Source organism: Chishuiella sp. (assembly GCF_032109125.1).
Classification (GTDB): domain Bacteria; phylum Bacteroidota; class Bacteroidia; order Flavobacteriales; family Weeksellaceae; genus Empedobacter.
The window spans coordinates 1-84979 of the sequence record NZ_DAMCLZ010000015.1 but is presented as its reverse complement, the minus strand read 5'-3'; the positions used below and the strand labels follow the sequence as shown (position 1 = coordinate 84979).

At 28.6% G+C, this 84979-nt stretch carries 80 protein-coding genes; 58 read left to right on the top strand and 22 right to left on the bottom strand.

What is annotated here, in order from left to right; all coding sequences use genetic code 11:
* Positions 1 to 99 precede the first annotated feature (99 nt).
* A complete protein-coding gene (locus tag RT575_RS13675; protein ID WP_313581569.1) occupies positions 100 to 489 on the top strand; it encodes a hypothetical protein in 390 nt (129 codons plus the stop codon).
* Positions 490 to 782: 293 nt separating this feature from the next.
* Here the strand turns inward: RT575_RS13675 and RT575_RS13670 are convergent, their stop codons facing one another.
* Positions 783 to 1292, bottom strand: a complete 510-nt coding sequence (locus RT575_RS13670; protein ID WP_313581567.1) for a hypothetical protein — start codon at positions 1290 to 1292, stop codon at positions 783 to 785.
* A gap of 14 nt (positions 1293 to 1306) precedes the next feature.
* Entirely contained in the window at positions 1307 to 2056 is a 750-nt protein-coding gene (locus tag RT575_RS13665) for a type 1 glutamine amidotransferase domain-containing protein (RefSeq protein ID WP_313581566.1), read from the bottom strand.
* A gap of 85 nt (positions 2057 to 2141) precedes the next feature.
* Here RT575_RS13665 and RT575_RS13660 point away from each other — a divergent pair, with 85 nt between their 5' ends.
* Positions 2142 to 2504, top strand: coding sequence for a helix-turn-helix domain-containing protein (locus RT575_RS13660; protein WP_313581565.1), 363 nt, complete (start codon positions 2142 to 2144; stop codon positions 2502 to 2504).
* Here the strand turns inward: RT575_RS13660 and RT575_RS13655 are convergent.
* The 3 genes from RT575_RS13655 to panC form a co-directional block, all read right to left on the bottom strand.
* Positions 2501 to 3523, bottom strand: a complete 1023-nt coding sequence (locus RT575_RS13655; RefSeq protein WP_313386819.1) for a lysylphosphatidylglycerol synthase transmembrane domain-containing protein — start codon at positions 3521 to 3523, stop codon at positions 2501 to 2503. The genes RT575_RS13660 and RT575_RS13655 overlap by 4 nt on opposite strands.
* 15 nt (positions 3524 to 3538) lie before the next feature.
* Entirely contained in the window at positions 3539 to 3886 is a 348-nt protein-coding gene (gene panD / locus RT575_RS13650) for an aspartate 1-decarboxylase (RefSeq protein ID WP_125349140.1), read from the bottom strand.
* Positions 3887 to 3971: 85 nt separating this feature from the next.
* Complete coding sequence (gene panC / locus RT575_RS13645; protein ID WP_313581562.1) at positions 3972 to 4814, bottom strand: pantoate--beta-alanine ligase; 843 nt, start codon at positions 4812 to 4814, stop codon at positions 3972 to 3974.
* Positions 4815 to 4932: 118 nt separating this feature from the next.
* Here panC and RT575_RS13640 point away from each other — a divergent pair, with 118 nt between their 5' ends.
* The 6 genes from RT575_RS13640 to RT575_RS13615 all read left to right on the top strand — a co-directional run bounded on the left by RT575_RS13640 (position 4933) and on the right by RT575_RS13615 (position 12095).
* Complete coding sequence (locus tag RT575_RS13640; protein ID WP_313386821.1) at positions 4933 to 5745, top strand: glycogen/starch synthase; 813 nt, start codon at positions 4933 to 4935, stop codon at positions 5743 to 5745.
* Between the two features lie 14 nt (positions 5746 to 5759).
* Entirely contained in the window at positions 5760 to 7376 is a 1617-nt protein-coding gene (locus RT575_RS13635) for a DUF4270 family protein (protein ID WP_313581560.1), read from the top strand.
* 37 nt (positions 7377 to 7413) lie between these two features.
* Positions 7414 to 9261, top strand: a complete 1848-nt coding sequence (glmS, locus tag RT575_RS13630) for a glutamine--fructose-6-phosphate transaminase (isomerizing) (protein WP_313386823.1) — start codon at positions 7414 to 7416, stop codon at positions 9259 to 9261.
* 96 nt (positions 9262 to 9357) lie between these two features.
* The gene (locus tag RT575_RS13625; protein WP_313386824.1) at positions 9358 to 9945 is read left to right on the top strand and encodes a riboflavin synthase; all 588 of its coding nucleotides are present in this window, start codon (positions 9358 to 9360) and stop codon (positions 9943 to 9945) included.
* Between the two features lies 1 nt (position 9946).
* Positions 9947 to 11392: an ATP-binding protein gene (locus RT575_RS13620; protein ID WP_313386825.1), complete on the top strand. Its 1446-nt coding sequence runs from the start codon at positions 9947 to 9949 to the stop codon at positions 11390 to 11392.
* On the top strand, positions 11385 to 12095 hold the full coding sequence (locus RT575_RS13615) for a tRNA1(Val) (adenine(37)-N6)-methyltransferase (RefSeq protein WP_313581558.1): 711 nt from the start codon (positions 11385 to 11387) through the stop codon (positions 12093 to 12095). The genes RT575_RS13620 and RT575_RS13615 overlap by 8 nt, the downstream gene beginning before the upstream one ends.
* Before the next feature lie 70 nt (positions 12096 to 12165).
* Here RT575_RS13615 and pckA read toward each other — a convergent pair whose 3' ends face one another.
* Entirely contained in the window at positions 12166 to 13737 is a 1572-nt protein-coding gene (gene pckA / locus RT575_RS13610) for a phosphoenolpyruvate carboxykinase (ATP) (protein WP_313581556.1), read from the bottom strand.
* A 229-nt stretch (positions 13738 to 13966) separates the two neighbouring features.
* Here pckA and RT575_RS13605 point away from each other — a divergent pair, with 229 nt between their 5' ends.
* The 5 genes from RT575_RS13605 to pyk are packed head-to-tail and all read left to right on the top strand — an operon-like array spanning position 13967 to position 18163.
* Positions 13967 to 14203 (top strand): acyl carrier protein, encoded by a 237-nt coding sequence (locus tag RT575_RS13605; protein WP_019975541.1) that lies wholly within the window; start codon positions 13967 to 13969, stop codon positions 14201 to 14203.
* 15 nt (positions 14204 to 14218) lie between these two features.
* Complete coding sequence (gene fabF, locus RT575_RS13600; RefSeq protein ID WP_313386828.1) at positions 14219 to 15472, top strand: beta-ketoacyl-ACP synthase II; 1254 nt, start codon at positions 14219 to 14221, stop codon at positions 15470 to 15472.
* Complete coding sequence (gene rnc, locus RT575_RS13595; protein WP_313386829.1) at positions 15472 to 16224, top strand: ribonuclease III; 753 nt, start codon at positions 15472 to 15474, stop codon at positions 16222 to 16224. The genes fabF and rnc overlap by 1 nt, the downstream gene beginning before the upstream one ends.
* 2 nt (positions 16225 to 16226) lie before the next feature.
* Entirely contained in the window at positions 16227 to 16685 is a 459-nt protein-coding gene (locus RT575_RS13590) for an IPExxxVDY family protein (protein WP_313386830.1), read from the top strand.
* A 35-nt stretch (positions 16686 to 16720) separates the two neighbouring features.
* Positions 16721 to 18163 (top strand): pyruvate kinase, encoded by a 1443-nt coding sequence (gene pyk, locus RT575_RS13585; RefSeq protein WP_313581554.1) that lies wholly within the window; start codon positions 16721 to 16723, stop codon positions 18161 to 18163.
* A gap of 170 nt (positions 18164 to 18333) precedes the next feature.
* On the opposite strand, the gene RT575_RS13580 is transcribed toward pyk, so the two are convergent.
* The 3 genes from RT575_RS13580 to RT575_RS13570 form a co-directional block, all read right to left on the bottom strand.
* Entirely contained in the window at positions 18334 to 19326 is a 993-nt protein-coding gene (locus RT575_RS13580) for a hypothetical protein (RefSeq protein WP_313581552.1), read from the bottom strand.
* Complete coding sequence (locus RT575_RS13575; protein ID WP_313581550.1) at positions 19319 to 19612, bottom strand: hypothetical protein; 294 nt, start codon at positions 19610 to 19612, stop codon at positions 19319 to 19321. Before RT575_RS13575 ends, RT575_RS13580 begins: the two co-directional genes overlap by 8 nt.
* A 189-nt stretch (positions 19613 to 19801) precedes the next feature.
* Positions 19802 to 19978 carry an ABC transporter ATP-binding protein gene (locus RT575_RS13570; protein ID WP_313581548.1) on the bottom strand — a complete coding sequence of 59 codons (177 nt, stop codon included), beginning with the start codon at positions 19976 to 19978 and terminating at the stop codon, positions 19802 to 19804.
* A 99-nt stretch (positions 19979 to 20077) separates the two neighbouring features.
* On the opposite strand from RT575_RS13570, the gene RT575_RS13565 reads away from it, so the two are divergent.
* The 23 genes from RT575_RS13565 to RT575_RS13455 all read left to right on the top strand — a co-directional run bounded on the left by RT575_RS13565 (position 20078) and on the right by RT575_RS13455 (position 41927).
* A complete protein-coding gene (locus RT575_RS13565) occupies positions 20078 to 21070 on the top strand; it encodes a mannose-1-phosphate guanylyltransferase (RefSeq protein ID WP_313581546.1) in 993 nt (330 codons plus the stop codon).
* A 90-nt stretch (positions 21071 to 21160) separates the two neighbouring features.
* Complete coding sequence (locus RT575_RS13560) at positions 21161 to 21580, top strand: adenylyltransferase/cytidyltransferase family protein (RefSeq protein ID WP_313386835.1); 420 nt, start codon at positions 21161 to 21163, stop codon at positions 21578 to 21580.
* Between the two features lie 34 nt (positions 21581 to 21614).
* The gene (locus tag RT575_RS13555) at positions 21615 to 22913 is read left to right on the top strand and encodes a nucleotide sugar dehydrogenase (protein ID WP_313581571.1); all 1299 of its coding nucleotides are present in this window, start codon (positions 21615 to 21617) and stop codon (positions 22911 to 22913) included.
* The gene (gene rfbC / locus RT575_RS13550) at positions 22913 to 23458 is read left to right on the top strand and encodes a dTDP-4-dehydrorhamnose 3,5-epimerase (protein WP_313581544.1); all 546 of its coding nucleotides are present in this window, start codon (positions 22913 to 22915) and stop codon (positions 23456 to 23458) included. Before RT575_RS13555 ends, rfbC begins: the two co-directional genes overlap by 1 nt.
* A gap of 83 nt (positions 23459 to 23541) precedes the next feature.
* Positions 23542 to 24708 carry a nucleotide sugar dehydrogenase gene (locus RT575_RS13545; protein ID WP_313581542.1) on the top strand — a complete coding sequence of 389 codons (1167 nt, stop codon included), beginning with the start codon at positions 23542 to 23544 and terminating at the stop codon, positions 24706 to 24708.
* 131 nt (positions 24709 to 24839) lie between these two features.
* On the top strand, positions 24840 to 25865 hold the full coding sequence (locus tag RT575_RS13540; RefSeq protein WP_313581540.1) for an NAD-dependent epimerase: 1026 nt from the start codon (positions 24840 to 24842) through the stop codon (positions 25863 to 25865).
* Between the two features lie 5 nt (positions 25866 to 25870).
* The gene (locus RT575_RS13535; protein WP_313386839.1) at positions 25871 to 26212 is read left to right on the top strand and encodes a phosphomannose isomerase type II C-terminal cupin domain; all 342 of its coding nucleotides are present in this window, start codon (positions 25871 to 25873) and stop codon (positions 26210 to 26212) included.
* Positions 26209 to 27204 carry a sugar phosphate nucleotidyltransferase gene (locus RT575_RS13530; RefSeq protein WP_313581538.1) on the top strand — a complete coding sequence of 332 codons (996 nt, stop codon included), beginning with the start codon at positions 26209 to 26211 and terminating at the stop codon, positions 27202 to 27204. The genes RT575_RS13535 and RT575_RS13530 overlap by 4 nt, the downstream gene beginning before the upstream one ends.
* A gap of 23 nt (positions 27205 to 27227) precedes the next feature.
* Positions 27228 to 28178, top strand: a complete 951-nt coding sequence (locus RT575_RS13525; RefSeq protein ID WP_313581536.1) for a GDP-L-fucose synthase — start codon at positions 27228 to 27230, stop codon at positions 28176 to 28178.
* A gap of 16 nt (positions 28179 to 28194) precedes the next feature.
* Positions 28195 to 29307: a GDP-mannose 4,6-dehydratase gene (gene gmd / locus RT575_RS13520; protein ID WP_312067465.1), complete on the top strand. Its 1113-nt coding sequence runs from the start codon at positions 28195 to 28197 to the stop codon at positions 29305 to 29307.
* 73 nt (positions 29308 to 29380) lie between these two features.
* Positions 29381 to 30679 (top strand): oligosaccharide flippase family protein, encoded by a 1299-nt coding sequence (locus RT575_RS13515; protein ID WP_312067463.1) that lies wholly within the window; start codon positions 29381 to 29383, stop codon positions 30677 to 30679.
* Between the two features lie 3 nt (positions 30680 to 30682).
* Complete coding sequence (locus tag RT575_RS13510) at positions 30683 to 31882, top strand: hypothetical protein (protein ID WP_313581533.1); 1200 nt, start codon at positions 30683 to 30685, stop codon at positions 31880 to 31882.
* Complete coding sequence (locus RT575_RS13505; RefSeq protein WP_312067460.1) at positions 31860 to 32675, top strand: glycosyltransferase family 2 protein; 816 nt, start codon at positions 31860 to 31862, stop codon at positions 32673 to 32675. The genes RT575_RS13510 and RT575_RS13505 overlap by 23 nt, the downstream gene beginning before the upstream one ends.
* Positions 32672 to 33340: an acyltransferase gene (locus RT575_RS13500; RefSeq protein ID WP_313581531.1), complete on the top strand. Its 669-nt coding sequence runs from the start codon at positions 32672 to 32674 to the stop codon at positions 33338 to 33340. Before RT575_RS13505 ends, RT575_RS13500 begins: the two co-directional genes overlap by 4 nt.
* Positions 33341 to 33344: 4 nt before the next feature.
* A complete protein-coding gene (locus RT575_RS13495; protein WP_313581529.1) occupies positions 33345 to 34499 on the top strand; it encodes a glycosyltransferase in 1155 nt (384 codons plus the stop codon).
* Positions 34496 to 35632, top strand: a complete 1137-nt coding sequence (locus RT575_RS13490) for a glycosyltransferase (RefSeq protein ID WP_313581527.1) — start codon at positions 34496 to 34498, stop codon at positions 35630 to 35632. The genes RT575_RS13495 and RT575_RS13490 overlap by 4 nt, the downstream gene beginning before the upstream one ends.
* 6 nt (positions 35633 to 35638) lie before the next feature.
* Positions 35639 to 36175, top strand: coding sequence for a DapH/DapD/GlmU-related protein (locus RT575_RS13485; RefSeq protein WP_313581525.1), 537 nt, complete (start codon positions 35639 to 35641; stop codon positions 36173 to 36175).
* Positions 36168 to 37088: a glycosyltransferase family 2 protein gene (locus tag RT575_RS13480; protein ID WP_313581523.1), complete on the top strand. Its 921-nt coding sequence runs from the start codon at positions 36168 to 36170 to the stop codon at positions 37086 to 37088. The genes RT575_RS13485 and RT575_RS13480 overlap by 8 nt, the downstream gene beginning before the upstream one ends.
* Positions 37089 to 37094: 6 nt before the next feature.
* Positions 37095 to 37835, top strand: coding sequence for a glycosyltransferase family 2 protein (locus tag RT575_RS13475; protein WP_313386851.1), 741 nt, complete (start codon positions 37095 to 37097; stop codon positions 37833 to 37835).
* 8 nt (positions 37836 to 37843) lie between these two features.
* Positions 37844 to 38710: an aldose 1-epimerase family protein gene (locus tag RT575_RS13470; RefSeq protein ID WP_313581521.1), complete on the top strand. Its 867-nt coding sequence runs from the start codon at positions 37844 to 37846 to the stop codon at positions 38708 to 38710.
* A 6-nt stretch (positions 38711 to 38716) separates the two neighbouring features.
* Entirely contained in the window at positions 38717 to 39619 is a 903-nt protein-coding gene (locus tag RT575_RS13465; RefSeq protein WP_313581519.1) for an NAD-dependent epimerase/dehydratase family protein, read from the top strand.
* A gap of 253 nt (positions 39620 to 39872) precedes the next feature.
* Positions 39873 to 40424, top strand: coding sequence for a sugar transferase (locus tag RT575_RS13460; protein WP_313386854.1), 552 nt, complete (start codon positions 39873 to 39875; stop codon positions 40422 to 40424).
* A gap of 372 nt (positions 40425 to 40796) precedes the next feature.
* Entirely contained in the window at positions 40797 to 41927 is a 1131-nt protein-coding gene (locus tag RT575_RS13455) for a DegT/DnrJ/EryC1/StrS family aminotransferase (RefSeq protein ID WP_313581517.1), read from the top strand.
* Positions 41928 to 42026: 99 nt separating this feature from the next.
* On the opposite strand, the gene RT575_RS13450 is transcribed toward RT575_RS13455, so the two are convergent.
* From RT575_RS13450 to RT575_RS13440, 3 genes are read right to left on the bottom strand one after another with little or no spacing between them, the layout of a single operon-like run.
* Positions 42027 to 44396, bottom strand: a complete 2370-nt coding sequence (locus RT575_RS13450) for a polysaccharide biosynthesis tyrosine autokinase (RefSeq protein WP_313581515.1) — start codon at positions 44394 to 44396, stop codon at positions 42027 to 42029.
* A 1-nt stretch (position 44397) separates the two neighbouring features.
* On the bottom strand, positions 44398 to 45162 hold the full coding sequence (locus tag RT575_RS13445; protein ID WP_313581514.1) for a polysaccharide biosynthesis/export family protein: 765 nt from the start codon (positions 45160 to 45162) through the stop codon (positions 44398 to 44400).
* Positions 45159 to 47090: a nucleoside-diphosphate sugar epimerase/dehydratase gene (locus RT575_RS13440; RefSeq protein ID WP_313581513.1), complete on the bottom strand. Its 1932-nt coding sequence runs from the start codon at positions 47088 to 47090 to the stop codon at positions 45159 to 45161. Before RT575_RS13440 ends, RT575_RS13445 begins: the two co-directional genes overlap by 4 nt.
* Positions 47091 to 47523: 433 nt before the next feature.
* Here RT575_RS13440 and RT575_RS13435 point away from each other — a divergent pair, with 433 nt between their 5' ends.
* From RT575_RS13435 to RT575_RS13420, 4 genes are all read left to right on the top strand, one after another.
* A complete protein-coding gene (locus RT575_RS13435) occupies positions 47524 to 48459 on the top strand; it encodes a ribose-phosphate pyrophosphokinase (RefSeq protein ID WP_313386859.1) in 936 nt (311 codons plus the stop codon).
* A gap of 44 nt (positions 48460 to 48503) precedes the next feature.
* A complete protein-coding gene (locus tag RT575_RS13430; protein ID WP_313581512.1) occupies positions 48504 to 49088 on the top strand; it encodes a 50S ribosomal protein L25/general stress protein Ctc in 585 nt (194 codons plus the stop codon).
* 142 nt (positions 49089 to 49230) lie between these two features.
* Positions 49231 to 49665, top strand: a complete 435-nt coding sequence (locus RT575_RS13425) for an Rrf2 family transcriptional regulator (protein WP_313386861.1) — start codon at positions 49231 to 49233, stop codon at positions 49663 to 49665.
* A 60-nt stretch (positions 49666 to 49725) separates the two neighbouring features.
* Positions 49726 to 50223, top strand: a complete 498-nt coding sequence (locus RT575_RS13420; RefSeq protein ID WP_313386862.1) for a hemerythrin domain-containing protein — start codon at positions 49726 to 49728, stop codon at positions 50221 to 50223.
* Between the two features lie 129 nt (positions 50224 to 50352).
* Here the strand turns inward: RT575_RS13420 and RT575_RS13415 are convergent, their stop codons facing one another.
* From RT575_RS13415 to RT575_RS13405, 3 genes are all read right to left on the bottom strand, one after another.
* On the bottom strand, positions 50353 to 51408 hold the full coding sequence (locus RT575_RS13415) for a glutaminyl-peptide cyclotransferase (RefSeq protein ID WP_313581511.1): 1056 nt from the start codon (positions 51406 to 51408) through the stop codon (positions 50353 to 50355).
* A gap of 89 nt (positions 51409 to 51497) precedes the next feature.
* Entirely contained in the window at positions 51498 to 52046 is a 549-nt protein-coding gene (ruvC, locus tag RT575_RS13410; protein WP_313386864.1) for a crossover junction endodeoxyribonuclease RuvC, read from the bottom strand.
* A gap of 100 nt (positions 52047 to 52146) precedes the next feature.
* On the bottom strand, positions 52147 to 54696 hold the full coding sequence (locus RT575_RS13405; RefSeq protein ID WP_313581510.1) for a phosphoenolpyruvate carboxylase: 2550 nt from the start codon (positions 54694 to 54696) through the stop codon (positions 52147 to 52149).
* A 198-nt stretch (positions 54697 to 54894) separates the two neighbouring features.
* Here RT575_RS13405 and RT575_RS13400 point away from each other — a divergent pair, with 198 nt between their 5' ends.
* Positions 54895 to 56133: an MFS transporter gene (locus RT575_RS13400; protein ID WP_313581509.1), complete on the top strand. Its 1239-nt coding sequence runs from the start codon at positions 54895 to 54897 to the stop codon at positions 56131 to 56133.
* A gap of 26 nt (positions 56134 to 56159) precedes the next feature.
* On the opposite strand, the gene RT575_RS13395 is transcribed toward RT575_RS13400, so the two are convergent.
* Positions 56160 to 57668 (bottom strand): GH3 auxin-responsive promoter family protein, encoded by a 1509-nt coding sequence (locus tag RT575_RS13395; protein WP_313581508.1) that lies wholly within the window; start codon positions 57666 to 57668, stop codon positions 56160 to 56162.
* 52 nt (positions 57669 to 57720) lie between these two features.
* Here RT575_RS13395 and RT575_RS13390 point away from each other — a divergent pair, with 52 nt between their 5' ends.
* Both RT575_RS13390 and RT575_RS13385 read left to right on the top strand, forming a co-directional pair.
* On the top strand, positions 57721 to 58512 hold the full coding sequence (locus RT575_RS13390; protein WP_313581507.1) for a DUF2797 domain-containing protein: 792 nt from the start codon (positions 57721 to 57723) through the stop codon (positions 58510 to 58512).
* An 84-nt stretch (positions 58513 to 58596) separates the two neighbouring features.
* Positions 58597 to 59034, top strand: coding sequence for a hypothetical protein (locus RT575_RS13385; protein ID WP_313386869.1), 438 nt, complete (start codon positions 58597 to 58599; stop codon positions 59032 to 59034).
* A gap of 73 nt (positions 59035 to 59107) precedes the next feature.
* On the opposite strand, the gene ilvA is transcribed toward RT575_RS13385, so the two are convergent.
* From ilvA to ilvD, 6 genes are all read right to left on the bottom strand, one after another.
* Positions 59108 to 60373 carry a threonine ammonia-lyase IlvA gene (gene ilvA / locus RT575_RS13380; RefSeq protein ID WP_313581506.1) on the bottom strand — a complete coding sequence of 422 codons (1266 nt, stop codon included), beginning with the start codon at positions 60371 to 60373 and terminating at the stop codon, positions 59108 to 59110.
* Between the two features lies 1 nt (position 60374).
* Positions 60375 to 61835 (bottom strand): ATP-binding cassette domain-containing protein, encoded by a 1461-nt coding sequence (locus RT575_RS13375; protein WP_313581505.1) that lies wholly within the window; start codon positions 61833 to 61835, stop codon positions 60375 to 60377.
* 50 nt (positions 61836 to 61885) lie between these two features.
* Complete coding sequence (gene ilvC / locus RT575_RS13370) at positions 61886 to 63367, bottom strand: ketol-acid reductoisomerase (RefSeq protein ID WP_313581504.1); 1482 nt, start codon at positions 63365 to 63367, stop codon at positions 61886 to 61888.
* Between the two features lie 91 nt (positions 63368 to 63458).
* Positions 63459 to 64052 carry an acetolactate synthase small subunit gene (gene ilvN / locus RT575_RS13365; protein ID WP_313581503.1) on the bottom strand — a complete coding sequence of 198 codons (594 nt, stop codon included), beginning with the start codon at positions 64050 to 64052 and terminating at the stop codon, positions 63459 to 63461.
* Between the two features lie 6 nt (positions 64053 to 64058).
* Positions 64059 to 65819 (bottom strand): biosynthetic-type acetolactate synthase large subunit, encoded by a 1761-nt coding sequence (gene ilvB, locus RT575_RS13360; protein WP_313581502.1) that lies wholly within the window; start codon positions 65817 to 65819, stop codon positions 64059 to 64061.
* Positions 65752 to 67443, bottom strand: a complete 1692-nt coding sequence (gene ilvD, locus RT575_RS13355) for a dihydroxy-acid dehydratase (RefSeq protein WP_313581501.1) — start codon at positions 67441 to 67443, stop codon at positions 65752 to 65754. The genes ilvB and ilvD overlap by 68 nt, the downstream gene beginning before the upstream one ends.
* A gap of 473 nt (positions 67444 to 67916) precedes the next feature.
* Here ilvD and mfd point away from each other — a divergent pair, with 473 nt between their 5' ends.
* From mfd to RT575_RS13280, 15 genes are all read left to right on the top strand, one after another.
* A complete protein-coding gene (gene mfd, locus RT575_RS13350; RefSeq protein WP_313581500.1) occupies positions 67917 to 71285 on the top strand; it encodes a transcription-repair coupling factor in 3369 nt (1122 codons plus the stop codon).
* Between the two features lie 226 nt (positions 71286 to 71511).
* Entirely contained in the window at positions 71512 to 71877 is a 366-nt protein-coding gene (locus RT575_RS13345; RefSeq protein WP_313386877.1) for an NADH-quinone oxidoreductase subunit A, read from the top strand.
* A gap of 27 nt (positions 71878 to 71904) precedes the next feature.
* Positions 71905 to 72477 carry an NADH-quinone oxidoreductase subunit B gene (locus RT575_RS13340; protein ID WP_313374695.1) on the top strand — a complete coding sequence of 191 codons (573 nt, stop codon included), beginning with the start codon at positions 71905 to 71907 and terminating at the stop codon, positions 72475 to 72477.
* 10 nt (positions 72478 to 72487) lie between these two features.
* Complete coding sequence (locus tag RT575_RS13335; protein WP_313386878.1) at positions 72488 to 73027, top strand: NADH-quinone oxidoreductase subunit C; 540 nt, start codon at positions 72488 to 72490, stop codon at positions 73025 to 73027.
* A 2-nt stretch (positions 73028 to 73029) separates the two neighbouring features.
* Complete coding sequence (locus RT575_RS13330) at positions 73030 to 74274, top strand: NADH-quinone oxidoreductase subunit D (protein WP_313581499.1); 1245 nt, start codon at positions 73030 to 73032, stop codon at positions 74272 to 74274.
* Positions 74275 to 74289: 15 nt separating this feature from the next.
* Positions 74290 to 74781 carry an NAD(P)H-dependent oxidoreductase subunit E gene (locus RT575_RS13325; protein ID WP_313386880.1) on the top strand — a complete coding sequence of 164 codons (492 nt, stop codon included), beginning with the start codon at positions 74290 to 74292 and terminating at the stop codon, positions 74779 to 74781.
* On the top strand, positions 74781 to 76139 hold the full coding sequence (nuoF, locus tag RT575_RS13320) for an NADH-quinone oxidoreductase subunit NuoF (RefSeq protein WP_313581498.1): 1359 nt from the start codon (positions 74781 to 74783) through the stop codon (positions 76137 to 76139). Before RT575_RS13325 ends, nuoF begins: the two co-directional genes overlap by 1 nt.
* A 7-nt stretch (positions 76140 to 76146) precedes the next feature.
* Complete coding sequence (locus RT575_RS13315) at positions 76147 to 77229, top strand: 2Fe-2S iron-sulfur cluster-binding protein (protein WP_313581497.1); 1083 nt, start codon at positions 76147 to 76149, stop codon at positions 77227 to 77229.
* A 21-nt stretch (positions 77230 to 77250) separates the two neighbouring features.
* Positions 77251 to 78300, top strand: a complete 1050-nt coding sequence (gene nuoH, locus RT575_RS13310) for an NADH-quinone oxidoreductase subunit NuoH (protein WP_313386883.1) — start codon at positions 77251 to 77253, stop codon at positions 78298 to 78300.
* A gap of 22 nt (positions 78301 to 78322) precedes the next feature.
* Positions 78323 to 78823 carry an NADH-quinone oxidoreductase subunit NuoI gene (gene nuoI / locus RT575_RS13305; protein ID WP_313386884.1) on the top strand — a complete coding sequence of 167 codons (501 nt, stop codon included), beginning with the start codon at positions 78323 to 78325 and terminating at the stop codon, positions 78821 to 78823.
* Positions 78823 to 79341, top strand: a complete 519-nt coding sequence (locus tag RT575_RS13300; protein ID WP_313581496.1) for an NADH-quinone oxidoreductase subunit J — start codon at positions 78823 to 78825, stop codon at positions 79339 to 79341. The genes nuoI and RT575_RS13300 overlap by 1 nt, the downstream gene beginning before the upstream one ends.
* Positions 79342 to 79357: 16 nt before the next feature.
* Positions 79358 to 79684 carry an NADH-quinone oxidoreductase subunit NuoK gene (gene nuoK, locus RT575_RS13295; RefSeq protein ID WP_313374682.1) on the top strand — a complete coding sequence of 109 codons (327 nt, stop codon included), beginning with the start codon at positions 79358 to 79360 and terminating at the stop codon, positions 79682 to 79684.
* 3 nt (positions 79685 to 79687) lie between these two features.
* Positions 79688 to 81586, top strand: coding sequence for an NADH-quinone oxidoreductase subunit L (gene nuoL, locus RT575_RS13290; RefSeq protein ID WP_313581495.1), 1899 nt, complete (start codon positions 79688 to 79690; stop codon positions 81584 to 81586).
* Between the two features lie 2 nt (positions 81587 to 81588).
* The gene (locus tag RT575_RS13285) at positions 81589 to 83007 is read left to right on the top strand and encodes an NADH-quinone oxidoreductase subunit M (RefSeq protein ID WP_313581494.1); all 1419 of its coding nucleotides are present in this window, start codon (positions 81589 to 81591) and stop codon (positions 83005 to 83007) included.
* 20 nt (positions 83008 to 83027) lie between these two features.
* Complete coding sequence (locus tag RT575_RS13280) at positions 83028 to 84416, top strand: NADH-quinone oxidoreductase subunit N (protein ID WP_313581493.1); 1389 nt, start codon at positions 83028 to 83030, stop codon at positions 84414 to 84416.
* The last annotated feature ends 563 nt before the right edge of the window (positions 84417 to 84979 follow it).

Genomic DNA, 84979 nt, shown 5'->3' with positions numbered 1-84979 from the left:
TACTATTCCAAAAGGATTGTTAGAATAAACATATTTATTTAATACAACAAAGCAATAGCTGTAAAATAAAGGAGAATAATATTCAAACCTTAATGAACAATGAAAAATATTTTAAACCCATTTATAGGTATTGGAGAGTTTAGTTTAAATAGTTCTATCTCAGATTATTGTGGTATATTTAATCTTATAGAAGACGAATATGATAATATAACTAATTGGACAACATATTATATAGAAGGTCAAGATATTATATTGTTTGTAGAAAATAATGATATTGTTTCAATTAAGTGTAAAGAATTATGTATTTATAATACTATTAATTTAATAAATTCTTCGATAGATATTTTTAAAAACTTAAATTTAAATTTTCAATTTGATGAAGAATTATTTATTAATGATTTTGAGAAACAAAAAGTTTATAATGTTGATTCTTTAGGTTTACAATGTTGGACTAACTTAGATAATATTATTGTTAGTATTATTATTTAAAGAGGTATTGTAATATTCTACATTATTGATTTAGTGTTTCTATGATTAGGTTTTTGAGTTTAAAATAAAACTTATCACGTATTATTCAAAATAACTACTTCTAGTTTCTAAATTCAAATTTCTCAATTAGCAATAGTGATTGCAGAGGAAATCCTTTTACAAACTGATGGCTGAGCGGAGTCGAAGTCTGTTTGCAAAGATTGCAACGTAAAGCCCGGCACGAAGTGATTGCCCAATAAAAATTATTCTTAATAAATCAACTTAGATTATTCTAAGTTGATTTATTAAGAATATTATTTTTTACTAAAATTAATTAAACCATCAAGCCAATCTTGATGACCATTAATCATTGGATTTGGTTTTGTTTGAGCTAATTCTTTTGCAGGATTTCCATTTTGTGTTTCTTGTGTTAATATTCTAAGTCTATTATGTGATAGATTTTCGATTAACCATGCATGATGTACATCAATTTTAGATTCTTCATTTCCTTCAGACCACCCATGCCATGCTAATCTAGCAGGTTGATTGTTTTCTGGAGGATGAAACTCTATTACTTTTGCACTAATAGGAAATCCAAAAGTTTTGAAATTAAAAATCACATTAAGATATAATTCTCTATCTTCTTTATTTTTAAAGTTGATATCTGATGAATTTTTGTAGTATAAAGGCCATAAAAATGGATTAATAAGATTTTTCCATACCTTTTCTATACTTATATTTTTCACTATTAATTCATTAGAGCAAAAGTTATCTGTGGCACCTGGTAAATATTCTTTTGGAAAAATAATTGCATTTTGTTTCATGTTACTTTTATTTATTATTTATTTAATAATTCTTTAATTTTTTCACCTACAATAGTCGCTGATTGTGGATTTTGTCCAGTAACTAACCTCTGATCAGAAACAACAAACTCTTGCCAAGGTTTATCTTTTATGTATAAACCTCCATGTTCTTTAATTTTATCTTCGAGAGAGAATGGAACTACTTTAGTTAAGCCAATAATAGTTTCTTCTTCATTAGAAAAACCATTTATTTTTTTACCATCTATTAAATACTTACCATTTTTTAATTTAATATTAATTAAACCAGCTGAGCCATGACAAACGGCACCTATAATACCATTGTTTTCGTATATAGTTTTGGTTATTTCTGCTATTATTTTATTATTTGGAAGATCCCACATAGCTCCATGTCCACCAGCAAAATATATAGCACTGTAATCTTTAGAAATTATATCATTAGGCTTCAAACTATTTGAAATTTTATTTTGATAAATATCATTTTCCCAAAATTCTTTATTGATTGAATCATTTAGATCAAATCCATCAACAGGAGGTGTACCTCCTTTTGGACTAACGAAATCTATTTCATATCCAGCTTCTTTTAAAATTTTCCAAGGATGTGATACTTCACTGAGATAATATCCTGTTTTTTCTTCATTACTTTTTTTATCATGACTTGTTACAACAAATAATATTTTCTTTTTATACTCTTTAGTTTTTTGAGCAAACAGTATATTTGTTAACGAAATTAGAATCATAAATAATTTTTTGATAGTCTTCATCATTTTTTATACTATAATAATTATAGTTGTAAAATTATTTATAGTTTAATAAGTTTGCAATAACTATCTAAATAGATAGGTTGATAAAATGGGAAAGAATATAAAATTAAATGATAAATATTATCCTTGTACAGTTAGTTTAGCAATGGATCTTATAGGTGGAAAATGGAAATCTGTTATTTTATATCATTTAAAAGATGGAGAAAAAAGATATAATGAATTAAAGAAAGAAATTTCTACAATAACAGAAATGACTTTAAATATCCAGTTAAAACAATTGAATGAAGATGGATTGATATCTAGGATAGTTTATGGTGATAAACCTCCAGTAAAAGTTATTTATGAATTAACTGATTTTGGAAAAACTTTTATTCCAGCTTTAGAACAAATAAATAATTGGGGGCATTTGGTCGTTAGAGAAAAGGGAGAGTATTTAAGTGACGATAATTAATTTTTTGTTGAATCTCGTCTAATTCTAGCTATTTTATAAATAGCAATTAATCCAAAAATAATCATTGTTAAAACATGAGCTATATAAAGTATTAGCCCAAAATAATCTCCAATAGCTTTACCTTCTTCCTGATTTCCTCCTTTAGCTAAATAAACTGCAGAAAATGCTATTGACATGATATATGGATAAGCTAATCCTCCAGAAACCGGAAGGATCATTCCGAATGAACCAGCTATTAGTAGAAATAGCCCTTCAGAAAATCCAAAATTTTTAGTGTCTGGAAAAGCAAATAAAACAACAAATGTCATAAAAAAGTAACAAATCCAAAGAGCACATGAATAAAAAATGAATAATTTTTTTTTCTGGAGTTTTGATATGGATTGAATACCTTCCCATAAACCTAGAATAAATTTTTTAATACGATTGAAAAGCTTAGATTGTATAATCTTTTTCCAAAAAAATATTGTAATAATCATTGCAATAATAAATAATGGAATGATTATATAATATTTAGTAAATGAATTTTCATAATTACCTTCTGTCGCTTTTTCTACATTTCCTAATTCAATAAAATGAAAAAAAGTTTGATAATTAAAAATCAATGTTAATCCTAGAAAAAAAAGTAGAAAAATAAGATCTATAACTCTTTCAAGTACAATTGTTCCAAAAGATTTTTCAAAAGGAACATTTTCCATTTTATAGAAACTTGTAGCACGAGCTACTTCTCCACTCCTTGGTATTGTAAGGTTCATAAAATAAGCAAATGATATAGCCCAAAAACCAGAAGAAGTTTTTGTATGATATCCCATAGGCTTTAATAAAAGATTCCAACGAGCAGCGCGTATCCAATAAGAAACGATGCTAAGAGCCATAGAAGCAAAGATCCAAAAATAATTAGTTTCTTTTAAAACACTTCTAACTCGTTCGAAATCTATTTGCTTCACTGTTATAATTACAAAAAATATGGCCAACAATGAAGCAAAGATTAAGAAGAGTGATTGTTTGATATTACTCTTCATATTTTTTTATTTGTTTTAATCTAAACGGTTATTTTCGTTAGGAAAAACAATAGTAGGTTCGTAAGTTTTTGCTTCTTCAAAATCCATCATTGCATACGTAATGATAATTACTGTATCACCAACCTGAACTTTACGAGCAGCAGGACCGTTTAAACAAATTTCTCCACTACCTCGTTTACCTTTTATAATATATGTTTCAAATCGTTCTCCATTTTCTTGAACAACAATTTGCACTTTTTGCCCAACAACCATATTTGCGGCATCTATCAAATCTTCATCAATTGTGATACTACCAATATAGTTAAGTTTTGCATCTGTTACTTTTACTCTATGTATTTTAGAGTGAAATACTTCTACCATCATAATTTTGCAAAGTTACTTCTAACTTCATATTTTCAAAAGCTATTCCAAATAATTTTATATATAATTTAAGAATAGGTTAAGTCTATTAAAATTTTATATTATCTATTAAACGTATATCTCCGGCATAAGCGACGATAAATCCTCTTACATTTTTTGAATCAGAAAAATTTGTGATAGGTAATAATGTTTCTTCATCAGTAATTTCAAAATACTCTAATTTAAAAGGAGAATTATTAAATGAATCTTCTACATTTTTCTTGACTTCGTCAATTTCTTTACCTTGTTTTTTTAAGTTAACAGCATCAGTTAATATCTTATATATAAATGGAGCTTCATTAACCTGTTTATCATTTAATCTTGCATTTCTAGAGCTAAGAGCTAAACCTGTATCAGCTCTAAAAATTGGCATAGGAATAATATTTACATTTAAATTTTCTTGTTTCACCATTTCTTGGATAATACGGATTTGTTGAAAATCTTTTTCTCCAAAATAAGCATTTGTAGGTTGAACAATACGTAATAATTTGGAAACTATTGTTGCGACACCATCAAAGTGACCTGGTCTAGATTTACCTTCCATGACTTGATCAATTGTTCCAAAATCATAATGCTTCGCTTTCTCATTTTCAAGATATAAATCGCTAATAGTAGGTATATAAAGAAAATCGCACCCATTTTTTATTAACAATTCTTTATCTTTTTCCTCAGTTCGAGGATATTTTGCTAAATCATCAAGATTGTTAAATTGTGTAGGATTAACAAAAATACTAACTACTGTATAGTCATTTTGTTCTTTAGAAGCCTTTACTAAAGACATGTGTCCATCATGTAAAGCTCCCATAGTAGGAATAAATCCTATGGTTTTGTTTTGGTTTTTTAACTCGACAATTGTAGGAGTTAATTTCTCATTTTCGCTAAATATAACCATAACATGAATTTGTTAAAAAAAAACTAATTAGTGGCAAAGCTACTATAAGCAAATAATATATCAACATTTTTTTGTAAATTTGTGCCTTATTATTCATTAGGAAAAGAGAGTAGAAATTATGGAAGGAAAGCGCATATTGTATGTAACAACAGAAATGGTACCTTACTTTCCTGAAAATCCGATGTCTTCCCAAGCATTAGATTTGCCAAAAATCATGCAGAGCAGCGGTGCAGATGTAAGAATCTTTATGCCAAGATTTGGGGCAATTAACGAAAGAAGACACCAATTACACGAAGTAATAAGACTTTCAGGTATGAATATGATTATTAATGACTTGGATCAACCACTAATCATTAAAGTAGCATCAGTTCCAGGAGAAAGATTACAAGTGTACTTCATCGACAACGAAGAATATTTTAAACGTAAAGACATTTATGGAGAAAATGGAGGTTTATTTTCTGACAATGATGAACGTTCAATCTTTTTTGCAAAAGGTGTTTTAGAAACAGTAAAAAAATTAAATTGGAAACCAGATGTAGTTCATGTAATGGGTTGGATGTCTAGTTTAGTACCACTGTATCTAAAAAAATATTATTCTGATGATCCATTCTTTCAAGATGCTAAAGTAGTAGTTTCTTTATTTGACAATGGATTTGAAGGAGAATTAGACAATGAATTAGTCAAAAAATTATCTTATGATAAAGTTGAGGCTGATGTTAAAAAATACTTAGAGAAACCAACACATTTGGGTATGATACAATCATCTTTAGAGTATGCTGATGCTATTGCTAAAGGAGAAGAAATAATACCTGAAGATATAAAAAACTACATAGAACAACAAAATATCCCTTTATTAGATTATTGTTCAAAAGAACAATCAAAAGAGGTTTATAAAAATTTTTATAAAGAGGATGTTATAAACTCTAATTAAATCTATTGAGATTAATGAAAAAATATTTAAATATCCTTTTTGTTGCTATAGCAATTATAATAGGAGCAGTTTCTTGCCAAGATGAAACAGTTAATACTGGTAATGGTGTTGTAGGAGATGATGCTGAAGGAAATGTAAAAACATTAGATGTTATCGCTTATAATGCTAAATTTGATACATTAAGAACTGATAAATTTGTTCTACAAAATGGAGCTTTAGGTATTTATAAAGATGCTATTTTTGGTTCTACATCATCTAAATTTTATACACAATTAAGACCTAGCTCTACTAGCTTAAGTGTTGTAGATTTTGGAACAGATAATTCAGTTGATTCTGTAAATTTATACCTTCCAATATATTATGATAGTTCTGCGACTCCTATATCTAAAGATACATTGAATTTATCTAATCCTGGAGTTAAAACTACTGATAACGATACTATTTTAATTACAACAAAATATGCAGTAGATTCAATTTATGGAAACAAAGATGTTAATATGACCCTTAATGTTAGAGATATAAGTACGACCTTATATACAAGTTCTAAATATTTTTCTAAACTAGATGGTTCAGAAACACTTTTTTCTGTAAATTCAAAAATTTTAGGTACTGCAAAAATAGGAAAGACTGTTACCAATAAGATTGTAAAAGTAAAAACAGGTACAAGTAATATTTTTGAAGAAACAGTAGGTTATAAAATCTCTTTAGATAAAGATTATTTTAATGAAAAAATAATTCAAAACGCTAGTAAAGGATTAACATCTGATTATGCTACATTTATTAGAGATAATATAAAAGGCTTTGAATTTTCTGTTGAAGATACTGATGGTTTCATTTTAAATTTTAATCCGAATAATATAGATTTAAAAATGTATTATTCATACAAGAATCCAACGGCAAAAACTGATGGACAGACTAATTACCAAGAACGATTAAGTTCTAATTATACATTTGATTTTTCAAATGTATGGAGTAGTTCATCATCAGTTAGTAAAGCAAATGTAGTAGCAAGCCAAATTTTAAATAATTATTCAGGATCTACTTATGAATCAAATTTAGCTAGCGCAAATTCATCAACAGGAGATGCTCGTTTATTCTTAAATGGGATGAGTGGTAGCTATGTGAATTTAAAAATTAATCAGGATCAATTGAATAATTTGAAAACGGAAATGGCAAGTAATAATATTACTATTGTAGGTGCTAAATTGAAATTTTATATAGATGATTCTTATGGCTTGTCTAAACCACCATATATTACTGCTTGGAATAATTATACTAAAGATGGAGCTTCAGTAAATGCATTATATGCTGATGTATTAAATTTTTATAATGCTTACCCAACTTCTGTTCATTTTAATCCAATTGTTACAGGTTCAACGGACTATTATACTATTGATATAACAAAGCACTTAAAAAGTATTTTAGAGAAAGGTGATGAATTTACTGATCAGTCAATGATTGTTACAATGGGTAATTTTATAACATCTGTATCAGACGCTACAACTATAAATAGTACTAACCCATATCAAAATAATAGAGCTTATAATCCATATAGAATAGTTTTACATGGAAATAACTCAGAAGTTGAAGCTAAAAAGCTTAAATTATTAGTTTATTATTCTGTAAGATAATAGATTATTTTAAAAAAACTAAAAACTATAAAATATTATGTGTGGAATTGTTGGATATATTGGATATAGAGAGGCTTACCCAATTATAATAAATGGCTTAAAAAGATTAGAATATAGAGGGTATGATAGTGCAGGTTTAGTCCTTTCTACTGGTTCGGATTTTGAATTAGTAAAAACTAAAGGTAAAGTTTCTGATCTTGAGAATAAATCAGAAGATTTAGATAAAACACCTCATTTGGGTATCGGACATACACGTTGGGCAACACATGGTGTTCCTAATGATGTAAATTCTCATCCTCATATGTCTAATAATGGACGTTTAGTTTTGGTTCATAATGGTATTATTGAAAATTATGAATCAATAAAAAAATTATTATTAGAAAAAGGCTATGTTTTCCATAGTGATACAGATACAGAAGTTCTAGTAAATTTCATACAGTTATTTCAAGATGAGCAAAACCTTAATTTATCTGATGCTATACGTTTAGCTCTTAATGAAGTTGTAGGTGCTTATGCAATAGCAGTATTAGATAAAGAACAAAATGATACTATTGTAGTTGCTCGTTTAGGTTCTCCTTTAGCAATAGGGATAGGAGAAAAAGAATTTTTCGTTGCTTCTGATGCATCTCCATTTATAGAATTTACAAAGGATGCTATTTATTTAGAAGATGGTGATATGGCTACAATTACTTTAAATAAAGAAGTAGATGTACGTACTATCAAAAATAATGAAGTTGTATCATTAGATATTCAAGAATTACAATTGAATATTGAAGCAATAGAAAAAGGAGGTTTTGAACATTTTATGTTAAAAGAAATTTATGAACAACCTCGTTCTATTAAGGATACAATGCGTGGTCGTTTATTAGTTAATGAAGGTATAATTAAAATGGCTGGTATTTGGGATCATCATGAAAAATTTCTAAATGCAAAGCGAATAATTATAGTTGCTTGTGGAACTTCTTACCATGCAGGATTAGTAGCAGAATATATGATTGAAGATTTTGCTCGTATACCTGTTGAAGTAGAATATGCTTCAGAATTCCGTTACAGAAATCCTATTATTCATAAACATGATATTGTTATAGCTATTTCTCAATCTGGAGAAACAGCTGATACATTAGCAGCACTTAAACTAGCAAAAGAAGCTGGAGCATTTATATTTGGAATAAACAATGTTGTAGGATCTTCGATTGCTCGTATTACTGATGCTGGTGCATATACACATGCTGGTCCAGAAATTGGAGTAGCGTCTACAAAAGCATTTACTGCCCAATTAACAGTTTTAGCTTTAATAGCTTTAAAACTTGGTAAACACAACGGTGAATTATCTACAGAAAAATTTAATTTGCTTACGTTAGAATTAGAAAGAATACCAGATCTAGTTCAGCAAATTTTAGATAATTGTGAAGGAGTAATAGATGAAATAGCTGAAAAATATAAAGATAATAGAAATGCAATTTATCTAGGTCGTGGTTATAATTATCCTTCTGCTTTAGAGGGCGCATTAAAATTAAAAGAAATATCTTATATACATGCCGAAGGTTATCCTGCTGCAGAAATGAAGCATGGACCAATTGCTCTATTAGATGAAAATATGCCAGTAATTGTAATAGCACCCAAAAAAGGTTATTACGAGAAAGTAGTTTCTAATATTCAAGAAATAAAATCGAGAAGTGCTAAAGTTATTGCAATTGTTAATGAAGGTGACGACCAAGTTACTTCAATGGCAGATGATTATATTGTGATTCCAGAAACAGTAGAAGAATTTTCTCCTATATTATCTGCAATACCATTACAATTATTATCTTATTGGATTGCTGTTAAATTAGGTAAAAATGTAGATCAACCTAGAAATTTAGCTAAATCTGTTACTGTAGAATAGTAAAATATTAATAATAGCATAAAAAGGGATGTTTTGTAAACATTCCTTTTTTTATTTAAAAAAGTCTTAAATTTAATCCGTAAAAATTCAAAAAATATGTTTACAGGAATTGTAGAAGGAGTAGGTAAATTAGTTGATTTGGAAATAAATCAATCAAATTTGAATCTATGGATAGAATCTGATTTCACAAACGAACTAAAAATAGATCAAAGTGTTGCTCATAATGGAGTATGTTTAACGGTTGTTGATATAAAAAATAATCTTTATAAAGTAACTGCAATTGAAGAAACTTTGTTAAAAACAAACTTTAACACATTAAAAAAGGATGATTTGATAAATTTAGAACGATGTTTGATGTTTAATGGTCGTATTGATGGACATATTGTACAAGGGCATGTGGATCAAATAGGACAAATATCTTCAATTGAAGATCAAGATGGAAGTTATTTACTAACCATAGATTATGATGAAGAAAGTTCTGGAAATGTGACAGTAGAAAAAGGATCTATCTGTTTAAATGGAATAAGCTTGACAGTTGTTAATAGTAAAGTAGGGCAATTTTCAGTTGCAATAATCCCTTATACATGGGAATTTACAAATTTAAATCAATATAATGTTGGTGATCAATTGAATTTAGAATTTGACATCATTGGTAAATATATAAAAAGACTAACTCAAAAATAGAATGAATAAGAATAATAATTTATCGTTACCTGTTCGTATTATCATTTACATGGTAACTATATTATTATTTACTGCTGGCGCAATTTTAATGATTACTGCAAATCATTTTAATGAGCAAACAAAGCAATACCATGAAGATATCTTAAAACGTAAGGTTAGAGCTGTAGAATCAGCTATAGATTACGAAATGGATAATTTTCCTGGAGTAGCTACTAAAGAAAATGTACATAAAATACTTGAAGAAAGTTTTTTAAGAATTGCGGATATTAATAAAACTGATATCGTAATTTATGATTTGACAGGAAATAAAATTTTAACAACACAACCTGTCTCAACAACTTATCCAACTTTGCCTCAAAATATTTTAGATAGGTTAAATAAATCCAATGAATTAATTCTTACAAGCAAAGACTTGAATGATGATAGAAATGTCTATTCGTCATATAGTAATATAAAAAATTATTACAATGAAAATATAGCAATTCTCTGTCTACCTTATCAATCTAATCGTGATTTTTTACAGAGAGATATGTTTACTTTACTTGGAAGTTATGGTTTAGCTTTTGGTGTTATCCTTTTATTTGGAACTTTAGCAGTCTATTTTGTAACAAAAAAAACGCTTACTAAACTTTGGTCATTTGCTGATCGTATTAGAGAAACTGAAGTTATATCTAATAATATGCCAATTAGATATGATGGAAATGATGAGATAAAAATCCTTGTAGATTCGTATAATACAATGCTTCAAAAATTGAAAGAACAATCTGATCTAATTGCTAAGCAAGAACGAGAAGAAGCATGGAGAGATTTTGCAAAGCAAGTTGCTCATGAAGTTAAAAATCCATTAACTCCTATGAGATTATTAATTCAAAACTTGTTAAGAAAATTTGATGTTAATGATCCAGATCTAGAAGAAAAAACTAAGAGAACAGGAGCGATATTATTACAACAAATAGATACGATTTCTGCAATAGCAGAAGCGTTTTCAGATTTTGCTAAAATGCCATCAAGAGTTGATGAAAAAATTGATGTTGTTGATGTTATAAAGAACACTCTTTTTATATTTCCTGCAAAATATATAGAGTTTACTCATTCACCTGATGTTATAATGATGTATTTTGATAAACAGTATTTGAATAGAGTAATAACTAATATCACAAAAAATGCATTTCAATCTATTCCAAATAATATAGAGCCTAAAGTGAAAGTAGAAGTATTTCTTAAAAATAATTTTCTTCATATTAATATATCAGATAATGGAGAAGGAATACCTTTAAAAGCTCAGAAATCTATTTTTGTACCTAAATTTACAACAAAAAATAGTGGAATGGGAATTGGATTACCAATGGTTAAGAAGATTATTGATGATTATGATGGTACAATTCGTTTTGAATCAAAAGTTTCAGAAGGAACAACATTCTTTATTATGATACCTTATCATGAGTAGAAAACCTTTTAAGTTTAAACAGTTTGATATCTTTCAAGATAATACTGCTATGAAAGTTGGAACTGATGGTGTTTTGATTGGGAGCTGGACAAATATCTATAACGGGAATAAAATTTTAGATATAGGAACAGGAACAGGTTTAGTTTCTTTAATGTTAGCACAAAGATTTCCTGAAACTATAATTGATGCAATAGAAATTGATGAGTCTGCGTATTTACAGGCAATAGAAAATTTTCAGAATTCTATTTTTAAACAAAGATTGAAAGTTTTTAATACTCCAATTCAAGAGTATAATCCAAATGAAAAATATGATTTAATTGTAAGCAATCCTCCTTTTTTTAATGTTAATGATTTAGTAGAATTTGATACTCGTAAGCAAGCAAGACAACAAACAACACTAACTTTTTCTGAACTGTTAGATAAAACGAGTCTATTACTTAATAGAAATGGAGTTGCTAGTTTTGTTATTCCTTATGATCAAAAAGATTTATATATAGATATAGCATCAAAAAGATCTTTATACATATCAAGAATTCTTTATGTAAGAGGAAATAAAAATTCTTCATTGAAAAGAGTATTATTGGAATTTTCTTTTGATCAAAAAGAGATTGTGGAAGAAGATGAACTGATTATTGAGTTAGATAGACATCAATATACTGATGAATATATTAATCTTACAAAAGAGTTTTATTTAAAAATGTAATTATAAAAAATATAGATAAAAAAACCTCTAAATTACGATTAGAGGTTTTTGTAATATTATTTGAAATAAATTAAATTTTAGGACCTCCAGCTAATAGCTCTTCAGTAGCAAATTCTTCAAATTTTTTGAAATTTTCTTTAAATTTTTTAGCTAAAATTTTAGCATTTTCTTCATAAGCTTGTTCAGAATCAAATGAGCTTGATGGGTTTAATTTTTCAGAATCAATTCCTTCAATTGAGACAGGTACTTCAAATCCAAAATAAGGATCTTCTCTATATAAAATGTTATCTAACTTTCCATCAAGTGCAGCATTAATAACAGCTCTTGTGTCTTTTAAAGACATACGTTTTTTCTGTCCATTCCAACCAGTATTTATTAACCAAACATTTACTCCAGTTTTTTCTACTTTATGACTAAGCATTTCTGCATATTTTGTAGGGTGTAAAGGCATAAATGGTGCTCCGAAGCAAGAAGAAAATGTTGTTTGTGGTTCTGTAACTCCAGCTTCTGTTCCAGCAACTTTAGATGTATATCCAGAAATGAATAAATAAGCAGCTTGGTTTGGATTTAATTTTGCAATAGGAGGAAAAACACCATAGGCATCAAAAGATAAAAAGAAAATATTTTTAGGATTATTTCCTACTGATGGAATAGCGATATTTTCTATGTAATCAATCGGATAAGATACACGTGTATTTTCTGTAATGGATACATCAGTATAATCAACCTCGTTAGAATCTGATTTTAATTTTACATTTTCTAATAGAGAACCTTTTTTGATTGCTTCATAAATTTCAGGTTCACCTTCTTTTGATAGGTTGATTACTTTAGCATAACATCCTCCTTCAAAATTGAAAACTTTGTTATCTTCAGTCCATCCATGTTCATCATCACCAATTAATTGTCTATTTTTATCTGCAGATAATGTTGTTTTACCAGTTCCAGATAATCCAAAGAACATTGCTGTATCTCCATTTTTACCAGAATTTGCAGAACAGTGCATAGGTAAAGTATTTTTATAAACAGGAAGAGTAAAATTTAATGCAGAAAAAATTCCTTTTTTCATTTCACCAGTATAACCAGTACCACCGTTTAAAACAATTTTTCTTTTGAAGTTAAGAATAGAGAAGTTATGTTGTCTAGTTCCATCAGCTTCAGATGTTGCTACAAATGTAGGTGCATTAATAATTGTCCAATCAGCTTCACCAAAATTTTCTAATTCACTTTCTGTTGGGCGAATAAACATGTTGTAAATAAATAAATTAGCAGCTGGTGTTTCTGTAATTGCTCTAATTTTTGTTTTATAACTGTCATCAGCACAAGCAAAAGAATCCCTTACATAAATTTCACGATTACTTAAATGTTCTACAACTTTTTCGTATAAAGCGTCAAATTTTTCAGAATCAAAAGGAATATTTATATTCCCATCCCACCATACATTTTCTTTCGTTATTTCATCTTCAACGATGAATCTATCTTTAGGAGAACGTCCTGTAAATTCTCCAGTTAAAATATTAATAGCTCCAGAAGAGGTGATTTCTCCTTGTCCTAATTCTATCATTTTTTGAGTTAACTCATCAGGTGATAATTGATAGTTAATTTTGGAATTTTTTATTCCGTAAGATGCCAATTCTATACTCATTTAAGTGATTTTATACTATTATTAAAATTCTTATAATCAAGAAGTTTTTTGCAAAACTACAATAAAAATGTAATTAAAACTTTGATTTATATCATCAACTACAACGTTTTCGTAATTAATTATTCATACATTTTTTAGAAGTTATTATGCGTGCATACAAAAAAAAGCTTGTATTTAATATAAGTTTTATATTTTTGCACTAGTTTACAACAATTAAAATTAGAAAATTATGTCTGACATTACATCAAGAGTGAAAGCAATTATCGTAGATAAATTAGGAGTTGATGAAAGTGAAGTAACTCTAGAAGCAAGTTTCACTAACGATTTAGGTGCTGATTCATTAGACACTGTAGAATTAATTATGGAATTCGAAAAAGAATTTGACATCCAAATTCCAGACGATCAAGCAGAAAAAATTTCTACAGTAGGTCAAGCTGTAAAATACATCGAAGACTTAAACAAGTAATAGTTCCCTATTTTTATGGAATTAAAAAGAGTAGTAGTAACAGGTTTAGGCGCCCTAACACCAATTGGAAATACATACCAAGAATATTGGGATGGATTAGTAAATGGTGTAAGTGGCGCTGCGCCTATTACGCTTTTTGATGCAGCTCTTTTTAAGACACAATTTGCTTGTGAGGTTAAAAACTTCAATATTGAAGATCATTTTGACCGTAAAGAAGCACGTAAGATTGATCGTTGCGCCCAATTGGGAATTGTTGCTGCAAGAGAAGCAATCAAACATAGTGGTATTTTAGATGCTACTAACGTAAACAAAGAGCGTATCGGTGTTATATGGGGATCGGGAATTGGTGGAATTAAAACTTTTGAAGAAGAAGTAACTAATTTTGCAAATGGAAATGGAACTCCTCGTTTCAATCCTTTTTTTATCCCTAAGATGATTGCAGATATCACACCTGGTCATATATCAATGGAGTTTGGTCTAATGGGGCCTAATTATACAACTGTTTCTGCTTGTGCTTCATCTACAAATGCTATTATTGATGCTTACATGTTATTAAGACTTGGAAAGGCTGAAGCAATAGTGACTGGAGGTTCTGAAGCTGCTGTTACAGGTTCTAGTATAGGAGGATTTAATGCTTTACATGCCTTATCAACTAGAAATGATGATCCAAAAACAGCATCTAGACCATTTGACAAAGACCGAGATGGTTTTGTTATGGGAGAAGGTGCAGGATGTATTATTTTAGAAGAATATGAACATGCTATAGCAAGAGGTGCGACTATTTATGCAGAACTTGTTGGTACAGGAATGACAGCAGATGCACATCATATTACAGCACCACATCCAGAAGGAATTGGGGCTTTAAACGTGATGAGAGAAGCTTTAGCTGATGCAAATATTAGTATTACAGATATTGATCATATCAATATGCATGGTACATCAACTCCTTTAGGAGATATTGCAGAATCAAAAGCAATTCAAAAATTATTCGGAGAACATGCATATAATATTCAAATAAATTCAACAAAATCAATGACAGGTCACTTATTAGGTGGTGCTGGAATTGTTGAGGCTATTTCGACTATTGGTGCTATAAACAACGGTATTGTGCCTCCAACAATTAATCATTTTACGGATGATGAAAATCTTGATCCTAAAATTGATTATACATTTAACAAAGCTAGAGAGAAAAATGTAGAATATGCATTGAGTAATACTTTTGGTTTTGGTGGACACAATGCTTGTGTGATATTTAAGAAGTATAAGTAATGTCTTTCTTAAAAAAATTATTATCAAATATAATTAATCGTGATGGTTCTAAATCATCTGATCCTTTTTTGAAATTTTTGAAGTCTATCTTGGGATATACACCTCAAAATATTGAGATTTTTAAAGAAGCATTTACCCATAGATCTGCTCAAAAAAAAGATGAAAAAGGAAATAGTATTAATTTTGAAAGATTAGAATTTTTAGGAGATGCATTACTTGGTGCTTCTGCTGCAGTGCATTTATATTATAAAGCTCCCGAGCAGCAGGAAGGGTATTTAACAAAAATGCGTTCTAAAATAGTTTCTCGAAAACAATTAAACGCTATATCAAAAAAATTAGGCCTTTTAGATTTTTTAGAACCTCAGAACAATCACAATAATCTTGGAGAAGATGTAAATGGTGATATGCTTGAAGCTCTTGTAGGTGCTATTTATGTAGATGGAGGGATAGATGCAGTGCAAAACTTCATACAAATTAAAATTATTGACCCTTATGCGGATTTGGATCGTTTAGAACATACTATTACTAGCTATAAATCTTTAGTATTAGAATGGAGTCAAAAAACGAGAAATACAATAAGATTCAATACTTTTGATGAAGAAAGTGCAGAAGATTTACAAGTATTTGTTTCTGTTATTCGTCTTAATGAAAAAGTCCTATCCAAGGGAAGAGGAACATCTAAAAAGAAAGCTGAAGAAAACGCAGCAAAAAGAGCATATTATTCCTTACAAAAGAAAATAGAAAAAGTATAAATATGGCAGAATTACTCTTATATGATGATTGGATAGATTTCCATCTGATAGGAGTAAACTCTAATATGGATACTTCTACACAATTTATATTTCATTTAAACTCTACTTTTGGCACATATTTTCAGCGTGTTAAAGATTTAGATATTTGGATAGATGATCATACTTATTATTTTGAAATCTATGAATGGTTAGATAAAGTAAATAAAATTGATTATCAAATTATTAAAAATGTTCCAAATAAATCTGATTCTAAAAAAAATGAAGTAAATTTATCAAATCTATTCAAAGAGAGTATTGTATTAGTGCCTAATTACAAAGACTGTAATTATGTAGTAAAAATATCTGGTTGGGAAGGTGATTTGAAAGCTCTTCAATTACCATTTTTTGAAAATGATTTTATAAAAACAGTAAAAAAAATAGAAATTGATCTTATAAGTACAGCTGAAAGATTAGTTTTTTAAAAAAAATAATATTCATAAAAAAAAGGGAAAAAATTATGATTTACGATAAAGAATTTCTTAAAAAAACAAAGATTGTTGCAACCTTAGGGCCAGCAACAGAAAATCCTTCGATTTTATTAGAAATGATGAAGAAAGGGACGGATGTATTCCGTATCAATTTCTCTCATGCTGATTATGAAGATGTAAAACGTAAAATTGATACAATTCATCAATTGAATGAAGAGCATGGATATAATACAGCAATTTTAGCCGATTTACAAGGGCCTAAATTACGCATTGGTAAAATGGAGCATGAGGATTTTGTTATCAATCCAGGTGATATTTTAACATTTACTAATGAGGAAGTTATAGGAACAAATGAAAAAGTTTTTATGACTTATAAAAAGTTTGCTGAAGATGTTCAAGTTGGAGAAAATATTTTGATTGATGATGGAAAATTAATTTTCAAAGTAATCGAAACAAACGGAACTGACATTGTAAAAGCTGAAACGATACAAGGTGGACCATTACGTTCTAAAAAAGGAGTTAATTTACCTAATACTAAAATATCTTTACCAGCACTAACAGAAAAAGATAAAGAAGATGCAAAATTTGCAATTGAGAATAGAGTAGATTGGTTCGCATTATCTTTTGTTCGTTCAGGACAAGATGTAAAAGATTTATCTGATTTTATTGCAGCAAATGGAGATTTAAGAATTCCAATTATCTCTAAAATAGAAAAGCCAGAAGCATTAGAAAATATAGACGATATATTAGAATTTTCTGATGGTTTAATGGTTGCTAGAGGTGACTTAGGTGTTGAAGTTCCTTTTGAAATAGTTCCTAAAGCTCAAAAACAATTAATTGATAAATCTAAATTAGCTAGAAAACCAGTTATTGTTGCTACACAAATGATGGAAACAATGATTTCTAGTCTTACACCAACAAGAGCAGAAGTATCAGATGTTGCTAATGCTGTTTTCGATGGTGCTGATGCTGTAATGTTATCTGGAGAAACTTCTGTTGGTCAATATCCAGTTCAAGTTATTGAAAAAATGACAAGAATTCTTCAAACTGTAGAAGATGATGAACATGTGCATGTTCCAGAACATAAGCCAAGTGTAAGAAATGATCGTTTTGTGACAGATATGGTTTGTTATAATGCTGCAAAAATGGCTAAAGATACAGGTTCTAAAGCTATAGCTACTTTAACATATTCTGGGTACACAGCTTTCCAAATTTCATCTCATAGACCAAATTCATTTATTTTAGTTTACAATCCAAGTAAAAGAATTAATCGTATGTTGAACTTATTGTGGGGAGTAAAAGCAATTAATTATGATCCTCGTGATACATCAACAGATCAAACAATTACAGAAGTAAATATATTAGCTAAAAATGCAGGGTTTGTTGATTATGGAGATTTTATAATCAACTTAAATGCAATGCCAGCATTCGAAAAAGGAATGACAAATACATTACGTATTTCTATGATTTAAGATAATTCTTAATAATATAAACTTTAAATCCCGATTTTTTATCGGGATTTTTTATTTTGGGCAAACCCTATCGGGACAGGCTATTCGTTTTGTCTTTTATAAAATTAGTTACGACAAGCGTTCCTATTTTATAAAAGGATATCACTGCTATCCTTTTTGCAACTAATATTTTATAAGTAAAACTCAGTATCATTTTGTATGATCTGTTTTGTGAATTTTCTAAAAGAAATTACATGCAGAAATATAGAAACAGGAAAAATGGATATAATAATAGACCAATCTATTTCATCATTCATAATTCCAGTTAAAAATAAAATTATTATGCCTATTGATGCAAAAGCTAGTGGCACTGAATAATTAATAAAAATATATTTTATGGGAAATATTAATGGAATAAAAAGAAAACAAATGCTCAATTCTAACATAAAGGAAGGTTGTATAAATAGAGTTAACAGGATACAAGGAGTCGTTGTTAATATGCAATCAATAATAAAGGATAATTCATTTTTTAATATATATTGTTTATTTGATAACTTAGAAAATAAAAAATATTCTAGTTTTTCTGGTTTCATAATCAAACCATAATTAATGTAGATAATACTAAAAAAACTTATTGTAAATAAATTTTTATTGTTTTCAGTTAATCCTTGATAAGCTAAGTAAGTAGCAAAAAGAATAATTATACTATTTACCTTGTAACGTCTGTAGCTTGTAATCAATAAGACATTAATTTTTTGAAAAGGCAACTTAAATCTAATTTTTCCTTTCTGTTCTTTATAAAATGTAAAAAATAATATAGCAAGAGTAGAAAAATAAATAACATTATATTCTTTCAAATAGATAGAAACAGCAATTGTAATAGAATTACTGATAAGTAAATCTAAAAGATAAATTAAATAAACTTTTCTTTTACTAAAAGGATTACATAGTATTTCCCAATCTGTTCTATTATTAATATATTGACAACTTGTAAAAATAAAATATCCTAATAAATAAGGTGTAAAATCAAACAAAGGAAATATGTTTGAAGAGCCATTAACAAGCTTTATTAATGTAAAAAAATATACTAATAAAATTACCCAAAAGAATGAAGCATCCTTATGAATTAATTTTCTATATCTATTTTTATAAATAATTTGTAGCGTATAAATTAACTTATTCATTGTTTCGATTTTGGTTAAATAAGTTGACTATATTATCATTCTCTATTTCAACAACTTTTTTTTCATTTACGAAAAAAGTTTTTGTTAAATAAGGAGAAATAATTTCGATGATATGAGAAGAAACAAAAACAATGTTTTTCTCAGCTAATTTTTTTATAAGGTTTAGTAAAATATAATTGCTCTCAATATCAAGTCCATTAAATGGTTCATCAAAAATATAAATCTTATAATCATCAAATTGAAGAATACAGTTAATATATGCTTTTTTCAAAGTACCAGTAGACATTGCGATTAATTGAATGTTTTCATCAATATCAAAAATTTTATTTGTAGTGGGATTTGATTTTTCTCGCCCAGAAACTTTTTGGTAAAAATCATAAAACTCTTTTGCCGTTAAATATTCATATACATTTGGTTCTGTTGCAAGAAAAGCTATATCAGTAGTTTTTAAATCTTCACTATTATAGAATATTTCTCAATTATACGTTTTTAAACCTGCAATAGCTTTTAATAACGTACTTTTCCCTTGTCCATTTCTGCCGAAAAGACCATAAAGTCCAACTGAATTTATAGAGATATCAATGTTATTAAGTATTGTTTTTTCATAGTATTTAATTGATTTAATTTTTAATCTAAAATTAGGTTGATTCATAGAACAGTTTTTATAAATAAAAATACTTATAAAGTTTTTATAAAATAGTACTATACTACTACATATTTTATAAATTAGCGAGTTCGAATTACAGCAATTATGAGTGTATACAATGTTATATTGTCAGGAGGTGTAGGAAGTAGACTTTGGCCTCTTTCAAGAAAAAGTCATCCTAAGCAATATTTACCATTATTTGATGGAAAGTCTTTATTTGAATTGACTATTGAAAGAAATTTATGTGTTGCAGATAAATTAATGATTATAGGAAATAAAGAAAATGATCATTTAAGTCAGGAAGCATTAGATAAATTTGATATAGAATATACAAAAATTGTAGAAGCTGTTCCTAGAAATACAGCCGCAGCAATCGCTTTTGCTGCATTAGCAGTTGATGATGATGATATTTTAATTGTAACTCCTTCAGATCATTTGATTGAAGATAAAGAGGTGTACAAAGAAGCAATGCAAAAAGCTATTGAATTAGCTGAAAATGATTATATAGTAACATTTGGAGTTCAACCAACTCGTCCTGAAACAGGATATGGTTATATAGAACATAAAGGAGATAAAGTACTTTCTTTTCGTGAAAAACCTAATCATATAACAGCACAAGATTTTATTGAGCAAGGTAATTTTTTATGGAATAGTGGAATGTTTTGCTTTAAAGCTAAAGTTTTATTAAAAGAATTAAAAAAGTTCGAAAAAGAAATTTACGAAACATCAAAAACAGCTTGGAAAGAAAGTGTTAATGGAGAATTAGATGAAATTCTTTCTTTACAAATTCCTTCGAATAGTATAGATTATGCTGTCATGGAGCGTAGTAAAAAAATAAAAGTTGTTCCTGCGTGTTTCGTATGGAATGATTTAGGGTCTTTTGAATCTTTATACGATTACTTTCAGTTAAATGGTCATGATATTGATCGTAATGGAAATATGGTTATAGGAACAGATGTTTATACATCTTTTGTAGGGTTACAAAATTGTATTTTTGTTAATACCCCTACAGCTAATCTTATTTTACAAAAAGAATATTCTCAAGAAGTAAAGAATATTTATACACATTTAGAGAAAAATAATTCACCCTTAATTTAAAATTAAAATATTGTCTTTTTTTATGTTTTTATTCGAAATATAATTGAATTTTATTCGTTAGATTTGTTTTGAAACATTATAATTAAAAAGATGACAATAGGTATTACTTTTGGAATATTTGACTTATTACATGCAGGTCATGTAATGATGTTGGAAGAAGCAAAAAAACAATGTGATTATTTAATTGTAGGCTTAAATACAGATCCTGCATTGGTTGATCCTTCTAAAAATAATCCAACACAATCTATTGTAGAACGTTATATACAGTTAGAAGGTTGTCGTTTTGTTGATGAAATTATTCCTTACGAAACAGAACAAGATTTATTTGATATGCTAAGTGCTTTACCAGTTAATATTCGTATTATAGGTGAAGAGTATAGAGATAGAGATTTTAATGGTAAGCAGTATTGTATAGATAATGATATAAAAATTTATTACAACAAACGTAGTCATCGTTTTTCAAGTTCAGGACTTAGAAAAGTAGTAGCGACTTTAGAGAAAAAAAAGTAACAATATTTTTCAAGAAACAATGAATTTTTAAATGATGAATGATCAATATAAAATTGCTGTAATCGGTCTTGGTTACGTAGGTTTGCCATTAGCAAGATTATTTGCAACGAAGTACTCTGTAATTGGATTTGATATAAATCAAAATCGTATAGAAGAATTAAATTCAGGAAACGATTCTACATTAGAAGTAGATAATCAAAATTTAAAAGAAGTTTTAATAAAAAATAATCCAATTGAAAACAATGAAATTGGATTATTTTGTTCTTCAAATATAAGCGATATAAAAAATGCAAATATTTATATTGTAACAGTACCAACACCTGTAGATAAAAATAATAGACCGGATTTAACACCTCTAAAAAAAGCATCAGAAACGGTAGCGAAGGTTTTAGCTAAAAATGATATAGTAATCTATGAATCTACCGTTTACCCAGGAGTAACAGAAGAAGAATGTATTCCTGTTTTAGAGCAAAAATCAGGTTTAATTTTTAATCAAGATTTTTTTGCAGGCTATTCTCCGGAAAGAATTAATCCTGGAGATAAAAAACATACTGTAGAAAAAATTCTAAAAGTTACTTCAGGTTCAACACCAGAAATAGGTAAAATAGTAGATAATCTTTATCGTTCTGTAATTATAGCCGGAACACATTTGGCTCCATCAATAAAAGTTGCAGAAGCTTCTAAAGTAATAGAAAATTCTCAACGAGATATAAATATTGCATTTATAAATGAATTAGCGAAGATTTTTTCTTTAATGGATATAGATACAAATGATGTTTTAGAAGCTGCAGGAACAAAATGGAATTTCTTGAAATTTCAACCAGGTTTAGTAGGCGGACATTGTATTGGTGTAGATCCATTTTATTTAGCTCAGAAGGCTCAAGAAATAGGTTATTATTCTGAGTTGATTTTAGCTGCAAGAAGACTAAATGATTCTATGGGAGCATTTGTAGCTTCACAAATCGTAAAACTTTTAATTAACAAGGATATAAAAGTGAAAGGAGCTAAAATATTGAATTTAGGAATTACTTTCAAAGAGAATTGTCCAGATATAAGAAATTCTAAAGCAATTGATGTTATTAGAGCTTTAGAAGAATATGGAATTAAAGTCGAAACTTACGATCCTTGGGTTGATGAAAAAGAGGTAAATAGAGAATATTCATTAAACTATCTTTCACAATTAAAAGAAGATAATAAATATGATGGTATTGTTCTAACTGTAGCACATAAAGAATTTTTAGAACTTGATTTTTCAAAATTTTTAAATGAGCAAGGTGTTATTTATGACGTAAAAGGAGTATTACCAAAAGAAAAAGTAGATAAAAGATTATAATGAAAGCAACAGAAACAAAATTGAAAGGCTGTTTTATTTTAGAGCCTACAGTTTTTGAGGATTCAAGAGGTTATTTTTTTGAATCATATAATGAAAATAAGATAAAAGAAATTTTAGGTTATGTACCAAATTTTGTACAGGATAATCAATCAAATTCTTCTTATGGAGTAATCAGAGGTCTTCATATACAAGAAGGAGATTATGCTCAAGCAAAATTAGTGCGAGTTGTGGAGGGAAGTGTTATAGATGTAGCTGTAGATGTTCGCCCAGAATCAGAAACTTTTGGTCAATCTGTTGCGGTTGAGTTATCTGCAGAAAATAAAAAACAATTATTTATCCCAAGAGGTTTTTTACACGGTTTTTCAGTGATTTCTGAAAAAGCAACTTTTTTTTATAAATGTGATAATGGATACAATAAATCTTCTGAGAATGGAGTTAATCCATTAGATCCTGAACTTAGGATTGAATGGGGGATTCCAGAAGATAAAATGATTATTTCTGAAAAAGATTTAGAAGCACAATCATTTGATTCTTTTAAAAAATAATTAAAATTTTGAATAAGAAATAAACAGTTAATCTCTTTTTTGATATAAGACTCTAATTGTTTTTATTTATAAAATATTTATATATGAAAATTACTGTAGTAGGAACAGGATATGTAGGTTTATCAAATGCTATTTTATTAGCACAACATAATGAAGTAATTGCATTAGATATTATTCCTGAAAAGATAGAAATGTTAAATAATAAGTTGTCTCCAATTGAAGATAAAGAGATTATTGAATTTTTAGCTGAAAAAGAATTGAATTTCAAAGCGACCTTAAATAAGGAAGAAGCTTATAAAAATTCAGAATTTGTAATTATTGCAACTCCGACAGATTATGATCCTAAAACAAATTACTTTAACACCAATAGTGTTGAAAAAGTAATAGAAGATGTAATAAGATATAATCCTACAGCAGTAATAATTGTAAAGTCAACTGTTCCTGTTGGTTTTACAAAAGACGTAAAACAAAAATATACAATTGATAATGTTATTTTTTCTCCAGAGTTTTTAAGAGAAGGAAAAGCATTATATGATAATTTATACCCTTCTCGTATTATTATAGGAGAACAAAGTGATAGAGCGCAAGTTTTCGCAAACCTTTTAAAGCAAGGAGCGATTAAACAAGATATTGAAACTTTATTCACTGATTCAACTGAAGCAGAAGCTATAAAATTATTTTCTAATACTTATTTAGCAATGCGTGTAGCTTATTTTAATGAATTGGATAGTTATGCCCAAATTAATGGATTAGATAGTAAACAAATTATAGAAGGAGTAGGTTTAGATCCTAGAATTGGGTCTCATTATAATAATCCATCATTTGGATACGGAGGATATTGTTTACCAAAAGATACAAAACAGTTGTTAGCTAATTATAATTCTGTACCTAATAATATTATTCAAGCAATTGTAGATGCTAATCGTACACGTAAAGATTTTATTGCAGATTCTATTATTGCAAAAGGACCTAAAAAAGTTGGTGTTTATCGTTTGATTATGAAATCTGGTTCAGATAATTTCCGAGCATCTGCTATACAAGGTGTAATGAAAAGAATAAAAGCAAAAGGGATAGAAGTTGAGGTTTTTGAGCCAGCTCTTAAAGAAGATAATTTTTTTGGGTCAAAGGTCGTAAGCGATTTAGAGCAATTTAAAAAAGAATGTGACGTAATAATTTCTAATCGAAATGCACCTGAATTGTCTGATGTACAAGAAAAAGTTTATACAAGAGATCTTTTTGGAAACGATTAATTAAATATTTATAGTTATTCGAATCTTGAAATAAAAGTATGCTACTCAGAGCTTGTCGAAGAGTCTTTGTAGTTAGAAAGTATTTATGTTATTCGAATTTCTAAACTCTAACAATAAAAAACTAAGAGAAAATGAATCAAGAAAATAAAAAAATATTAGTTACTGGATCAGCAGGATTTATAGGTTTTTATTTAAGTAAAGCATTATTGAATCTTGGTTATAAAGTTATAGGTCTAGATAATATTAATGATTATTATGATATTAATTTAAAATATAATCGACTAAAAGAATTAGGAATTAATCGGGAAGAAGCTGAAGAATTTAATTTTTTAGCACAATCTTCAATAGAAGAAAATTTCAAATTTATACGATTAAATCTAGAAGACAGAGAAAATCTACCTCAATTATTTAAAAAACAAAACTTTGATTATGTGGTTAATTTAGCTGCACAAGCAGGGGTTCGTTATAGTTTAGAGAATCCAATGGCTTATGTAGATAGTAACTTGGTCGGCTTTGTAAATATTTTAGAATGTTGTAGACATAATAATATAAAACATTTTGTTTATGCTTCTAGCTCTTCAGTTTATGGAGAAAATGAAAAGATTCCATTCAGTGAAAACGATCAAGTAGATCATCCTGTTAGTTTATATGCTGCAACTAAAAAAGCGAATGAACTAATGGCTCACACGTATAGTCATTTATATCATTTACCAACATCAGGACTACGTTTTTTTACGGTTTATGGTCCTTGGGGTCGTCCTGATATGGCTCCTATGTTATTCGTTGATGCAATTACTAATAATCGTGAAATTAAAGTATTTAATAACGGTGAAATGAGCCGTGATTTTACATTTATAGAAGATATAGTGCAAGGAATAATAATAACTTTGCATCATCCATGCAATAAAAATATAGCTTATCAGTTATTTAATATAGGTAACGGATCTCCAGTGTCTTTAATGTATTTTATAGAATGCATAGAGAATTCATTAGGAGTTAAAGCGAAAAAAAATATGCTACCTATGCAGCCAGGTGATGTTCCAAGAACATGGGCTGACACTACTTCACTCAACCAACTAGGGTACAGAAGTACCACACCTATAGAAGAAGGCATTCAGCAATTTGTTGAATGGTTTAAAGGGTATTATAAAAAATAATAAAAATGGAACACGATATAAGACCGTGGGGTGAGTATTGGGTATTAGAGGATGCTGATACACATAAGGTAAAGCGTATACAAGTAAATCCAGGAGGTAGATTATCTTTACAGTATCATCATCAAAGAGCAGAAGTATGGACTATTGTTTCTGGGATTGGTACAATTACTATCAATGAAACGATTAAAGACTATAAAGTAGGAGAAGTTGCTCAAATTCCATTAGGTGCTCATCATCGCATAGAAAATAAAACTTCAGAACCTGTTGTATTCATAGAGGTACAGCATGGAACTTATTTTGGGGAAGATGATATTGTTAGAGTTGAAGATGATTATAATAGATCATGAGTATAGTACATGTTTTATTAACAGGAGGTATAGGAAGTCGTCTTTGGCCTTTATCAAGAAAAACTAGTCCCAAACAATATTTAAATTTATTTGATGGAAAGTCTTTATTCGAATTAACTATAAATCGTAATAAAGAAATAGCAGATAAAATTATAATTGTAGGTAATAAAGATAATTCTCATCTTAGTCAAAAAGCGATGGAGTTATGTAATTTACCTTATACAAATATTATTGAATCTACACCTAGGAATACTGCTGCGGCAATAGCCTTTGCAGCTTTTAGTGTTAATTCTGATAGTATTCTTATCATTACTCCTTCAGATCATCTTATATCTGGCATGCCATCATATCAAGAAGCAATGAATGAAGGAATAAAGAAAGCAGAGCAAGGTTTTATTGTTACCTTCGGAATAAAACCTACTCGTCCAGAAACTGGATATGGATATATAGAGCATGAAGATGATTTTGTAAAATCTTTTCGTGAAAAACCAAATAAAGATACTGCTGAAGATTTTATTGAAAAAGGTAATTTTTTATGGAATAGTGGAATGTTTTGTTTTAAAGCTTCAGTATTCTTAGAAGAATTAAAATTTTATGAAAAAGAACTATATATAAAAGCATATGATGCTTGGAAAAATTCTAAAAATGGTTTTTTGGATGAAAACTTATCTTTAGAAATACCTAGTATATCAGTTGATTATGCCGTGATGGAACGTTCTAAAAAGATAAGGGTAGTTTCTACATCATTTGAATGGTCTGACTTAGGTTCTTTTGAATCTCTTTATGAATATTTTGTGACTAATGGTTATTCAAAAGATGAAAATGGTAATATAGTTATAGGAACTGATATTTTCACAGGATTCGTTGGGTTAGAAAATACCATATTAGTTCATACAAAAGATGCTCTTCTTGTCGTTCAAAAAGAAAAATCTCAAGATGTTAAAAAGATATACAATGTGTTAGATAAAATGCAATCTAAATTATTGGATTAATAACTTTTAATAAAAAAAGTATTATGGATAAAAATAAAAAAATATATATCGCAGGTCACAACGGTATGGTTGGCTCTGCTATTTGGAGACAATTATTAAGTAATGGTTATACTAACTTAATTGGAAAATCATCAAAAGAATTAGATTTAAGGAACCAATTTGCTGTAAAAGAATTTTTTGAAAAAGAACAACCAGATGTTGTGATAGATGCTGCTGCTCGTGTTGGAGGAATTTTAGCGAATAATAGCTATCCATACCAATTTTTGATGGAGAATATGCAAATTCAAAATAATTTGATTGATAATTCTTTATTAAATAATGTGGAAAAATTCATTTTTTTAGGATCATCTTGTATTTATCCAAAGTTCGCTTCTCAACCATTAAAAGAAGAATATTTATTAACAGATTCTTTAGAACCAACAAATGAATGGTATGCAGTAGCAAAAATAACAGGAATTAAATCATGTGAAGCAATTAGAAAGCAATTTGATAAAGATTATGTTTCTTTAATGCCAACGAATTTATATGGAACATATGATAATTTTGATTTAAATACGTCTCATGTTTTACCAGCCATGATTCGTAAGTTTCATGAAGCTAAAGTGAATAATAATACTCCAGTTACTTTATGGGGATCAGGAACTCCTCTACGTGAATTTTTATTTGTAGATGATATGGCAGCTTCAGTTATTTTTGCTTTAGAAAATAAATTACCAGAACACTTGTATAATGTAGGAACAGGAGAAGATCTTACAATAAAAGCATTAGCAGAATTAATCCAATCAATTGTGGGGCATACAGGTGATATTATTTGGGATAGTGAAAAACCAGATGGAACACCTCGTAAATTAATGGACATCTCTAAAATGCATGCTTTAGGATGGAAACATAAAATAGGATTATCAGAAGGTATACAACAAACATATCAATGGTTTTTAGAAAACCAAGATAATTTTAAAGAAGTAAAAATTTAATACACTAAACAAAGGGATGAAAGTAGCATTAATTACAGGAATAACAGGACAAGATGGTTCTTATTTAGCTGAATTATTATTAGAAAAAGGATATATGGTTCATGGGATAAAAAGAAGAGCATCTTCATTTAATACCCAAAGAATAGACCATTTATATATTGATCAACACGAACAACATGTAAATTTTAAATTACATTATGGAGATTTAACAGATTCAACAAATATAATTCGAATTATACAACAAATTCAACCTGATGAAATTTATAATTTAGGTGCAATGTCTCATGTAAAAGTATCTTTTGATTCTCCTGAGTACGTAGCTAATGTAGACGGAATGGGAACATTACGTATCTTAGAAGCTGTTCGTATTTTAGGGTTAGAGAAAAAAACACGTATTTACCAAGCTTCAACTTCTGAGCTGTACGGAGGACTTCCTGAGAATAAAAATGCAGCAGGTTTCTATGATGAAAACTCACCATTTTATCCTCGTTCACCTTATGGAGTTGCTAAAATATATGGTTTCTGGATTACTAAAAATTATAGAGAAGCTTATAATATGTATGCATGTAATGGTATTTTATTTAACCATGAATCTCCTCGTCGTGGAGAAACATTCGTAACACGTAAAATCACTATGGCAACAGCTGCAATTGCTTTGGGTAAACAAGACACGCTTTATTTAGGTAATCTTAACGCACTACGTGATTGGGGACATGCTAAAGATTATGTAGAGGCAATGTGGCGTATACTACAACAAGAAACGGCAGAAGATTTTGTAATTGCTACAGGAGTAACAACATCTGTTAGAGATTTTGTAAAAATGGCATTCAATGAAATTGGTGTTGAGTTAGCTTTTGAAGGTGAAAATGAAAATGAAATCGCTAAAGTTGTAAAATGTTCTAATCCTCTTTATCAATTAGAAATAGGAAAAGTAGTTGTAAAAGTAGATCCTGCTTATTACAGACCTACCGAAGTTGATTTACTGTTAGGAGATCCAACAAAATCTAAAACAAAATTGGGTTGGGAGCCTCAGTATGATTTAGTTGGCTTAGTAAAAGATATGATGGAGTCTGATTTGGTTTATGTTGATAAATGGCATAATGCAAATTGGGAAAATATTGTTGGGTAAATTATAATATTAAATGGTAATAATTGAATTTTTAAAGAATAAATTATTTAATCTAGATAGTAGAAGTTATAAAATGATTATAAATATTTTCTTATCTTTTTTATTTAAAGGAGGAAACATGGTAATTAATTTTATATTGGTTCCAATAACAATTAATTTATTAACATCTAACGAATATGGTTTATGGCTTACTTTGAGTTCAATTATTGCCTGGTTTGGAATATCTGATATTGGATTAGGTAATGGTCTTCGTAATAGATTTGCAGAAGCAGTAGCAAATAATGATAAATATAAAGCTAGAGAATATGTAAGTACAACTTACTTTGTAATATCAGTATTTATAATCATTGTGTGGTCTTTATTTTCATTTATAAATATTTATATTGATTGGACTAGTTTACTAAATTTAGATAGTACTTTAAAAGAAGATTTATCGCAGACAATGTTTATTTTAATAAGTTTTTTTTCAGTTCAATTTATTGTAAATATAATCAACACTATTTTATATGCTAATCAAGAGCCAGGAAGAGTCGCAAAAAATAGTTTTTTAGGTAATCTATTAGTGTTGATTTGTATACAAGTACTAGTTTTATTAAAAATAAAAGGATCGTTAGTCTTGTTTGCTATTATAACTAATATTTTTCCTCTGATAGTAACCCTTATATTAACATTTATTATGTTTAATGGTTCATTAAAGGATTATAGGCCATCATTAAAGTTAGTAAGATTAAAATATATGAATGATCTTATGAATTTAGGATTAAAATTCTTTTTTATTCAAATTTCAATGATCTTTATTTTACAGTCTACAAATATTTTAATAACAAGATTATTAGGAGCTAATGAGGTAACCGTTTTTAATATTGCTTATAGATACTTTTCTATTCCACTTACAATTTCATTAATAATTTTTTCTCCTCTATGGAGCGCATTTACTGATGCTTATAGTAAAAATGATTTTAATTGGATAAAAAAAATTTATGTCAAAGCAAATTATTTTATGGCATGTATTATTTTTTCATATATAATATTTTTTTTATTAAGTGATTATATTTATAATATATGGATAGGTAAGAAAGTCATAATACCTTTTAAAGTTTCTTTTTTAATGATGATTTATATGATATTTTTAACTTATTTTTCATCATTTATACTTTTAATAAATGGAATAGGGAAATTAAAAATTCAATTATACTTGTATGTTATATCAGCTCCTATTTATATATTTTTAGCAAATATATTAGGTACTAAATATGAACTAAACGGTATTATTATTTCTAATATAATAATTTATTTGATTTTTAGTTTTTTTACGTATTATCAGTTAAATAAATTGATAAATAATAAAGCAAAAGGAATTTGGAATAAATAGGTTATGACAAATAGTAATATTAAAACATTTTTATTTTCATTATTTTCAGGAGCTAGAATAAATTTAATTGGTCAACTTTTTGGTTCTGAAGTTTTTGCTTTGTTATTTCTTCCGTATAAAAAAATTTTTAGTTTTTTTAGAATTTATCCATTTAAGCAATTAACTATTCCTTATTTATTTTTTATTATAGCTTTAATAATAAGCGATATTTTTATAAATAATACAGGGGTAGATAATTTTTTAAGAGGTTGGGCTAGCGTTATTTTTTCTTTAATTCAATTAATTTTTTTATTTACGTTATTTACAAAATCAGAGAATAATTATAATATATTTTTGATAAGTTCAGCAATATCTTTTTTTATTTTTAGACCAGAAATGAATAGCGAATTTGTTTTAGAAGGTAATGATTTTAAAGTATATTACATGGCGGGAGTAAACTATTTGATATTATTTATAGGATACTATTTAGGTAAGAAAAAAGCAATGTATGTTTTTGTATTATTTTTTAGTTATTCATTGTTTTGTATGATTGCTGACGCTAGATCAAATGGAGTAGTTTATTTTTTTACAGGTCTTTTATTAATTATAAAGATGAAAAAAATTAAATTAACAAAAGATAAACTTGTTATGATTTTTTTGTTAATTCTTATTATTGGTTATTGTAGTTATATAATATATGTAAATAGTGTATTAAAAGGAGAAATAGGAGGTTCTAATGCTCAACAATTAAAATCATTAAATAATCCTTATAATCCAATTGAATTAATTGTAACAGGAAGAAAAGAAGCTTTATTTCCTATTTATCCAATTAAAGATCATTTTGTTTTCGGCTTAGGCTCATGGGCTGAAGATAATTCCGGAAAATATATAAAACTATATAATTCAATGAATGATGGACAACCTAGAGAAAGTAAACTTATTCCAGCTCATTCAATATTTTTTGCAACTTGGTTATGGTCAGGTATTCTTGGAGTTATTTCAGTAGTATTAATTTATTTTAGAGCTTTTAAAATGGCTTTCACTTTATATACGAAAACGAATAAACGAATACTTATACTTATTATACCTTTATTATTTGACCAAATATGGAATTTTTTCTTTTCTCCAATGGGACATATGAGAATTTCATCACCTTTCTTTTTAGCTATAACAGCTATTGAATTTTATAAATATATTAAATATGATAAAAAAACCTCTCTTTAGTATTGTAATTGTTAATTATAATTATGGTAAATTTCTTAAACAAGCTATAGAATCAGTAATTAATCAAAAATTTAATAATTATGAATTAATAATTATTGACGGAGGTAGTACTGATGATAGTGTAGATATTATTAAATCTTTTGAATCACATATTTCTTATTGGATATCAGAAAAAGATAATGGGCAAAGTGATGCTTTTAATAAAGGCTTTTCAAAAGCTAATGGTGAATTTTATTTTTGGCTTAATGCAGATGATATTTTAATGCCTAATAGTCTTATTAATATTTCTAATTATTTAAATAAAGATAATAAATGTAAGTGGATTGCGGCAAATACAGTTTTCTTTAATGAAGACAATGAAATATTAAGATGTAGAAGAGGTATAAAATGGAAAGATTTTTTAATTAAACAAGGGCCTATATATGTTTATGGACCTTCTACAATTTTCCATAAAGAATTATATAATAAAGCAAATGGCTTTGACGAAGGATTATATTATACAATGGATACAGATTTATGGATGAGATTTTCTAATTTAGGGTATAAATTTTATAGATTACCAAAATATGTTTGGGGTTTAAGAATTCATAATGAATCAAAGACATCACACGCTTTTACGAATATGGCAAATCCAAAATTTGAAAAAGAAAGATTATATATTCAATCAAAAAATAATTGGACTTATAAATCCCAAAAAATAATATTTCAAAAAATATATAAAATTTTAAGTGGTACGTATTTATTCTCCTATATCGATACGTTAAATTATAAAAATACAAAATTACAAAAATGAAAATAATCATTCAGGTGTTATTTTTCATGTTTCCATGGAAAATAAGAAGAATTTTATTAAATAAAATTTTTAAATATGATATACATAAAACATCTAAAATAGGATATTCAATTATTCTTTCAAAAAAATTACTTATGGAAAAGCATTCTAGAATAGGTAATTTCTCTTTTTGTCAGGGTATTGATTTATTGCATTTAAAAGAATATGGTAGGTTAGGAACTTTTAATTACATCACAGGTTATTCATCTTATTTGAAAAGTCATTTTTCTCATGTTAAAAATCGAAAATGTGAATTTATTATAGGTAAACATAGTGCAGTAACTTCTAGACATTTTTTAGATGCAACTGCAGGAATATATATAGGTAATTACACAACTTTTGCTGGTATTAAATCTCAGATATTAACCCATAGTATTGATATTGAGTTGAATATACAAGATGCCGAGATGGTAGAAATAGGTGATTATTGTTTTGTAGGTACGGCTTGTATTTTTTTGAAAGGGTCTAAACTTCCTAATAATAGTATTTTAGGAGCTAATTCATTACTTAATAAAAAAAATGAAAAAGAATGTGCTTTATATGGAGGTGTCCCAGCAAGATATATAAAAGATATACCTATAGAAAAATATAAGTATTTTCAAAGAAAAATAGGTTTTGTAAAATAATTTTATGAAGATAGTCCATTGTATATCTTCATTAGATATTTCAACCGGAGGACCGGCAAGAAGCTCTACAAGTTTGATTAATGAGTTATTATTAGATTCAAGTATTTCGACAATAGATGTTTTGACTTTATTATCTAACCAACCAATTATAAATCAATGTATTAATGATAAAGGGAATATTCAGTTTTTTTCACCTTCAATTTCTAAGTATTCTAAAGGTCTAAAAAAATATTTGAATAAATCTAAAGAATCAGATATTTATCATGCACATGGTATATGGGGATTAACAATGCATCAAGTTGTTAAAGAAGCAAGGAAGTATGAAAAACCTTATATTATTTCTGCTAGAGGAATGTTAGAACCTTGGTCTATGCAGCAAAGTAGACTAAAGAAAAAACTTGCAATGTTTTTGTACCAACATAAAGATTTAAAAAATGCAGCATGTATACATGCTACGGCATTATCAGAAGCAGAAAGTATACGAAATTTAGGTTATAAAAATCCAATTGCAGTTATTCCGAATGGGATTGATTTATCTGAATATCCTCTGAAAGAGAAAAAAAATGAAATAAGTGATAGAAAAAAAACACTGCTTTTTTTATCACGCATTCATCCTAAAAAAGGAATTGAAATTCTTTTAGAGACTTGGGAAAATATTTCAAAAGTAAATAGAAAAGACTGGCAAATAGAGATAGCAGGAAATGGAGAGGAAAGTTATATCAAAGAATTAGATGATAAAATTGTTAATCTCGGTCTACAAGACTCTGTAAAAATTATAGGACCTCAATTTGGAGATGAAAAAATTGAAACCTATCACCGTGCAGATTTATTTATTTTACCGACCTATTCAGAAAATTTTGGAATGGTAGTAGCAGAAGCCTTGGCTTGTGGAGTACCAGTAATTACAACTAAAGGAACTCCATGGGAAGATTTGAAGCAATATCAATCTGGTGCTTGGATTGATATAGGAGTAGAACCTTTAAAACAATGTTTAGAACAATATTTAATAAAAGATAGATCTGAATTACAACAAATGGGAGTAAACGGAAGAAAGTTGGTAGAAGATAAATATTCTATTCAATCTGTTGCTAAACAATTTATAGAATTGTACCAATGGATGATATATAAAAATAATAAACCAAATTTTGTAATAGCATGAAAATTATTCAATTAATTTCTGAGATAGATAATGAATCTAATGGCGTTGCTAATTCCGCACCAAATTTAACATTAGAATTAAATAATTTAGTAGATGATGTTAATATTTTTACATTTAGTAATAATACAGATAAGTGGAATAAAATAAATGTTGAGGTCTTTCCTATATGGGGGAAAAAATTGAATAATTCTTTTCAATTTTCACCGAAATTATATAGTACATTAAAAAATAATATTAATAATACTGATATTATCCACTGTCATGGTACACGTGTTTTTCCTTTTATAGTTCCCTTTTATATTAATAGATCTAAATCAAATTGTAAAATAATTATCTCTCCAAGAGGATCTTTTTGTGATTTTATAATAGGACAAAATAAAAAACAAAAATTTATTTCAGATTATTTTTTGGGTAATATGAAAGCTCTACACAATGCAGATATGTTTCATGCGACTTCTTATCAAGAATATGAAGAAATTAGAAAATTAGGATTAAATCAACCTGTAGCTATTATTTCAAATGGAATAGTATTTAATGATAGGATTGATATAGAAAAGAAAAAAACGTTATTATTTCTTTCAAGAATAGATAGAAAAAAAAATATAGAAACATTACTTAAAGCCTGGAGTATAATAAAAGATGAGTTTAAAGATTGGAATCTTAAAATTGTAGGATCAGGTGAATCTAATTATTTTAAAAGCTTAACAGATTTATCAGTAGAATTAAAGAATGAAAGAGTTAGATTTTTAGGAGAAATTAAAGGAAAAGAAAAATTTGATTTAATGGCTAGTTCAAGTCTTTTTATATTGCCATCATTCAATGAAAATTTTGGAAATGTTATTGTAGAATCACTCTCTTTTGAAACACCTGTAATAACAACTAAGGGAACACCTTGGGAAAGTGTAGTAGAAAAAGAATGTGGATGGTGGATTTCTACAGATTTAGATGAGGTTGTAACACAGTTAAGAGATTCTATGTCAATGTCCATAGGTGATTTACATACAATGGGTAAAAACGGTAGAGAATGGATTAATAAGGAATTTTTGTGGAATTTTAAAGCTAAACAAATGTTACAAGCTTATAATTGGATTACTGGTAAAGATTCAGCTAAACCAGATTTTATTATTTTATAAAAAAGTATGGATTTATCAAATTATAAAGAATCTAAGCCTAAAAATTTTAAAAGAATTTTATGGTATATTGTTAATGGAACTATTTTTAGATGTTTACCATCTGTATATTTGAAATATTTTAGAAATTTATTATTGAGATTATTTGGAGCAAAAATTCCTATGGGGGTATTAGTTTATCCATCATGTAAAATTTATGCTCCTTGGAATTTAGAAATGAAAGAATATAGTTGTATTGGACCTAATACAGAAATTTATAATAAAGCTAAAATTACTATTGGTAAAAATAGTGTTATATCTCAAGGTGCTTTTTTATGTTCTGCATCACATGACGTTAATGATAAAAATCATTCTTTAATTATAAAACCAATAATTTTAGAAGATAAAGCATGGGTAGGTGCTGATGCTTTTATAGGAATGGGAGTAACAATAGGAGAGGGAGCTGTAGTTGGTGCAAGAGCTGCAGTTTTCAAGAATGTTGAACCATGGACAATTGTAGGTGGAAATCCTGCTAAATTCATAAAAAATAGAGTAATTAATGAGTAATCAATCTTCACTTACAGCAATAGTACTTACTTATAATGAAGAATTACATTTAGAAAGATGTTTACAATCATTACAAAGCGTTTGTTCAGATATTGTAATTGTAGATTCTTATTCTACAGATAAAACAAAGCAAATAGCAAAAAAATACAATGCACGCTTTTTTCAAAATGCTTGGACAAATCACGCTACACAGTTAAACTGGGGAATTGATAATACAGCTATAAAAACAGATTGGGTTATTCGTGTAGATGCAGATGAATATTTATCAGAAACATTACAAAAAGAAATTCAAGAAAAATTATCTATTCAGAAACATAATATAACAGGAATTAGAGTAAAACGTTTGATGTATTTTTTCGACCAACCACTAAAAAAATCAGGTATGTATCCTATATGGCACCTTAAAATATGGAGAAATGGGATGGCTCATTGTGAACAAAGATGGATGGATGAACGAATGAAACTTTCTTCAGGAGAAATTGCTTCTATTGATGGAGATCTTATTGACCATAATTTAAACAATTTAACTTGGTGGACAGCAAAACATAATGGTTATGCAACAAGAGAAGCGATAGATATATTAGATAAAATATATGGTTTTACGTCTGCAGAAATTGTGAAGGGTAAATTTTTTGGTTCTTCTGAAGAACGAAGAAGATGGTTAAAAGAGCGTTACTTAAAATTACCATTATTTGTACGACCTTTTATATTCTTTTTAATAAGATATTTTTTTCAATTAGGATTTATTGAAGGGAAAAGAGGTTTTATTTGGAATGTTTTACAATGTTTTTGGTATCGTTTTTTAGTGGATGCTAAAATTTATGAAGCGTATTACAAAGCTGGAAAAAATAAAGAAAAACTTATTCAGTTTTTTAAAGATGAATATGGATACGATGTTACAAAAGTCAGTTAAAAAATAATGAAAATATCAATAATTACAGTTTGCTGGAATGCATCAGCTACATTAGAAGAAACAATAAAGTCAGTTGCTTCACAATCCTATAACGATATCGAATATATCATTGTTGATGGCGGAAGTACAGATTCTTCAGTAGATATTATAAAAAAATATTCTAATGTTATTGACAAATGGGTTTCTGAAAAGGATAAAGGTCTATATGATGCTATGAATAAAGGTGTTGCCATGGCTACAGGAGATTATATTGGTATTTTGAATGCTGATGATACTTTTTTTGAAAAGAATACAATAGAAAAAGTAGCCAAATTTTTACAAGATAATCCTTTAGATGCTTGTGTAGGTGATATTGTACAGCATAAAAATGGAAAAATAATAAGAAAATATTCTTCTAAAAATTGGATTCCAGAAAAATTAAAAATTGGATTCATGGCTCCTCATCCATCAATATTTTTCAAAAAAGAGCTGTTCCAAAAGTTTGGAGACTATAAATTAGGATATAAAATAGCTGCCGATTATGAATTGATAATCCGATATTTTATTAAACATGCCATTACTTGGAAATACTCAGGGATTACAACTACATCAATGTCAGTTGGTGGTGCGAGTAGTTCTGGTCTTAGTAGTTATAATAAAATAACGGAAGAAGTTGCAAAAGCTTTTACAGATAATAATATTTCATATTCTCCTTTTAAGGTAAAATATCGTGTTTTTTGGAAGATTTTTGATTTCTTAAAAAAATAGAATAATTCATGAAGATTGAAAATGATTTTTTAAGAGTAGAATTTTCTTTGAAAGGAGCAGAATTAAAATCTATTTTTAATAAAAAAAATAAGAAAGAGATTCTTTGGCAAGCAGATCCAAAGTTTTGGGCAAAATCAAGCCCTATTCTGTTTCCTATTGTAGGAGCTTTAAAAAATGATAAGTATACCTATTTAGATAAGCAATATTCACTTTCAAGACATGGATTTGCGAGAGATATGGTTTTTGATAAGATAGAAAATAATGAGAGTAAAATTATTTTTAGTTTAAAATCAAATAAGGATACAATTAAGATTTATCCTTTTCAATTTGATTTACAAATAATTTATTCATTAGATTCAAATCGACTAAACGTAGACTATATTGTAAAAAATTTAGAAAAAGAGAATGATCTATTATTTTCTTTAGGAGCTCATCCTGCTTTTAATATAGAAGTAAACGACGATAAAAATTATTCTGATTATGAAATTTATTTTCCTTCAGATGAATTTTTAGAAATCAATCAATTAACGAATAATTTAATAGCTGAAAATAAGAAAATTATAAATCTTAATAATAAGAAGTTAGATTTATCCTATCAATTATTCGAAAGTGATGCATTAGTTATGACTAACCTAAAAAGTGAATCTCTTATCTTAAGAAATAAAATAGATAATGATTCATTGATATTTAGTTTTAACAATTTTCCTTTTTTTGGAATTTGGGCAGCAAAGAATGCAAATTTTGTTTGTTTAGAACCTTGGTCAGGTATAGCTGATTTTGAAAATCATAATCAACATCTAGAACAAAAAGTAGGAATATTAAAATTATCTTCTACAGAAAATTGGAAAGCAAATTGGTTTATAGAAATATCTTAATCACTCATGAAAATCACCATCACTGGCGCATCAGGATTTGTAGGGCAAAATTTATCTGCTTATCTCAAACAAAATCATCTAAATATTCAAGAGTTATCTCTCAGAGATAATGATTGGAAATCTAGTTTCAATAAAAATACAGATGTAATTATTCATTTGGCAGGTAAAGCTCACGACACGGAAAATACTTCTCGAGAGGAAGAATATTTTACAATTAATAGAGACCTTACAATCGCCTTATTCAATGAATTTTTAAATTCAGGATGTAAAGATTTTTTTTATTTCAGTTCCGTAAAAGCTGTTGCAGATATAACTGATGGTATAGTTGATGAAAATATAATTGCAAACCCATTAACAGCCTACGGAAAATCAAAACATCAAGCAGAAGAATATTTATTAAAACAACAACTGCCATCAGGTAAGCGTTTGTTTATTATTCGACCATGTATGATTCATGGGCCAGGAAACAAAGGAAACCTTAACTTATTATATAAAATTGTAGAAAAAGGAATTCCTTGGCCATTATCAAAATTCGAAAACAAAAGATCATTCATAGGAATAGATAATTTATCTTATCTCATTTTACAAATGATACAAAATGAAACTGTGGTTTCTGGGATTTATAATTTTGCAGATGACGAAGCTTTGTCAACAAATCAATTGATAGAAACAATAAATTTAACTTTAGGTAAAAAAGCAAAATTTTTACCAATTAATAAAAAATTTGTAGAAAGCATTGCAAAAATTGGAGATAAAATACATTTACCTTTAAATTCTGAACGTTTAAAAAAGTTAACAGAAAGCTATGTTGTTTCCAATCAAAAAATTAAAAAAGCATTAGTAATACAACAATTACCAATAACAACACAAGAAGGATTAATTAACACAATAAAAAGTTTCAAAAATTAGTTGTAAACCATAAGTAAGTACTAGTTATTTTCAATTACAAATAATTATTTCTTTATCATTAAAAAATGTCATTCTGAGCTCGTCGAAAAATCTCTGAGTTATTCAGTATTTAAGTTTTATATTTTTAAGATTATATTATAACCTTATAACATATCACGTAAAACTAATAACTCATTAATTGTCATTCTGAGCCTGTCGAAGAAGATGAATGTATTTTTTGAATTTAAGGAATAAAGAAAAAAAATAAAAACACATGACAAGATTAGTAGATTTTATATGTTCATTTTTTGGATTATTATTTTTATGGCCAATAGGAATCATATTATATATTATAGGACTTTTTGATACAGGTTCGCCAATATTTGTACAAGAACGAGTGGGCAAAAATAAAAAACCATTCAAATTAATTAAGTTCAGAACGATGGATGTTAATACAAAATCCGTAGCATCACATTTGGCAAGCCAAGCACAAGTAACAAAATTTGGAAGCTTTTTACGTAAATCAAAATTAGACGAATTACCTCAATTAATAAATGTTCTAAAAGGAGATATGAGTTTAGTAGGAGCGCGACCTTGTCTTTTTAATCAAACAGAATTAATTGCTGAAAGAGAAAAAAGAGGTGTTTTCAATCATCTTCCAGGAATTACAGGATTAGGACAAATAAATAACGTTGATATGTCTACTCCAGTAAAATTATCAGAACTAGATGCAGAGATGTACAAAACACTAACGTTATCAAAATATTTCGGTTATATATTTGCTACCGTATCTGGTAGTGGGCAAGGAGATCGAGTAGGAAACTAATAGCTTTTGGGCAAACCCTTCGGGACCCGCTTTCCAATACAATCTTTTCTGATTATTCATTATTTATAATGATGAATAATCAGAAAAGATTTTCATTTCAATCGGTTCTTGCAAAATTGTATATTTTGTAAGAAATCCAATACATCAAAATACGTAATACTTTTTTTAACTTCATATTTATTATTTCGTAAATTGACCTTTATATTTGTATAATAACCAACGAATATAATTATAGGAGTTGTTTAAATTTTATATTATAATGTTATTCTTAGCTTATCGAAGAATTTCATTTCGATAGTTTCCTTTACATAAAATAAAAACGAAATAATTAATTTAAACAAGCTCATACAGTAAAAAAATAATCTACAACCTATGAATCAAAGAATTTGGCTTTCATCTCCTCATTTATCTGGAAATGAAATGAAATACATTCATGATGCTTTTCAGAAAAATTGGATTACTTCAATAGGAGATAATATCAATGGTTTTGAAGAAGACCTAAAAACATATTTAGGTAATAATCATCAAGTTATCGCCTTAAATAGTTGTACGTCTGCTTTACATCTTGCATTAGTAATGCTTGGTGTAAATAAAGATGATGAGGTAATTTGCCAATCTATGACATTTTCTGCATCTGCCAATCCAATAGTTTATCAAGGAGCAAAACCAATTTTTATAGACTCGGAGCCAGAAACATGGAATATATGCCCAATAGCATTAGAAAAAGCTATAAAAGATAGAATAGAAAAAGGAAAAACTCTAAAAGCAATTATTACAGTGCATTTATATGGAATGCCATATAAAATTGATGAGGTACATGCTGTGGCAGATAAATATGATATTCCAATTATAGAAGATGCTGCAGAAGCTTTAGGATCTAGTTATAAAGGATTAGCAGCAGGTACTTTTGGACATTTTGGAACGATTTCTTTTAATGGAAATAAAATTATTACAACATCTGGAGGAGGTGCATTGGTTTGTCAAACACAAGAAGATAAAGATAAAACTGTTTTTTTAGCAACACAAGCAAGAGATAATGCACCACACTATCAACATTCAAACATTGGATACAATTATCGAATGAGTAATATTGTTGCTGGGATTGGGCGTGGGCAAATTGAAGTTTTAAACCATAGAGTAAAGGCAAGACGTGCAATGCATGAATTTTATCTAGAAGTTTTTAATGAAATTGAAGGGGTAACTGTTTTTACTGAGCCATCATCAGATTTTTATTCAAACCATTGGTTAAGTGCTATTTTAATAGATGAAAAAATTACAGGTAAAACAAGAGAGGAATTACGCTTAGCATTTTTAGAAGATAACATAGAATCACGTCCTTTATGGAAACCAATGCACTTACAACCTATTTTTGCTGATTTTCCGTATTATGGAGGTAATGTTGCAGAAGAATTATTTGAAAAGGGTTTATGTCTTCCATCAGGTTCTAATTTAACAGATGTAGATCGACTTCGAATAAAAGCAGTAATTGATAAAACCTTTTAGATAAATAAAAACCCTAACATTAATAAATGTTAGGGTTTTTTGTCATGTTGAGCTTGTTGAAACATGTATAACTTAATATGCTTAAGGTATATAATTAAACTACTTTTTATTTACGTTTAAATATTTTTTTAATAAATTTTTACCGTAGCTATTTCTTTCGCCATAGCTGTACTTGTATTTATAATTACCATATCCTTTTGATAAGTTAACATCGTTAAGTACAATAGCCATGTTTTTTAGACGATTCTCTTCATTTAATTCTTTAGGTATAGCTAATAGATTTTTATCTAAAAGATCAGCTCTTACGATATAAAGTGTAATATCAGCATTATCAGCGACTAAAAGGGTATCTGTAACTAAGTTGATAGGAGCCGTATCTAAAATAACATAATCATAATGTTGCTTACCATATTCAATAATATTTTTAAATCGTCCATTCATCAATAGTTCAGCAGGGTTAGGAGGAACCTTACCAGAACGAATAACATCAAATGAATAATTTTTAGGTTGAATGATAATTTCATTTACATTTAAATCTGTAGAAGCTAAATATTCAGATATTCCCTCTCTATTAATATATTCATCTTTTATACCTAAATACTCTAATACTTTAGGTTTTCTAATATCTCCACCAATTAATAAAACTGATTTTCCAGACATACTTAATACTTGTGCAAGATTAATAGATATAAAAGATTTTCCTTCACCACTAATTGTAGATGTAACACATATAACTTTAGCTTCTTTATCTCCTTTCAATAAAAAATTGATATTTGTACGTAATAATCGGAAAGATTCTGATACAATTGATTGATCATTGAATTCAACTAAAGATTGAGTACTTTGAGGAATTTCTCCAGCAACAGGTACATTTAATATACCTTCTATATCTTCTTTAGATTTTACAGTATTATTCAATAAGAAATAAATATAAATACCAGAAAAAGGAATTATAAAGCCTAAAATTAATGCTCCTAAGTAAATAATACTTTTTTTAGGGGAAACAGGAATTTTATTTTCATAGGCAAAATCAATTACTTTTATATTTTCTGGAGTCGCAGCAGCTTTTATTTCGTTTTCTTCGCGTTTTTGTAATAAAAATAAATACAATGATTCTACAATTTGTTGTTGACGAGAAATATCTCTAAAACCACGTTCTTGGCTAGGAACTTTTTGTATTTTTCCTGCAATTTGATTTTGTTTTCCTTGAATAGAATTTACAGTTAATTGAGTATTGGTTCTGTAAATACGTAAACTATTTTTAAGATTCTTTTTTACATTGTTAATTTGCTCTTGTAATTGTACAACATTCGGATGCTCTTTTGTTACAGACTTCAACATATCTTCTTTGTTTAAAATGAGTTGGTTATATGCATCAATTTCTGCTGTAATAGAAAGATCACTAAGACCTAAGTTTGTTGGCAACAAATCTGTTTTATTTGTACTTAGAGCCTCATTCATGTAATCAACTAATTGTAGTTGAGTGGTTGATGTTAATAAATTTTTATCATTATCAGATGCACTTTCTAAAAAAATAGAAGCTTCTGAGGTAACGTCAGTTATTTTATTATTTACCTTGTATTGCTCTAAACTACGATCAACACCACTTAGATCAACAGAAATTATTTTTAATCGATTATTAATAAATTTTGAAGTTGCTTCTGTTAGTCGATTGTTATCATAAAGAATGTCTTTATTATAAGTGTCAATTAAATCATTAATTATTTTTTTAGATATTTCTGGAACAGCTCCGATAATTGAAAAGTTAATAATTTTAGATGTTTTGTCTGAATTAGGGTCTATACTTAGACTATTTTTTAAATTATTAACAGTTGCATCTATAGGCTCTTTATCTATTTGTAATTGTTTATTAATAATATCTGTATGATAACCATTTGTTGTAATAATAAAGCTTTCGTCTTTAATTGTTACTTTTTGACCAAATGAATAAGTTTTAGAATCTTTAGTTTTTTTATTTTCTAATTTATATTTTGTGTTAGATAGTATAGTAATTAAAAAACTTTGATTTGATTGATTATCATTAGTAAAAAAAATAATGCTTATTGGTGAATTTTCTTGAGGTATTTGCTTTGTTACTATATCACCAACATTAGAATATTTTACATTCAGATGATTTTTCAGAACAACCTTTGTTAATAAACGATTCGATTTGATTACATCTATTTGATCTCCAACTTCAGAGTTTGTAGAAGATCCTCCAAGAATGGCTTGATCCATAACTTCTGCTAAATCTCCTGTTGAAGACTTTTGCTCATTCAATAAAATTTTAGCAGATACTTTATATTGATTCTGAGTATACCTAAGATAAATAAAAGCTCCAAATAAAGCAATGAAAATACTTATAACAAACCATTTCCAATAAAATAAATATTGTTCAATAATTTGTCTTATATTAATATTTTCTTCTTTATTATCAGAAAAATTATTATTTATATTATTATCTTTCATTTTACTTAGAGATTACAGCGATTACAGAAATAATTACACCAGCTACAGAAATTAATAATGAGTAATTAGGTGTGAATTTAGAAGAAGAAACTTTAGCTCCATTTGGTTCAACATATACAACATCATTTTGTGCAAGATAGTAAACAGGTGAATTTAAAATATCTTTAGAGGTTAAATCAACTGTATATGTTTTCTTTTCACCATTTTGTTCACGGATAACCATAATATTTTTTCGAACACCATATACAGTTAGATCTCCTGCCATACCTAAAGCTTCAAGAATAGTAATTCGATCATTTGGAATAGAAAAATAGCCTGGATTTTTAACTTCTCCTAAAACACTTATCTTAAAATTAGTATAGTTAATATTTACTCCAGGGTTTGTAATATACTTAGATAATTCTTCTTTTAACTTATTTTCAGCTTCTGATCTAGTTAATCCTCCTAATTTAACTAAACCAAGGACAGGGTAATTAATAAAACCATTTTCATCAACGGTATATGTTTTGACATATGGATTACTATTGATATTTGATGACCCTGCTTGATAAATACTTTGTTGATTAAAAGGATCTGTAGCTCTAACATCAGCAGCAGAAACACTAATAGCTAAGCGATCTGAAGATTGTATTTTAGGAATAAATTCTTCAAATTTGGTTGTTGATCCTTGATTTCCTTGGAAATAAATCATTTCTTTTTTAGATGCACAAGAAGAAACAATGAATATAATAAGAACAATTAAAAATTTAGAGATGCTATTTTTCATAAACTATTTTTATCAAGTTTTTCAAATTCAGAATTTTGAGATTTAAATTCAGGTACAATTTGTTTTATTTTAGAGACTAATTCAATTGCATTTTCACTTTTATCAGATAAAGATATATTACAAAGCTCTTCAATTAGAATTTTGTTTTCATCACACTTTTCAGTGTTAACTTTAGCTATCATTATTTTTTCATGATGAGTTTTTATTGTATTTTCATCATTTGCCAATAATTCTTCATATATCTTTTCTCCAGGACGTAAGCCAATTACTTTGATATCGATATCTTCAGGATATTTAAATCCGCTTAATCGAATCATTTTTTTTGCTAAATCAAATATTTTAATTGATTTACCCATATCAAAAACAAATATTTCTCCTCCTTTCCCCATGATACCTGCTTCTAAAACTAGATTACAAGCCTCGGGAATCGTCATGAAATATCTAGTAATATTAGTATCAGTTACGGTAAGAGGTCCTCCATTTTCTAATTGTTTTTTGAATAAAGGGATAACCGAACCATTAGATCCTAATACATTTCCAAATCGAGTAACTATATAATTTGTAGTAGAATTTCTATTAATACAATTCACATAAATTTCAGCAACACGTTTTGTTGCTCCCATAACATTTGTTGGATTAACAGCCTTATCTGTTGATACCATAACAAATTTTTCTGCATTGAATTCGTTAGCTAAATCAGCTATAATTTTAGTTCCTTGAATATTTGTATTTATAGCTTCATAAGGAAAACTCTCCATTAAAGGGACGTGTTTATAAGCTGCAGCATGAAAAATTAAATGAGGATTATATTCTTCAAATAAACGAGACATTCTTATTCTATCCCTTACACTTCCTACAATATAAAAAATATTATTTTGTTTAATTTCAGAAACAATGTACTTTAAAGATTGTTGAACATCATACAAAGCAGATTCAGCTTGATCAATTAAAATTAAGCGATCAAAATCCATTGTAGCTATTTGTCTAGAAATTTCACTACCAATAGAACCTGCAGCACCAGTAACAAAAACAACTTTATTTTTTATATTCTCATTTAGAATAGGATTATTTAATTCAATAGATTCTCTACCTAATAAATCTTCAATTTTTAACTGTTTGATTTGATTTGGTTTATATGTTCCATTTATCCATTTAGAAATTGGGGGAATAATTTTTATTTCTACTGGTAGTTTTTCTATTGATTGAGATAGTTCAATTAGTTCAGAATTAGTGGCATTTTGTATCGATATAATAATTTGAGAAACCCCATTTTGATGAATATATTCATCAGTTATTTCATCAACAGAAAATACTTTTACTCCATCTATTCGTTTTCCTTTTTTTGTTGGGTTATCATCTATAAAACCAATAACTCTATAAATTTGTTGAGTTTCATTTTGCAAAATATCTCTTGTAATGTAACCAGAATCTCCAGCACCATAAATTAGAACACGATCAACTTTTTTATTTTTGCTAAAAAAATATCTGTAGAATAATTTATAGTAAACTCTAGAGTTTACCATAATTATACTTGTTATTAGAAGGTGAACAAAAATAATAGAATAAGACATTCTAAAAATCATAATTATTGTTCTATTGTCAGAAAAATAGTTTGATAAAAATGTTCTAAAAATAAAAGCAATACTGAATAATATAATATAAGCAAAGAAATTTGATGTAAAAACATTCTGGGTATCTTTTAATCCTGTTTTTTTAACCACTCCTTTATATGTCTTAAAGTATATAAAGGATAAATAGTATACAATAACTACTAGAGGTATTTGATACAGTAAATTTTCTATACTAAATATATTTAGAAAACTATTCAAAATAAAGTTACTAAGTATGTAACTTATCAATACAATTTCAATGTCTATTAACAATACTAACCAACGAGGTATATTGAATTGTTTACTAAATGGTTTCAAAAATTACAGTAATTAAATTAAAAAAATAGGACAATAAAAAAGTATAAATTTGATATACTTTTTCTTTTAAAATTCTTAACGTAGAAATATTATTATTATTATTCATTTATTTTATTAATTCTAGTATTAATCGATGTTTTAACATATTTTATGTTTATCAATATTACGTAAAAGTAAATTAAAAATAATTAATTATTAATTGGTTAATTAAGGTTTTAGATAGAATTAAGTGATTAATTTAAATTTAAACTTTTTTATATGACTTCAATAAATATTTACATATAATATTATCAATTGGCTATATATGTAGATATTTTTTTATTATTCTTATTTTTAATTTTTTAAATTAAAAATAATTATGAATTATACATCATATTTCTTTATTATTTTATTCATTTAAATTACTTTTGCAAAAACATTTCCCAAACACACAATGGAACAAACAGCATTTCTTTTTTCAACTAGAGGATCACTAGATTTAGCATCAAAAATTTCAGATTATTACGGTCAAGAATTAGGTAAATCAAAAATTGTAGAATTCAGTGACGGTGAATTTGTACCTGCTTTTGAGCAACCAATTAGAGGAGCAAGAGTTTTCTTAATTGGCTCTACAATGCAACCAACAGATAACTTAATGGAATTACTTTTAATGTGTGATGCAGCAAAACGAGCATCAGCAAAAAGTATAACTGTCGTTATTCCTTATTTTGGTTTTGCTAGACAAGATCGTAAAGATGCACCTCGTGTACCAATTGGAGCAAAATTAGTAGCAAAAATGTTAATGACTGCAGGGGCAACTCGTGTAATGACAATGGATTTACATGCAGATCAAATTCAAGGTTTTTTCGAAGTGCCTGTTGATCATTTATTTGCTTCAACAATTTTTGTTGATTATATAAATGGTTTAGGTTTAGATAATATTTGTATTGCATCACCAGATATGGGAGGAGCTAAAAGAGCAAATACTTATGCTAAACATTTAAATGCAGATATTGTTATTTGTCATAAAGAACGTAAGATAGCAAACCAAGTAGATAGCATGATGCTAATTGGTGAAGTAGAAGGAAAAAATGTAATTTTAGTTGATGATATGATTGATACAGCAGGAACTTTAGCTAAAGCTGCAGAATTGATTATGGAAAAAGGAGCAAAATCTGTAAGAGCTATTGCTACTCACGGAGTCTTATCTGGACCTGCATATGAGCGATTAGAGAATTCTAAATTAACGGAAATTGCTATAACTGATAGTATTCCATTAAAAAATAATTCCACAACTAAAATAAAAGTGTTATCTTGCGCTCCGCTTTTTGCTGATGTTATGCATTTAGTACATAGTAATAAATCTATTAGTCAACGTTTTGTTATCTAGTTATTTATCACTAAAAAGTTAAAAATATTTTTATTTAATATATTATGAAGTCAATTACAATTCAAGGTCAAAAAAGAGAAGACTTAGGTAAAGTGGCAACACGTAACCTACGTAATGCTGAGCAAGTACCTTGTGTGGTTTATGGTTCTAGTGAGCCTATCCACTTTTCAGCTGATGAAAAAGCTTTTAAAGGATTAGTTTATACTCCAGAAGCTCATACAGTTTCTATCGAGTTAAATGATGGAACTAAAATCCAAGCGATTTTACAAGATATCCAATTTCACCCAGTAACTGATAAAATCTTACACGTAGATTTCTATCAATTACAAGATGATAAATTAGTAACAATGGAAGTTCCTGTTCGTTTAGTTGGTCGTGCTCGTGGTTTAGTTGCCGGAGGGGTTTTACGTTTCAACATGCGTAAATTAAAAGTTCGTGCTATTCCAGCTAATTTACCAGATGAAATCGAAATCGATATTACACCAATGAGAATTGGACACAAAATGTATGTTGAATCATTGAAAAATGATAATTATACTTTTGCTCATCCAGATAATGCAGTTGTAGTTGCTATACGTACTTCTCGTAATGCAGTTAAAGATGCTGATCAAGATGATGATGAAGATTAATAAATAATCTTTTATATAAATTAAAAAAGTCACTCAAATTTTGAGTGACTTTTATTTTAAAATTTAACAAAGATAATTTTGTCCGATTTAAATTTTATTTCTACATTTGTCATATAATTATTAAAAATTATAAAATAAATTGATGTTTTCAAAAGCGTGTGAATATGGTATAAAAGCTTCTGTTTTTATTGCAAAAGAATCTGTTTCAGGTAATCGTGTAAATTTAAAACAAATTGCTAATTCTATTAATTCACCAGAAGCATTTACAGCGAAAATATTACAACAATTAGTGAAAGCTAAAGTTATAACATCTGTTAAAGGTAAATTTGGTGGTTTCGAAATGGATCGAAATCATTTGCAAGACATAAAATTGGTTACAATTATTAAAGCAATAGATGGAGATGGTTTATATCATAGTTGTATTTTAGGACTCGTTGAGTGTGATGCAAATAAACCTTGTGCTTTGCATAGTAGAGTTTTTTCTATTCGTAAAGATTTAAGAGAAATGTTGGAAAAAACATCTATGTTTAATTTAATCGATGACATAGATAAAGGATTAGCATTTTTGAAGCATTAAATATTTTTTATTAATAATTAAGATAAAAATATCTTATTATCCGAATTAAAAATTTGAATTATGAAATTTACTATTGAATTACCACAAACAAATACTTCTCAACTGAATTATTCTGTTGCAACAAATTTAAATGAAGCATGTCAAAGACATCATAAAACATTATTCTTTTGTTGGAATATTAGAACTGGAATCGATAGAGGAGTTGATATTCAAAGAATGGTAGATTATGTAAAATGGTATGGTGAGAATATTTTATTTAAAAAAATGGAAATAGAAGAAAAGTATCTTTTTACTTTACTTGATGAAGACCATTACTTAATAAAGAGAGCTTTAAAAGAACATAGAAGAATAAAAAGATTATTTAAAATAGATCACAAAAATCCAATGAAAAGTTTAATCTACATAGAAGAGGAATTGGATTTGCATATTAGATTCGAAGAAAAACAAATGTTTCCAGAGTTTAAGAAAAATGCGACACAAAAAAAACTAAAAATAATAAACAACCAATTTAATACATTACTAACCAATAGTGATTGGCATGATCAATTTTGGTCATAGCAGTTAAAAATACTTATCTTACTATAATTTATTTAGATGATTTTGATTTTTTTGTAAACTCAAACTTGTGCAACTTGAGTTTTTATTAAAAATAAAAGGTTTGCTATAGCAAACCTTTTATTTTTTTAATTATTTCTTAATTTTTATTTCAAATATTTTGTCCCAAAGTTTTCCAGTAACTAACATATTACCATTTTCTTTGAATGCAATTCCATTAAATTCTTGTGCTTGAGGATTCCCTTGTTTACCTTTTAAATCTCCCATATCAAATTTAGCAATTACAGCTCCTGTTTTAGGATCTATAACAACAATATTTCCATTGTCAACATTTCCATTTTTAATGTAAATATTAGAGTAGATTAAACCATCATGATATTCGATTTCATTTAAATAACTGTATGGTCTTTCACTATCAAAAGCTTGAATAGTTCTTAAATATTTAAAATCTTTATCGTAATAATGAATTCGTTGAGAACCTTCTGTAATTGCGAATTCATTACCAATAGTAACTATTCCCCAACCTTCAATAATCTGGCTAGGCATATCAAATTTTTTAACTTGATTAAAATTTAAATCATATTTGTATATAAAACGATCTTGCCATGTTAATTGATAAATGAATCCATCCATTTCTGTAATACCTTCTCCAAAAACATCATCTTTTATTTGATATAATTTGGTAGGCGTTGAAGCACCAAGTTTATATTCTATAAGTCTCGTTTTTCCATCTCTTAATCCTGTACCTTCGAAAATATTCCCATTTTTGTAATAAAAACCTTGGGTGAAATAATCAGGATTATGAGGATATGTTTCTACAACTTCATAATTCCAAGTAGCTGCTGGTTTATCAGCATAAACTACAAAGGTAAAGTCACGAGAATTTGTTTCTTCATCTCCTTTAAAAAATTTCAGATTAACAGTATGATTTCCTAAACCAATAGTTTTTCCATCAATTTTAAAATTAGAAGAAACTTCTTGTTCATCAACAGAAACTACAACTTTAGTAATACCATCTAAATTAGAAATAGGAATATCAATATTATCACCTACTTTATATTTTTTTTGTTCTATACTAGAAACAGTTTCAGTGATAGCTGCATTGTTTTTTCCAGATGTATCTTTACAAGAAAAAAAAAGTGAACTAAGTGTTAAGCAACAAGATGCCGTGATTAGATATTTTTTCATTTGATATTTTTATTTTTTTGATTTCTATTCAACAAAGAAACCTCTATACAAATATATTTAAATTCGATTCCAATGAAAATAAATTCAAATTATTTTGTTCTTTTTGGGTTATTTTTCACAAATGCATCCCAACTAGAATAGGAGCTACTTGTTCCAGTTGTTTTTCCAGAATTTAGATAATGACATACAGCAACTGCTAAACCATCTGTAGCATCTAATCGTTTAGGAATCTCTTTTAATCCCAATAAATGTTGTAACATTCCTGCAACTTGCTCTTTAGATGCATTTCCATTACCAGTAATAGCCATTTTTATTTTTTTAGGAGCATATTCAACAACAGGAATATCTCTGTGTAGGCAAGCAGCAATACAAACACCCTGAGCTCTACCTAACTTTAGCATAGATTGTACGTTAACACCAAAGAATTGTGATTCGATTGCTAGTTCATCAGGATTATACTGATCGATGATAGCTAATGTTTTTTCGAATATTTTTTTTAGTTTAGTTTGTTGATTTGGTAGTTTATGTAACAGTAATTCATCCAAAGTAATCAAACGAATTTTGTTATTTTTTACTTCAATTAAACCATATCCCATAACTAATGTCCCAGGATCTATACCTAAAATAATTTTTTCCATTAATGCGAAGGTATTAAGATATTCTTAGATGAAGATTTACTTTATAAAAAAATCCTCATTAATTAATGAGGATTTTTTGTGTTATATTTTCTTAAATAGATTAAGCAGAGTTTCTACTCGCATTTATATTTCCAAACAAAGATCTCATGACCATTTGTTCATATTCTTCTTTATGTTCACTTTCATTATGAATTTTATTTAAAGCAAATTGTTGAATAACTAATAGTGGTAATACAATTTTTTCTCGCATTTCTACAGAAGCTTTATTGAGTGGCTCATCTTGCATCAATGTAGAATATCCAGATATTTCTAAAGATAATTCTTTTGATAGCTTAAATTCATCATGTAAGATATTCCAAAATTCTCCATATTCAGGATCATTTTTCATGTAATAAGTCAATGGAAAATATGTTTTCTGCATTGACATCATACTGTTTTGAATTAACGTTCTAAAAAAGCTAGAATTCTCGAATAAATCTTTAATTTCATCTATTCTTCCTTGTTTTTTGAATTCATTAATTGCAGTTCCAACACCAAAATATCCAGGAATATTTTGTTTTAGTTGACTCCAAGAACCTACAAAAGGAATAGCACGTAGATCATCAAACTCCAATTGTTTATCTCCGCCACGTTTACTAGGTCTACTTCCTATGTTGGTTTTACCATAATATTTTACAGTACTCATATTTTCTAAGTAGGGCATGAATGAAGAATGATTTTTTAAATCTTCATATTTCTTATAGCTAATTTTAGCTAATTCATCAATAAGAGTACGTTGTTCAGTAGAAATCTGACTTGCATTTGTAGCAAAAACATCAGAAATTATTCCAGCAGTAAATAATTGTTCAAAATTATATTTTGCTTGTGGTAATGTACCATAATTAGATGTTATTGTTTGTCCTTGGATTGTAATTTGATTTTCATGATTTGCAATTGTTTTTCCTTGCGAAGCATAAAATTCATGTGTTTTTCCTCCTCCTCTTGCTGGAGGTCCTCCACGACCATCAAAAAAGATTACATCGATCTGATTTTTTTCGGATATAGCTGTTAAGATCTCTTTTGTACGGTATATTTCCCAGTTAGCTTTTATATATCCTCCATCTTTTGTTCCATCAGAAAAACCTAACATAATAGATTGTTTCTTTTTACGACGATTCAAATGATTTGCATAAATAGGAAGATTATAAAGCTTGTTCATTGTAGTTTCAGCTCCATCTAAACCTCTTATTGTTTCAAACAAAGGAACAATATCAAAGTTGATTTCATCTTCTTTATAGCCACAAAATTTAAATAATCCATATACATTTAAAATATCGAAAATGGTTTCTGAATTAGAAATGATATAACGATTTATACCTTGTTCTCCATTTCGTTGTTGAATTGTTTTTAATTGATAAACATTCTTAATTGTATCAACAACAATGTCTTCTTCAAAATCATTAGGATTAATTTTGAAGTTAGGATTTGTTAATAATTCTATTTTATCGACTTCAGATAATTCTAAGAAATTTTTACCTGTATATTTTTCAACAATTTGGTTAATTACTTTTTGATGAATTCTAGAATCTTGACGAATATCTAATGAAGCAAAGTGTAGCCCAAAAATATCAACTCGAGTTATAAAGTCATCTAAAATATCTAAAAATGTTCCATCATGCTTTCTTATTAAAGTTTCACGAATTTCATATAATCGACTTTTTAAATCATCCAAAGAAAGATTTCCTTCTTCACTAAACATGTTTTGATAAATGATATCACTCAATTCTTTTAGAGGTTCAGTAATATGTTTAAATGTTAAGCGTCGACGCACATTTTTTAAATGATGATAGTAATTTTTAAGAATACTTGTTCGTAATAAATTAGCTACTTTCCATGTTATTTCTGCTGTAACAAAAGGGTTTCCATCTCTATCTCCACCAGGCCAAAAACCTAGTTGAATAACAGTTGATTTTAGGGGAGAATTTTCAGTAAAAAATAATTGATTAATTTCATTATTTAATTTACCAATTGCTTGGTAATAAACATTTCTAAGATAATAAACAATTGATACAGCCTCATCGTATGGTGTTGGTTTTTCTTGATTAATGAAAGGTGTTTTTCCTAATTGTTGTAATAAAAGATCAATATTACTTACAGAATCATTTTGAATGTAATCTCTTAAATCTTGAATGATTTGCTGAACATTTGTTGGATAAAACTGAGTTGGATGTGCTGTAAAAACGACACGAGTTACAAAATTGTTCATTTTTTCTCGAACTTCATCAACCTTGTTTTGAGCTAAAGCAATATGGTAAATACTTTCTATACTTCCTTTCTCGTTATCTGGGTGTAAAGAAGAGAAAGCAGCATCTTCGATACTATCAAATAATACAACCTGACGTTCTATGTATTGAATGATACGATACATCAAATCTATTTTTTCTTCTTCAGTCTCTAGATCAGTATATTTTTCAAAAAAATCACTTATAATTTCATTTGGAGATTTTCCTTCAGGTAGACCTTTTTTACTTTCTTCATATAAGAAAGGAATAAGTGAACCAATTTTTTGCATCTCATCATAAGGCAAGCTCATAAAAAGACTGTTGTAAATCTGAAACTTATTTTCCACGATTTGATGGAATTTAAGCTGAGATGAATTTGTACTTCTCATTAGTAGGTATTTTTCTGTGTTTTAGTAAAATTAAATAAAAAATAATAAAAAATACCTTCAAATTAATAATAAGATAAAGTTAAAAGAATTTGATTTTATATTATAATTATTAATCGGTTTTATCGATTGATAGTATCTAAAAAAAGAGTTTTACAGATTTTAATCTTTGTAATAGATTTGTATAAAATTTTTAAAAAAATGGAATCATTTATCGCATTAAAATCAAGAAATTTTAAACTTTTTTTTATTGGTCAGTCAGTTTCTTTATTGGGAACTTGGATTCAGAAAACAGCGATAGCTTGGCTTGTTTACAAGTTAACAGGTTCTCCCTTTATATTAGGATTAATAGTTTTTGTAGGCTTAATACCTACATTATTACTTTCACCTTATGTAGGAAGTTTTATTGAACGTTGTCATAAATATAAGGTAATGAAAAATACACAATGGTTAGCAGCATTACAAGCATTATTATTGGCTATTCTTATTTATTTAAAATATTATAACATTACAGCGATTGTTCTTCTTAGTTTAATGCAAGGAGTTATTAATGCTTTTGATGTTACTTGTAGACAAGCAATGATGATTGATTTAGTTGATGATAAAGAAGCTTTACCTAATGCAATAGCCTTAAATTCAGCAATGACTAATTTAGCTAGGGTAATAGGTCCTGCTTTAGCAGGGGTTTTACTATCAGCTTTTGGAGAAGATTTTTGTTTTATTAGTAACTTTTTAAGTTTCATTCCTGTTTTATATTGTTTATATCTTATGAAATTGCCAGCTTTTATAAAAAATGAAGAGGAGATAAATGTTTTAAATAAATTAAAGGAAGGTTTTATTTATGTAAAATCAGAAAAAAGAATTTTATCACAACTTTTATTACTTTCTTTTTTTAGTTTAATGCTTATACCTTTTACAACATTATTACCAGTTTTGGCAAAAGAGGTTTTTAATGGAAATTCTCAGACGTTTACAATTTTTGAAAGTGCTGTAGGTATAGGAGCTCTTATAAGCGCTATTTATATGACGAGTCTTAAAAAAATGGAAAAATTATATAATTCTATTATTTTATCAAGTATTATTATGGGAATTGGTTTAGGTATAATTGCTTTTAGTCATACTATTTGGCTAGCATCAATAGGACTTGTGTTAAGCGGTTTAGGAATGATTTGTCAGTCAGCTTCAATAAATACATATATTCAATTACATACGGTACCAGAAATGAGATCAAGAGTAATTAGTTATTATATTATGGCTTTTTTAGGAATGACTCCAATAGGAAGCTTGATTATAGGATTAATAGCTGAATTTTTAAATACAAGAACTGTATTGCTGTTAGAGGGATTTTTAGGTATATTCTCTTTATCGTTATTTGTTTGGTATAATTATAAAATAGAAAAAGAATTAGATACTGAATTAAAAATTATTAACGAAGAATAATAAAATAAGCTGTTTTTAAAAACAGCTTATTTTGTATTTAATATAATTAAAGGTTCTATAAATTCTCTTGTATTTGATAATCTAGGGACTTTATTTTGTCCTCCTAATTTTCCTCGAGATGCCATCCATTCAAAAAATAATTGCTTTCTAGCCTTGTGAACTATCGGAGGATTTAATGTCATATTATTATAACGCTTTGCCTCATAATCTGAATTAACATCTTGTAGAGATTTGTCAAGAATAGTAACAAATAAATCAAAATCTTCGGGTTCTTTATCAAATTCAATCATCCATTCATGTGCTCCTTTTTCTTTACCTTCCATAAAGATTGGACCAGCTGTATAATCAGAAATAATAGAATTGGTTTTTAGGCAGGTTCTTTTTAATGCTTCTTCGGCATTTTCTATCATTAATTCTTCTCCAAAAGTATTTATGTAATGTTTTGTTCGTCCAGAAACTACAATTCTATGTGGGTTAGTTGATGTAAAGCGAATAGTATCACCAATAATATATCGCCATAAACCACCGTTCGTAGTTATAACCATAGCATAGTTTTTACCAACTTCGACTTCAGCAATAGTTAGAAAACGTTGATCTTCATATCCAAATTCTTCCATGGGAATAAATTCATAAAATATCCCATTATCTAAAAGTAATAATAAATCTTTGTTATGTAATTGATCTTGTATTCCAAAAAATCCTTCCGAAGCATTATATAATTCGAAATAATTTAATTGTTTTTTTGTAATCAGATTATAGTTTTCAGCATAAGGTTTAAAGCTAATTCCTCCATGAAAAAAAACTTCTAAGTTTGGCCAAAGTTCATCCAAATAGTTTTTACCAGTTGTTTCTAATAATTTATTAAGAACAACTAACATCCAAGAAGGAACACCAGTCAAAGAACCTACATCTTCATTTTTACAAGCATTAATAATTGCATTCATTTTTGTATTCCAATCAGACATTAAAGATATTTCTCTGTTTGGAATATTTTTCATTTCAGCATAGAAGGGTAAATTATCAATCAAGATAGCAGATAAATCACCAAAACGAGTATCATATTTTTGATATAATTCACTACTTCCACCAATTCGCAAATTTTTACATGTAAAAATATCAGTTTCAGGATTAGCATTTAAATATAAGGCAAACATTGTTTTCCCTGCAGCATAATGACAATCTTCTAAAGACTCTTTACTAATTGGAATAAATTTACTTTTGGCATTTGTTGTTCCAGATGATTTAGCAAACCATTTAATTTTTCCATTCCATGTAACATCTTTTTCTCCTTTTCGAGCTAATTCTATATAAGGTTCAAAATCTTCATAGTGCACTGCTGGCACTTGTCTTTGGAAATCATGAATCCTCTTTATTTCGTCAAAGTGATATTTTTTTCCATAGATAGTAGATTTACCTTTTTTAAGATTGTGAAAAAGAACTCGTTCTTGTGTGCCAATTGGATTTGCGATGCTTTCCTCGATAACATTCATTCGGTTACGCATCATAATTTCCATAATCTTATTGACTATTCCCATCCAATAAAAGTTTTGTAGATTTACACAAATTTAATAAACTTTAGTTAGCAAAATGCAGTTTGAGGGACAAATTCGAAAAATGACGACAGAAAATCATTCTCCAATTAATTATTATTGGAATTTTAAAGATGATTTTATTGTGATGAACCAGTTATTAGGTAAAAAGATTAAAATTAGTTTTGATCATTATGAATGTTTAGGTTGTCATGAAGATAAAGAAATTTATCAAATGGGTTACTGTAAGAACTGTTTTTTTACTTTACCAGAAGCTAACCCAAGTATTATAAACCCAGAATTATCTACAGCTCATTTGGGGATAGCACAAAGGGATTTGGAGTGGGAACAAAAATTCGAATTACAACCTCATATTGTTTATTTAGCAAACTCTTCTGGGGTAAAAGTTGGAGTAACACGATTAACACAAGTTCCAACTCGTTGGATAGATCAAGGAGCCTCTGAAGCTATTATTATTGCACGAACTGATAATCGTTATGAAGCTGGTATGATTGAGGTTTCTTTAAAAGATATTATTACAGATAAAACAAACTGGCAAAGAATGTTGAAAAATGATGTTCCTGAAGTAGATTTATTTCAAAAATATCATGAAATTAAAAGTTATGTGAACAAAGATTTTATACAATTTTTAGTTGATGAACCTAAAGTGTTAAAATTAGAATATCCCGTAAATTCTTATCCAGATAAAGTAAAATCTTTGAATTTGAAAAAAACACTAATTATAGAAGGGATTTTAAAAGGAATAAAAGCACAATATTTAATATTTGAAGATAACTCAGTCTTTAATGTTCGTGGGCATGAAGGATTTTATGTGAAATTTGAAATATAGATTCTTTTTAAAATAAATTGCTTTTCATTTTTTTTATAATTATATTAGTTACAGATAATTAACATAACACAAAAAAATATAATTATGAATAAAAAATTGGCATTAGCACTTATAGCTGCAGGAATGTTTACGTTTTCTGCTTGTAATAAAAAATCAGATTTACCTCAATATAAAGTTGAGCAGGCAGTATTAGATGTATATAAATATAGAGAAAATAGACCTGATTCATTATTTGCACATGTAGATGGTGTAAATGTATTAGATTTGATGGCTCCTATAAAAGAATTTGGACCAATAGATGTTTACAATGTTGAAAAAGTTACACCTTTAGAGGATGGCGATAAAACAATATATGAAGCAGTCTATAAAGTACATTTTAAAAATAATGCTGAAGGAACGGAAACTTTTAAAGTAAAACGAGTAAATAAGCTTGATGGAATTGTAGTAGGATATTCTTATAATATATCGCAAGTTCCATTAGAATCTGAGAAAAGTGAAGTGAAAACTGATTCTGTAAAATAAAATATGAATCCCAATAAGATAATTTATCTCATTGGGATTTTCATTTTAGGGTTAATTAGTAATCATTATATTTTTATCCTATTATTAGAGAATAAAGTGTACTATCTGTATTTAGGTATTGATAATCGAAATTATGATTTTCTAGTCGATCAATTAAGCTATTAAAATCTTCTTTCTTATCTAATTCAATACCCACTACCGCAGGTCCTGTTTCTTTGTTGTTTTTCTTAATATATTGGAAATAACTTATATCATTACTTGGTGCTAAAACTTCATTTACTAATTCTTTTAATGCTCCCGCTCTTTGAGGAAAATTAATGATGAAATAATGTTTTAAGCCGTTATATAATAATGCTCTTTCTTTTATTTCCTCCATTCGAGTAATATCATTATTGCTTCCGCTTAAAATACATACTACATTTTTACCTTTTATGTTGTCTTTATACTGTTCTAATGCAGCAACAGATAATGCACCAGCAGGTTCAAGAACAATAGCATCTCTATTATACATTTGTAGGATTATATCACAAATTTTTCCTTCGTCTACTGTAAGGTAATCATCTAAATTGTCTTTACAAATTTCAAAAGTTAAATCACCTACTTTTTGAACAGCAGCACCATCAACAAACTTATCAATATGATCTAATTCAGTATTATAACCATTTTCTACCGAAGTTTTCATAGAAGGAGCTCCTTTTGGCTCTACTGCAATGATTTTAGTTTCAGGAGATAGTTGTTTAAAAACAGATGCAATACCAGAAGCTAAGCCACCACCACCAATAGGAACAAATACATAGTCAATTTTTTGAGTAACTTGTTCTAAAATTTCTAAGCCAACTGTAGCTTGTCCTTCAATAATTAGAGGATCATCAAACGGATGAATAAAAGCAGCATTGTTTTCTTCGCTATAGGCTATAGCTGCATTTTTAGAATCATCAAAAGTATCACCAACCAATTTTATTTCAGCAAAATCACCTCCAAACATTTTTACTTGTTCAAGTTTTTGTTTTGGAGTAGTAATTGGCATAAAGATTACACCTTTAATTTTTAAAATGCTACAAGAATAAGCAACACCTTGTGCATGATTACCAGCACTTGCACAGACAACACCATTATTAACTTTGTTGTCTTGATATAGGTTCTGTATTTTGTTAAATGCACCTCTTAATTTATAAGAACGTACAATTTGTAAATCTTCTCTTTTTAAAAAAACAGTAGCTTCAAACTCATTCGAAAGTCTTAAATTTTTTTGTAATGATGTCTCTGCTATTATTTTTTTGATGTTTTCTTTCGCTTTTTTTATAGCTTCTATTTGAGGAAAATATGCGACTTCGTTCATCTTAGTTTGTTTTATTTGTGTTTTTTATTATTTTCCCTTTTTCTATATGTAATTGATGAGAGATACAATTTGGAATTTGGGATTGAAAATGTGCTACATAGATCAATGTTTGTCCACTTGCAGCTAAATCATCAATTATTTGATTGAAATGAAGAATCTGTTCATTATCTAATCCTTGACAAGGTTCATCTAATACTAAAAGTTTAGGATTTTTCACTAAAGTTCTAGCTAGTAAAACTAAACGTTGTTTACCAATTGGAAGTGTCTTTAGTTTTTTTAATTGATCTTCTTGTAAATCAAAGAATATTAAAAGTTGTTCTAATTTTTGCTGTTGTTCAAAATCTAATTTTTGATACAAAGACATGGAATCAAAAAATCCAGAAGCAATGGCTTGTTTTACGTTTGCATCCATATCAAAATACCAATGTAATTCTGGAGAAATCATTCCAATTTTTTCTTTTATCTCCCAAATACTTTCTCCACTTCCTCGTCTGTTACCAAATAAAGAAATTTCGTTTCCGTAAGCTTGAGGATGATCACCATTAATTAAACTTAATAAAGTTGATTTTCCTGATCCATTTGCTCCATAAACCAACCATTTTTCTCCACTTTTTACTTCCCAATTTATGCCTTCTAAAACTTTTTTGGTACCATAAACTATTTCAACATTCTTCATTTGTATAATGTTTTCTGAAGAATTTTCTTGATGATTTTGTAAAAAATAAGGTAATGGTTTTGATTTTCTTTTTACATCTTTGGTAACTTTATCTGATAATGAAATCTCATATAATTGTCCATTTCTAATTTCAGCGAAATGTTTTACAGATTCTGGGGAATCATCGTCATTGTTAATCAGTATAAACGTAACTCCTTTTGTTGTTAAATCATCTATATATTGATTCAGATTTTTTCTTGTTTCAATATCTAATCCTGTGTAAGGTTGATCTATAATCAACAATTGAGGTTCTAACCAAAGTACTTTTATGAGTTGCAATTTCTTGTGTTCTCCACTAGAAAGTTCAATTAGTTGTTGATTTTTAAAATTATCAAATCCAAAAATTTTTAATAAATGTTCGACCTTTTCAAATGTTAAATTTTCTTTTTTTTCAAATCGTTTTAATTCAGCTAAAACTGTTAAAGTATCATTTTGTTCAATTTTATTGTATCGTTGCTGGTAGTAAAAATTTTTCTGTCCATCAAGATTTGTAAATTGAAACCAGTTTGGAACATAAATGACTTGCTTTGGTAAATGACTTGTTTCACAAAAATTAATTTCAAGAAAACCTTCATAATTTTCGATTTCTTTAGAGATGATTTTAGCTAAAGTTGTTTTTCCGCTTCCACTAATTCCTTTTATCATCCAATTTTCTTTGGCCTTTATTTGCCATGAAAAATCTTTTAAAATCGAATTTTGTTGATATCCGAAAGATAGATTCGTTATTTTTAGAATTGTATTTTCCAATTTACTTTTCTTTAAATTTTATGAAACAAGTATTATTATAATCTGTAAGATTAAACTGTTTTAATTGCTTTCATTGCAGTCATTGCTTTACGTAATTCTTTTCCTACAATTTCTACAGGATGGTTACGTAAAACATCATTGATATTTACTAATGTTACATTATCAACAGAATTATCTTTTCCTTCATTAAAATCTTTTCCAACAACATCAACATTAATGTTTTTCATGAAATCTTTTAACAATGGTTTACATGCTTGATCAAATAAATAACAACCATATTCTGCTGTATCAGAAATTACACGATTCATTTCGAATAATTTTTTTCTAGCAATTGTATTCGCAATTAATGGTGTTTCGTGTAAAGATTCATAATAAGCAGATTCTGGTTTTATGCCAGCTTCAACCATTGTTTCAAAAGCTAATTCAACTCCGGCACGTACAAATGCAACCATTAAAGTATAATTATCAAAATATTCTTGTTCTGTAATATTAACTTCTCCAGCAGGTGTTTTTTCAAAAGCAGTTTCTCCAGTTTCAGCTCTCCATTTTAAAAGATTTTTATCTCCATTTGCCCAATCTTCCATCATTGTTTTACTAAACTCTCCAGACATGATATCATCTTGATGTTTTTGGAATAATGGACGCATAATGTCTTTTAATTCTTCTGATAATTCGAAAGCTTTAATTTTTGCTGGATTACTTAAGCGATCAAGCATACCACTTACTCCACCATGTTTTAAAGCTTCTGTAATAACTTCTACACCATACTGAACTAATTTTGAAGCATATCCTGCATCAATTCCATTTTCTACCATTTTTTCGAAAGAAAGAATAGAACCTGTTTGTAAAAGACCACATAAAATAGTTTGTTCTCCCATCAAATCAGATTTTACTTCAGCAACAAAAGATGATTTTAAAACACCAGCCTTATGTCCTCCAGTTCCTACGCAATATGCTTTCGCTTGTTCTAATCCTTTACCTTGAGGATCATTTTCCGGGTGAACAGCAATTAATGTTGGAACACCAAATCCTCTTAAATATTCAGCTCTAACTTCTGATCCAGGACATTTTGGAGCAACCATGATTACAGTAATATCTTTACGAATTTGCATTCCTTCTTCAACGATATTGAATCCGTGAGAATATAAAAGTGTTGCGCCTTCTTTAATCAAAGGTTGTACAGCATTGATTACTGAAGTATGTTGTTTATCTGGAGTTAAATTAACAATAACATCAGCAGTAGGAATTAATTCTTCATAAGTACCAACTGTAAAATTATTGCTTGTTGCATTTTTCCAAGAATCTCTTTGTTGTTCAATAGCTTCTTTACGTAAAGCATAAGAAACATCTAATCCACTATCGCGTAAGTTTAAACCTTGATTCAAACCTTGAGCTCCACATCCTACAATAACAATTTTTTTACCTTTTAAGGCATCAGTACCTTTAGAAAATTTTGTGTTGTCTAAAAATTCTGCTTGTGCTAATTGGTATAATTGTTCTCTTAATGATAATGTATTGAAATAGTTAGCCATTTTGTTTTTTTTATATTATTGAGGCTTAATGCCTAATTTAATTATTAATTTATTTTAAAGTTTTGTATATTAATCATATACATGTTGATTTTTACATAGTGAAAACAGAGTTTCCTTTGTCTAGAAATTCATTTTCTATAACTTCTTTAGAAGGTTCATCTTTTTCGAATTGTAATAATTTTTCATGGAAACCAGTACTCGCTTTTATAATTGCAATTCTTGCTCCTCGTACGAATTCTATTAAACCGTATTTTGTAAGTTCCTGAGTAAGATTATCGATTTCCTCGCGATGTCCAGCTGTTTCAAAAACAGTATAATCATTACGAATTACTACAGTGTTTGCGCCATATTGACGTAATAATCTTTCTACGTAAGCTTTTTCTGCGATAATATTTGTTGGAACTTTATATAAAGCTTGTTCTTGCCAGATTAGTTCATCATTATTGTTGAAATAAGCTTTTAGAACATCAACTTGCTTTTCAATTTGCATGCACAGTTTTCGTACAACTTCCTCAGATTCTTCAATAACAATAGTAAATCGATGTACGTTCTCTATTTCAGAAGGAGAAGTACTCAAGCTTTCTATATTAATTTTTCTACGAGTAAAAATTCCAGCAATTCTTCCTAAAATCCCTATTGAATTTTCTGTATATAATGTGATTGTATATTCTTGTTTTGAATCCATAATAGTTTATTTTAATCTGATTTCTGAAACACTTGTACCTTGTTGAACCATAGGAAATACATTATTTTCTTTTCCTACTACAACTTCTAAAAGATATGAACCATCATGCTCTAACATTTGTTTCAAAGCACTTTTTAATTCACTTCTTGCATCAATTTTTTGACCATCGATATGATAAGCTTTAGCTAATGCAACAAAGTCTGGACTTGTAATATCAACAAAAGAATAACGCTTGTCATTAAATAACTCTTGCCATTGACGAACCATTCCTAAGAAACTATTATTTAGAATCAAGATTTTTACTTTCGCTCCAAACTGCATAATTGTTCCAAGTTCTTGTAAAGTCATTTGAAAACCACCGTCTCCACAAACCATTACAACATCTTTTTCTGGAGCTCCGTACCAAGCACCAATGGCAGCTGGTAAGCCAAATCCCATTGTTCCTAATCCTCCAGAAGTAACTAAAAGTTTAGAATCTTTGAATTTTGCGTAACGACATGCGGACATTTGATGTTGACCAACATCTGTAACAATTATAGCTTCACCATCAGTTAAGTCGTTTAAAGTATTTATAACTTCCGCCATAGACATAACATCTGATGAAGGATAGAATTCTTTATCTATAACTTCTTTATGTTCTTCTTTCTCTAATTCTCTAAACTCAGCAAGCCATTCATTATGTTCAGCTTTATCAGTAAATTTTGTAAGTAACGGAAGTGTTTTTTTACAATCTCCCCAAACAGGTACAGTAACTTTTACATTTTTTCCAATTTCTGCTGGATCAATATCTAAATGGATAATTTTTGCTTGCTTAGCATATTTATCTAAACGTCCAGTAACGCGATCATCAAATCTCATTCCTATAGCTATCAATACATCACAATCATTTGTTTTTACATTTGGAGCATAATTTCCATGCATCCCTAATAAACCAACATATTGAGGGTGTTCTGTTTCTATAGCACTTAATCCCATTAAGGTTGTAGCTACAGGAATTCCTGATTTTTTTAAAAAATCTTTTAATTCTTGTTCTGCTTTACCAAGAATAACTCCTTGACCAATAATTGCAAATGGTTTTTTTGCTTCGTTAATTATTTCAGCAGCCGCTTTAACATATTCAGATCTTATTTCTGGTTCAGGTCTATAACTGCGTACATGAGTACATTTCTCATATTTTTGTTTTTCAATAAGTTGAATTTGTGCATTCTTTGTTATATCAATCAGTACTGGTCCTGGTCTTCCGCTACGAGCAATATGAAAAGCTTTTGCTAAAACATCATTAACCTCTTCTGCATCTGTAATTTGATAATTCCATTTAGTGATAGGATTAGTAATGTTAATTACATCTGTTTCTTGGAAAGCATCTGTACCTAAAAGAGAAGCAAAAACTTGGCCTGTAATACATACAATAGGATTACTATCTATCATTGCATCAGCAATTCCTGTGACTAGATTAGTTGCGCCAGGGCCACTAGTTGCAAATGCGACACCAACTTTTCCTGATGTTCTTGCATAACCTTGAGCAGCATGTATTCCACCTTGTTCATGGCGTACTAAGATATGTTTTAGAAAATCTTTATAGTCATACAATGCATCATAAATAGGCATAATAGCACCACCAGGATATCCAAAAACAGTATCAACACCTTCAGCTAGTAAAGCATTAATAATAGCTTGCGAACCTGATATTTGAGTTAAATTATCTGTCGGTAAGGCAGCCTTCTGAAGCGTCCCTAACTTGTCTTGCGTATTTGAATAAGATTCCATTTTTTACTTTTAATTTTGGTTGTTTCCAGTTGTTTTTTCGTTCTGCTAAAGTTTTTTCATCAACTAATAAGTTCAATTGTTTTTTGTCAATATCAATTTCGATAAGGTCATCATTTTCAATTAATGCAATAGGACCTCCATCAAATGCTTCTGGCGTAATATGTCCGACGACAAATCCATGTGTACCTCCACTGAATCTACCATCTGTAATAAGAGCAACCTTATCTCCTAAACCAGCACCAATAATTGCTGAGGTTGGTTTAAGCATTTCTGGCATTCCAGGTCCACCTTTTGGTCCTTCGTTTCGAATCACAATAACACTTCCTGCATTTATTTTTAATTCTTCTATTGCTTTTAAAACTTCTACTTCACTATTAAAAACTTGTGCTTTTCCTTTAAAGTAAAATCCTTCTTTTCCTGATATTTTTGATACTGAACCTTTCGGAGCAAGGTTTCCATATAACATTTGTAAATGACCTGTTTCTTTTATAGGATTGTCTAATTTTCTTATAATATTTTGTTTAGAAAAGTCTAATGATTGAACATTTTCTAAATTCTCTGCAAGAGTTTTTCCTGTTACAGTTAAACATTCTCCATCAAGTAATCCTTCACTTAGCATATATTTCATTACAGCAGGGACACCTCCAATTTTACTTAAATGTTCCATTAAGTACTTTCCACTTGGTTTTAAATCAGCAATAACAGGAGTTTTATCGTTTATTTTTTGAATATCGTCTAAAGTCAATTCTAAATCCATTGTTGCTGCAATTGCTAATAAATGAAGTACAGCATTTGTACTACCACCAAGTACAACAATTACTTTAATCGCATTTTCTAAAGATTTTTTTGTGATGATATCACTTGGTTTAATATCCTTTTCTAATAAATTTTTTAGAAACTTTCCAGCAGTTAAACATTCATTTCTTTTTTCATCACTCATTGCTGGGTAAGAAGATGAATAAGGTAAGCTCATTCCTAAAGCTTCTATTGCAGCAGCCATTGTGTTAGCAGTATACATCCCACCACAAGCACCTGGGCCCGGGCAAGCATTTTGTATGATACCACAATAATCTTTGTCATCTAAATTTCCATTTAGTTTTTTACCAAGAGCTTCAAAAGCAGAAACGATATTTAATTCTTCTTCCTTGTAATGACCAGGAGCAATTGTACCTCCGTAAACCATGATTGATGGTCTGTTTAAACGAGCCATTGCCATAATAGAACCTGGCATATTCTTGTCACATCCAGGAATCGTGATTACACCATCATAAAAATGAGCTGCACAAACTGCTTCGATTGAATCCGCAATAACTTCACGGCTTACTAATGAATATCTCATTCCAGAAGTACCGTTTGTTATTCCATCACTAATTCCGATTGTATTGAATTTTAATCCAATTAAATCATCATTTTTCATACCATCTTGCACTAATTGTGCAAATTGGTTAAGATGCATATTACATGTGTTTCCATCATATCCCATGCTTGCAATCCCAATTAAGGGTTTTTTAAGATCTTCATCACTTAAACCAATACCATGTAGCATTGCTTGCGAAGCCGGTAAAGTAGGGTCTTGTGTAACTGTACTACTGATTTTGTTTAATGATTTTGTGTTATTGTTCATAACTTATTACTATTTGTTTTGCTTGTTTATTTATATAAAAAAAGCCACCTAAAAATAAGGTGGCTCAATAAAATTTATCTTAAAAATTCGTCAATATACCACCTTTCCTAATCTAAAGACTAAGACCAAAATAATGTTAATAATAATGACAAATAAATGTTTCATACAACTGTTTTAAAAATTATAATTTCATAAAAAAAGCCAACTTATAAAAAAGTGGCTTCAATTGATATTATATAAATTCACAACTGTTTACCACTCTCTTTTGAAAGAATGTCTAAGACAATTACATTAATAACGTTGTGAATAAAATTCATTTTTACTTTTTTGATAAACCAAAGCTAGAATTATTTTTTTAAATTAGACAAATATTTTTTCATAAAAATATCATTTATTTGTTATTCGCATTTATTTGTCATTTTTATTGATTTATCATTAAAAATATATTCAATAAATTTTATATATAGAAAATTTTGAAGCAAAAAGTTATTCAAAACGTTTTTAGTTTATACGATTCATCAGAATTCGTACAAAAACTTATTTCCGATTATAAATCTAACCCTAAACATAAGGCTAATATCAAAGGATTTTTAGGATCTGGATTAAGTATTCTTTCTGGACATTTGTTTGATAGATTATCACATCCTATAGTTCTTATTTTTGATGATAAAGAAGAAGCTGCTTATGTTTTAAATGATTTAGAAACTTTGTTTGATAGAGAACAAGTTTTATTTTTTCCATCTTCGTATAAACGTCCTTATGAGGTTGAGGAAGTAAATAATGCTAATGTTGTAATTAGAACAGAAGTTTTAAATAGTTTATCTAATACCAAACATCATAAAATTGTTGTTACTTATGCAGAAGCGTTACAAGAAAAAGTTGTAACAAAAAAAGCTTTATCTACAAATACATTAAAAGTAAAAGTAGGAAATGAATTAGGAATTGATTTTTTAACTGAAGTTTTAATTTCTTATGATTTCAAAAAAGTTGATTTTGTTTCAGAACCAGGAGAGTTTTCTATAAGAGGAGGAATAGTTGATGTTTTTTCATTTTCGAATGAACATCCTTATCGTATTTCATTGTTTGGAGATGAGGTTGAGACAATCAGAACATTTGATATTGAAAATCAATTATCCATATCTACAACAAAGGATATTACTATTATTCCTAATCTAGAAAGTAAAAATGTTGATGAAAAAAGAGAAAGTTTTTTAGAATTTATACCATCAAATAGTATAATTATTACCAAAAATATTTCTGTTTTAGGAAAACAAATCAACAAAAATTTTGAATATGCTGAAGAATCATTCTCAAAATTAAACGGAGAAATCAAACAATTAGAGCCAAAACAGTTGTTTTTAAGTCAAAATGAATTCTTTCATCAATTAGCCGAATTTGGTTCTATTGAAATTGCAATGAAACCATTTTTTGAAACAGTAGATGTTTTAGAATCTCCTTTTAAGCCTCAGCCTACTTTTAATAAACAGTTTGAATTACTTATTGATGATTTAAATGAACATAAAAATAGAGGATATAACAATCTAATTCTTTGTTCCAACGAAAATCAAATAAGAAGATTTGAAGAGATTTTTGAAGATATAGGAAAAGAAGTTTCTTATTCTCCTGTTTTAGGAACATTTTTCCAAGGTTTTATAGATGATGAGCTTCAATTGACATGTTATACAGACCATCAAATTTTTGGACGATATCATAAATTTAATCTTCGTAATTCTTTTACCAAAAAAGAAGCAATCACACTAAAAGAGATTAATTCACTTCAAGTAGGAGATTTTGTTACGCACATAGATTACGGAATTGGAAAATTTGCAGGTCTTGTACGTCTTAATAATAATGGTGTAATGCAAGAATCAATAAAATTGATTTATCAAAATAATGATATTTTATACGTTAATATTCATTCTTTACATAAGATAGCAAAATTTAGAGGAAAAGATGGAGTAGAGCCTAAGGTTTCTAAAATTGGTTCTCCAGCATGGAAAAATTTAAAGAACAAAACTAAAGCTAAAGTAAAGGAAATTGCTTTTGATTTGATAAAATTATATGCAAAACGTCGTGCTCGCAAAGGTTTTTCATATTCACCAGATACTTATTTACAGAATGAATTAGAAGCTTCTTTTATTTATGAAGATACTCCAGATCAATATAAAGCTACACAAGATGTAAAAGCTGATATGGAGTCCGAAAGACCAATGGATAGATTAGTTTGTGGAGATGTTGGTTTTGGTAAAACAGAAGTAGCAATTCGTGCAGCGATGAAGGCAGCTGTTGATGGAAAACAAGTTGCTGTTCTTGTTCCTACAACAATTCTTGCATTTCAGCATTTCAAAACGTTTTCAGAACGATTGGCTGATTTACCTGTAAAAGTTGCATATCTTAATAGGTTTGTTACAGGAACAAAGAAAAAAGCTGTTTTAGATGGATTAAAATCTGGACAAGTAGATATTGTTATTGGTACTCATCAATTAGTAAATCCTAAAATAGAGTATAAAGACTTAGGATTATTAATCGTTGATGAGGAACATAAATTCGGAGTAGGAGTAAAAGATAAATTAAAAACTTTACGAGAAAATATAGATACATTAACTCTTACAGCAACACCAATTCCTAGAACATTACAATTTTCTTTGATGGCTGCTCGTGATTTATCTGTTATTAAAACTCCACCACCAAATAGGCAACCTGTAGATACGCAGTTAGTAGGATTTAATGAAGAAGTCTTCAGAGATTCTATTATGTATGAAATGCAACGAGGAGGACAAGTTTACATTATCCATAATCGAGTTCAATCATTAAAAGATATTGCAGGAATGGTTCAGCGTTTAGTTCCTGATGCTCGTGTTGCAATTGGTCATGGACAAATGGAGGGTAAAGCATTAGAGGCTGTTCTTCTGGATTTTATTGATGGAAGATATGATGTGTTTGTGTCTACAACAATTATAGAATCTGGACTAGATGTACCAAATGCGAATACAATTCTTATTAATGATGCTCAGAATTTTGGTTTAGCTGATTTGCATCAGATGAGAGGAAGGGTAGGTAGAAGTAACCGTAAAGCATTTTGTTATCTAGTAGCACCTCCTATTTCTGTTTTAACAGAAGAAGCTAGAAAAAGATTACAAGCAATCGAACAGTTTTCGGATTTAGGTTCAGGATTTAATATTGCAATGAAAGATTTAGAAATTCGAGGAGCTGGAAATCTTCTAGGAGCTGAACAAACAGGGTTTATGATGGATATTGGTTTTGAAACTTATCAGAAAATTTTAAATGAGGCAATAGAAGAATTAAAGTCAACTGATTTTAAAGATTTATTTGAAGATCAAAATAACGAAACAGAAAAAGAATATGTTTCTGATGTTCAAATTGATTCAGATTTACAAATAATAATTCCAGATGAATATATAGAGAGTTCTGAAGAAAGACTATTACTTTATAAAGATTTAGCAGATATTAATACAGAAGAAGAATTAAGTATTTTTAGAAATAATTTAATTGATAGGTTTGGTCCAATTCCAGAAGAAGTAGAAAATTTATTACAATCAATTCAGCTTAAATGGGTAAGTAAAAAATTAGGTTTTGAGCGTTTGGTTATGAAAAATGGAGTACTCTTAGCTTATTTTATCAATAAGCCACAAAGTGAATTTTACCACTCAGAAAAATTTAGATTAATTTTAAATTATGTCCAAAATAACGCTAAAAATTTAAATTTCAAGGAAAAACAACCCAAAAAAGGAGAGGATTATCCAACATTATTTTTAAGAATAGAAAATGTTAAAAATATTAAAGAAGTGTTAATAGTGTTGAATAATATATTAAATCAATAAAATAAAGTATAAAAAAATAGTTATATTTTAATAAATACAAGGTGAATTAGATTATTTTCTAATTCACTTTTTTTATATACCTATATAAAATACTGATTTTGATAAAAAGTGTGAAATTTTAATGAATTAAGAACTATAACTATTTGTAAATTAACCATTATAGATATTTGTCTAAATAATTATTAAATTTATCAATACAATTTTGTTGGATAAAACATAAACAATTATGGAAACAGCCTCTAGTTACATTCCTATTTTAATTCTATTTATAGTTGCTTTTGCATTTGTAGCTGGAATTATTACAGTTACACATTTTCTTGGACCATCTAGGAAAACAGATGAAAAGTTAGAAAATTTTGAATCTGGTATAAAAAAAGAAGGAAATGCACGTCAACCATTTGCGATTAAGTATTTTTTAGTTGCAATTCTATTCGTTTTGTTCGATGTCGAAGTTGTTTTTTTCTATCCTTATGCTGCTAATTTTAGAGCATTGGGCTGGGGTGGATTCATAGCAGTTGCAACATTTGTAGCCTCTTTTTTTATTATGTATTTATATGTACGTAAAAAAGGTGCATTTGATTGGGAAAAATAATGATTTATTAATTCAAACACAAACACAATGATTCATAATAAAAGACCAGTAACACATAACACTAATGTAAAAATAGTAGAATCTCCTGGAGGTTACGAAGGAGAGGGATTTATGACTATGCAGTTATCAAAGGTAGTTGGATTAGCACGTAAAAATTCTATTTGGCCATTGCCTTTTGCAACAAGTTGTTGTGGAATTGAATTTATGGCAACAATGGCTTCAACTTATGATTTGGCACGCTTTGGCTCAGAACGTTTAGCTTTTACACCAAGACAATGTGATTTATTAATGGTAATGGGAACTATATCAAAAAAAATGGCTCCAGTTCTTAAACAAGTTTATATACAAATGGCAGAACCAAGATGGGTAATGGCTGTTGGTGCTTGTGCTAGTTCAGGTGGGATTTTTGATACTTATTCTGTTTTACAAGGAATAGATGAGGTTATTCCAGTAGATGTATATGTACCAGGTTGCCCTCCTCGTCCAGAAGGAATCATTAATGGTATTTTAAGAATACAAGAATTAGTAGAATCAGAAAGTGTTCGACGAAGAAGTAGTCCAGAATATCAAGAATTATTAGCGAGCTACGGAATTAAATAATTAGTAAATAATGGAAAATTCATTTATAAAAGATCGCTTGGTTCATAAATTTCAAGAGAATATCCTTGGTTATGAAGAACATTTTGGAGTTTTATCTATTTACGCAAATAAAGAGTATAATCTTAAGATTCTTCAATATTTACATGATGAAGAAGAATTAGCTTTTAGGTTTATGAAAGATTTGACAGCTGTACATTATCCAGATCGTGTAGGAGAAGAAATTACAGTGACATACTTAGTGTATAATATGTATAAAGGAGTTGAATTAAGATTAAATTTCAGTATACCTATTAATAATCCTTCAATTTTTACTGCTACAAAATTATTTGAAACATCAAATTGGTTAGAGCGTGAGGTATATGATTTTTTTGGTGTCAATTTTATTGGTCACCCTAATTTGATACGAATTATGAATGTTGATGAAATGGATTATCATCCATTACGAAAAGAATTTCCGTTGGAGGATCAAACACGTAGAGATAAAGACGATGAAATGTTTGGACGTGGAGGAGATTTTCATTTTGGAAATATGAATATAAAAGCCAACTAGTCATGGGAAAAGATAAAGTAAAAAAATCAAAAAAACATGTCGGACTTTCTGATGGATCTTTAGAAAAAAGTACCATTACATTAAACTTAGGACCTACTCATCCTGCTACACATGGTGTATTTCAGAATATTTTAGAGATAGATGGTGAAATAATCAAATCAGCTGTGCCTACGGTTGGATATATTCATCGTGCTTTCGAAAAAATTGCAGAGCGTAGACCTTTGTACCAAATAACACCTTTAACAGATCGCTTAAATTATGTTTCTGCACCATTAAATAATTTAGGTTGGCATATGACAGTAGAAAAATTCTTAGGTTTAGAAATACCAAAAAGAGTTTCTTATCTACGTATTATAATTATGGAGCTATCTCGTATTGCAGATCATATTGTATGTAACTCTATTATGGGGGTTGATACAGGAGCTTTTACGGGATTTTTATATGTTATGCAGTATAGGGAGCTTATTTATGAAATTTTTGAAGAAATATGTGGCTCAAGATTGACTACAAATATTGGTAGAATAGGAGGTTTTGAAAGAGATTTCTCTGATGTTGCTTGGAATAAAATCTATCAATTTTTAAAAGAATTCCCTGGAGTTTTAACAGAGTTTGAAAATCTTTTTTTAAGAAATAGAATTTTTATGGATCGTACTCAGGGAGTTGGAGGTATTTCTGCTGAAAGAGCTTTAAATTATGGATTTACAGGACCTAATTTAAGAGCTGCAGGTGTTGATTATGATATCCGTGTTGCAAAACCATATTGTAGGTATGATGAATTTGAATTTGATATCCCAGTTGGTACAACAGGAGATTGTTACGATAGATTTTTAGTTCGTGGTCAAGAGATGTGGCAAAGTATGCGAATTATTAATCAAGCAATAGACAAAATAAACGTTTTAGAAGGAGAAGAAGCAAAATTATATCACGCTGATGCTCCAGATTTCTATTTACCCAAAAAAGCAGATGTATATACAAAAATGGAAGCTTTAATCTATCATTTTAAAATCATTATGGGAGAAATAGAAATTCCTAAAGGAGAGATATATAATTGTATAGAAGCTGCAAATGGAGAATTAGGATTTTATTTTATTTCTGACGGAGGAAGATCTCCTTATAGACTTCATTTCAGAAGACCTTGTTTTATTTATTATCAAGCTTTTCCAGAGATAATAAATGGATTAATGATTTCTGATGCAATCGTTACAATGAGTAGTTTAAACTTAATCGCAGGTGAGCTTGATGCTTAATAAAAATTGTTAGAAATGGAAGTACAATTTTCAGAAGAAACACAACAAAAAGTAAATAAAATTATAGCACGTTATCCAGAAGGTAAACAAAAAAGTGCTTTAATTCCAATACTTCATGTCGCTCAATTAGAATTTGGAGGTTGGTTAGATACACCTCATTTGGATTATGTAGCTCAACTGTTAAATATTTTACCCGTAGAAGTTTACGAAGTAGCTTCTTTTTATTCAATGTTTAATCTTAACCCTGTTGGAAAATATGTTTTAGAAGTTTGTCAAACAGGACCATGTATGTTACGTGGATCTGATAAAATAATAGAACACATCAAAACAAAATTAGATATAAAAGAAGGTGGAACTTCTGCCGATGGATTATTTACATTGAAACCTGCAGAATGTTTAGGTGCTTGTGGTTATGCTCCAATGTTACAATTAGGAAAAACTTATCGAGAAAACTTAACAATAGAAAAGGTTGATGAGTTATTAGAAGAACTGAAAAAACTAGCATAATGGGAAAAAAATTACTATTAAAAAATATAGATGTCCCAGGTATTCGTCACTATAAAGCTTATCACAAAAATGGAGGTTATTCAAGTGCGGAAAAAGCACTTAAAATGACGACAGATGAAATCTTAGAAGAAGTAAAAGCTTCAGGTTTACGTGGGCGTGGAGGTGCTGGATTTCCAACAGGAATGAAATGGAGCTTTTTGGCAAAACCAGAAGGTGTTCCAAGACACTTGGTTGTAAATGCAGACGAATCAGAACCTGGTACATTTAAAGATAGATTTTTGATGGAGTATATTCCTCATTTATTAGTAGAAGGAATTTTAATTTCATCTTATTGCCTTGGATCAAATACATCATTTATTTATATCCGTGGAGAATATGCTTGGGTTGCAGAAATTTTAGAAGAAGCAATCGATGAAGCAAAAGAAGCAGGATGGTTAGGTAAAAATATTCAAGGCTCAGGTTTTGATTTAGAAATTTATGTACAACGTGGTGGTGGAGCTTATATCTGTGGAGAAGAAACAGCATTATTAGAATCATTAGAAGGTAAACGTGGTAATCCTCGTTTAAAACCTCCTTTCCCTGCTGTTAAAGGATTATGGGGAAGACCTACTGTGGTAAATAATGTAGAAACAATTTCTGCCATAGTTCCTATTATAGATATTACAGGAGCAGAATATGCAAAAATTGGAGTAGGACGTTCTACAGGTACAAAATTAATATCTGCTTGTGGTAATATCAATAAACCTGGTGTTTATGAAATAGACATGACAATTACTGTTGAAGAATTTATTTATTCTGACGAATATTGTGGTGGAATAGCAAATGGAAAGCGATTAAAAGCCTGTATTCCTGGTGGAAGTTCAGTTCCTATTGTTCCAGCAAATTTATTATTGAAAACAGCAGAAGGTAAGCCTCGTTATATGAATTATGAAAGTTTATCTGAAGGAGGTTTTCAAACAGGAACAATGATGGGATCTGGAGGATTTATTGTTTTAGATGAAGATCAAGATGTAGTTTATCATACATATACTTTAGCTCGTTTTTATCGACACGAATCGTGTGGACAATGTTCTCCTTGTCGAGAAGGTACAGGTTGGATGGAAAAAATCTTGAAAAGAATTGATCAAGGCAAAGGAAAAATGTCTGATATCGAATTGTTATGGGATGTTCAACGAAAAATTGAAGGAAATACAATTTGTCCATTAGGTGATGCAGCGGCCTGGCCTGTTGCGGCAGCAATTCGTCATTTTCGAGATGAATTTGAATGGCATATAAACAATCCCGAAGAATGTTTAACTCGTAATTATGGTTTAGCTCATTATGCTGATCCTATCGAAATAAATGAACCAGTAAACTAATACGAAGATGGCAGAAGAAACACCATTATTTAAAGTTACTATCGACAACGAAACGATTGAAGTACCAGCAGGAACAACAATCCTTCAAGCCGCTCGTATGCTTGGTAAAGAAATAGCACCTCCAGCGATGTGTTATTATAGTAAATTAGAAAATACAGGAGGAAATTGCAGAACTTGTTTGGTTGAAGTGTCAAAAGGTAGTGAAGCTGATCCTCGTCCAATGCCAAAATTAGTACCTTCATGCCGTACAACAGTTATGGATGGAATGGTTGTGGGTAATAAAACATCAGAAAGAACATTAGAAGCTCGTAAAGGTATAGTTGAATTATTATTAATTAATCATCCTTTAGATTGTCCTGTTTGTGATCAGGCTGGAGAATGTAAATTACAAGATTTAAGCTATGAACATGGAGCAGAAGCTACGCGATATGAATTTGATCGAAGAACTTTTCCAAAAGAAGACTTAGGTCCAAATATTCAGTTGAATATGAATCGATGCATTCTATGTTATCGATGTGTAAAAACAGCTGATCAAATTACTGGATGTCGTGAACATGGAGTAATGAATCGTGGAGATCACGCTGAAATATCTACACATATTCATAAATCTTTAGACAATGAATTTATAGGAAATATTATTGATGTTTGTCCAGTTGGTGCATTAACAGATAAAACGTTTCGTTTTAAAAATCGTGTTTGGTTTTTAAAACCAGTAGATGCACATCGTGATTGTCCTACTTGTTCAGGTAAAGCTCAACTTTGGTTTAGAGGGGATGAGGTATTTCGTGTAACTGCTCGTAAAGATGAGTTTAATGAAGTAAAAGATTGGATTTGTAACGAATGTCGTTTCGAGAAGAAAGATATCAATGATTGGATTTTAGATAAACCATCAGATGTTTCTAAACATTCTGTTATTCGTCAAGGTCATTATTTTGAAAATAAAATAGAACCTAAGGAAACTCTTCCTAAAGTAATAAAAAGAGATCCTAAAATTTTATTGGATATTCATTCTGTTTCACAAGTCAATGAACCCAATAGAGATCTTTCTAAAATAGAAGGACCAGCAACGAGTAATAATTTTAAAGATTAATCATACCTAAATTAATTAAAAATGAGAGAACAATTTATTGCTGATGCATTAGAAAAGTTAGCTTTAGTAGGTATAATGATTGCTTTTGCTTTGGTTATTGCGATGTATGCTACTTGGGCTGAACGAAAAGTTGCAGCTTTTTTACAAGATCGTATTGGTCCGAATAGAGCGGGTATCTTTGGATTATTACAACCACTTGCAGATGGTTTAAAATTATTTTCTAAAGAGGAAATTATTCCAAAAGATTCTAATAAATTCTTATTTATTCTAGGGCCTTCATTAGCTATGTTAGTAGCTTGTATGACGGGTGCTGTTATTCCTTGGTCTACAGCATTTCAGTTTGGAGATAGAATTGTAGTTCCACAAATAGCTGATATAAATATTGGATTCTTGTATATCCTAGCTGTACTAAGTATTGGTGTCTATGGAATTATGATAGGTTCTTGGGCTTCCAATAATAAATATTCTTTGATGGGAGGATTGCGTGCTGCATCACAGATGATTTCGTACGAACTACCAATGGGGATAGTGTTGATTACGATTTTAATGTTTACAGGGTCTTTGAAATTAAGTGATATAGTTCATTATCAACAAGAACATGCATGGTTTGTCGTTTTACAACCTTTAGGGTTTATTATCTTTTTGGTTTGTTCGTTTGCAGAAACGAATCGTACTCCTTTTGATTTAGCTGAAGCTGAAAATGAATTGATAGGTGGTTATCATTCAGAATATTCTTCAATGAAAATGGGATTTTACTTATTTGCGGAATACATAAATATCTTTATTAGTTCTGTTGTTATATCAACTTTATATTTCGGAGGATATGACATTCCATTTGTTAACGATGCAAAATTAGTAGAGTCAATAGGAATGAATGGTGTTGCTATTCTAAATTTCATATCATTATTTGCTAAGGCATGTTTTTTTATTTTCTTTTATATGTGGGTACGCTGGACGATTCCGCGTTTCAGATATGATCAATTGATGAATTTAGGATGGAAAAAATTATTGCCTCTGGCGTTAATAAATATGCTATTAACGGGATTAGTGATTTTATTATTAGAAAAGTAGAATCTCAAAATTATTAAAAATTATGGAACCAATTACAAATAGAGCTAAACAAGTAGAGCGCAAACCAATAACATTTTTGGAAAGTATCTATTTTGTTGCTATTGCAAAAGGATTGATGATTACATTAAAACATTTCTTTTCTAAAAAAGCAACAATTAGCTATCCAGAAAAGCAAAGGCCATTTAGTCCAGTATTTAGAGGGTTACATGTTCTGAATAGAGATGAAGAAAATCGTGAAAATTGTACAGCTTGTGGTTTATGTGCACTCGCTTGTCCAGCAGAAGCTATAACAATGGAAGCTGCAGAAAGGTTACCTGGAGAAGAAAATCTTTATCGTGAAGAAAAGTACGCTGCAAAATATGAAATAAATATGTTGAGATGTATTTTTTGTGGATTCTGTGAAGAAGCTTGTCCAAAAGATGCTGTTTATTTATCACAAACAGTTCCCCCTGCGAGTTTTGATCGTAAAAACTTTATCTATTCAAAACAAGATTTATTAATCCCGAAAAAAGCTATAAACTAATGGAATTAACTTTAATTTTTTTTTACGTTTTATCGAGCTTAACGGTGTTAAGTGCGTTATTAATGGTGTTTAGTAAAAATCCTGTACATTCAATATTATACTTAATTATCACATTTTTCTGTATTAGTGGTCATTATGTTTTACTAAATGCTCAATTTCTAGCGATTGTAAACATAATAGTTTATGCAGGTGCAATAATGGTATTATTCCTCTTTGTTGTGATGTTGATGAATTTGAATAATGAAACGCTTTCTTTCGGGAAACCAACTAAATTATTAGCAGCTAGTCTAATTTCTTTATTATTCATTGTGCTTACAATAGGTATTTTCTCAAAAAATCAATCAGCGACTTCTACGGCAATAGAACCAATTACAGGAGAAATAGGTTTAATACATAATCTTGGGACTTTACTGTACTCAGAATATGTTTTACCATTCGAATTAAGTAGCGTTCTATTCATTTCAGCAATGATAGGAGCTGTTATGTTATCAAAGAAAGATGAAGAAATATTGGATTAAATATAAAAAGTAAAACATGTTACCAATCAGTTATTATATTACTTTATCATTAATCCTATTTGGAATAGGAATGACAGGTGTTATGATTCGTCGTAATGCAATAGTTATTTTTATGTGTATAGAATTAATGTTAAACGCTGTGAATTTATTATTAGTGGCATTTTCTAAAATGCTTTATCATACAAATCCAGCCTTAGAAAAAGGAGCTGATGCACAGTTGTTAGTCTTCTTTATTATGATAGTAGCCGCAGCTGAAGTTGCAGTAGGTTTATCTGTAATAATATTGTTATTCCGCAAAGTACATTCAGTAGATATCAATGTGTTAAATCGATTAAAAAGATAAAGAATGGAGAAATATATATGGTTAATTCCTTTGATTCCATTCATAGGATTTTTAATAAATGGATTAGGAAGAAATGTACTTTCAAAAAGCTTAGTTACTTTTATTGGTAGCGGAGCAGTCTTGTTTAGTTTTATTCTTTCAATTATGGTATTTGTATCTGTTCCTTCGGGAGCTACAGCTCAGCCATTAATTTTTAAGGCATTTGATATTATTAATATTCCAACATTGCAAGTACCTTTTGCATTTCAAATAGATGCTTTAACAAGTTTATTCTTGTTAATTATTACTGGTGTTGGATTTTTAATTCATGTTTATAGTTCTGCTTATATGAGCGAGGACGAAGGTTTTGCTAAATTCTTTTCATACCTTAATCTTTTCATTTTTTTTATGTTAATTCTTGTAATGGGAAATAACTTTGTTATGATGTTCATAGGTTGGGAAGGAGTTGGATTATGTTCTTTCTTATTAATAGGATTTTGGTTTACAAACCCTGAATATATAAAAGCAGCAAAAAAAGCTTTTATCATGAACCGTATCGGTGATGTAGGCTTTTTATTAGCTATGTTTTGGATTTTTAAAGAATTTGGAACATTAGAATATGTAAAAGTATTTCATCAATTAGCTATAGATCCAGCTGCATTTACAGGTTTTGTATTAACAGGAATTACATTATTGTTATTTTTAGCAGCAACAGGTAAATCAGCTCAATTACCATTATTCACATGGTTACCAGATGCAATGGCAGGACCAACTCCAGTATCTGCATTAATACATGCTGCGACAATGGTTACAGCAGGTATATTTATGATAACTCGTTGTAATATTCTTTTCACAGCAGCACCATTTACATTAGAAATTATACAATATATAGGAATCGCAACAGCATTTGTAACAGCAACAATTGCAATGCAACAGAATGACATTAAAAAAGTTTTGGCTTATTCTACAGTATCTCAACTTGGATTAATGTTTGCTGCAATTGGTTCTGGTGCTTATATCGCTGCGGTTTTCCATGTAATGACTCATGCTTTTTTCAAAGCATTACTTTTCTTAGGTGCAGGTTCTGTTATTCATGGAATGCATCACGAACAGGATATGCGTAAAATGGGAGGATTAAAGAAATACATGAAAATTACTCATATAACTTTCTTAATAGGATGTTTAGCGATTTCTGGAATACCTGGTTTATCAGGTTTCTTTTCGAAAGATGAAATGTTACTAGGAATGTTTGTTTCTAATCCTATCGTTTATGGATTAGGTTTTATAGTTTCTGTAATGACGGCTTTCTATATGTTCCGCTTATATGCAATGACTTTTTTAGGAGATTTACGTGATAAACATGTTCATCCTCACGAAAGTCCAGCAGCTATGACAATTCCTTTAATTATTTTAGCATTTCTATCTGTTTTTGCAGGTTATGTTGGTATTCCAGAATTATTTGTAGAGAATGGGCATAAATTACAAAACTTCCTTAGTGGAGTAGTGGTTATTGGTGAAGCACATCATATTGCTCATTCTACTGAATATTTAATGATGGGAGCTCTATTTGTTTGTGTTATTCTAGCTATTGCTTATGCAATAAAAAAATACACAGATTCAAAAGATGAAGAAGCAACTGGAATTGCAAAGTTCTTTGAAAATAAATGGTATATCGATGAATTATATGATAAAGCAATCGTAAAACCTTTATTCGAATTAGGTTATGTTCTAAAGAAATATGTCGAGAAAGCTGGCTTAGCTGCTTTTGTTGTTGGTTTTGGATCTGTATCTGGTAATACATCAAAAAATGTACGCCAATTACAAAACGGAAATGTAGGATTTTATATCATGCTTATGGTTATTGGACTTGTCGCTGGTATTTCAATCTTTTTTATAGGGTATTTAATTTCACAAAATAGTTAATAATGCTTTTATCTTTATTTATCATTTTACCATTAATAGTAGGAGTTTTTATGCTATTAATGAAAGGTCAAAAACCACAAAAATGGTTTGGTGCATTTGTCGCAGGAGCTTTAATTGCATTATTCTTTTCGATATCTTGTAAAGAAAGTGGACTAGAAAATATTTATCAAACTCAGTGGTTTCATTTCAATAACATTAAAACTTATTTTGCTTTAAATGCTAGTGGATTAGGAGGTTTAATGTTAATATTATCAAATTTCACATATTTAGCATTATTCATTTATCTATCTACAACAAAACAAAAATATACGAATACATTCTACGGATTATTATTAATTACATTAGCTGGTTTAAACGGAGTTTTTCTAGCCCATGATTTAATTTTATTCTACTTTTTTTGGGAGTTAGTTTTAATTCCAGTTTATTTCTTAATTGGATTATTTGGATTAGGAAAAGATAAATTGAGAATTAATATGACATTCTTTCTGTATACTATTTTTGGTTCAATGTTTATGTTAGGAGGAATTGTTTATATCGGATTTTTCTTAAGACCTGTATCTTTTTTATTAGAAGATGTTCAGCAAGTTACAGCTGCAGCTTATTCAACAAATACTGCGTTAGCATTGTTGTTTTTAATAGCTTTTGTAATCAAAATTCCAATTTTCCCATTCCATACATGGCAACCAACAATATATAAAACATCACCAACGCCATTAACAGTAGTATTATCTGCTCTTATGGCAAAAATGGGATTGTTTGCAATTGTAACGTGGTATTTAGGATTATTTCCAGAAATTTCTCACTTATTCAAATACATTATATATATAGCGATTATAGGATTAGTTTATGCTTCATTAATTGCATTAAGCGCAAACAACGTGAAGAAAATTATTGCTTATAGCTCAATCGCGCATTTAGCTTTAATATTTGTTTCACTTTTTTCAGAATTATCAAATGGTATTACGGGAGCATATTTTCAAATGTTTTCTCACGGATTAGTTGTTCTAGGATTATGGTTATGTGTAGATGTTATGGAAAAAAAATATCATTTAACAGATATTAAATCAATTAGTGGTTTAGCTAAAGTAAATCCTACTTTATCTATTCTATTTATGATTTTTTGTTTAGCCAATGTAGCATTGCCTTTAACAAGTTCATTTGTTGGAGAGTTTATGATGCTTTCAGCATTATTTATATATAACCCTATAATTTGTGTTATAGCATGTTTAGGTGTTATCTTATCGGCAGTTTATACGTTGAGGTTATCAAGCGCATTACTTTTTGGAGAAGTAAAAAATATAAAACACAAAGATTTAAAGAAAAATAGTTTTGGACCTATTGCAGTTTTAGCTGTTCTAGCAATTATAATAATTGTTTTAGGAGTTTATCCAGCACCAATTTTTAATTTTTTAGCCCATTAATCATTTTGAAAAAATAGAATATGAATACTATTATTTTATCAGCACTTTCAGGAGTTATTTTGATGTTCAGTGGATTTTTCATCAAAAATAATCGTGCATTAAATATTCTTTCTGTTATATTATTTTTCGGAATGATTATAGGAGGGATTTTCGAACTCAGAGGATGTTCTATGTTTGCAGGACAATTTGATAATATGATTGAAAAATCACTTTATGGAGTTTCCTTTTTTATAGCTTTAGCAGCATTAGCTATTTTTTATCTATTAATTAATAAAGATGCATTTGTTAAAGTAGGAAAACATGTAGCAGAATATTATGCACTTATTTTCTTTTCTTTTGTTGGAATTGCAGTTTTAGCCCAATTTCATAATTTGGTTATGATGTTCTTGGGGATAGAACTTCTTTCAATTCCTATGTATATTATAGCAGGAACAAGCAAAACAAGTATTAAAAGTACAGAAGCCTCAGTAAAATATTTCTTGATGGGAGCTTTTTCTACAGGAATACTTTTATTAGGTATAGCATTTTTATATGGTTCAACAGGTTCATTCATGATGGATAAGTTAGTAAACTACATGAAAGATTTCGAAGCACTATATTATTTAGGTTGGTGTTTAATCATCTTCTCATTTTGTTTCAAAGTTTCTGCAGCACCATTTCATGCATGGACACCAGATGTATATGATGGTACGCCAACTGTTTTCACATCATTCATGTCTACAATTGTAAAAGGTGGATCATTCTTAGGATTTATTTTAGTGCTAAGATCATTACCTGTAAACACTCAATATGGCTCATACTACCAATTATTATTAGCCTCAATTATTATTCTAACATTATTTATAGGAAATTTTGGAGCAGTTACTCAGAAATCAGTAAAAAGAATGATGGCTTATTCGTCAATCGCACAAGCAGGATTTATGTTGTTTGCATTATTTTTTATAAACTCAGCATCCAAAGAAGCTTTATTGTTCTATACAATATCATATTCAATTGCTAATATTATAATATTTTATACAATCAATCAGTTTAAAAAGCCAACGTTTGAGAATTTTTCAGGTTTAGGAAAAGCAAATCCTATTTTAGCAGCATCTGTTACAATAGCCTTAATATCTCTTGCAGGTATTCCATTAACTGGAGGTTTTTTTGCAAAATTCATGGCATTAAGTATAGCAGGAGCAAACGATAAAAATTTATTTTTAATAGTAATTGCTTTAGTAATGGCAGTGCTTAGTATGTACTATTATTTCAAAGTAATCAATTATATCTATTTCAAAAAAGGAAAGAATAAAGTAAAAACACAAGATGGTTTAACAAATTTCTTACTTATTTTAGGAATGATAATTCTTATAGTTATGGGAATTTTCCCAGGAATTTTATCATCATTTCTACAAACACCAATGTGGTAATTCATTAATAATATACCTATCAAAAGCTCTTATCAATTTTTATAAGAGCTTTTTTTATAAATAAATTTTATATTTTTTTGGGTTGAATCGTAACCTTTCAGTTTACTTTCTCACGAGTCGATATCTCAAAGTAGCTAGCAACATCAACTTTTCAAGGTAGCTGTTACTCGCTAATTATGACATGGCTTAACACAATTAGTATGGAGAACAACCATTTTTTTCCAGTGTTTAAGTGTTTCAGTTATTAAGTTAGGTATATCACTTATAGCTTAAGACTAATAACTCACCAACTGTCATTCAGAGCTTTTCGAAGAATCTTTTAGTTATTGTGTTCTTCATATTAATATATAATGTAAAACTTATAACTTAAGACTTGCAACTCATTACTTAGAACTCACGAACTGTCATTCATAGCCTGTCGAAGAATCTTTTGAGTTACTAGGTTCAAGTTCTTCAGTGTTTCAGTTATTTTACTTATTTTACTTATAACTTAAGACTAATAACTAAGAACTCACAACTTAGAACTCACGAACTGTCATTCATAGCCTGTCGAAGAATCTTTG

Coding starts and splice junctions, on each gene's coding strand:
- RT575_RS13590 (WP_313386830.1), top strand. CDS start 16,227: ATGGCAGAATTACTCTTATATGATGATTGGATAGATTTCCATCTGATA.
- ilvA (WP_313581506.1), bottom strand. CDS start 60,373: ATGAACGAAGTCGCATATTTTCCTCAAATAGAAGCTATAAAAAAAGCG.
- RT575_RS13505 (WP_312067460.1), top strand. CDS start 31,860: ATGATAAAAAAACCTCTCTTTAGTATTGTAATTGTTAATTATAATTAT.
- RT575_RS13515 (WP_312067463.1), top strand. CDS start 29,381: ATGATTATAAATATTTTCTTATCTTTTTTATTTAAAGGAGGAAACATG.
- RT575_RS13575 (WP_313581550.1), bottom strand. CDS start 19,612: ATGTCTACTGGTACTTTGAAAAAAGCATATATTAACTGTATTCTTCAA.
- ilvB (WP_313581502.1), bottom strand. CDS start 65,819: ATGGAATCTTATTCAAATACGCAAGACAAGTTAGGGACGCTTCAGAAG.
- ilvN (WP_313581503.1), bottom strand. CDS start 64,052: ATGGATTCAAAACAAGAATATACAATCACATTATATACAGAAAATTCA.
- RT575_RS13385 (WP_313386869.1), top strand. CDS start 58,597: ATGAATAAAAAATTGGCATTAGCACTTATAGCTGCAGGAATGTTTACG.
- rfbC (WP_313581544.1), top strand. CDS start 22,913: ATGAAAGCAACAGAAACAAAATTGAAAGGCTGTTTTATTTTAGAGCCT.
- RT575_RS13340 (WP_313374695.1), top strand. CDS start 71,905: ATGATTCATAATAAAAGACCAGTAACACATAACACTAATGTAAAAATA.
- RT575_RS13460 (WP_313386854.1), top strand. CDS start 39,873: ATGACAAGATTAGTAGATTTTATATGTTCATTTTTTGGATTATTATTT.
- rnc (WP_313386829.1), top strand. CDS start 15,472: ATGTCTTTCTTAAAAAAATTATTATCAAATATAATTAATCGTGATGGT.
- RT575_RS13400 (WP_313581509.1), top strand. CDS start 54,895: ATGGAATCATTTATCGCATTAAAATCAAGAAATTTTAAACTTTTTTTT.
- RT575_RS13545 (WP_313581542.1), top strand. CDS start 23,542: ATGAAAATTACTGTAGTAGGAACAGGATATGTAGGTTTATCAAATGCT.
- ilvC (WP_313581504.1), bottom strand. CDS start 63,367: ATGGCTAACTATTTCAATACATTATCATTAAGAGAACAATTATACCAA.
- RT575_RS13285 (WP_313581494.1), top strand. CDS start 81,589: ATGCTTTTATCTTTATTTATCATTTTACCATTAATAGTAGGAGTTTTT.
- RT575_RS13280 (WP_313581493.1), top strand. CDS start 83,028: ATGAATACTATTATTTTATCAGCACTTTCAGGAGTTATTTTGATGTTC.
- RT575_RS13540 (WP_313581540.1), top strand. CDS start 24,840: ATGAATCAAGAAAATAAAAAAATATTAGTTACTGGATCAGCAGGATTT.
- RT575_RS13345 (WP_313386877.1), top strand. CDS start 71,512: ATGGAAACAGCCTCTAGTTACATTCCTATTTTAATTCTATTTATAGTT.
- nuoL (WP_313581495.1), top strand. CDS start 79,688: ATGGAGAAATATATATGGTTAATTCCTTTGATTCCATTCATAGGATTT.
- RT575_RS13450 (WP_313581515.1), bottom strand. CDS start 44,396: ATGAAAGATAATAATATAAATAATAATTTTTCTGATAATAAAGAAGAA.
- panD (WP_125349140.1), bottom strand. CDS start 3,886: ATGATGGTAGAAGTATTTCACTCTAAAATACATAGAGTAAAAGTAACA.
- RT575_RS13615 (WP_313581558.1), top strand. CDS start 11,385: ATGAGTAGAAAACCTTTTAAGTTTAAACAGTTTGATATCTTTCAAGAT.
- RT575_RS13510 (WP_313581533.1), top strand. CDS start 30,683: ATGACAAATAGTAATATTAAAACATTTTTATTTTCATTATTTTCAGGA.
- RT575_RS13500 (WP_313581531.1), top strand. CDS start 32,672: ATGAAAATAATCATTCAGGTGTTATTTTTCATGTTTCCATGGAAAATA.
- RT575_RS13435 (WP_313386859.1), top strand. CDS start 47,524: ATGGAACAAACAGCATTTCTTTTTTCAACTAGAGGATCACTAGATTTA.
- nuoF (WP_313581498.1), top strand. CDS start 74,781: ATGGGAAAAAAATTACTATTAAAAAATATAGATGTCCCAGGTATTCGT.
- ruvC (WP_313386864.1), bottom strand. CDS start 52,046: ATGGAAAAAATTATTTTAGGTATAGATCCTGGGACATTAGTTATGGGA.
- RT575_RS13530 (WP_313581538.1), top strand. CDS start 26,209: ATGAGTATAGTACATGTTTTATTAACAGGAGGTATAGGAAGTCGTCTT.
- RT575_RS13640 (WP_313386821.1), top strand. CDS start 4,933: ATGGAAGGAAAGCGCATATTGTATGTAACAACAGAAATGGTACCTTAC.
- panC (WP_313581562.1), bottom strand. CDS start 4,814: ATGGTTATATTTAGCGAAAATGAGAAATTAACTCCTACAATTGTCGAG.
- RT575_RS13465 (WP_313581519.1), top strand. CDS start 38,717: ATGAAAATCACCATCACTGGCGCATCAGGATTTGTAGGGCAAAATTTA.
- RT575_RS13555 (WP_313581571.1), top strand. CDS start 21,615: ATGAATGATCAATATAAAATTGCTGTAATCGGTCTTGGTTACGTAGGT.
- RT575_RS13580 (WP_313581552.1), bottom strand. CDS start 19,326: ATGAATAAGTTAATTTATACGCTACAAATTATTTATAAAAATAGATAT.
- RT575_RS13445 (WP_313581514.1), bottom strand. CDS start 45,162: ATGAAAAATAGCATCTCTAAATTTTTAATTGTTCTTATTATATTCATT.
- RT575_RS13675 (WP_313581569.1), top strand. CDS start 100: ATGAAAAATATTTTAAACCCATTTATAGGTATTGGAGAGTTTAGTTTA.
- RT575_RS13490 (WP_313581527.1), top strand. CDS start 34,496: ATGAAAATTATTCAATTAATTTCTGAGATAGATAATGAATCTAATGGC.
- RT575_RS13415 (WP_313581511.1), bottom strand. CDS start 51,408: ATGAAAAAATATCTAATCACGGCATCTTGTTGCTTAACACTTAGTTCA.
- RT575_RS13425 (WP_313386861.1), top strand. CDS start 49,231: ATGTTTTCAAAAGCGTGTGAATATGGTATAAAAGCTTCTGTTTTTATT.
- RT575_RS13405 (WP_313581510.1), bottom strand. CDS start 54,696: ATGAGAAGTACAAATTCATCTCAGCTTAAATTCCATCAAATCGTGGAA.
- RT575_RS13535 (WP_313386839.1), top strand. CDS start 25,871: ATGGAACACGATATAAGACCGTGGGGTGAGTATTGGGTATTAGAGGAT.
- RT575_RS13395 (WP_313581508.1), bottom strand. CDS start 57,668: ATGGGAATAGTCAATAAGATTATGGAAATTATGATGCGTAACCGAATG.
- RT575_RS13390 (WP_313581507.1), top strand. CDS start 57,721: ATGCAGTTTGAGGGACAAATTCGAAAAATGACGACAGAAAATCATTCT.
- RT575_RS13495 (WP_313581529.1), top strand. CDS start 33,345: ATGAAGATAGTCCATTGTATATCTTCATTAGATATTTCAACCGGAGGA.
- RT575_RS13330 (WP_313581499.1), top strand. CDS start 73,030: ATGGGAAAAGATAAAGTAAAAAAATCAAAAAAACATGTCGGACTTTCT.
- gmd (WP_312067465.1), top strand. CDS start 28,195: ATGAAAGTAGCATTAATTACAGGAATAACAGGACAAGATGGTTCTTAT.
- fabF (WP_313386828.1), top strand. CDS start 14,219: ATGGAATTAAAAAGAGTAGTAGTAACAGGTTTAGGCGCCCTAACACCA.
- RT575_RS13315 (WP_313581497.1), top strand. CDS start 76,147: ATGGCAGAAGAAACACCATTATTTAAAGTTACTATCGACAACGAAACG.
- RT575_RS13605 (WP_019975541.1), top strand. CDS start 13,967: ATGTCTGACATTACATCAAGAGTGAAAGCAATTATCGTAGATAAATTA.
- RT575_RS13420 (WP_313386862.1), top strand. CDS start 49,726: ATGAAATTTACTATTGAATTACCACAAACAAATACTTCTCAACTGAAT.
- RT575_RS13625 (WP_313386824.1), top strand. CDS start 9,358: ATGTTTACAGGAATTGTAGAAGGAGTAGGTAAATTAGTTGATTTGGAA.
- RT575_RS13430 (WP_313581512.1), top strand. CDS start 48,504: ATGAAGTCAATTACAATTCAAGGTCAAAAAAGAGAAGACTTAGGTAAA.
- nuoH (WP_313386883.1), top strand. CDS start 77,251: ATGAGAGAACAATTTATTGCTGATGCATTAGAAAAGTTAGCTTTAGTA.
- RT575_RS13475 (WP_313386851.1), top strand. CDS start 37,095: ATGAAAATATCAATAATTACAGTTTGCTGGAATGCATCAGCTACATTA.
- glmS (WP_313386823.1), top strand. CDS start 7,414: ATGTGTGGAATTGTTGGATATATTGGATATAGAGAGGCTTACCCAATT.
- RT575_RS13335 (WP_313386878.1), top strand. CDS start 72,488: ATGGAAAATTCATTTATAAAAGATCGCTTGGTTCATAAATTTCAAGAG.
- RT575_RS13565 (WP_313581546.1), top strand. CDS start 20,078: ATGAGTGTATACAATGTTATATTGTCAGGAGGTGTAGGAAGTAGACTT.
- RT575_RS13660 (WP_313581565.1), top strand. CDS start 2,142: ATGGGAAAGAATATAAAATTAAATGATAAATATTATCCTTGTACAGTT.
- RT575_RS13620 (WP_313386825.1), top strand. CDS start 9,947: ATGAATAAGAATAATAATTTATCGTTACCTGTTCGTATTATCATTTAC.
- RT575_RS13300 (WP_313581496.1), top strand. CDS start 78,823: ATGGAATTAACTTTAATTTTTTTTTACGTTTTATCGAGCTTAACGGTG.
- RT575_RS13470 (WP_313581521.1), top strand. CDS start 37,844: ATGAAGATTGAAAATGATTTTTTAAGAGTAGAATTTTCTTTGAAAGGA.
- RT575_RS13635 (WP_313581560.1), top strand. CDS start 5,760: ATGAAAAAATATTTAAATATCCTTTTTGTTGCTATAGCAATTATAATA.
- pckA (WP_313581556.1), bottom strand. CDS start 13,737: ATGAGTATAGAATTGGCATCTTACGGAATAAAAAATTCCAAAATTAAC.
- RT575_RS13560 (WP_313386835.1), top strand. CDS start 21,161: ATGACAATAGGTATTACTTTTGGAATATTTGACTTATTACATGCAGGT.
- nuoI (WP_313386884.1), top strand. CDS start 78,323: ATGGAACCAATTACAAATAGAGCTAAACAAGTAGAGCGCAAACCAATA.
- RT575_RS13485 (WP_313581525.1), top strand. CDS start 35,639: ATGGATTTATCAAATTATAAAGAATCTAAGCCTAAAAATTTTAAAAGA.
- RT575_RS13525 (WP_313581536.1), top strand. CDS start 27,228: ATGGATAAAAATAAAAAAATATATATCGCAGGTCACAACGGTATGGTT.
- RT575_RS13670 (WP_313581567.1), bottom strand. CDS start 1,292: ATGAAACAAAATGCAATTATTTTTCCAAAAGAATATTTACCAGGTGCC.
- RT575_RS13570 (WP_313581548.1), bottom strand. CDS start 19,978: ATGAATCAACCTAATTTTAGATTAAAAATTAAATCAATTAAATACTAT.
- RT575_RS13325 (WP_313386880.1), top strand. CDS start 74,290: ATGGAAGTACAATTTTCAGAAGAAACACAACAAAAAGTAAATAAAATT.
- ilvD (WP_313581501.1), bottom strand. CDS start 67,443: ATGAACAATAACACAAAATCATTAAACAAAATCAGTAGTACAGTTACA.
- nuoK (WP_313374682.1), top strand. CDS start 79,358: ATGTTACCAATCAGTTATTATATTACTTTATCATTAATCCTATTTGGA.
- pyk (WP_313581554.1), top strand. CDS start 16,721: ATGATTTACGATAAAGAATTTCTTAAAAAAACAAAGATTGTTGCAACC.
- RT575_RS13655 (WP_313386819.1), bottom strand. CDS start 3,523: ATGAAGAGTAATATCAAACAATCACTCTTCTTAATCTTTGCTTCATTG.
- RT575_RS13480 (WP_313581523.1), top strand. CDS start 36,168: ATGAGTAATCAATCTTCACTTACAGCAATAGTACTTACTTATAATGAA.
- RT575_RS13665 (WP_313581566.1), bottom strand. CDS start 2,056: ATGATGAAGACTATCAAAAAATTATTTATGATTCTAATTTCGTTAACA.
- RT575_RS13455 (WP_313581517.1), top strand. CDS start 40,797: ATGAATCAAAGAATTTGGCTTTCATCTCCTCATTTATCTGGAAATGAA.